This is a genomic window from Marinobacter sp. (assembly GCF_041686475.1).
In the GTDB taxonomy this organism is placed as follows: Bacteria; Pseudomonadota; Gammaproteobacteria; order Pseudomonadales; family Oleiphilaceae; genus Marinobacter.
Genome location: NZ_JAWLDU010000006.1, coordinates 1 through 80892 on the forward strand (window position 1 = coordinate 1; position 80892 = coordinate 80892).

General features: G+C 57.5%; 72 protein-coding genes and 3 tRNA genes. 32 read left to right on the top strand and 43 right to left on the bottom strand.

What is annotated here, in order from left to right; genetic code table 11:
• Together ACESMB_RS02615 and ACESMB_RS02620 are read left to right on the top strand one after the other, a co-directional pair.
• The coding region (locus ACESMB_RS02615) for a DUF2058 domain-containing protein (protein ID WP_372970849.1) at positions 1-355 on the top strand (355 nt) is incomplete at its 5' end.
• Positions 356-600: 245 nt separating this feature from the next.
• Positions 601-2457 (top strand): methyl-accepting chemotaxis protein, encoded by a 1857-nt coding sequence (locus ACESMB_RS02620; RefSeq protein WP_372970850.1) that lies wholly within the window; start codon positions 601-603, stop codon positions 2455-2457.
• Between the two features lie 249 nt (positions 2458-2706).
• On the opposite strand, the gene ACESMB_RS02625 is transcribed toward ACESMB_RS02620, so the two are convergent.
• The 6 genes from ACESMB_RS02625 to alaS form a co-directional block, all read right to left on the bottom strand.
• Positions 2707-2783, bottom strand: a tRNA-Arg gene (locus ACESMB_RS02625).
• Between the two features lie 61 nt (positions 2784-2844).
• Positions 2845-2921, bottom strand: a tRNA-Arg gene (locus ACESMB_RS02630).
• A 49-nt stretch (positions 2922-2970) separates the two neighbouring features.
• Positions 2971-3060 (bottom strand) — tRNA-Ser (locus tag ACESMB_RS02635).
• Between the two features lie 127 nt (positions 3061-3187).
• Positions 3188-3385, bottom strand: a complete 198-nt coding sequence (gene csrA / locus ACESMB_RS02640) for a carbon storage regulator CsrA (protein ID WP_008172808.1) — start codon at positions 3383-3385, stop codon at positions 3188-3190.
• A gap of 186 nt (positions 3386-3571) precedes the next feature.
• A complete protein-coding gene (locus ACESMB_RS02645; RefSeq protein ID WP_372927680.1) occupies positions 3572-4807 on the bottom strand; it encodes an aspartate kinase in 1236 nt (411 codons plus the stop codon).
• A gap of 103 nt (positions 4808-4910) precedes the next feature.
• A complete protein-coding gene (alaS, locus tag ACESMB_RS02650) occupies positions 4911-7541 on the bottom strand; it encodes an alanine--tRNA ligase (RefSeq protein ID WP_372970851.1) in 2631 nt (876 codons plus the stop codon).
• 130 nt (positions 7542-7671) lie between these two features.
• Between alaS and ACESMB_RS02655 the strand changes: the two genes are divergently transcribed.
• On the top strand, positions 7672-8208 hold the full coding sequence (locus ACESMB_RS02655; protein ID WP_372927169.1) for an RDD family protein: 537 nt from the start codon (positions 7672-7674) through the stop codon (positions 8206-8208).
• Between the two features lie 2 nt (positions 8209-8210).
• Here the strand turns inward: ACESMB_RS02655 and lptG are convergent, their stop codons facing one another.
• Together lptG and lptF are read right to left on the bottom strand one after the other, a co-directional pair.
• Positions 8211-9272 (bottom strand): LPS export ABC transporter permease LptG, encoded by a 1062-nt coding sequence (gene lptG / locus ACESMB_RS02660; RefSeq protein WP_372970852.1) that lies wholly within the window; start codon positions 9270-9272, stop codon positions 8211-8213.
• Positions 9265-10368 (bottom strand): LPS export ABC transporter permease LptF, encoded by a 1104-nt coding sequence (gene lptF, locus ACESMB_RS02665; protein ID WP_372970853.1) that lies wholly within the window; start codon positions 10366-10368, stop codon positions 9265-9267. Before lptF ends, lptG begins: the two co-directional genes overlap by 8 nt.
• A 218-nt stretch (positions 10369-10586) precedes the next feature.
• Between lptF and ACESMB_RS02670 the strand changes: the two genes are divergently transcribed.
• From ACESMB_RS02670 to ACESMB_RS02690, 5 genes are all read left to right on the top strand, one after another.
• Positions 10587-12080 (top strand): leucyl aminopeptidase, encoded by a 1494-nt coding sequence (locus tag ACESMB_RS02670; RefSeq protein WP_372927172.1) that lies wholly within the window; start codon positions 10587-10589, stop codon positions 12078-12080.
• Positions 12067-12540 carry a DNA polymerase III subunit chi gene (locus ACESMB_RS02675; RefSeq protein ID WP_372927173.1) on the top strand — a complete coding sequence of 158 codons (474 nt, stop codon included), beginning with the start codon at positions 12067-12069 and terminating at the stop codon, positions 12538-12540. The genes ACESMB_RS02670 and ACESMB_RS02675 overlap by 14 nt, the downstream gene beginning before the upstream one ends.
• A 269-nt stretch (positions 12541-12809) precedes the next feature.
• Positions 12810-15662, top strand: coding sequence for a valine--tRNA ligase (locus tag ACESMB_RS02680; protein ID WP_372970854.1), 2853 nt, complete (start codon positions 12810-12812; stop codon positions 15660-15662).
• Positions 15663-15665: 3 nt separating this feature from the next.
• Complete coding sequence (locus ACESMB_RS02685) at positions 15666-16655, top strand: ketopantoate reductase family protein (RefSeq protein WP_372927175.1); 990 nt, start codon at positions 15666-15668, stop codon at positions 16653-16655.
• Complete coding sequence (locus ACESMB_RS02690) at positions 16655-17212, top strand: cob(I)yrinic acid a,c-diamide adenosyltransferase (protein WP_372927176.1); 558 nt, start codon at positions 16655-16657, stop codon at positions 17210-17212. The genes ACESMB_RS02685 and ACESMB_RS02690 overlap by 1 nt, the downstream gene beginning before the upstream one ends.
• 40 nt (positions 17213-17252) lie before the next feature.
• Here ACESMB_RS02690 and ACESMB_RS02695 read toward each other — a convergent pair whose 3' ends face one another.
• The 4 genes from ACESMB_RS02695 to ACESMB_RS02710 form a co-directional block, all read right to left on the bottom strand.
• A complete protein-coding gene (locus ACESMB_RS02695) occupies positions 17253-19283 on the bottom strand; it encodes a methyl-accepting chemotaxis protein (RefSeq protein WP_372970855.1) in 2031 nt (676 codons plus the stop codon).
• A gap of 124 nt (positions 19284-19407) precedes the next feature.
• Positions 19408-20295, bottom strand: coding sequence for a regulatory signaling modulator protein AmpE (gene ampE / locus ACESMB_RS02700; RefSeq protein ID WP_372970856.1), 888 nt, complete (start codon positions 20293-20295; stop codon positions 19408-19410).
• Complete coding sequence (gene ampD, locus ACESMB_RS02705; protein WP_372970875.1) at positions 20295-20891, bottom strand: 1,6-anhydro-N-acetylmuramyl-L-alanine amidase AmpD; 597 nt, start codon at positions 20889-20891, stop codon at positions 20295-20297. Before ampD ends, ampE begins: the two co-directional genes overlap by 1 nt.
• Positions 20892-21021: 130 nt before the next feature.
• Positions 21022-23349 (bottom strand): DUF1631 domain-containing protein, encoded by a 2328-nt coding sequence (locus ACESMB_RS02710; RefSeq protein ID WP_372970857.1) that lies wholly within the window; start codon positions 23347-23349, stop codon positions 21022-21024.
• A 223-nt stretch (positions 23350-23572) separates the two neighbouring features.
• Here ACESMB_RS02710 and nadC point away from each other — a divergent pair, with 223 nt between their 5' ends.
• On the top strand, positions 23573-24421 hold the full coding sequence (gene nadC / locus ACESMB_RS02715; protein WP_372970858.1) for a carboxylating nicotinate-nucleotide diphosphorylase: 849 nt from the start codon (positions 23573-23575) through the stop codon (positions 24419-24421).
• A 4-nt stretch (positions 24422-24425) separates the two neighbouring features.
• On the opposite strand, the gene ACESMB_RS02720 is transcribed toward nadC, so the two are convergent.
• Genes ACESMB_RS02720 through ACESMB_RS02740 form a run of 5 tightly spaced genes read right to left on the bottom strand, consistent with a single transcriptional unit; the run spans position 24426 to position 28188 of the window.
• A complete protein-coding gene (locus tag ACESMB_RS02720; RefSeq protein WP_372926411.1) occupies positions 24426-24764 on the bottom strand; it encodes a YqcC family protein in 339 nt (112 codons plus the stop codon).
• 9 nt (positions 24765-24773) lie between these two features.
• Positions 24774-25571 (bottom strand): ParA family protein, encoded by a 798-nt coding sequence (locus ACESMB_RS02725; RefSeq protein ID WP_372970859.1) that lies wholly within the window; start codon positions 25569-25571, stop codon positions 24774-24776.
• Positions 25572-25606: 35 nt separating this feature from the next.
• The gene (gene hda, locus ACESMB_RS02730; RefSeq protein ID WP_372926413.1) at positions 25607-26305 is read right to left on the bottom strand and encodes a DnaA regulatory inactivator Hda; all 699 of its coding nucleotides are present in this window, start codon (positions 26303-26305) and stop codon (positions 25607-25609) included.
• Complete coding sequence (locus tag ACESMB_RS02735; protein WP_372926414.1) at positions 26302-26862, bottom strand: CDP-alcohol phosphatidyltransferase family protein; 561 nt, start codon at positions 26860-26862, stop codon at positions 26302-26304. Before ACESMB_RS02735 ends, hda begins: the two co-directional genes overlap by 4 nt.
• Before the next feature lie 33 nt (positions 26863-26895).
• On the bottom strand, positions 26896-28188 hold the full coding sequence (locus ACESMB_RS02740; protein ID WP_372926415.1) for a DUF2066 domain-containing protein: 1293 nt from the start codon (positions 28186-28188) through the stop codon (positions 26896-26898).
• Positions 28189-28410: 222 nt separating this feature from the next.
• On the opposite strand from ACESMB_RS02740, the gene purM reads away from it, so the two are divergent.
• From purM to ACESMB_RS02755, 3 genes are all read left to right on the top strand, one after another.
• Entirely contained in the window at positions 28411-29475 is a 1065-nt protein-coding gene (gene purM, locus ACESMB_RS02745; RefSeq protein WP_372926416.1) for a phosphoribosylformylglycinamidine cyclo-ligase, read from the top strand.
• A complete protein-coding gene (gene purN, locus ACESMB_RS02750; RefSeq protein WP_372970860.1) occupies positions 29472-30155 on the top strand; it encodes a phosphoribosylglycinamide formyltransferase in 684 nt (227 codons plus the stop codon). The genes purM and purN overlap by 4 nt, the downstream gene beginning before the upstream one ends.
• An 84-nt stretch (positions 30156-30239) precedes the next feature.
• Complete coding sequence (locus ACESMB_RS02755; protein ID WP_372970861.1) at positions 30240-30983, top strand: DUF3108 domain-containing protein; 744 nt, start codon at positions 30240-30242, stop codon at positions 30981-30983.
• Between the two features lie 13 nt (positions 30984-30996).
• Here ACESMB_RS02755 and ACESMB_RS02760 read toward each other — a convergent pair whose 3' ends face one another.
• The 4 genes from ACESMB_RS02760 to apbC all read right to left on the bottom strand — a co-directional run bounded on the left by ACESMB_RS02760 (position 30997) and on the right by apbC (position 34895).
• Complete coding sequence (locus ACESMB_RS02760; protein WP_372926419.1) at positions 30997-32274, bottom strand: valine--pyruvate transaminase; 1278 nt, start codon at positions 32272-32274, stop codon at positions 30997-30999.
• Between the two features lie 69 nt (positions 32275-32343).
• Complete coding sequence (locus tag ACESMB_RS02765) at positions 32344-32943, bottom strand: YjaG family protein (protein WP_372926420.1); 600 nt, start codon at positions 32941-32943, stop codon at positions 32344-32346.
• A gap of 55 nt (positions 32944-32998) precedes the next feature.
• Positions 32999-33565, bottom strand: coding sequence for a dCTP deaminase (dcd, locus tag ACESMB_RS02770; RefSeq protein ID WP_372926421.1), 567 nt, complete (start codon positions 33563-33565; stop codon positions 32999-33001).
• Between the two features lie 229 nt (positions 33566-33794).
• Positions 33795-34895 (bottom strand): iron-sulfur cluster carrier protein ApbC, encoded by a 1101-nt coding sequence (apbC, locus tag ACESMB_RS02775; RefSeq protein ID WP_372970862.1) that lies wholly within the window; start codon positions 34893-34895, stop codon positions 33795-33797.
• A 163-nt stretch (positions 34896-35058) separates the two neighbouring features.
• Between apbC and metG the strand changes: the two genes are divergently transcribed.
• The 8 genes from metG to nth are packed head-to-tail and all read left to right on the top strand — an operon-like array spanning position 35059 to position 43284.
• Positions 35059-37092 (top strand): methionine--tRNA ligase, encoded by a 2034-nt coding sequence (gene metG, locus ACESMB_RS02780; RefSeq protein WP_372926423.1) that lies wholly within the window; start codon positions 35059-35061, stop codon positions 37090-37092.
• A 32-nt stretch (positions 37093-37124) separates the two neighbouring features.
• Complete coding sequence (rsxA, locus tag ACESMB_RS02785) at positions 37125-37706, top strand: electron transport complex subunit RsxA (RefSeq protein WP_027831664.1); 582 nt, start codon at positions 37125-37127, stop codon at positions 37704-37706.
• A gap of 15 nt (positions 37707-37721) precedes the next feature.
• Positions 37722-38300: an electron transport complex subunit RsxB gene (gene rsxB / locus ACESMB_RS02790; protein WP_372926424.1), complete on the top strand. Its 579-nt coding sequence runs from the start codon at positions 37722-37724 to the stop codon at positions 38298-38300.
• Positions 38300-40108: an electron transport complex subunit RsxC gene (gene rsxC / locus ACESMB_RS02795; protein WP_372926425.1), complete on the top strand. Its 1809-nt coding sequence runs from the start codon at positions 38300-38302 to the stop codon at positions 40106-40108. The genes rsxB and rsxC overlap by 1 nt, the downstream gene beginning before the upstream one ends.
• Positions 40109-40127: 19 nt before the next feature.
• Positions 40128-41180: an electron transport complex subunit RsxD gene (rsxD, locus tag ACESMB_RS02800; protein ID WP_372926426.1), complete on the top strand. Its 1053-nt coding sequence runs from the start codon at positions 40128-40130 to the stop codon at positions 41178-41180.
• 3 nt (positions 41181-41183) lie between these two features.
• Complete coding sequence (gene rsxG / locus ACESMB_RS02805; protein WP_372926427.1) at positions 41184-41885, top strand: electron transport complex subunit RsxG; 702 nt, start codon at positions 41184-41186, stop codon at positions 41883-41885.
• 1 nt (position 41886) lies between these two features.
• A complete protein-coding gene (locus ACESMB_RS02810) occupies positions 41887-42597 on the top strand; it encodes an electron transport complex subunit E (RefSeq protein ID WP_372926428.1) in 711 nt (236 codons plus the stop codon).
• 45 nt (positions 42598-42642) lie between these two features.
• Positions 42643-43284, top strand: a complete 642-nt coding sequence (gene nth / locus ACESMB_RS02815) for an endonuclease III (RefSeq protein ID WP_372926429.1) — start codon at positions 42643-42645, stop codon at positions 43282-43284.
• Between the two features lie 138 nt (positions 43285-43422).
• Here the strand turns inward: nth and rpoS are convergent, their stop codons facing one another.
• The 16 genes from rpoS to ACESMB_RS02895 all read right to left on the bottom strand — a co-directional run bounded on the left by rpoS (position 43423) and on the right by ACESMB_RS02895 (position 61385).
• Entirely contained in the window at positions 43423-44424 is a 1002-nt protein-coding gene (gene rpoS, locus ACESMB_RS02820; RefSeq protein WP_372926430.1) for an RNA polymerase sigma factor RpoS, read from the bottom strand.
• Between the two features lie 194 nt (positions 44425-44618).
• A complete protein-coding gene (locus tag ACESMB_RS02825) occupies positions 44619-45392 on the bottom strand; it encodes a peptidoglycan DD-metalloendopeptidase family protein (protein ID WP_372926431.1) in 774 nt (257 codons plus the stop codon).
• Positions 45393-45760: 368 nt separating this feature from the next.
• On the bottom strand, positions 45761-46651 hold the full coding sequence (locus ACESMB_RS02830) for a DUF368 domain-containing protein (protein ID WP_372926441.1): 891 nt from the start codon (positions 46649-46651) through the stop codon (positions 45761-45763).
• 74 nt (positions 46652-46725) lie between these two features.
• A complete protein-coding gene (locus ACESMB_RS02835; protein WP_372926432.1) occupies positions 46726-47382 on the bottom strand; it encodes a protein-L-isoaspartate(D-aspartate) O-methyltransferase in 657 nt (218 codons plus the stop codon).
• Entirely contained in the window at positions 47382-48146 is a 765-nt protein-coding gene (surE, locus tag ACESMB_RS02840) for a 5'/3'-nucleotidase SurE (RefSeq protein ID WP_372926433.1), read from the bottom strand. Before surE ends, ACESMB_RS02835 begins: the two co-directional genes overlap by 1 nt.
• Entirely contained in the window at positions 48124-49233 is a 1110-nt protein-coding gene (gene truD, locus ACESMB_RS02845; protein WP_372970863.1) for a tRNA pseudouridine(13) synthase TruD, read from the bottom strand. Before truD ends, surE begins: the two co-directional genes overlap by 23 nt.
• Entirely contained in the window at positions 49230-49709 is a 480-nt protein-coding gene (gene ispF / locus ACESMB_RS02850) for a 2-C-methyl-D-erythritol 2,4-cyclodiphosphate synthase (protein WP_372926435.1), read from the bottom strand. Before ispF ends, truD begins: the two co-directional genes overlap by 4 nt.
• A gap of 4 nt (positions 49710-49713) precedes the next feature.
• Positions 49714-50412: a 2-C-methyl-D-erythritol 4-phosphate cytidylyltransferase gene (gene ispD / locus ACESMB_RS02855; RefSeq protein WP_372926436.1), complete on the bottom strand. Its 699-nt coding sequence runs from the start codon at positions 50410-50412 to the stop codon at positions 49714-49716.
• Between the two features lie 38 nt (positions 50413-50450).
• Positions 50451-50723 carry a septum formation initiator family protein gene (locus ACESMB_RS02860; RefSeq protein WP_372926438.1) on the bottom strand — a complete coding sequence of 91 codons (273 nt, stop codon included), beginning with the start codon at positions 50721-50723 and terminating at the stop codon, positions 50451-50453.
• A 186-nt stretch (positions 50724-50909) separates the two neighbouring features.
• Complete coding sequence (eno, locus tag ACESMB_RS02865; protein WP_372926439.1) at positions 50910-52205, bottom strand: phosphopyruvate hydratase; 1296 nt, start codon at positions 52203-52205, stop codon at positions 50910-50912.
• Positions 52206-52407: 202 nt separating this feature from the next.
• Entirely contained in the window at positions 52408-53253 is an 846-nt protein-coding gene (kdsA, locus tag ACESMB_RS02870; RefSeq protein ID WP_372970864.1) for a 3-deoxy-8-phosphooctulonate synthase, read from the bottom strand.
• Positions 53254-53255: 2 nt separating this feature from the next.
• Complete coding sequence (locus tag ACESMB_RS02875) at positions 53256-54884, bottom strand: CTP synthase (protein WP_372970865.1); 1629 nt, start codon at positions 54882-54884, stop codon at positions 53256-53258.
• An 88-nt stretch (positions 54885-54972) separates the two neighbouring features.
• A complete protein-coding gene (tilS, locus tag ACESMB_RS02880) occupies positions 54973-56334 on the bottom strand; it encodes a tRNA lysidine(34) synthetase TilS (protein WP_372970866.1) in 1362 nt (453 codons plus the stop codon).
• Positions 56318-57271 (bottom strand): acetyl-CoA carboxylase carboxyl transferase subunit alpha, encoded by a 954-nt coding sequence (gene accA, locus ACESMB_RS02885; protein WP_372970867.1) that lies wholly within the window; start codon positions 57269-57271, stop codon positions 56318-56320. Before accA ends, tilS begins: the two co-directional genes overlap by 17 nt.
• Positions 57272-57447: 176 nt before the next feature.
• Entirely contained in the window at positions 57448-60930 is a 3483-nt protein-coding gene (gene dnaE / locus ACESMB_RS02890) for a DNA polymerase III subunit alpha (protein ID WP_372926652.1), read from the bottom strand.
• Positions 60931-60974: 44 nt separating this feature from the next.
• Positions 60975-61385 carry a TlpA family protein disulfide reductase gene (locus ACESMB_RS02895; protein ID WP_372926656.1) on the bottom strand — a complete coding sequence of 137 codons (411 nt, stop codon included), beginning with the start codon at positions 61383-61385 and terminating at the stop codon, positions 60975-60977.
• A 238-nt stretch (positions 61386-61623) separates the two neighbouring features.
• Between ACESMB_RS02895 and wrbA the strand changes: the two genes are divergently transcribed.
• The 3 genes from wrbA to ACESMB_RS02910 are packed head-to-tail and all read left to right on the top strand — an operon-like array spanning position 61624 to position 64442.
• Positions 61624-62229, top strand: a complete 606-nt coding sequence (gene wrbA / locus ACESMB_RS02900; protein ID WP_372926651.1) for an NAD(P)H:quinone oxidoreductase — start codon at positions 61624-61626, stop codon at positions 62227-62229.
• 28 nt (positions 62230-62257) lie between these two features.
• Entirely contained in the window at positions 62258-62626 is a 369-nt protein-coding gene (locus tag ACESMB_RS02905) for a DUF2069 domain-containing protein (RefSeq protein ID WP_372926650.1), read from the top strand.
• Between the two features lie 13 nt (positions 62627-62639).
• A complete protein-coding gene (locus ACESMB_RS02910) occupies positions 62640-64442 on the top strand; it encodes a GspE/PulE family protein (RefSeq protein ID WP_372970868.1) in 1803 nt (600 codons plus the stop codon).
• 13 nt (positions 64443-64455) lie between these two features.
• On the opposite strand, the gene ACESMB_RS02915 is transcribed toward ACESMB_RS02910, so the two are convergent.
• From ACESMB_RS02915 to smrA, 6 genes are all read right to left on the bottom strand, one after another.
• Positions 64456-65505: a DUF3080 family protein gene (locus ACESMB_RS02915; protein ID WP_372970869.1), complete on the bottom strand. Its 1050-nt coding sequence runs from the start codon at positions 65503-65505 to the stop codon at positions 64456-64458.
• Between the two features lie 49 nt (positions 65506-65554).
• The gene (gene mtnC, locus ACESMB_RS02920; RefSeq protein ID WP_372970870.1) at positions 65555-66247 is read right to left on the bottom strand and encodes an acireductone synthase; all 693 of its coding nucleotides are present in this window, start codon (positions 66245-66247) and stop codon (positions 65555-65557) included.
• Positions 66244-66804, bottom strand: a complete 561-nt coding sequence (locus tag ACESMB_RS02925) for a 1,2-dihydroxy-3-keto-5-methylthiopentene dioxygenase (protein WP_372926646.1) — start codon at positions 66802-66804, stop codon at positions 66244-66246. The genes mtnC and ACESMB_RS02925 overlap by 4 nt, the downstream gene beginning before the upstream one ends.
• Positions 66801-67427, bottom strand: coding sequence for a methylthioribulose 1-phosphate dehydratase (locus ACESMB_RS02930; RefSeq protein ID WP_372926645.1), 627 nt, complete (start codon positions 67425-67427; stop codon positions 66801-66803). Before ACESMB_RS02930 ends, ACESMB_RS02925 begins: the two co-directional genes overlap by 4 nt.
• A 175-nt stretch (positions 67428-67602) precedes the next feature.
• Positions 67603-67794 carry a hypothetical protein gene (locus ACESMB_RS02935; RefSeq protein WP_372926644.1) on the bottom strand — a complete coding sequence of 64 codons (192 nt, stop codon included), beginning with the start codon at positions 67792-67794 and terminating at the stop codon, positions 67603-67605.
• 42 nt (positions 67795-67836) lie between these two features.
• A complete protein-coding gene (gene smrA / locus ACESMB_RS02940; protein ID WP_372926643.1) occupies positions 67837-68415 on the bottom strand; it encodes a DNA endonuclease SmrA in 579 nt (192 codons plus the stop codon).
• A 183-nt stretch (positions 68416-68598) separates the two neighbouring features.
• On the opposite strand from smrA, the gene ACESMB_RS02945 reads away from it, so the two are divergent.
• The 9 genes from ACESMB_RS02945 (at position 68599) to ACESMB_RS02985 (ending at position 80795) form a co-directional block, all read left to right on the top strand.
• Positions 68599-70515 carry a putative nucleotidyltransferase substrate binding domain-containing protein gene (locus ACESMB_RS02945; RefSeq protein WP_372926642.1) on the top strand — a complete coding sequence of 639 codons (1917 nt, stop codon included), beginning with the start codon at positions 68599-68601 and terminating at the stop codon, positions 70513-70515.
• Positions 70516-70532: 17 nt separating this feature from the next.
• On the top strand, positions 70533-71243 hold the full coding sequence (locus tag ACESMB_RS02950) for a 3'-5' exonuclease (protein ID WP_372926641.1): 711 nt from the start codon (positions 70533-70535) through the stop codon (positions 71241-71243).
• Between the two features lie 207 nt (positions 71244-71450).
• On the top strand, positions 71451-71714 hold the full coding sequence (locus ACESMB_RS02955) for a DUF4212 domain-containing protein (protein ID WP_372926640.1): 264 nt from the start codon (positions 71451-71453) through the stop codon (positions 71712-71714).
• 6 nt (positions 71715-71720) lie between these two features.
• Positions 71721-73490 (top strand): sodium:solute symporter family protein, encoded by a 1770-nt coding sequence (locus ACESMB_RS02960; protein WP_372970871.1) that lies wholly within the window; start codon positions 71721-71723, stop codon positions 73488-73490.
• 97 nt (positions 73491-73587) lie between these two features.
• Entirely contained in the window at positions 73588-74094 is a 507-nt protein-coding gene (locus tag ACESMB_RS02965; RefSeq protein WP_372926638.1) for a hypothetical protein, read from the top strand.
• A gap of 52 nt (positions 74095-74146) precedes the next feature.
• Complete coding sequence (locus ACESMB_RS02970; RefSeq protein WP_372970872.1) at positions 74147-77665, top strand: NahK/ErcS family hybrid sensor histidine kinase/response regulator; 3519 nt, start codon at positions 74147-74149, stop codon at positions 77663-77665.
• Positions 77662-79305: a tetratricopeptide repeat protein gene (locus ACESMB_RS02975; protein WP_372970873.1), complete on the top strand. Its 1644-nt coding sequence runs from the start codon at positions 77662-77664 to the stop codon at positions 79303-79305. The genes ACESMB_RS02970 and ACESMB_RS02975 overlap by 4 nt, the downstream gene beginning before the upstream one ends.
• The gene (locus ACESMB_RS02980; protein ID WP_372926635.1) at positions 79302-80018 is read left to right on the top strand and encodes a sensor histidine kinase; all 717 of its coding nucleotides are present in this window, start codon (positions 79302-79304) and stop codon (positions 80016-80018) included. Before ACESMB_RS02975 ends, ACESMB_RS02980 begins: the two co-directional genes overlap by 4 nt.
• A 33-nt stretch (positions 80019-80051) precedes the next feature.
• Positions 80052-80795, top strand: coding sequence for a response regulator (locus ACESMB_RS02985; protein WP_372970874.1), 744 nt, complete (start codon positions 80052-80054; stop codon positions 80793-80795).
• The last annotated feature ends 97 nt before the right edge of the window (positions 80796-80892 follow it).

The following is an 80892-nucleotide window of genomic DNA, read 5'->3' on the forward strand; positions in this document are numbered from 1 at the left end:
GAACCTTGAGCGCCAGAAGGAAGCCGAGAAAAAGGCCATCCAGGCACAGATTCGGCAACTGGTGGAAACCAACCGCCTTGACCGGTCCCGCGGTGAGACGTCCTACCAGTTTGTTCACGATAAAAAAATCAAGAAGATACTTGTGGACGATACCATGGTGGACCAGCTCTCACGTGGGCGGCTGGCCATTGTCTACGTCAACGACAATTACGAGATCGTGGCTGAAGGCGTTGCCAGAAAGATCATGGAGCGCGATGAGAATGCTGTCGTTGTCCTTCATGACCGCAAGCAAGACGATGTGGGAGAAGATGATCCCTATGCAGGTTATGAGATTCCTGATGATCTGATGTGGTAGACAGATGGCTTTTTCTGATAGCTCTCAGGTTTTCAGACCAACGATCCCGTATCACGTCAAAAACATCCGGTAATCAACTGTAACTGTAAAGTTCTGGAATGCGCAGCCGTAAACCGACTTAATATAAGTCAAATAAATCCACCTTTATTCTTCGGGGCGTATCGGAAAAGCTGTCCGGCTTTTGAACCAACCCCGCAGATTCAAAGGCATGGCCGGCAAATCCCATATCCGAGGACAAAAAAACAATGCGCGTTCCAGAGCTTTTCACCAATATGACCATACGCACACTACTGGCAGGCGGGTTCTCCATCCTGCTGTTACTGACCATCGTGGTGGGCGTCGTTGGTGATCGGGCTCTGGACCGGTATAGCCAGAGATCGAACATTGTTGCCATGCTCGGGCAAGTGAATACCGGCCTCACAGAAGCTCGCGTGGAGGAAAAGAACTTCCTTCTGACCGGCGAAGCCGACGCTGTTACAGAAAACCGGGCACAGGGAGACCGGGTTCTCGAATTGACCAACGACATCAAACCCCTGCTTTCCGATAACGAGGATATCGACACTCTGGGCAGCATTCAGGCGGATGTAAAAAGATATCAGCAACTGATGGTAGAGGTTGAGGAAAACATCAGTGAACGGGAAGAGGCCCTCGACCGCCTTGAAACCAGCGCCAGGATCTTCGGATCATCCCTCAAAGCTCATAGCTCGCTGTTTTTTGCCTCGGCAATGTTTGAGGATATGCGCCGGTCCGAACGAAAGTTCCTTATCGAGAATGACGAGGCCAGCGTCCAGGCATACCTCGATGATGCCAAAAGGATCCAGGCCCCGCTGAAATCCGCGAGTATTACCGACGAAGAAAAAGCCCAGATCAACGAGGCTCTCGACACCTACGTCGAAGAGTTCCGGACCGTTGTAACGCTGACCGGCTCCGAACGCCGCTTATCCGACGAAATGGTCAGCACCGCCCGCAACGCCATCAAGTCAGCAGACCGCCTCCGGGCACACCAGTCCGATCAGATGGAGTCTGATCGTCAGCAGGCATCCGGGCTGATCTTCGGTGCCACCGGCATCGCAGTGGTACTTGGCATATTGATGGCCTATCTGATTACCCGGGCCATTGTCTCCCCGATCAAACAGGCGGTTGCAGCAGCATCAGAGGTGGCGTCCGGCAACCTGACTGTCAACATAAACGCTACCGGCACCAATGAAATCGGTCGCCTGATGGCTGCCCTCGCGACCATGGTTACGAACCTCCGTGAACTGGTCAGAAGCATAGAATCCGGCGCTTCCAATATTGCGGCTTCGGCCGAGGAGCTTTCAATGGTAACCGGCCAGACCAGCGATGGCATTAATCGCCAGAAACAGGAAACCGATCAGGTTGCGACGGCCATGAACGAAATGACTGCGACCGTTGCCGAAATTGCAAAAAGCGCTGAGCAGGCTCTTGAAGTGGCAACTGATGCTGCCAGCCAGGCAACGGATGGTGAACGCGAGGTAAGGGAAACCGTGGATCAGGTCAACAATCTCGCCAGAGAAGTCAGCCAGAGCATGGAAACGATCGAGGGACTGCAAAAGGAAACGGCAAACATCGGAACGGTCCTGGACGTAATCAAGTCCGTTGCCGAGCAAACCAACCTGCTGGCATTGAACGCAGCCATTGAAGCCGCCAGAGCCGGTGAGCAGGGCCGGGGCTTCGCAGTGGTTGCCGATGAGGTCCGCTCCCTGGCTCAGCGCACCCAGACATCCGCCCAGGAAATCGGAACGCTGGTCACCGCCCTGCAGAACAGCGCGGGTAATTCAGTATCCGCAATGGGCTCAAGTACTACCATGGCCTCTAATACACTGGAACGTGCCACGGCAACGGGTAAAACCATAGAGCGCATTGCCAGGGCCGTTGAAGACAGCAAGCAATACAATAATCAGATTGCCACCGCGGCAGAGCAACAGACATCAGTCGCCGAAGAAATCAGCCAGAATATCACCCGCATCCGTGACGTTACTGACCAGTCCGCAACCTCCTCCAATCAGACGGCCAGCTCAAGCAACGAGCTGGCCCGGCTTGGCAGCGAGCTTCAGAGCCTCGTCTCCCGCTTCAGGCTGTGAAACGGCCGGGACCTGAAAACAGAGAACCCCGCTCAAAGGCGGGGTTCTCTGTTTGATATGGCGCGGCTGGGAGGATTATTCGGGCCCTTGGCCCTCACCCCTTCGGGGCCGCCGTCGCTGTGCTCCGGCGTTCCTCAACCCACAGCGTGGGTTTCGGTCGAACCTCTTTCGGTTCAAACCCTCCCAGCTATACATAGCAAAACGCCTCAGCCTGTGGGGTTCACAAACTGAGGCGCTTTGGTCTTAATATGGCGCGGCTGGGAGGATTCGAACCTCCGACCGCCTGGTTCGTAGCCAGGTACTCTATCCAGCTGAGCTACAGCCGCTTGAAACTTTGAATTGTTGGCTAACCAACTTTTTCACTGAAATTGAAAAAAGCAGAAATAGTGGCGCGGCTGGGAGGATTCGAACCTCCGACCGCCTGGTTCGTAGCCAGGTACTCTATCCAGCTGAGCTACAGCCGCGCATCATGAAATCTCAATTCAAACTGTTCTCGCCTGTCTCCGAAAAGAATGGCGGAGAGGGAGGGATTCGAACCCTCGGTACGATTGCTCGTACGGTTCCTTAGCAGGGAACTGGTTTCAGCCACTCACCCACCTCTCCTTGAGAACGGGGCGTATACTACCATAATTTTTCTGATTTCATAGGGTTGACACGAGTTTTTTCAAACCCCGATCCCCCGGATACAAAAAAGCCGTCCGGGTTTCCCGCGAACGGCTTTTTATCACTCTCAGCTATTGCCGGGCTCCGGCTCTTCAGAGCCTTTCTCACTCTGAATGCGCTGATAGATTTCTTCGCGGTGCACCGCCACTTCTTTCGGGGCATTTACACCAATTCGTACCTGGTTCCCCTTCACCCCAAGCACGGTTACGGTGATGTCGTCACCGACCATCAGGGTTTCGCCGACACGGCGGGTCAAAATCAACATGTCCTTTACTCCCTTATCCAGAGCTACCTGTTCCGACAAATGTATGTACTACTTACTTTTATAGTGGGATCACTTGCCAATCAAAAGACGCACTATCACTTATACGCACTTGTGAAGGCAGACGCCTGCAAATGATTCCCTTTTTACGGAAAGCCCAAGCGAACCGACCTGTGTGTCCGCCAGATTTCAGGCTTCCTCAACCCCGGGACTGTCCAGTTCGAACGCACTATGAAGTGCCCGAACCGCCAGCTCAAGATATTTTTCGTCAATCACCACAGAGATTTTGATCTCTGAGGTGGAGATCATCAAAATATTGATGCCCTCGTTAGACAGCGCAGCAAACATTTTGGTTGCAACACCCGCGTGAGAACGCATACCCACACCGACGATGCTGACCTTGGCAATCTTGCTGTCGCCGCTCACTTCGCGGGCTCCAAGTTCGTCAGACACCTGTTGCAGCACTGCCTGCGCACGCCTGAAATCGTTGCGATGCACGGTGAAGGTGAAGTCAGTACGGTTATCAGCACCCACGTTCTGAACAATCATATCCACTTCAATATTGGCATCGCTGACCGGCTGCAATATGCGCAGTGCACTGCCAGGGGTATCCGGCACTCCGGAAATCGTCAGTTTGGCTTCATCACGGTTAAAGGCTATGCCGGAGACGACCGGTTGTTCCATGGCGTTATCATCCTCAAGAGTAATCAGGGTACCTTCACCTTCCTGGAAACTGGAAAGGACCCGTAAAGGAACATTGTATTTACCTGCAAATTCCACCGCGCGAATCTGAAGAACTTTCGATCCGAGGCTGGCCATCTCGATCATTTCTTCAAAGGTGACCCGCTCAAGCCGACGAGCACTGTCAACCACCCTCGGGTCGGTGGTATAGACGCCGTCTACATCAGTGTAGATCTGACATTCATCAGCCTTCAACGCGGCAGCAAGGGCAACGGCGGTGGTATCTGACCCGCCACGCCCCAGGGTGGTGATGCTGCCGTTCTCATCAATGCCCTGAAAGCCCGCAACCACGACCACACGGCCGGCGTTGAGGTCTTCCCGCATGCGCTGCTCATCAATCTGCTTGATGCGCGCCTTGGTGTGGCTGCTGTCAGTCAGAATCCGTACCTGGCCACCGGTGTAGGAGCGTGCATCGCAGCCACGCTTTTGCAGGGCCATGGACAACAGGGCTATGGTCACCTGCTCACCGGTCGAGACCAGCACGTCCATTTCCCGGGGCGTGGGGTCCTCCATAATCTCGTTTGCAAGGCCGATCAGGCGGTTGGTTTCCCCGCTCATGGCGGACACCACAACCACAACATCATGACCTTCCTTGCGAAAACGGCTGACTTTCTCAGCCACCGCGTCAATCCGTTCGGTGGTGCCTACTGAGGTACCACCAAATTTCTGAACCAAGAGCGCCATTTTTTTTCCGATACCAAACGTGGACAGACGGCAGAGCGAGACCCCGCCTCAGACGATCAAACGGGCGCGATTATAAACGCCTGCCCGTTTATGCGACAGTTACCTAAGCAATATTTTTCTCAACCCAGGCCGGCACTTCGGCAAGAGCATCGGCCAGCCTGGAAGGGTCACTACCACCGCCCTGCGCCATATCAGGGCGACCACCGCCCTTGCCACCAACCTGTTCAGCCAGGTGCTTCATCAGGTCACCGGCCTTGATCCTGCCAGTATCGGACTTGGTCACACCGGCTACCAGAGTCACTTTGCCATCCTCAACACTGGCGAGTACCACCACACCTTTGCCCAGCTTGTTCTTGAGCTGATCGGCGGTTTCCATCAGCGCCTTGCGATCCGCACCTTCCATTTCGGAGGCGACCACTTTCAGCCCCCCTACTTCCACTGCGGATCCGGCCAGATCAGTTCCGGCGGAGCTGGCCAGCTTTGCCTGGAGGGCATTGATGTCTTTTTCGAGCTGCCGGTTACGATCCAGGGTTTGCTGCACCTTCTCCACCAGTGACTCACGGGAGCCTTTAACCAGCTTCGCAGCCTCGCGCAGTGTCTGTTCGGTTTCCTCAACCCACTCAAGGGCACCGAACCCGGTCACCGCTTCTATACGGCGAACACCTGAGGAAATACCGCTTTCCGAGGTAATGCGGAACAGGCCGATGTCGCCGGTACGGGCCACATGGGTGCCGCCGCAGAGCTCCACGGAGTAATCTTCTGAACCCATGCTCAATACGCGGACGGTGTCGCCGTACTTTTCCCCGAACAGTGCCATGGCACCCTTGGCCTGGGCCTGCTCCATATCGGTAATTTCAGTCTGTACCGGGGTGTTATCCAGAATCTGCTCGTTCACCTGGTGTTCGATCTCGCGCAACTGTTCCGGCGTAACCGGCTCGAAATGCGAGAAATCAAACCGCAGTTTGTCCGGATCCACCAGCGAGCCTTTCTGGGTAACGTGTTCACCCAGTACCTTGCGAAGCGCGGCATGCATCAGGTGCGTTGCCGAGTGGTTTTTCTTGGTGCGTTCACGGCGGGCATGGTCGATGCGGGCATCCACTTCCAGGCCGGGGAACAGTTCGCCCTCAATCACGGTGCCGATGTGGAGGTGATTGCTGCCTTCCTTCTGGGTATCAGTCACTTTGAAGCGGCCACCGCTCCAGGTCAGCAGGCCGGTATCGCCTACCTGACCGCCGGATTCGGCATAGAAGGGCGTTCGCTCAAGAACCACCACGGCTTCATCGCCGGCCTGGGCGTTTTTCTCGTTGCCATCCACAATCACCGTGCGAATGGTTTCATGGCCGTCGATATGTTCGTAGCCGGTGAATTCGGTAGAGCCTTCAATATTCAGGCCGGCAGCGTTGTAATCCATACCGAACTTGCTGGCAGCACGGGCACGGGCACGCTGACGGTCCATTGCTTTTTCATAGCCCTCATAGTCCAGAGTCAGGCCACGCTCACGGGCAATGTCGTTGGTCAGGTCAACCGGGAAGCCGTAGGTGTCATACAGGGTGAAAATGGTTTCGCCGGGTATCTCGGAACCCTTCAATTCGGCAATATCCTGCTCCAACAGGCGAAGACCCTTGTCGAGAGTTTTCGCGAACTGCTCTTCTTCCTGCAGCAGCACCTTTTCAACCTGCTTGCGACTGCTGACCAGTTGCGGGAAGGCATCGCCCATCAGCTCAACCAGGGCAGCGGTCAGCTTGTAGAAGAATGGCTGGTTTGCGCCCAGCTTGTTGCCATGGCGGGCAGCACGACGAATGATCCGCCGCAGCACAAAGCCACGGCCCTCATTGGACGGCATGACGCCGTCTGAGATCAGGAAGGCACAGGAACGAATGTGGTCCGCCACGACCCGCAAAGATGCCTCGGTCGTGTCCACGCCACCAAGAATGTCAGAGGCGGCATTCAGCAGGTCCTGCATCAGGTCGATTTCGTAGTTGCTGTGAACGCCCTGCAGCACCGCAGTGATGCGCTCAAGACCCATGCCGGTATCGACTGAGGGCTTGGGCAGTGGCAGCATTTCGCCGTCTGCCTGGCGGTTGTATTGCATGAAGACCACGTTCCAGATTTCGATGTACCGGTCACCGTCTTCTTCCGGGCTGCCGGGGGGCCCACCGGCAACTTCCGGTCCATGGTCGTAGAAAATTTCCGTACAGGGGCCGCAGGGGCCGGTATCGCCCATCTGCCAGAAATTGTCCGATGCGTAGGGAGCACCCTTGTTGTCGCCGATGCGCACAATATGGTCAGCCGGAACGCCGATTTCCTGATTCCAGATATCAAATGCCTCATCGTCAGAGGCGTAAATGGTTATCCAGAGTTTTTCTTTTGGCAGCTTCAGCCAGTCGTCACCGGTCAGGAAGGTCCATGCAAAATTGATGGCTTCGCGCTTGAAGTAGTCGCCAAAGCTGAAGTTGCCCAGCATCTCGAAAAAGGTGTGGTGGCGTGCAGTGTAGCCCACGTTTTCCAGATCGTTGTGCTTGCCGCCGGCTCTTACGCACTTCTGTGTAGTCGTCGCCCGGGTGTAGTCGCGCTCTTCACGGCCAAGGAACACGTCCTTGAACTGGTTCATTCCCGCATTGGTGAACAGCAATGTCGGGTCGTCCGCCGGCACCAGCGAACTGCTTGGTACGATGGTATGGCCCTGCTGTTTGAAGTAATCGAGAAATGCCTGTCGCAACTCTGCGGTTTTCATAGCCCTTTGATACCCTTCTATAAACCCGTGTGGGTCCACGTTTAAAGACACATACTTACATGCGCGTGCAAATCCGCTACTCTAGCACACGCCGAGTACAGGAAAAACGTGAAACATCACAGGAGAACCCATGCCCCGCCGCTTTCATACCGCAGAGGAGCTGTTACCCCCCGCCCCCTTCATCAAGCGACTCATGGCTGTGGTTTATGACTCACTGATCAGCATTGCCGTGCTGCTGGTGACCACCTGGGCGTATACCCTGGTCGCGGGCTGGATAACCGGCTGGGACGAGTACGAGAAAATGGCGGAGGAAGGCACTCTGGGTGCGGACCCGATTCTCACATTCGTGCTGTTCCTGGCCCTGTACCTGTTCTTTGGCTATTTCTGGACAAGGAATGGTCAGACACTGGGCATGCAGGTATGGCGCATTCGTATTGAAAACCTGGACGGCACCTCCGTGTCCTGGACACAGGCCCTGAAACGCTATGTGGCCGCCGCCGCAATCCTGTTCGTGGCCACGCTGGGCGCCTACTATCTGAATGCCGCCACGCTGTTCGTCACCATCCCGGCCATCATAGCGCTGTTCTATCCCATCAATGGGCTGTCACTGACAGACCGCGCATCCGGCAGCATCGTTGCATCCGTGCCCAAAGAGCTCAAAAAATAGCGTTACCCTGCGCGCCTCATCAGCACAGCACCCACCACCGCGTTAATGGCGATCGGCAGAATGATCGCCAGCACCGGGTTGAAGCCGAATACCAGGCTCATGGGGCCCAGAAGGTCCTGCATGTATTTGAACAGCAGTCCAACAATCAGGCCGGTGAACACCCGGAACCCCATGGTGACCGACCGCAGCGGACCAAACACGAACGAAATCGCAACCAGCACCATCACCGCCGTACCCAGAGGCATCAACACTTTCTTCCAGAATGCCAGCCAGTAGTTCGCGGCATTCAGCCCCTGCTCACCCAGATAACTGGCATAGGTATAGAGGCCGGAGATGGACAGGTCCTCCGGCTTTACAATCAGCACACTGAGAACATCCGGAGATAACCCGGTTTCCCAGCGTAGTGTCTGCTGTTTTTCCTGGGTCGTCCTGTCCTCACTCAGGTTGGTCGTGGTGACATTCTCCAGCAACCAGTGGTCACCCTGGTAAATGCCCCTCTCGGCGAAACTGACCGACACCAGCCAGCGCTCATCATCAAAACGGAACAGTGATATCCCTTGCAGCACGCCGTCGGGCCGCACGGCATTCAGGTGCATGAACACCTCACCTTCCCGGTGCCAGATGCCTGAAGCCGACGCGACATTTTCGCCCGCGCCCTGGGCAATTGCCTTCTGGCTCTGGGCCATTCGTTCTGCCGGGGGCGCAACGTATTCACCAATCAACACGCCAACCAGGACAATCACCAGTGCCGGTTTCATGGCGGACCAGACGATACGCTTCAGGGAGACCCCGGCAGCACGGATAACCGTCAGTTCGGAAGAGCTTGCCATGGCCCCCAGCCCGACCAGGCATCCCATGAATGCCCCGAGGGGCAGATAATCATAGATACGCCGCGGCAGAGTCATGAATACGTACAGCAGAGCCTGCACCATCTGATAATCATTTTTCGCATCATCCAACTCGGCGATAAATGCAAAAATCAGATCCAGCGACAGCACCACCAGCATCACCAGGAACATGGCGCCGCCTACCGTACTCATCACATAGCGGTCGATCTTACGCACTGGCACGGCCCTCCCGCACCAGACGCCGCCGGTAAAGCCAGGCGGGACCGAACTGCAGCCACAACCCGAGCGCCAGGAAGATGGCGTGCACCCAAAGCAGGCCGATCCATTCCGGAACCTTGCCGTTTTCAAGCGCGTCCCGGGCGATGATCAGTAGCCCAAGATAGGTGATATACACCAGCATTGCCGGAAGCAGATGGAAGAAACGCCCCTGCCGCGGGTTCACGCGGCTCAGCCTGACAGCCAGCAGGGTGACGATCGGTACGATCAGTGGCAGGGTAAATCGCCAGTGCAGCATCGCGCGGTGCTCCGGTTTATCCGATGCCATCAGAGCCGCTGTGCTCAGCCCTTCTTCCAACTCCTTCTCACGGGCGTTACCACTGCTTATCTTGAGCCCGTAGGCATCAAAACCGGTCACGTCGTAATCCATTCGGCCGGGCATGCCCTCGAAACGGGCACCTTCCTCCAGCACCAGAAACCGGCTACCGGTTTCATCATCAATCAGTTGGGAGCCCTCCCGGGCGGTAATGATCGACAGGCCTTTGCCATTCTGGCTGTACTCGGCAATGAAAACACCCTCAAGCCGGCGCTTGTCGTCACTCAGTCCTTCGGTGTAGGTAACACGGCCACCGGAAGACAGGGACTGGAATCGCCCCGGCGCCAGCATTTCAAATTCCGTGGCCTGGCGCTGCTCATTGAAAATCGCTTCCACCTGCTTCATGCCCCAGGGGGACACATAGAGACTCATGGCGCCAACCGTCAATATCACCGGAATACTGCCAATCAGGGTTTTGCCCAACAGCTGTTTGTCGCTGACCCCACAGGCATACAGCACCGTCATTTCACTTTCCAGATACATGCGCCCGTAAGCCAGCAGTATGCCGATGAAAAAGCCCAGTGGAAGGATCAGTTCCAGGAACCCGGGAAATCGGTAGGCCATGATCTGGAACAGCACATCACCGGCCAGCTCACCCGCGGCGGCTTCCGCCAGGTATTTGATAAACCGGCCGCTCATGAACACCATCAGCAGAATACCGGAAACGGCAAGCATGCTGACAAGCACCTGGCGGGTAAGATATCGGAAAACGATGCTCAATTCGGTCTCTCAGAGCCGGATGCGACCGGAGTCGATGGAATTCGGGAATCGCCGTATTCTAAGTAACCTTGTGGCCGAATGACAGACCACGGGTTTAACAAAGACGTTAACAACCTGTCAGCGCTTGATAATTTGACCCCGAACCCCAATGCTATAGGCATTCGGACAGGAAACCCGGACGGGACTGTCCTCCATCAGGATAACCAACGGGAGTTGCCATGAATTTCACCCTGAGCAGTAAGCCCATTGCCGATACCAAAGCGGATTGCCTTGTTGTCGCCCTGCCGGAGAAAGGCGACTGGCCTGCCTCCACCACACAGGCAAACGAAGCCCTCGGCGGACTGATCAATAGCCTGCACAAAAACGGGGACGCCAATGGTAAGAACGCAACCACCCTGCTGGTTCCGCTGGACGGACAGCCCTGGGCGCGCCTGCTGGTCGTGGGTACAGGCTCAGACAAGGACCGCACCCCCGCCAACTTCCGCAAGGCGCTGATTGCCATGGCCGGCCAGATCAAGGACGGCCCCTCGAAGCACGCCTTGGTCGGCCTGGGCGACACCCTGGTGACCGGCGATGGCGCCACCAGCTCGGAAGCGGCACGCCTGAATCTGATCGGCCGCACACTGGAAGAGCAGTTCTATCGTTTCAGCGGATTCAAGAGCGAAAAACTGTCAGACCGCAAACTGGCCAAAGTGACTGTTGCAGCCTCCTCCGCCGGCAAGGCATTGAAAGACGCCTTCAATCTCGGCCTGGCCACCGGCCGTGGCATGAACCTCACCCGCGACCTCGGCAACACACCACCCAATGTGTGCCACCCCACCTGGCTGGCCGAAAAGGCCGAGCAGTTGGCAAAAGACCACGAAGTCATCAAGACCGAAGTGCTCGATGAAAAACAGATGAAAAAACTGGGCATGCACAGCCTGCTTTCTGTTTCCGCCGGCAGTGCCCAGCCCGCCAAGCTGATCGTGATGGAATACCGTGGCGGTAAGGCCAAAGACAAACCCTACGTATTGGTGGGTAAAGGCATCACCTTCGACACCGGCGGCATCAGCCTCAAGCCCGGCGAAGGCATGGACGAAATGAAGTACGACATGGGTGGCTCGGCAGCCGTCTTCGGTGCCATGCAAACCATCGCCGAGACCCAGCCAAAGATCAACGTGGTTGCTGTCATTGCCGCCGCCGAGAACATGCCAAGCGGCACAGCAACTCGCCCCGGTGACATCGTTACCTCCATGTCCGGCCAGACCATCGAAATCCTCAACACCGATGCGGAAGGCCGCCTGGTTCTGTGCGACGCCCTCACCTATGTCAAGAAATTCGACCCGGAAGTCGTCGTCGATATGGCTACTCTTACCGGTGCCTGTATCATCGCTCTTGGCAGCCACGCCACAGGCCTGCTGAGCAACAACGACGAACTGGCCAATGACCTGCTGGCCGCGGGTGAACGCGCCGGCGACCGTGCCTGGCGCCTGCCCCTGTGGGACGAATACCAGAGCCAGCTCGACAGCAACTTCGCCGACATGCAGAACATCGGCGGCCGCCCCGCCGGCACCATCACAGCTGCCTGCTTCCTGTCGCGGTTTGCCAAGGATTACCGCTGGGCCCACCTGGACATCGCCGGCACCGCCTGGAACTCCGGCAAGGCCAAAGGCTCCACCGGCCGCCCGGTCCCCATGCTGGTCGACTACCTGATGTCTCATGCCGGAAAATAATTCCGGCACACAGGATGAGAGGAACCAGTCCTACTGGTTCCACATCCTCACCCAGACCACCCCTGCTGCCCGCAACCTCCACACCGCCAAACTGGTCGCCAAGGCCCGGAAGCAGGGAGACCGCGTAGGTATCGTCTGCGACACCATGCAGCACGCCCAGGAACTGGACGACCTGCTCTGGAACTTCAGCCCCGACGCGTTCATACCCCACAGTATCGTGCCCGACTCTGCCACTACCTGTACCGATCCCGTCGGGATATTGCTTTGCCCGCCGGTCGCCGAAGACTGGGATACGGTCATCATCCTCTCGGCCACATTGCCGGCGGATGCGGACCGGTTTAAACGGTTGGCTCTGGTTGCCCATAATGATGAGACGGTTCTGACACAGGCACGATCTCACTATAAGCAACTGCGTACGCTGGGGATTGAGCCTCGGGTGCATGATCAGAGGAAGCGGTGAGGTTTTGGGCCTTTTGTAGGACTGCTCGTTTGGGGGAGGAGCGGGTGTCTCCAATATGGCGACGACAACTCGAAGTTTATAAGGGTATGGGGGTGGTTTGAATTTCGGACAGGAAAAGGTGTCTGAGCGCAGCGAGTTCTTTTCCTGTCCGAAATTCAAACTACCCCCGTGCCCCTCCACCCCAGTTCGCCGCAAACCAACAGAGCATGTATAATCGAGCGTCTCAAATTTCCCTTGTGAATCAACCAAACGGTCACCAGTAGAAACCCATGGAAAAAACCTACCAGCCAGAAAACATCGAGCGCCAGTGGTACGAAAACTGGGAATCCAAAGGGTACTTCCGCCCCTCCGGCGAAGGTGAGTCATTCAGCATCGCCATCCCGCCGCCCAATGTCACCGGCAGCCTCCACATGGGCCACGCGTTCCAGCACACCATTATGGACACGCTCACCCGCTTCAAACGCATGCAGGGCCGCAACACGCTCTGGCAGGTAGGTAGCGACCACGCCGGCATCGCCACCCAGATGGTGGTCGAGCGCAAACTGGCTGCGGAAGAGGACAAAACCCGCCACGATCTGGGCCGGGAAGAATTTATCAGGCGTATCTGGGACTGGAAAGAGCACTCAGGCGGCACCATCACCGGCCAGATGCGACGTCTGGGCAACTCCGTGGACTGGGATCACGAACGATTCACCATGGACGACGGCTTCTACAAGGCGGTACAGGAAGTTTTCATCCGCCTGTATGACGAGGGCCTGGTCTACCGCGGCAAGCGCCTGGTCAACTGGGACCCGAAGCTTCATACCGCCATCTCCGATCTGGAAGTGGAAAACAGGGAAGAGAAGGGTTTTTTCTGGCACCTTCGCTACCCGCTGGCCGACGGTGAAAAGACTCGGGACGGCAAGGGCTACCTGGTGGTTGCCACCACCCGCCCGGAAACCATGCTGGGGGATACCGCCGTAGCGGTGCACCCGGACGATGAGCGTTACCAGCACCTGATTGGCAAACACGTCGACCTGCCCCTGGTCGGCCGCCGCATCCCTATCATTGCCGACACCCACGCTGACCCCGAGAAAGGCAGCGGCTGCGTGAAAATCACCCCGGCACACGATTTCAACGATTATGCCGTGGGTAAGCGCAACAACCTGGTGATGATCAACGTCATGACCCAGGATGCCTGCATCCGCGATGTCGGCGAAGTCGTCAACCCGGATGGCAGCGAGAACGCAGATGTCGACGGCAGCCTGCCCGCCGCCTACGCCGGCCTGACCCGCGAAGAAGCCCGCAAGCAGATCGTGGCGGACATGGACGCCGAAGGCCTGGTCGAGGAAGTGGAAGACCACGTTTTGAGCGTACCCCGTGGCGACCGTTCCGGCCTGATCATCGAGCCGATGCTGACCGACCAGTGGTTTGCTGATGCCAGGACCCTGGCGAAGCCTGCCATTGAAGCCGTGGAAGACGGACGTATCCAGTTCGTGCCCAAACAGTACGAAAACATGTACTTCTCCTGGATGCGTGATATCCAGGACTGGTGCATTTCCCGCCAGCTCTGGTGGGGCCACCGGATTCCAGCCTGGTACGACACCGAGGGCAACATCTACGTCGGCCGCAGTGAAGACGAAGTGCGCCAGAAGTATAACCTGGCCGAAGACGTAGTACTGAACCAGGACGAAGACGTTCTGGACACGTGGTTCAGCTCCGCCCTCTGGACCTTCGGCACCCTGGGCTGGCCGGAAATCACCGAGCGCCTGAAAACCTTCCATCCCACCGATGTGCTGGTGACCGGTTTCGACATCATCTTCTTCTGGGTTGCCCGGATGATCATGATGACCATGCACTTCATGAAGAACGAAGACGGCACGCCCCAGGTACCCTTCAAGACCGTCTACGTCACCGGTCTGATCCGTGACGAGCATGGCGACAAGATGTCCAAGTCCAAGGGCAACGTGATCGACCCGCTGGACATGATTGACGGCATCGAGCTGGATCAATTGCTGGAAAAGCGCACCGGCAACCTGATGCAGCCCAGGCTGGCGGAGAAAATCGCCAAACGCACGAAGAAAGAATTTCCGGAAGGCATCACCGCCCACGGTACCGACGCTCTGCGCTTCACCCTGGCAGCCATGGCCACCACCGGCCGTGACATCAACTGGGATATGAAGCGCCTGGAAGGTTACCGCAACTTCTGCAACAAGCTGTGGAATGCCGCTCGTTACGTGCTGATGAACACCGGAGGCGAGGACTGTGGTGTCAACGACGAGCCGGTGGCACTGTCCCTGGCGGACCGCTGGATCATCAGCGAACTGCAGAGCTGTGAGCAGGACGTGATCCGCTACCTGAACCAGTACCGCTTCGACCTGGCGGCCTACGCCCTGTACGAGTTTATCTGGAACGAATACTGTGACTGGTATCTGGAACTGTCCAAGCCGGTACTGAACGACGACAACATCAGCGCTGAAGCAAAGCGCGGCACCCGCCGTACACTGGTTCGTGTCCTCGAGGCGGTTCTCCGCCTGGCGCACCCGATCATGCCGTTCATTACCGAGGAAATCTGGCAACGCATCGCTCCGCTGGCCGGCAAGAGCGGCGACAGCATCATGCTGCAGCCCTTCCCCCAACCAGATTCCAGCAAACAGGACGCCGCTGTTACTGCCGATATCGAATGGCTGAAGGGTGTGATCGTTGCGGTACGGAATATCCGTGGCGAAATGAACATTTCTCCGGCGAAGTCCATTCCGGTTCTACTTCGCGGTAAAGATCCGGAAGACAAGCGCCGGCTGGAGGACAACCGGCAGTTCCTCGCGTCCCTGGCCAAACTGGACAGCGTGGAATGGTTTACCGACGGCAAAGCACCCATGTCTGCCACCCAACTGGTTGGCGAGATGGAAGTACTGGTACCCATGGCCGGCCTGATCGACAAGGATGCCGAACTCAAGCGCCTGGACAAGGAGCTGGAGCGCCTGCAGAAGGAAGTGGGCAGGCTTGAAGGAAAGCTGGACAATGAAAAGTTTACCGCCAAAGCGCCGGCGGAGGTGGTGGAAAAAGAGAAGGACAAGCTCAGGGATGCCCAGGGCAGCATGAGCCGTCTCAGCGAGCAGCGGGCTACCATCGAGGCCATGTAACCAATGACCGGGCATGGGGAAAACCGCAAGCTGCCCGGGGGTGGCCCAATTGCCATTCTCGGGGCCGGTTCCCTCGGCCAGCTGTGGGCAGGGTACCTGCCTGCCGGCAGGGTGGCATTCGTACCCCGCGCCGGCTCCCCGGGCCCGGAAACAGAACCACTGTCCTACAGACTTCAGCAATTCGACGGCACCAGTGTTCCGGTTACCGTGCCTTGGCTGAACGAATCGGCCGGACACCCCCCTTTGCTACTGGTCACCACCAAAGCCGGCGACACCCTGAACGCCATTGAACCGTTGTTACCCAGCCTGCCCCCGGAAACCCCGCTTGTGCTGTTCCAGAATGGCATGGGCAGCCAGCAGTCCGCTGCGGAGCGCTGGCCACAGCGGCCCGTTCTCGCGGCCAGCACCACCGAAGGCGCCAATCGCCCGGAGCCGGGCCAGACAATCCATGCCGGCAAAGGGGAAACTTGGGTCGGCCCCCTCACTGACTGCGCAGAAACAGTTCTGGGCCCTGTGGTGCAGGCACTCGCCACCAGTGGGCTCACTATTCATCCGGACACCAGTATTCACCAGAGACTCTGGGACAAACTGGTCATTAATGCCGGCATCAATGCCTTCACCGCGATTCTTGACTGCCGTAATGGCGATATACTGGATGCCCCGTTCTATCTCGACCACATAGACGACCTGTGCAAAGAGATTGCGGATGTTCTCATGGCGGAAGGGTGCCAACCCCAGGCTCCCGTCAGCATTCGCAAACGCATTGAAAGCGTCGCCCGCAGCACGGCAAGGAATACCTCTTCCATGCTGAGCGACCGGCAACAGGGCCGCACCACCGAAATAGATTACATCAATGGCTACATCGCATGCCGGGGACAGGCACACGGAATCAGCGTAACGGTGAACCAAATGCTGACCCAACAGGTAAAAGAACTGTCGGCTGATGTAAAAGCCGGTAAATCAACCAATCAGATCGAACCGGGAGCATCCTGATGGGCAATCGCCTTTCCAAAATCTACACACGTACCGGAGACGACGGGTCGACGGGGCTGGCAGATGGCAATCGCATCGCAAAGAACGCCCAGAGAGTGGAAGCCATGGGCACCGCCGATGAACTGAACTGCCACATCGGGCTGCTGATTGAATGCCTGGATAGCGACGACTCGCTGGTGGACAGCCTGCGCCGCATCCAGCATCACCTGTTTGACCTGGGCGGAGAGTTCGCCATACCGGGCAGCAAGGTCATTGGCGACAGCCACATCCAGTGGCTTGAACAGACCCTCGACACTTACAACGAGGATCTGCCCCCGTTGAAGAATTTCGTGCTTCCCGGTGGCTCTCCGGCTGCAGCCCAGTGCCACATGGCCCGTGCCGTGTGTCGCCGCGCCGAGCGCGTTGTAGTGGCGCTGAGTCACGAAGATTCCATTAATACCGATTCCAGACATTACCTGAACCGGCTGTCTGATCTGCTGTTCGTGTTTGCTCGCAGCCTGGCCAGGCGCAATGGAGGGGAAGAAATCCTCTGGGAACAGAAGAAGTCTGGCATATAGGTGGCCATCCGGGCCTCCGGAACCGGAGGCCCGCCAGCCGTCAGACCCTGAACGCCTCAACAAGACGCTGCAGCGAAGCGGTCAACTGGGACATTTCCCGGGAAGATGCCAGTGTCTCTTCGGCGTTGTCAGCCGTCTTGTGGCCCAGAACACTAATCTGTTCGACGTTGGCATTCACATTCTTCGCCACCGCAGACTGCTCTTCCGCTGCCTGCGCGATCTGATGGCTCATGTCTACGATGGTGGCAATACCGTCGGCAATCCGGCCAAGAGCCTCGGTGACTTCAGAAGATTTTCTGACCGTGGTTTCGGTGACGTCGTGGCTGTTGGTCATTGCGGCAACAGCCTCTTTGACGCCGCTCTGAAGGCGGGAAATCATGCCTTCGATCTCTTCGGTGGACTTGTGGGTCCGCTGGGAAAGTGACCGCACCTCGTCTGCAACCACCGCGAATCCCCGCCCCTGCTCACCGGCACGGGCTGCTTCAATAGCCGCATTCAGGGCCAGCAGGTTGGTCTGCTCGGCAATCGCCTTGATCTCCACCAATACCTGACTGATGTTGTCGCTGTCAGAATTTACCCGGTTGATAACCTCTACTGCACCGGATATTTCGGTGGCAAGACGGTTGATGGTTTCAACCGTATCCGCTACCACACCACGGCCTTTTTCGGTGTCGGCTTCTGCCGCGCTGGCGCTGTCCGACACCCGGTGGGCGCTTTCAGTCACCTCATTGACCGCTTCCACCATCTGGCTCATGGCTTCGTTGATCTGGCCAGATTCTTCCATCTGGCGGGCAACTGCCTGACTGTTGGCGGCTGCCGTGTCGTTGACCCGGGTTGCCTGGCGATCAACGTCCGATGTCGTGCCGCTGACGGACCGGATCAGCTCGGCGATCCGGTCCGTCATGTTGTTGAACTCGGTGGTCAGCTCGCCCAGTTCGTCGCGGTTATCCAGGTCGATGTGTGCCGTCATGTCGCCTGCAGCCACATTGCGGGCTGCCTCGCTGAAACGGTTAATGGCAGTTCGTACCGACATGAAAAAGCCGATGTAGAGATAGACCACCACCAGCAGCACGGCAACGAGAGCGAGAATGATGAGCTGTCGCTGGCGGATTTCACCTTCCAGCCGTGCATTCAGGTTATCGCTTACCACATCGAAAATAGCCGAGGTAAAGGCATCGTAATTAACCAGCTGGTTCTCGACGGTGCTGTTGAACTCCTGCCAAGGCAACTCCAGACGCATGGGAGCGATGACGTTGGTATCAAGTTCATCACGAATGGTGGTCAGGCTCCCCTCGATACCTTTGACGGCATTACCGGTCTGTGCGGCCAGTGACTGTGATGAATCAATTGCCACGGAGAGCGAAGGGCCGAGAAGTGAAGCGCGATTGGTCAGCTGGTCGTATATTTCGTTCAATACGTCACTGAGACCATAGCCCACCTGCCCTTCCAGCAGCGCAAACGTGCCAAAAGAGCGGGCCCGGCCGATAATGCTTTCGGCATCCGGCAGAGCCTCACGCACCAGCCCGAGCAGCAGCAGGTTCTCACGTGAGGCATCCTGGCCCAGGCCGGAAATCTCGATGGTGGCAGACAACATGGCACGGACTTTCTGGACGAATTCCTGGTAATACTTGAACTGGGGGTCGATGTTGCCCTGGTAGCTGTCTGAAGATTGCAGCTTCTGCCACTCTTCCTTCAGCAGTGCCACCTGCTCAGCCCAGTTGCCGGAAGTATCAAACATGGCATCCGTACCGGCCAGCTGTTCCAGGATACGGTCGATTCTCTCAGCTGCCTGATCAGATCTGGACAGCAGCTCGCTGTCATCCTTGGTCTTGCCGGGCGCCCGAAAATCACGGTACTCAAGGGACGCTTCCAGAAGTGCGTCGACCTTTTCAAGCTGCTCCAGGCCTTCAACACCCCGGGTCATGGTTTCCACTGACCGGTTCAGTTCGCTGATTACCAACCATGAAAGGGCAACGATAGGCAGCAAAAACAGTACGCTGATGAGGCTGAATTTGTAGAACATCGGCAGCCGGTTCATCAACGATACTGCAGGCTTGATAAGCTGGTTCACATCTACTCCCACTCAAGGCGTCGAAAGAATGAAACTGTATTCTATTTATTTACAGTGTCGACTAAAGTACTACAAACTTGAGTGTTTTTCGGAATATAAATGTAATTTTGTTTAAACCTCTGCCTTATTTAACCCCTGCAATCACCAGCAAAGCCAGCACGCAGATCCACACCAGCATGCTGCGGTTCAGCAGATCCCGGATCGCATCCAGGCTGCGTCGGCCGTAATCTGCCCACTCATCTGGGTGAATCTGCGAAAACCGCCCGGGGTCCAGCGCATAACCCGTCAAGGCACCGTTGGCGGCGGTCATCAGCACCTGGTCGGTTTTCAGTGTTACCCCTGCCAGAACCCGCCTTCCCTCGCTCATCCAGCCTGCAAGATCCCCCGCCACACCAAAGGTAAAGGACAGCAGGCGCGACGGTATCCAGTTGAGCAGCTCAGCCAGTGCGGAAAAACCGGGCCTCGCTGCCGGCTGTGGCCAGTGGTCGCGCAAGGCAATAACGCCGCGAACGAAAAATGCCGCAGCAGGACCGCCAACCACGTACCAGAAGGCAATCAGGAAAAACCGCTCGAATATGTCGACCATGAGCGTGCGCGACAGTATCAGGTGCATCTCGTCGGGAGAGGCCGCAGCACCCCGATCTCTGGCGGGGAGACAGTCCTTGATATGGTGCCAGGCGGCCTGCATGTCGCCCCTCGCCCAGGATGAGCTGTAGGCTTCCAGGGGAGAGCGCCAGCCAGGCACGCCCATCAGTAGCACCAATAACACGAATTCCAGAGGATAGGCCGCCATCCGCCAGCCAATATCCGTCAGGTACCACTCTGCAATAGCGATAAGCAGCGCAGGCGCTGCAACCAGTAACAGCCCTTTCCATTTCACCGCTTCCTGGCCGGCAGCTGTTTTACTGTGACCACGAAAGGCAGTCCGCCAGAGAGAATCTCCGGACCAGGCGTTTGCCGCATCCAGCCTGCGCCTTGTCAGGTAAGCCAGGAGAAATACCACCAGTGCCATCAGCCAGTCCCCTCGTTACGCCACACGGAATCCAGCATTGTACGGTAACAGGCCCAGTCGAATGCCGGCCCGGGATCAGTTTTCCGGCCGGGTGCAATATCACTGTGTCCGGTGACCCTATCCGGGGTAATCTCTGGCCAGGCCACCATGATTTTCTGTGTCAGATCTGCCAGTGCCCGATACTGTGCAGCGGTATAGGCAATGTCATCCGCCCCCTCCAGCTCTATCCCGATGGAAAAGTCATTACACTCTTCCTCACCCTGGAAACAGGATCGGCCCGCATGCCAGGCCCTGTCCAGCAGGCTGACAAACTGCACCGGAGAACCATCACGGCGTATCAGCAGATGAGAAGACACCGTCATACCGGCAATGGTTTCGAAATAGGGGTGTGCGGAAGGGTCAAGCTGATTGCAGAAAAACCGCTCGATGGCATCGCCACCGAACTGTCCCGGCGGCAGACTGATGTTATGAACAACCAGCAGCGAAATCCTCTCGCCATCCGGGCGAGGGCCGAAATTCGGAGACGGGCACCATCTGGCCCCGGGCACGCGCCCTGTCCGGCGTAACCGTGATACCGGGGTTTCGGAAGGATCTATGGAGCAATGAGATGAGTTGTGTTCAGACACTGTGTTTCCAGCAGGCCGGTGGCGGAGATTCAGGAACCATCCGCCTCTGTTACTTTAATGCCTGTGATTGAAGCACAAAGTAGCCGGCCTTGCTATCGCCTCAGTCCTTGCGACTGCTGCGCAGGTTATCAATGATGGATTCCAGGGCGCGATCGAAAATCAGGCCGTCGTCAAGCATGGTAATTTCTTCGGCTGCCAGTGCAGAGGCCAGTTCCTCACGCTGGTACTCCGCGACTTTTGCCCCGCTGCGATTGACAAAAATATACTTGCCCGTGGCCTTGATAAACGCAGCCAGCTTGCAACGGGTCTTGCCACTCTCGCGGATCAGTTCTATCCAGGAACCGACACGAAGTCCATCAGCACGGTCCAGCCAAATTGGATCAAGGCCACTGTCTGCCGACGGGGCTTCGACAGGCCCGGCACTGGCCGCTTCAGTCTCGTTGGCTACTTCTTCAGACGCCTCAGGCGGTTCGGGGCTTTCTGGCTCCGCTGGCCGGGCCGGGGCCCGACTTTCCGGCTCATCCACAGGAGCTGGTGCAGGAGCAACCGGCGGCACAAACTCTGCAGTATTGGTTTCCACTGGCTCGTCAGCGGGTTCCGGGCGCCGGGTGGTGGTCACCAGACGCTGGAAGACATCTACATGGGCAAGCTCAAGATCCCGAATGGCAGCGTCTGTTGCAAACGGATCCCAGGATATTTCCTGTAATGCTGATCGCAATCCATCCACGATACCGGGAATGGCCCTTAGCAGTTCACTGCGAGAGCCTCCTTCAACCGGCCTTGGATCCACGCTCCAGACCAACTGACGAGTCAGCGTGCATGCCGACTGCCAGCGTTCGCTGTCTTCGCCCTCACGCAGCACCACCCACTGCAGATACTTGGACCAGGCCTCGTTCAGTAAGGTGACCACCGGTGGCGGCAGCTCACGGCCAGTCATCTGTTCGTTCAGCAGCACTTCTGCAGCCCTGGAGGCCCTTTCCTGCTTGGCCCGGCCCTCTTCCGCGTCACGAAGGCGCTGCTCCACCAGCTCCCTGCGGCGACGGTCCAGATCCATGAAATGTCCGAAGTCACTGAGCAACTCGCTGAATATTTCCACGTTGTCGGTGAATTCATTCAGCACACGATCAACGACTGATTCAATCTTTTCCCGCAGTGGGTCACGCTGGCCCGCTTTCTTCTCGGCCCAGCCTATGGCCGACATAGCCAGCTCATTAAGGAGCTTTCTGACCGGATGCCCACCACGATTGAAGAAATTCCGGTCGCTCAGTGCTACCTTCAGCACTGGAATCTGCAACCGTCCGATAACCGCCTTCATCACCGGGTGCAACTGGCGGTCTTCAAGAATAAAATCAAACAGCATCGACACCAGGTTGATGACATCACTGTCGACCTGCCCGGCATTCATTCTGTCGCCCGTTTCCGCCCGGAACACTGGCTGCAATTGCTCAGACAGAGGCACAACCTCGCCCTGCTGCCAGTGCACAGATTGCGCCTGGATATCACTCAGCCGCGCCATCAGGGTACCGGTATCCAGCAATCCTGCGCCCCCGGATGGCATGCCGGAACCGTTGTTCTGGCCCTGGTGCAACAATGCGCTTAGCTCGGAGAAAGTAGCACGGACATCCTCGGATGCGACCGTCAACGGCCCGCCAGAGCCGGACCCGGAACGCTCGGACAAAATGCCTGCACTGTGACTGGCTCCGGACGCGGGTCTTCCGGAAGACGACCCCCCGCCGACCGGGGCACGACGCATTTCTGGCAGAACGCCCTCAGCAATCAGCGTCTTGTTTGCATCTTTGTATACGTCACCCAGAATGCCTACCAGCAGCCGATCGAACAGTTTCAGCACCACCAGTTTGGCGCGGATATCGATTTCCAGATCGGCACAGGCCTCCGCGACGCCGCCACAGATCACTTCAGGGCTCAGGGGCATCTGGCTGTTGTCGAGTTTTGACGACGGCACCAGGTGCGAAACCCGGACATTAAGAAGCCTGATTGCCTCGACATGCTGGTTGCGTAGCTTATTGATGAGGTTGTCGATGGCGACCTGCTGCTCAAGGTCGGAATGATCCACCAGAGCCAGCGAGTCCTGATCCACTTCATCCAGGCTGCCGCTTCCACCCGCGGGACGAAACGAACCTATTTCGTTGAACGCGCGGCTGACATATTGCAGCACGGATACCGTCATGTTCTTGCGACGCAGCCTGAGCTCACGCATTGCGTCAAAGTAGGCAGTCTGGTCCTGATTGGTCGCGGCCTTGTCCGCCAGCTCGAACAACGCGTCGTCAGCCCTGTCGAAAAACCCCCCCATCACCAGCTTCAGGGACTGACCAGATACGTCACGCAGGCGTACCAGCGAGCCCGGCAGGGAAAACCTGTCTGGCAGTTTCTGGCTTTTGAGACTTACGACCTTGTTATCCTGCGCCATTCGGCTACTCCGGACGATGACTGGAGACATTTATTATTGAATATCTTATGCCTTACCCACGTCAGCTTGTGTCAGAATTTGTCACCTTTTGTGTTTAAGTGATGGACATCACAGTTTAACATTCCGACCCGCTTCAATTTGGCGAATCCCCTGCCGGGCTTTAGAATCAATGATCCGAATTGTTTGCATTCCCGAGACCAGAAGAACCACCGGATACCCGACCATGATTCCAACTGAAATGCTTCGCCAAAGCCGCGTTGAAACCGTTGCCCAGAGCCTTCGGGAAGACATCGGCGACGGCGATATCACCGCTATGCTGATACCGGAGAACCGTATAAGCCGGGGACAGGTAATCACACGCGAAGCCGCAACCATTGCCGGAAGGGCCTGGGTGGAGGAGGTCTTCAGACAGGTGGATCCACGGATCATTCTGGACTGGAACGTTGATGACAGAGATGAAGTAGGCCCCGACCAGCTGCTGTTTACCATGGAAGGCCCCGCGCGCAGCCTGCTCACTGCCGAGCGCGCCGGGCTCAACTGGCTCCAGGTGCTTTCCGGGGTTGCTACAACCTGCGCCGGCTATGCCCGCCGTGTCGCCCATACCGGCGTTCAGCTGCTCGATACCCGCAAAACCCTACCGGGACTGCGACTGGCTCAGAAATACGCCGTTACCTGTGGTGGCTGCCACAACCACCGGATTGGCCTGTGGGATGCGTTCCTGATCAAGGAAAATCACATCGCTGCCTGTGGATCAATCGCTGATGCCGTGAAAGAGGCCCGCCGCATCGCGCCTGGCCGCCCCGTGGAAGTGGAAACCGAAAATCCGGATGAGCTGGAACAGGCTCTTGCCGCCGGGGCAGACATCATAATGCTGGATGAATTTTCACTGGACGATATGAGAAAGGCGGTTGGCCGAACCGCTGGCGCGGCCAGGCTGGAAGCCTCCGGAGGCATTAACAGCGACACCCTGGTGCCGGTGGCAGAGACAGGAGTGGACTATATCTCCATTGGAGCACTGACCAAGGATGTTCGTGCCGTGGACCTGTCCATGCGGCTCGACATCACCAGCTGAAGACTCAGGACTGCCCGGAAAGCAGGCGGTCCATTTCCTCCAGTTCACGTATAAGCCCATGACCAGACTCACTTCTGCCCCGGAAATGCTCCTCCGCCATGGGCGCCATCCCCGACACCTCTGGCAGCGGATGCTCGTTTTCAATCATTGCTTTCATACGATAAATGAACACGAACTGCAGCCACTGGGTAAATTCCAGTGTATCCACCGCAAATGGCTTGGTGCTTTGCAGCGCGTCCGTGGGCGGCGGGTCGGTTTCCCAGGCGCCGATTCGCCGTAACTCGATCTCGATCTGCAGCAGGCTGTCCGCCACGCGGGCGGTATGGTCGGACGGTCTCGCCATGGTTAACTCTCAGTCGGCCAGCGGTTCCAGTTCAACAGCTTCGCCGTGAAGCACGCGGTAAAGGTCTTCATACTGCCGTGTCAGTGGATGCTTCGGCGCCATGTGGATCAGCGGCTGGCGGCTCTGGTGGGATTCCTTCATCTTTACCGAGCTGGACAACCTCACGGGCAATACCGGAAGCCCTTCGTCCATCAGCTCACGGACCAGTTGTTTGGGCAGGGTGGCACGAGGCTGGAACTGGTTGGCGACAATACCTTCCACCACCAGACCTTCGTTATGGTCTTCCTGCAGTTCCTGGATTTCGCGGAGAATGCTGTAGAGTGCCTGGCGGGAAAAATCGTCACAATCAAAGGGAATCAAGCATCGATCCGCCGCGATCAGAGCCGAACGGGTATAGAAATTCAACGCAGGAGCCGTGTCGATATAGATTTCGTCAAAAGATTCACCCAGTTTCTTGAGTGCTTCCCTCAATTTGTAGATCTTGTGCTTGGCTTCCAGTTTGCGTTCGAGGAAATCCAGTTCCGGGCTGGAGGGCATCACGAAAAGGTTGTCAAAGGGCGAGGCATGAACAAACTCGTCTGCACGACGGTTAAAGACCGTGAAGGCCACCGTCTGCTCCAGATAGTCCGCCACCGTGTCCTTGAGCTCTCCCGCTGGTCTGCCCAGCAGGTAGTGGGTCGAGTTGCCCTGGGGATCAAGATCAACAACCAGCGTGCGCTTGCCCCTGGCGGCGCTGATCGCGGCCAGGTTACAGGTAATACTGGATTTGCCAACACCACCTTTTTGATTGAACACTACTCGTCTCATGTTTACCCCTGACCTCTGCCCTGTATGTGTATGCCCTACCAGCCCATCACCGACTTTACAAAAGGTATTGTCAGCCTGCGCTGGGCACGCAATGAGTTTTCGTCCAGGCGGTCCAGCATCGCAAGCAGGTCGGCCAGCTTTCGCGGGGCGCGCCTGAGTATGAATGCAGCTACGTCTTCGCCAAGAACCAGCCCTCGCTTTTCAGCCCGGGCCATAAGAATCCTGAGCCGGTCATCGTCGCGGTAGATGCCCAACTGAATGGTCAGCCCGTGTCGCAAACGTGACACCAGGTCCGGTAACAGAAACGGGAGTTCGCCCGGCACTTCTGACAGACTGACAACCATCTGACTGCCCCGGTCGCTGACACGATTGTACAGATGAAATACCGCTTCTTCCCAGCCTTGCTGACCGGCAATGAGATCCAGGTCGTCGAGGCAGATCACCGACTGGTTGTCCAGCCCCGCCAACGCATCGGGCCCGAACGGCAACAACTCCTCAACACTGACGCATACGGCGCTTTGTCCACCCTGCTCGGCACGATGGCAAACGGCCTGCAGCAAATGGCTCTTACCCGTATCGGCGTCACCACAGACTGTCACAACCGGCACCGGAGCCGGTTGCTCACAGACTTCTCCCAGCCGTGCCGCTGCCGCCGCATTCCTGTCGCCGTGAAAATTGTCAAACCGGGCGTCGTCACGCAGTTTGACGCCCAGCACCAGTTGAGAAGCACTCACTGTCTATTGACCCTCCAGGCCTTCAGGCTCCAGACGGCGATGTAATGCCCTCCACTGACCAGGGCCGAAACCGCCACCAGAATAATACCAGCATCAATAACCCAGGGCTGCATCGGCAACCCTGCCAGCAACACGATGATGGCGAGGGCAACCACAATCTGGATCAGCGTATTGAGTTTGCCGGGAATGCTGGGTTGTAACTCAAATCTGCCGATGCCGTAGTGGAATGCCAGGCCACCACAGACAATCACAATATCCCTGCCCAGCACCAGCCAGAACAGCCATGGCGGCAGAACCCCGGTCACGGTAAGCATGAGATAGGCCGTAATCAACAGGGCCTTGTCAGCCAGCGGGTCAGCAATGGCGCCAAGCCTGGTCCGCCAATCGAAATGGCGGGCCAGGAAACCGTCGATGGCATCGGTGGCCGACGCAACAAAGAAGATCACAAGTGCTAACCGGTATTCCTTGGCCATCAGGGCTACTGCAAAGGGCGCTATCATCAGGATGCGCAGAAACGTCAGAGCATTGGGAATCCAGCGCCAGCGATGTGTCATCATGACACGCCTCCCTTTCCTTGCAGCAACCTGAACTTACTCTCCGCTTTCCGATTCAACGATCGATGCAGGCTGCCAGCGGTAATGCAGCACCTGGTAGAGCGACTCGAACGCCTCTTCAGACTCCTCTTCGTCCACAAGCAGCGGCTGGTACACAAACAGCGGGTTGGCGGATGTGTTGCTGTTCTCGGCGCTGTCTTCTGCAAGCGCAACACCACCTTCTGGTGCCTGGGGAACTGATTGATCAGCATCTGTTTCGTCTGACTCACTTTCATCAGCGGAAGGCATGCGGGAAACTTCCGCATCCGACAGTGGTACCAGGCGGGGATCCAGGGCAATGTACTGTTTCAGCTGTTCCATTTCCCCGGAGAACACAACCCTCAGCTTTAACTGGTTTTCCCTGGCCTGGGTAGCACCGGCTTCCGTTACCGGAGACAGGTTTTTGAGCGCACCGCTGACACTGGCATAATCCCTCAGGTTGCTGACACCATGCACTACAATGTCCACCTGCGGTGATTCGTCCACATCACTGCCGGCAACGGCATAGCGATCCGCAAACATCTCTGCCCAGCGACCGACAAGCCTGGCAGCCAACTCTTCCCTGGTATCGGCGGTGACTGACTGCTCGGTGCTGTCCAGCCCCATTCCGTCGAATACCCATCCGGCACGCCACTGGGAGCCTGACCGGCTCACCCGCACCAGGGACATCAGATCATGCTCGAGCTCCTCGGACGCACCTCTGACACTATCCGTGAACTGCCCCCAGATATCCGACAGCAGCTCACGGTCCTGACGATAATCGGCCGGAGGCAGGCTTACCGGCAGCCCCCGATCAATCGCTGCATCCTCGAAAATCTTCCGCCATTCATCATTCCCTCCGCTGCCTTCTCCGTCAGCATGAACCAGGGTTCGGCGGCCGCTTTCCTCGACGGCAATCCACGCCAGTGTCAGAGGCCGGTTCGCGCCCCAGACCGGCGCGTCGACAGAAGCCAGTGCACGATTGACCCCGACAGCACCAAACGACATGCGCAGACGGTGCTTGTCCTCATCCGAGCGCAGGAACTGATAGGACTGCAGCAGGGATTCGGCATCGTCGAGCAACTCGTCGACACCTTCATTGTCCAGAACTTCGCGGGTCCCTGACACCCGCACGAAAACCCTGCTGAGGCCATCCGCGTAGCCCTGCGCCAGGTCGTCAGGTTGCGAGCCTGCCACGGGCACTTCCACCGAGTAGAGCCCGGTAACCGTGACGGCGGCCGCTGGCGCGGCCAAAAGAGCCAGAACCGCGAACAGTCGCACTGACCGACGGATTATCTGCGCTGCCTGCATCGAGATTTTTCCTGAGTCTGGCATGAAACACCCTGAAATTCGTCTGAATGGCGCATAGGATACACCAAGCCCCAGGGTGTGAGTAGCTAACCGGTATTGCAGAAAGTCAATACAGACTGCGAACACCGATACGACCGCAAACATGGCAATTGCATTTGGAGCGCCACTCCGCACCTGTTAAAATCCGCCGCCTGACCCACTGCCCAAACGGTTAAGCACACCATGAGCGAACAGAAGCCCTCCCTCACCTATCGTGACGCCGGCGTTGATATTGACGCAGGAACCGAACTCGTCAACCGCATCAAAAACACGGCTGCACGCACGCGCCGCCCGGAAGTTCTTGGCGGCCTTGGTGGCTTTGGCGCCATGGTTGCCATCCCCCAGGGCTACAATGAGCCCGTGCTGGTATCCGGTACCGACGGTGTGGGCACCAAGCTCCGGCTCGCCATGCAGCTGCAGAAACACGACACCATTGGCATCGACCTTGTCGCCATGTGCGTTAATGATCTGGTTGTCGGCGGTGCCGAGCCCCTGTTCTTCCTCGATTATTATGCAACCGGCAAGCTGAACGTGAATGTGGCGGCCCAGGTCGTTGAAGGTATCGGCAAAGGCTGTGAACAGGCAGGCTGCTCGCTGGTGGGTGGAGAAACGGCCGAAATGCCGGGCATGTACGAGGGTGACGATTACGATCTGGCTGGCTTCTGTGTGGGTGTCGCCGAGCGCAGCGAAATCATCGACGGCAGCCGTGTACAGACAGGCGACGTATTGCTGGCGCTGGGTTCTTCCGGCCCCCACTCCAACGGTTATTCACTGATCCGCAAGATCCTGGAAGTCAGCGATGCGAACCTTGGCCAGACTATCGGTGATGCCACCCTCGCTGATGCGCTGATGGCACCGACCCGTATCTATGTGAAAAATCTGCTCCAGCTGAATCGTGAAGTGGATGTCCGTGCACTCTCCCACATCACCGGCGGGGGCCTGCCAGAGAACATTCCACGGGTTATCCCTGACGGCATGGTTGCAGCCATCGATACCGACAGCTGGAAGCTGCCACCGGTTTTCCAATGGCTGAAGGAAGCTGGCGGTGTAACCACCGAAGAGATGTACCGCACCTTCAATTGTGGCGTGGGCATGGTCGTCTGCGTTCCTGCCAATCAGCGCGAGCTGGCACTGGACACCCTGAACGCTCTGGGAGAAAAGGTCTGGCAGATTGGCGTTATTGAAGCAGCGGACGACTCTGGCTCCTCCGCTTCCGTTCACTATGCACCGGGGCTGCTGTCGGCATGAAGGCAGATTCAGTAACCGCACCTCGTATTCTGGTTCTGGCCTCCGGTAGCGGCACCAATCTCCAGGCCCTGATTGACGCCAGCCGCGAGCGCGACTTTCCGGGCCAGATCGTGGCCGTAGGATGCAACCGCCCCAAGGCTTTCGCGCTGGAACGTGGCGCCCAGGCAAATATTGAGACCTTCACAGTGGATCACACCCGCTACGGTTCCCGTGAAGAGTTCGACGGCGCGTTGATGGCAGAGATTCGCCGCCACAACCCGGACCTGATTGTACTGGCCGGGTTCATGCGCATTCTTACCACGGATTTTGTGCGGGCGTTGCGCGGCACCATGCTGAATGTCCACCCATCCCTGCTGCCGAAGTACACCGGCCTGAATACCCACCAGCGTGCACTGGACGCCGGCGAGAAGATTCACGGCGTTTCTGTCCATTTCGTTACCGAAGAGTTGGATGGGGGCCCGGTGATTGCACAGGCCGAAGTCAGCGTCGCTCCCGATGACACCCCGGAGTCACTGGCGGAAAAGGTTCAACAGAAGGAGCATGTACTTTACCCCATCGTAGTGCGCTGGTTCTGTGAAGGGCGCATTCAGCTGGGCACCGACTACGTGGTGTTTGATGGTCAGCCCCTCAACCGTCCCCTGGTGCTTCCTGATGACAGTGCCGCACCAGCCGTCGATTAAATATATCGTCATCTCCGGGAGCAATCAGGCACGGTAGACTGTCCACAGACAGTACACCTGCCACAGTGCAACCGGAGAAGTTCTATGCACCTCAAATACAGCTCCGCAGTTCTGCCCATCCTGGCGGCCTGGTTGCTGCTTTCGGGCGCCGCTCTGGCACAGGAAGCAGAAGAAAGCTCGGAGCGGGTTCCTCTTCAGCCCATGAAGCTCAGCTACAATGCTTCCATGGACAAGGGTATTTCCCTCAATGGCAGTGCCCGCCGAATCCTGGAACAACGGGATGACGGTACCTGGCGATTCCGCACCGATGTAGACTCCTTTATTGCCGATATCGACGAGACCCTGATATTCCGCTGGGAGAATAATCAGGTCATTCCCCTGCGCTATCGTTACGAGCTCTCGGGTTTTCTGATTAAAAACAGGAAGGAAGCCATCGACTTTGACTGGGACAACATGGTTGTCAGCGGACACCACGAGGGCGACAGATTTTCAATTCCGCTGGAAGAAGGGGCTCTGGACCCCATGGGCTACCAACTGCAGCTGAGCCAGGACATCAAGGCGGGCAAGCGCGAAATGCAATACCGGGTAGTCGACGAAGGCAACTACGACACCGATCGATTTGCGGTAGTTGACGAGGAAACCGTCAACACCAATGGTGAGGAAGTCAGAACCCTCAAGGCAGAGAAAGTCCGCGACAGCGACAGCAAGCGCCAGTCACTGATGTGGTTTGCGCCGGAACAGGACCACGTGCTGATCCGCTTCCTGCAGGTGGAGCCGGATGGCAGCGAATATGAGCTGACGATCAAAGAGGCTACCGTAGGTAACTGAGTGTCCCGTCTGGCTATCGCTGGTTTGCGCTGTCGGCCCAGACTGCCTTCACTTCGTCGGCAATAATGCGCAACCCCTGTGCTACCCGCTCATCGTCCTGTGAGTAGGTAACCCGTAGACATTCATGGCGGTGTTGCCAACCATCCTCCGGCAGCCCCGGGAAAAAATAGTGCCCGGAAACCACCAGCACACCCCTTTCCTTCAGCCTCTGGTAGAGCTCAAGGCTGGTAACTGGAAGGCCCGGAAACCAGAGCCAAAGGAACATGGCGCCTTCAGGCTTGTGGACATACCAGCGGCAACTGTCCTCGCCCATCGCGTCACGGAAAACGGCAACCGCACGCTCCATTTTGGCCTTGTAGAACGGGCAGACCACGTCGCGGCTGAGTGACAGGATTTCCCCGGAACGCACAAGTGGCTCCGCCAGCATGGCGCCAAAGCTGCCAGTGGCAAGATTCATGATGGCGTTGATGCTCGACATCGCCCGGATAACCGGCTCTGCCGCAATAACGATTCCCGTACGCACAGCCGGCAGGCCCAGCTTCGACAGGCTGAGGCACAGAATCACCTGCTCGTTCCAGTGTGGCGTGGCATCCACAAACAACAGGTTCGGGAACGGCGTGCCGTAGGCACCATCCACGATCAGCGGAATATTGTGCTGGCGGGCCAGGGTTTCCAGCCGCGCCAGTTCGTCGTCGGTAATGACGTTGCCGGTCGGATTGGTGGGGCGGGAGACACAGATGGCGCCAGTTTCACCGGTGACTTCAACGGCGTCGAAATCTACCCGATACTTGAATTCATGGGCGTCGGTAAAGGAGATATCCGGTTGCACCGCATGGAACAGCCCGGGTTCAATGCCGGCGTCGGCATAACCGATGTATTCCGGCGCCAGGGGCAGCAGGATGTGCTTGCGTACCCCGTCGCCGTAATCACCGCCAAACATGTTGAACAGCATGAAAAACGCGGCCTGGCTGCCGTTGGTCAGAGCGATGTTTTCAGGTTTCAGACCCCAGCCGTACTCCCTGTTCAATAACTCAGCCAACGAGGCAATAAACCGCTTTTCGCCCTGGGGCGGATCGTAGATGCCCACCAATCGGCGGGTGTCACCATCACTGCGCGCCATATCCGCCAGGATCTGCTGAACCCGCTCCTGAATCTGGGGTATGTGGCCGGGATTGCCCCCGCCCATCATGATCATGTCATCGCCGGATGCCAGGGCATTACCCAGGTCATCCATCAGGGAGGTAATGCCCGCATCCGCGGTAAATTTTCGACCGAACGAAGAGAGTTTCATGGTGCTTGTCTGTACCGGTTAAAATCGGGTTGTAATCCCAGTGTAGGACAGAGCCGGCAACGCCGCCGGTCAGTCGCTCAGGGATATGCCGAGGTTGCTCACGCCCTCGTTGGCTGCATCGTCGCGGATGCGCTCCACAAACTGGCTGGTGGGGGTGCGCTGGCGCTTGAGGGCCAGAATCAGTTCTCGCTGGAACAGCTTGTCCTCTTTCATCAGCGGGTGTTGCTCCAGCAACCGGACCAGCTCGTCTTCACCCAGGTCGTCCCCTTCGGACAGCTCAATGAAATTCACCACTGTGGCCGTAGCCATCTGCGATGCGTCCGTTGCGCGGTGCTTGCCGGGATTGAGCCGGTTCAGTAATGCCTGCTCCAGCAGTTGGCAGAAGTCGAAAGCCGGGTAAACCCCATAGGCGTCGTAGGCATTCACGTCCGGGGACAGGGATTCCAGTTTGGCCAGTAGCTGGGGAATAGCGGCTTCGGAGGCGTCTTTTTGCAGCATTTCCCAGCCCAGATCGAGCAAATGGCGCATCTTTGCACCGGTTTTCAGCTCGACGGCGTCCGCGAACAGGGCGTAATTGGGGAAGGACCGCTCCGCAAGAGCCATCAGGAAGGTGAACTCCCGCCAGCCCTGCAGTTGTGATACCGCCTTCAGAAACTGATTGGCATTCACTGTGGACCTCTCCTGAGGGTGTTGCTTGCCGGGGCTTTGCCTGTGGCGCGGGCGTTCATGCTCGCGGCAGGGTCACACCTGTCTGGCCCAGGTATTTTCCGCACCGGTCCTTGTAGCTGGTACCACAGACTTCATCGGACTCGAAGAACAGCATCTGGGCGACGCCTTCGTTGGCGTAGATTTTGGCCGGCAGGTTGGTGGTATTGGAAAATTCCAGTGTTACCTGCCCTTCCCACTCGGGCTCCAGCGGTGTGACGTTAACAATAATGCCGCAACGGGCGTACGTGGATTTGCCCAGGCAGATGGTCAGTACGCTGCGGGGGATACGGAAGTATTCCACGGTGCGCGCGAGGGCGAAGGAGTTCGGCGGGATGATGCAGACGTCGCCGGTGTAGTTGACGAAGCTGTTCTCGTCGAAGTTCTTCGGGTCCACGGTGGCAGAGTGGACGTTGGTGAAGATTTTGAATTCGTTGCTGCAACGGACATCGTAGCCGTAGCTGGAGGTGCCGTAGGAGATTACGCGGCCTTTTCCGGTTTCGCGGACCTGATCATACTCGAAGGGTTCGATCATGCCGTGTTCCCGGGACATCCGGCGAATCCAGTGGTCGGATTTGATGCTCATGGGTGACGTCTCGTATCCATAAAAAAGAGGCGGTAGTTTACCTGTTCGCTTAAAGACTGTCGAAGCTTTGGCTTTCTGAATTCTACCTTCCGCTTTGGGGGCTGCAAGAACAGGCAGGGCCTTCCGAAACACGCCGTTAATACGTCCATGTAGGCTTGAGAAAAACATCCATGTTTTTCACAGTTTCGGAAGGCCCTGCCTGTTCTTGCGATCTGACTTTTTGCGTAGATCAGTGTTCGGTTACGGAAACACTCGAGATAGAGCCCGTCAGGTTTCTTTCACGGGTGGAAAGCTCAGCACCAACCCTTCGAGCGATGTCCCTGTAGCGTCTTGCTACTTCGGAGTCCGGTTCCGCCACCACCGAGGGCTTGCCACCGTCGGTCTGTTCGCGGATGGTCATGTGCAGGGGCAACTGGCCCAGTAATGTGGTGTCGTACTCTTCGGCGATGCGTTCGCCGCCGCCGTGGCCGAAGAGGGGTTCTTCGTGGCCGCAGTTGCTGCAGATGTGGGCGCTCATGTTTTCTACTACGCCCAGCACCGGGATTTCCACCTTGCGGAACATTTCGATGCCTTTTTTGCCGTCCAGCAAGGCAATGTCCTGGGGCGTGGTAACTATGACGGCGCCGTTAACCGGGACTTTCTGGGCGATGGTGAGCTGGATGTCGCCGGTGCCCGGGGGCATGTCGATGATGAGGTAGTCCAGTTCGTTCCACAGGGTCTGTTGCAGCAGTTGCATGACGGCGCCGCTGACCATGGGGCCGCGCCAGACCATGGGGGTTTTGTCGGTGACCACAAAGGCCATAGAGTTGGCCTGCAGGCCGTGAGCTTCCATAGGGACGAAGTATTTGTTTTCCCGGGTTTCCGGGCGTTTGCCTTCGGGTACGCCCAGCATCATGCCGATGCTGGGGCCGTAGATGTCGGCATCCAGGACGCCCACCCTGGCGCCTTCGGCGTGCAGCGCCAGGGCCAGGTTGACGGCGGTGGTGGACTTGCCCACGCCGCCCTTGCCGGAGGCGACAGCGATGATGTTTTTCACACCGGGCACGGACTGGATGTCTTTCTGGCCCTTGTGGGAGTGGATTCGCTGGCCGACATGAACATCTACACTTTCAACGCCGCCAACGTCGTCCAGGGCATTGGTGAGCAGTTCCTTTAGGGCGCCGGCGATGCCTTTTGACGGGTATGGCAGCTCGATCATGGCTGTCACCTTGCCGCTGTCGTCCGTCGTCAGGGATTTCACGGCACCCAGCTCGTACAGGTCCTTACCGAGGTAAGGGTCGCGGTACTGTTTTACCGCCGTTTCCAGTGCGTGCTGTGAAATCTGTGCCATCGGAGTCTCCGGATAAAGCGCTGAAAGCAGGTGTTTCGGATGAAAAAACTTTGCTTGGAAGGTATCATTTGTGCCCGTTTCTGGCCATAAGGAGTTTTGACCCTGAACAAGGCCGGCAAACGCGAACGCCCAACTCCTGACGAATGAAGGTTCGGACCACAACATGACGCAAGCGAGTTCAAAGCAACAGCGCGATATTCTGGTAACCAGCGCCCTGCCGTACGCCAATGGCCCCATCCATCTGGGCCATCTGCTGGAATACATTCAGACCGATATCTGGGTGCGCTATCAGAAAATGCGTGGCCAGAACTGCTACTACGTCTGTGCTGACGACGCCCACGGTACCGCCATCATGCTGCGGGCCGAGCGGGAAGGCATTTCGTCCGAAAACCTGATTGACCGCATACGGAAGGAGCACCAGGAAGATTTCGGCGGTTTCCTCATCCGCTTCGACAACTATTACACCACCCATTCCGAGGAAAACCGTCAGTTCTCGGAATACATCTACCGCCAGCTCCAGGAAAACGGTCATATCGCCACTCGCAAGATCACCCAGGCGTTTGATCCTGAAAAGAACATGTTCCTGGCGGACCGTTTCATCAAGGGTACCTGCCCCAAGTGCAAGACCGAAGACCAGTACGGTGACAACTGCGAGGCCTGTGGTGCCACTTATACGCCGGCGGAGCTGATCAATCCCCGCTCTGCCGTTTCCGGCGCTACCCCCGTCGAGAAGGAATCGGAACACTACTTCTTCCGCCTGCCGGAGTTCGCCGATTTCCTCGCCAACTGGACCCGCAGCGGCACCCTGCAACCCCAGGTGGCCAACAAGCTGGCTGAATGGCTGGACGCTGGCCTTCAGGAATGGGACATCAGCCGCGATGCGCCCTACTTCGGTTTCGAGATTCCGGACGCGCCGGGCAAATACTTCTATGTCTGGCTGGACGCCCCTATCGGTTACCTGGCGAGCTTCAAAAACCTGTGCAACCGCGAAGGCATTGATTTCGAGCACTTCTGGAAAGCGGATTCCACGGCCGAGGTCTACCACTTCATCGGCAAGGACATCATCAATTTCCACGCCCTGTTCTGGCCGTCCATGCTCCACAGTGCCGGTTTCCGCACCCCGAGCGCGGTCTGGGCCCACGGTTTTGTGACGGTTAACGGCAAGAAGATGTCCAAGTCCCGCGGCACCTTCATCATGGCCCGCACCTATCTGGACCATCTGAACCCGGAATACCTGCGCTACTACTTTGCCGCCAAGCTCACCGGCAGCGTCGATGACATGGACCTGAACCTGGAAGACTTCGCGGCCCGGGTAAACTCGGACCTGGTGGGCAAGGTGGTGAACATTGCCAGCCGCAGCGCCGGGTTTATTACCAAGCGCTTTGAAGGCCAGCTTGGTACCGTTACCGAACACGACAAACTGAAAGAGTTCATTGATGCCGGCGATGAAATCGCGGACTTCTATGAGGCCCGGGAATTCGGCCGTGCCATGCGCCGCATCATGGAGCTGGCGGATGTCGCCAACCAGTATGTAAACGATGAGCAGCCCTGGGTGATTGCCAAGCAGGAAGGCCAGGACGACAACCTGCAGGCCATCTGCACCAACGCCATCAACATGTTCCACCTGCTGATGACCTACCTGGCACCGGTACTTCCGGAAACCGCCAAGGCCTCGGAGGGATTCCTGAACGCACCGCTGGACTGGAACAAGCGCGAGCAGCGGCTGGAGAACCACGGCATCAACAAGTTCAAGCCGTTGATGAACCGGGTGGACATGGCCCAGATCGAGAAAATGCTGGTTGCCTCGAAGGAAGAGTTACCCGCGGCGACAGGGCAGAAAGCCCCGGAGGCCAATCTCGAGCCGATTGCCGACGAGATAGAATTTGGTGATTTCGCGAAAGTGGACCTCCGCGTCGTTAAAATAGTGAAAGCCGAACATGTTGAAGGTGCCGACAAGCTTCTTCGCCTCACCCTTGACGTAGGGCATGGCGAACGCAATGTGTTTGCTGGTATCAAGTCTGCGTACAGGCCTGAGGATCTGGAGGGTCGCCTGACGGTGATGGTTGCCAACCTCAAGCCCCGGAAAATGAAGTTCGGCATGTCTGAAGGCATGGTCCTGGCAGCGGGTCCCGGCGGCAAAGACATCTTTATCCTGTCTCCGGATTCCGGCGCAACCCCCGGCATGCGGATCATGTAAGAGCCGGTCGCGGGGTCAATGGAGCAAGGCGAATGACCGAGTATCTGCTGATTCTGGTCAGCACCATTCTGGTAAACAACTTTGTGCTGGTTCAGTTCCTGGGCCTGTGCCCGTTCATGGGCGTGTCCGGAAAGCTGGAGACCGCCATGGGCATGTCGTTGGCTACCACCTTTGTGCTGACCCTTGCGTCGGTTTGCAGCTATCTGGCCTACACCTATCTGCTGGAGCCCCTGGACCTGGCATTTCTGCGAACGATTACCTTTATTCTGGTCATCGCCGTGGTGGTACAGTTCACGGAAATGGTGGTTCGCAAGACCAGCCCTCTGCTCTATCGGGTTCTGGGCATCTTTCTACCTTTGATTACCACCAATTGTGCGGTTCTCGGTGTTGCGCTGCTCAACATCAACAAGAACAATAACTTCGTAGAATCTGTCCTGTACGGTTTCGGCGCTGCCGCAGGTTTCTCACTGGTACTGGTGCTGTTCGCCGCCATGCGGGAGCGTATTGCCGTGGCCGATGTGCCGGTTGCCTTCCGGGGTGCCGCCATTGGTATGGTAACCGCAGGCTTGATGTCACTGGCCTTCCTGGGCTTTACCGGCCTGGTCAGCGTCTGACGGAGCGTTTGTGTTATGTGGACGAGCATACTGATTGCTGTGGTGGTTCTGCTCGCGCTGGCGGTGGTCTTCGGCGGCCTGCTGGGCTTTGCAGCCGAGCGTTTCCGGGTTGAAGGCAATCCGCTGGTGGACCAGATCGACTCCCTGTTGCCCCAGACCCAGTGCGGCCAGTGCGGCTTTCCCGGCTGCCGCCCTTATGCCGAATCCATTGCCAATGGCGATGCCATCAACAAGTGCCCCCCCGGCGGCGAAACTACGATCAAGGCGCTGGCTGACCTGCTGGACGTCGAACCCCAGCCGCTGGATGCGGAACACGGCGTGGAGCAGGCCAAACGCGTTGCGATTATCCGGGAAGACGAATGTATCGGCTGCACCAAGTGCATCCAGGCCTGCCCCGTCGACGCCATCCTCGGTGCCGCCAAACACATGCACACCGTCATTGAAAGCGAGTGCACCGGTTGTGACCTGTGCGTTGAGCCTTGCCCCGTGGACTGCATCGACATGGTAACTATCGAGCCGGACATCCGTTCCTGGACCTGGACACCCCCGAAACCGGGAATCATAGCCACGGACCGCCAGGGAGCCAGCGCCTGATGACACAGCTCTGGGACTTCGCCGGCGGCATACACCCTGCCGAAAACAAGCAGATCTCCACGACCCGCCCTATTGCCAAAGCGGGTATTCCGGAATTGCTGGTATTGCCTCTGCAACAACACATCGGCGAACCGGCTGAAGCCTGCGTGGCCATCGGGGAGAGGGTCCTCAAGGGACAGAAGATTGCCGATGTCACAGGCGGAATGGGCGTTCCGGTCCACGCTTCCACCTCCGGAACCATTGAATCCGTCAGTCTGCATCCGGTTCCTCATCCTTCCGGTATGAGCGACTGGTGTATTACCCTCCGGCCCGACGGCAAGGACGAGTGGACAAGCCTGAACCCGGTTGCCAACTACCGTGACCTGGAACGTGAAACGGTTCTGGACCTGATCCGCGAGGCCGGCATTTCCGGCATGGGTGGCGCGGGCTTCCCGACCAGTATCAAGCTTCGCCCGCCGAAAGACCGCAAAGTGGACACGCTGATCCTGAACGGCGCCGAATGTGAGCCTTACATCACAGCCGATGACATGTCGATGAGGGAGAAGGCCGACGAGATCCTCGCCGGACTAAGGGTTATGGCCTGGATACTGCGCCCGGAACGTTGCGTTGTTGCCGTTGAGGACAACAAGCCGGAGGCCATTGCCGCGCTAACGAAGGCCTCTGAGGGCACACAGACAGAGATTGCAGTCATTCCCACCAGGTACCCGTCCGGTGGCGAAAAGCAGCTTATCCAGATTCTTACGGGAATGGAGGTGCCCAGCGGTGGTATCCCCGCGGATATCGGCGTTATGTGCCAGAACGTGGGCACCGCCATTGCCGTCTCCGCTGCCGTTTTCCGGGGCGAGCCGCTTATTTCACGCATTACCACCGTGACCGGCCACGCATTGGCGGATCCCGGCAATTTCGACGTCCTGATCGGCACTCCGATTGAATACCTGATGGCCCGGGCGGGTATCCACCAGGCCGCACTCAACCGACTGGTACTGGGTGGACCAATGATGGGGTACACCCTGGAAACGCCCGCCGTGCCGGTGGTGAAAACCACCAACTGTGTGATCGCAGCCACCCGGGCTGAACTACCCGATCCTGCGCCAGAGCAGCCCTGTATCCGTTGTGGTGCCTGCGCGGAGGCATGTCCCATGGAACTGCTGCCCCAGCAGCTGTTCTGGTACTCCCGGGCCGGTGAGTTCGACAAGGCCGAGCACCTGAACCTGTTTGACTGTATCGAATGTGGCATCTGTTCCTATGTCTGCCCCAGCTCCATCCCCCTGGTGCAGTACTACCGCGCCGCCAAAGGCGAAATCCGCGTACAGCAGGCCGAACAGCTGAAGGCCGATCGTGCCCGTGAACGCTTCGAAGCGCGTCAGGCCAGGCTGGATCGTGAACAGCAGGAGAAAGAGCAACGACGCAAGGAGCGGGCAAGGGCAGCCGCCGAGGCCCAGGCGAAGAAGCAGGCCAAAGCAGAAAACACGGAAGCGCAGGAACAGCCTGCCAATGACCGCGCTGCAAGGGCGGCCCAGGTTCAGGAAGCCATCGCTCGCAAGAAGACAAAGGCCGGACGGCCTGCCGCGACAGCCAGCAAGACTCCGGAGGAACCCGGAGGCGAGCCGGCGCCGGATATTGAGGCTCTGGAAAAACAGCTCAGCCAGGCCACTGCCAAGCTAAATACCATGCAAAGCATGCTGGATGATGCAAAAGCCGAAAACGCGGACAATGTCGAAAAACTGGAGCGGGCCGTCACCAAGAACCACGACCGGGTAAAACGGGCCGAAGAAGCTCTGGCCGAAGCCCAAACGACTGACTCATGATGGACAGGCCCCAACGCTAATGGCACTTGCTCAACAGTCTTCTCCCCATGCCCGCAATGCCCGCTCCACCTCCCGGGTGATGCTCTGGGTAATCGTGGCCGCGCTGCCCGGCCTGCTGGCGCAGACCCTGTTTTTTGGCTGGGGCAACCTGATCAACGTGGTCTGGTGTATTGCGGTGGCACTGGCGGCGGAAGCCGCCATCCTCAAAATTCGCAGGCGCCCGGTCAGCTTCTTTCTGAAAGACAACACGGCGGCGGTGACTGGCCTCCTGCTGGGACTTTCGCTGCCGCAGTTTGCGCCCTGGTGGGTGCCTGCCATCGCAGTCATTGCCGCCATCGTGATGGCCAAACAGCTCTATGGTGGCCTGGGCTCCAATCCGTTCAACCCGGCCATGGTGGGCTACGCCCTGGTGCTGATTTCCTTCCCGGTGGCCATGACCACCAACTGGGCCCAGCCGGGCCTGCTCTGGGAAACCGCTCCCGGGTTCGGGGAAACCCTGGGGATCATTGCATCGGGCCAGCAAACGGCTGTGGATGCGTTCACCATGGCTACGCCACTGGACGAGTACAAACACAAGATTGCCACCCATACCGCGGCTGAAGTGCTTGAACATCCAACTTTCGGCGAGGGTATTGCACGAGGCTGGGAGTGGGTTAATGCAGCGTTTCTGGCCGGTGGCCTGATTCTTGTTGGCCTGAAGATCATTACCTGGCATATCCCGGTCAGCATGCTGGCGGGCCTGGCCGTGATGAGCCTTGCTTTCGGCAGCAACGCCGACCAGTATGCACCGCTGTCACTGCACCTTCTGGCCGGGGGTACCATGCTGGGGGCGTTTTTTATTGCCACGGACCCGGTATCGGCCGCCTCCAGCCACCAGGGCAAACTGATCTACGGCGCCGGCATCGGTGTTCTCATCTATCTGATCCGTACCTGGGGCGCTTACCCCGACGCCGTCGCATTCAGTGTATTGCTGATGAACTTTGCCGTACCGTTTATCGATCACTACACGCCACCGCGTACCTACGGGCATCATAAGCCCCGGCGTGGTATTCCCGGCAAGAGTCAGGGGTAGATCATGGCAGCACTCGCACAGTCCATTCGTCGCAATGCTGTTGGTCTTGGCCTGTTTGCCATCATTACCGGTGGCACCATCGCGGTCACCCAGGTGATGACAGCCGAGCGCATAGAGGAACAGGCGGCACGTGCAGAGGCAAAAGCCCTGTACGAAATCATTCCGGAGAATCAGCACGACAATGATCTGCTCTCCGACACCGTCAAGCTGCCGGCGGACAACCGGCTGAATTCCGACGAGCCGGTTACGGTATGGGTTGCCCGCCGCGACGACCGACCAACGGGCCTGATAATGCCGGTGGTGGCTCCTGATGGATACTCCGGGGAGATTCACCTGCTTGTAGGCGTGGATCTGCAGGGCAAGGTGCTGGGCGTGAGGGTAACCAGCCATAAGGAAACACCCGGACTGGGAGATCGTATCGAAACCAAGAAATCCGACTGGATTCATTCGTTCACCGGCCGTTCCATCGGTGACCCGGAACCTGAGCGCTGGAACGTGAAGAAAAATGGCGGCGTATTCGACCAGTTTACGGGGGCGACGATTACCCCGAGAGCTGTGGTCAAGGCCGTGCAGAAATCCCTGATCTATTTCCGCAAGCACCGTAGCGATATTCGCGATATCCTCAACGAGCCGGCCTCGCCCAGACGCAAGCCACTGACTCCGGAAGAAATTGCCGGCCAGACATCCGAACGGGAGCACTCGTAACATGGCGACCAAGACCAGTTCAGAGATCATCCGTGACGGCTTGTGGGGCAACAACCCGGCACTGGTTCAGGTGCTCGGCCTGTGCCCTCTGCTGGCCGTCACCAGTACCGTGGTAAACGCCATCGGCCTGGGCCTGGCAACCCTGCTGGTTCTGATGGGATCAAACCTGGCGGTTTCCCTGATCCGCAATTTTGTCAGCGATTCCGTACGCCTGCCGGCCTTCGTGATGATCATCGCTTCTTTCGTGACCTGTGCTGAACTTTTGATGCAGGCCTATACCTACGAGCTTTACCAGATACTCGGCATCTTCATTCCGCTGATTGTGACCAACTGCGCCATTCTTGGCCGTGCGGACGCCTTCGCGTCAAAAAACCCACCCCTTCCGGCATTGCTGGACGGTGCCATGATGGGGATCGGCTTCCTGCTGGTGCTGATTGCCCTTGGTGCCATGCGGGAACTGATTGGCCAGGGCACCCTGTTTGCCGATATGGATCTGCTTCTGGGGCCCATGGCGGCAGACTGGAGGTTTCAGCCAATGGAACAGTATCCGGATGTATTGTTCATGGTGCTGCCACCCGGTGCCTTCGTTGGTCTGGGGCTGCTGATCGCGCTCAAAAACGGCATCGACAATCACCTCAAGGCCCGCCGCAAAGCCGCTGACCCCCTAGTAGCAGGCAGCAAGCGAGTGCGGGTGACCGGCCATGTTTCCTGAACACGCCTGATTAGCCCCTGCCCTCTTCCAGACAGTGGATAGCCCATGAACAAGCAAAAACGTACCGAGATCTTTACCCGGCTGCGGGATGCGAACCCAACGCCCACCACCGAGCTGAATTACTCCAAGCCGTTTGAGCTGCTGATTGCCGTCATCCTCTCGGCCCAGGCAACGGATGTGGGCGTTAACAAGGCAACCAACAGGCTATTTCCGGTCGCGAATACGCCGGAACAGATCCTGGCACTGGGTGTGGACGGGCTGAAAGACTATATAAAGACCATCGGGCTGTTTAACAGCAAAGCCGAGAACGTCATCAAAACCTGCCGCGCCCTGATTGAAAGACACGGAGGGGAAATTCCTGACAACCGGGAAGACCTGGAGGCACTGCCAGGGGTCGGGCGCAAAACTGCCAACGTGGTTCTCAACACCGCTTTCGGACAACCGGCGATGGCAGTGGATACGCACATTTTCCGGGTCTCCAACCGAACCGGCATTGCGCCGGGCAAGAACGTGCTGGAAGTGGAGAAACGACTGATGCGGCTGGTACCAAAGGAATTCCTGCTGGACGCCCATCACTGGCTGATCCTCCACGGCCGTTATACCTGTACGGCGCGAAAACCAAAGTGCGGTGCATGCATCATCGAGGATCTGTGCGAGTTCAAACAGAAGAGGGACTACATGGAATAGTGCCGGTTTCCGCGTCGAGGAAACCGGCAGGCCAAGTTTAACAGGGAGCAAACCGCTGCTCACCCCGGCTTCTTCTCATTTGGCAACGCAAAAAAAACGGCCCGCTATCTGCGGACCGTTTTTTAGCGCCAGAACCTGTTACTTGAAAAGCATGGTTCCGGAAAGACCCTCTTTTTCCAGGATTTCACGAAGTCGGCGGAGCGCCTCAACCTGGATCTGGCGAACCCTCTCACGGGTCAGACCTATCTCCTGACCAACCTCTTCAAGGGTACTGATGGGATAACCTCTCAAACCAAACCGGCGGGAAAGCACTTCTTGCTGCTTGTCGCTGAGCTGGTCAATCCACTTTTCGACACAGGAACACATGTTGTTGTCCTGCAGCAGATCAGCCGGGTCTGACGCGCCTTCGTCCGCAACGGTATCCAAAAGCGACTTCTCACCACCGCTGCCAATGGGCGTGTCCATGGAAGCAACGCGCTCGTTCAGCCCAAGCATCCGCTTTACATCGGCAACGGGCTTGTCGACCATTTTTGCAATTTCTTCCGCAGACGGCTCGTGGTCCAGCTTCTGGGTGAGCTCTCTAGCGGCCCGCAAATATAGATTGAGCTCTTTGACCACGTGAATGGGAAGGCGAATGGTGCGGGTCTGGTTCATGATTGCCCGCTCGATGGTCTGGCGGATCCACCAGGTGGCGTAGGTCGAGAAGCGGAACCCACGTTCCGGGTCAAACTTCTCCACCGCGCGGATCAGGCCCAGATTACCTTCCTCAATCAGGTCCAGCAGCGTCAGGCCGCGGTTTACATAACGCCGCGCAATCTTGACCACCAGGCGAAGGTTACTCTCAATCATCCGCTTCCGGCCGGACTCTTCACCTTTGCGGGCAAGCCGCGAAAAATAAACTTCTTCTTCCGGTGTGAGAAGGGGAGAAAAACCGATCTCGTTCAGGTAAAGCTGAGTAGCGTCCAGTTGCTTCTGGCTGGTGAAATAACGGCCCTGGGCCGGGATATCGTCTTCTGTTTCAACCGCACCTACTTCAGCGGTTTCTTTCTCTTCTACTTTGTCTTCGGCTAACAGTTGCTCGTCTGCATCCTCGACGTCGGACACACGATCGATGATGAGTTCTTCATGCTCTGCTGACATAACTCTTGCCCCGCCTTTCAATGATCCTGGATATTCGCCCGCGTTTTCTTGTTATTGCAGGCGCCTGCTGTTTTTCGATTTCTTGTTCAGGTCATCTATTGGTAGCTGACGGCGATGCTTTGACCGCCGGTTGTTGTTTTTGGTTTTAATGTTCTCTGACGCCGCCGCTTACAGGCTTGTGTCGAAATCCCGTTTCATCGGGATGGAAGGTAGTGCGCGGGGTCGACGGGATTGCCATTTTTGCGGATTTCAAAATGCAATCTGGGTCGATCCGTGCCGCTGTTTCCCATTTCAGCAATGACCTGTCCGGCTTTTACATCCTCCCCTTCCTGCACCAGAATCTTTCGGTTGTGTGCATATGCACTCAAGTAGTGCTCGTTGTGGTTTACTATGATCAGGTTGCCGTAGCCAAGTAATCCGCTACCGGCGTAAACGACGTTACCACCCGCCGCTGCCCTTACAGCGTCCCCTTCTTTTCCAGCAATATCAATACCTTTATTGACTTTACCGGATGATGAATAACCTGCAATTACGGTGCCAACGTGCGGCCACCGCCAATCGATACTGGACACCGTCTGGGTCTGGCTCTTCAGTGGTGAGGATTTGTCGGCTGTTTTCGAAACCTGCGGTTTTGACTGGGGTTTCGACGCCTGCCTGCTGGACGCGCTCGGCTCGGAACGTTTCGGAGATGATGCAACAGGCTTGCTGCCGCCCTGTTTTTCCTTCGACGCAGTGACTGTTCCGCGAACATCCAGCCTCAGAACCTGTCCGGCCTTGATGTTATAAGGAGGCGCTATATCGTTGGCATCACCAAGCTCCCGGTAGTCACGACCGTACCGCCAGGCAATGCTGTAGAGGGTTTCACCGGATTTGACCACATGCCTGCCCCAATATACCGGCGGGTTATAAATGTCGTCCTGGTATAGGGCCTGGGTGTTGCAACCGCCAACCAGGACGGATGCCAGCATAAGGCTGAGTACCAACCAGCGGGAAAAAGGGCGGTGCGCCTGCTTTTCCGAACACGACAAAACAGGGGCACCGGAGGGGAGCCGCGGGAGAACTGCCTTTGCAGCGATAAAAAACCCACGCACTGTTCTGAAAAGAATAAAAATATGCCCGTTATTGAAAATTCGTATAAAAAATACGGCACTTTATAAAGTGTTGTAAGTAACCCGCTAATTTATTGCACATTTTAGACGGGAAACCAAGTTACCCGGTTGTTGTATTTGTTACCGGTCGAAACACCTTTAATGAGCAAAAAGTAACACTTTCTCTTGATAGGCCTGTGAACCGTCTCACATATCCGACCGGAAATCTGTTCCCTGTAGAGCCGTTATCAGGCAGTGCGTTTGTTGCCCGACCACTCCACCAGCAGCACCAGCAACAAACCAGCCATCGCACAGATGACCGCCACCAGCAGTTGCGGATCCTGGCCGGTCATCTCAGCATAGTGCAACGGGCTGATGCTCGCCTCGTTGAGCGGAACCCGCTCACCCGCGCTATTGGTGCGCCAACTGAGGGTTTCCTTCCAGGGCCAGACCTTGTTCAGTGCCCCCACCATAAACCCGGTCAGCAAGGCCAGAACGGAATCGTGAAATCTGCTGAACGCCCAGGTAATGAGCCTGGCTACAGACAGCAGCCCCACAAGGCACCCGCCGACGAAAATCAGTAACGTTCCGAATTCCAACGCTCGAATGGCGTCCAGTACAGGAACGTACATACCCAGGATAACCAGGATAAAACTCCCTGAAATTCCTGGCAGTATCATGGCACAGATAGCCAGTGCGCCGGCTCCGAAAAATACCAGCGATGAGGGCGAAAGCTGACTCGCCGGCAAGGTAGTCACCCACCAGGCAAACAGGATTCCGGCGAGAAACGGCACGATAAGCGCGGGCACGTAATGACGAACCTGGCGGCCTACATGCCACACCGAGGCCACAATAAGGCCAAAGAAAAAACTCCAGATCAGGATGGGGTATTCCGCCAGGATATAACTGATTGCCGAGGCCAGAGTAGCAATGCTGGCAACAATACCCATCAGCAGAACCAGCAGGAAGGTGCCGTCACAGGCCAACCAGAATGCCTTGAACTGGCACCGAGGCAGGTGCCGGAAAACCGCCCGCGGAACGGCCGCTATAGCCTCCAGCAGCCGGAAGTAAATACCGGTTATAAAGGCAATCGTGCCTCCGGAGACACCCGGCACGATATCCGCGGCGCCCATGGCCATGCCCCGGAGAAACACCGCAAAGGGGTGGTGGGAGCGAACCGGTTCAGTAACGTCGTCTGCCACAGGCTCTGACGTCACCGCACAACCCCGCCCAGCAGAGGCACAAAACGCACAGGCTCGAGCTCTGTGGTTTCAAAACTGTCACCATTGCGTACCATTTCCACCAGCATCTGAGTGCCCTCTCCGATAGGCGCGACGATCACACCGCCATCCGCAAGCTGATCCTTCAGTTCCGAAGGAATCTCCGGGGGGGCGGCCGTTACAATAATACCGTCGAAGGGGCCAATTTCGGGCCAGCCCATGCCACCGTCAGCGTGCTTGAGCACGACATTGCGCAGGCCAAGCTGGCGCAGGCGGTCCCGTGCCCTGTCCTGTAACGGCTTGATTCGCTCCACACTGAATATCTGATCCACCAGCCGGGCGAGGATCGCAGTCTGGTAACCGGAACCCGTGCCCAGTTCCAGCACCCTTCGAGGTTTATGCCGCATCAGTGCCTCGGTCATTCTCGCCACAATATAAGGCTGGGACAGAGTCTGGCTATAGCCAATGGGCAATGAAGTATCTTCGTAGGCCCTGTGGGCCAGGGCTTCGTCAAGGAAAATGTGGCGCGGGGTATCCGACATCGCCTGGAGTACCTGCTCATCGGCGATGCCCGCTTCCCTCAACCTCTGAATCAAGCGCATGCGGGTTCTCCGTGATGTCATGCCGATGCCGTCGATTTCTCCAACCATCAGCGCCCCTCCCGTTCCGACAGCAGGCCAACCCACTCCCGCAGGGGTGAAAGCACTTCATGCCGGGTCATATCCACATGGACAGGGGTAATCGACACATAGTTCTCACGCACAGCGTTGAAATCGGTACCTGGCCCCGCATCGCGGCCTTCGCCGGCAGCGCCAATCCAGTAACGGGCCTTGCCCCGCGGGCAGGTCATGGGAACGGCGCCCTCGGCACGATCACGATGGCCCAGGCGAGTGACGCGAAAACCGGCAATCTCTTCCCAGGGTACGTCAGGAACATTCACATTCAGGATGCAACGTGGGCCAAGGGTGAGCCGGTCTTTGCTTTCCAGCAACACCCGCACAACCCGGGCAGCCGTCTCGTAATGAAAGCGTCCTTCGTTGACCAGCGACACCGCGATGGCCGGCAAACCCAGGTTCCTGCCCTCGGTAGCCGCGGCAACGGTTCCCGAGTAGATGATGTCATCGCCCAGATTGGCGTGGGTATTGATGCCGGAGACCACGCGGTCAAAGGGCTCGTCAAACAGGCCATTGACCCCGAGGTGAACGCAGTCTGTGGGGGTTCCGTCAACGGAACGGAATCCGTTCGGATGGTCTTCCACCGTTAACGGGCGGTTCAGCGTTAACGCGTTGCTGGCACCACTGTGATCACGGTCCGGCGCTACCACTTCAAGATCACCCAGACCGGCAAGCCCTTCATAGAGGGCCTGCAATCCGGGTGAATGAACGCCATCATCATTGGACAACAGAATTCGCACTATTATCTCCGCTAGCCTTGATTGTATCTGTTATTTCGAACACATCACCCAGCAGGCTCGTCGCGTATTGCCCGGGCGCAAGCCAGAATGTCAGCTGTAGTTGTCCAGTACCCTGCCAATGCCACTCCAGTGCTTTCGGTATCATCCTGAGTGGCCGGCGTTCCGGCTTCATACGGGTCGTTGCAAACACCGCGGCGAGCGCGGGATGTTCCGCAACTACCTCGCGCTCCAGCGCGCCCTGCGCTGAAACTGCGTCCGTTCCACCGTCGCCCCACAGAGGGCCGGTTACCATTGGATCCTGATTTTCACTGGCCCCGGGTTCGCCTTCCATCGGCTCCAGCCAGGTGCCGTTCCGTATCCGACAGGCAAGAACCTCATTGAATAACCACGACCGTGCCGCCGAAAAGTACAATACGTTTTTACTGTCGCTACTGCCAGAGGTTGACCGCCCTCTGCCCCGCTTTTTAGCGCTTTGTGCGCCCCGACGATTCAGCTTTGAGGGGTCCATGGTCAGTGCCCGATCCAGGTTGGCGCCACTATGGCCAAACCGCTGCAGCCCGAAATAATTTGGACAGCCCATGTCCCGCAACCGGGCCAGGGCCTGATCTACCGCAGCCGGATCTCCCGACACTTCCCTCAGTACCAGCCGGAAATAGTTACCTCGATGGTCTCCCCGGCGCAGCTTGCGGGTCTGGCGGTGATGCTCAAGAACAAGCCAGGTATCTGCCACTGCCCCAAGAAATGCAGCGTCTTCCGCTTCCTGGCCAGGCCGGTAGATACTGAACCATTGGCGAGTGACCGCATGACGGTCTTTCATGCCGCAGAAACCTACATCGAAATGACGACAGCCAGATAGCGTTGCCAGTTGACGCGCCACATATTCGGTGTTGTCTCCCCTTTTTTCCAGCCGTATGAAAAGGTGCTCGCCTCCAGCAGCCCGATCGTCCGGTAGCGGCAGATCTTCATCAACAAAAAAGTCCTCGGGGGTGGACTTCAGCACGGCACTGGCCACCCGTCCCCCGCCAGATGTGGGCCAGTCAAGACGCCAGCCCGACTTATCCGAAACGCTATCGCTGGTATCGATCATGAGGATACCACTTCAAGCAGACAGACGGCCTGGCACGCAATGCCTTCCCCACGGCCGGTAAAACCCAGCTTCTCTGTTGTTGTCGCCTTGACGCTGACCCTGCTGGCTGCAATGGCCAGGTCCTCGGCAATATTGAGCCGCATGGCTTCAATGTGGGGAGCCATTTTAGGGGCCTGTGCAATGATAGTGGCGTCCACATTGCCAACGACAAAACCCTCTTCCGATACGCGCTCCAGAATCCTGCGCAGCAGATTACGGCTGTCGGCGCCGGCCCATTCTTCGCTGGTGTCCGGGAACAGATGGCCGATATCGCCCAACGCGGCAGCGCCGAGTAATGCATCAGCCAGAGCATGCAGCAGCACGTCCCCGTCCGAGTGGGCCTTGAGGCCCTGGCTGAACGGGATACTGACGCCTCCCAGGATGACATGGTCACCCTCGCAGAAAGCATGAACATCGAAGCCTTGCCCAATTCGCATAGTGTTACTTCCTTTCCAAGATAAAACCGGCGAGGGCCAGATCAGCGGGTACGGTAATCTTTATGTTATCCGGTCGCCCCTCCACGATACAGGGTATCTGCCCGGCAAACTCAATTGCGGAGGCCTCGTCGGTGACCGGATATCCTGAATCAATGGCGCTTTCAAGAGCCTGCTTCAGCGCCAGGAAACGGAACATCTGAGGTGTCAGTGCGCGCCAGAGATTACGGCGATCAACGGTTGCCTCAACGTCATGACTCCCTGGCCCGGTTCGCTTCAGGGTGTCCGCCACCGGGGTCGCCAACAGGCCTCCGACCGGATGATCCGCCAGTTCCGATATCAGACGTACCAGATCATCGGGATCAAGGCAGGGACGGGCCGCGTCGTGGACCAGAACCCAGTCTTCGTCACTGGCACGGTCGGACAACGCATCAAGGGCCGCCAGCACTGACTCTGCGCGTTCGGCGCCACCGATACAGGTATTGATCCTACGATCCTTGCTGGCCCGTGTTTCTGACCACCACCGGTCATTGGGCCCTGTGGCCACCATACATCCGGAAAAAACGGCATTATCCAGCAAGCGGGTAAGGGTAATATCGATGATGAAACGCTGGTTCAATCGCAGGTACTGTTTGGGACAGTCAGCCTTCATGCGCTGGCCAGAGCCTGCGGCGGGAACAATAAGCCAGTAGCGGGGTTTACTCATGAACGTGGTCGGCTTTGAAAGGGCCTGCGTGCGGTTGCCTATTGCTCAACCACCAGGAAAAAGGTTTCATCGTTACGGATCAGTCCCAGATTCATGCGAGCCCGCTCCTCGACCGCACCCTTCTCACCTCGGAGATTGCGGACTTCGGCATACAGGCGTTCGTTGCGGACAGCCAGCTCGGCGTTTTCATCGCGCTGCTCGGCAATGGCCTTCTCCAGCCCCCAGACCTGGGCAAAGCTGCCTTCCCCGACCCACAGGCGCACCTGCAGCAGGAGAACAAGAATAATCATGATGGACCAGAGCAACTTCATTGCAAATTCCGTTTACGATGCAACAACCGGACAGTCAGTATAGACCTTAGTGTAGTTTAGCAACAAGTTCTGCTAACCAGTTGTACAAAAAGGCCATCGGGCTTCCAAAATTCAAAACCACAATGGCCTTTTCAGGTTTTCACCCGCCAGCGTCCTGCCCGGCAGGCAATCAGGGTGTCAGGACATTCAGCCCTGGCCCTTGATCTCGCTCAGCCCGCGATAGGGCGCACTGCCATCCAGTGCTTCTTCAATACGGAGCAGTTGGTTGTACTTGGCAACCCGGTCAGAGCGACACAGGGACCCGGTCTTGATCTGTCCGGCACAGGTGGCGACCGCAAGATCGGCAATGGTAGTGTCCTCAGTCTCACCGGAGCGGTGGGAGATCACCGCCGTGTAGCCTGCGTCCTGGGCCATCTTTATGGCGTCCAGAGTCTCGCTCAGGCTGCCGATCTGGTTGAACTTGATCAGGATGGAGTTGGCAATGCTCCTGTCGATCCCTTGCTTGAGGATTTTCGTGTTGGTAACGAACAGGTCGTCGCCGACCAGCTGCACCTTGTCGCCCAGCTTCTCGGTCAGCACCTTCCAGCCGTCCCAGTCACTCTCGTCCATGCCGTCCTCAATGGACACAATCGGATAACGCTCGCACAGCCCCGCGAGGTAGTCGGCAAAACCGGCGGAATCGAAGGACTTGCCCTCACCGGACAGCTGGTACTGGCCATCCTTGTAGAACTCGGAAGACGCACAGTCCAGAGCCAGTGTTACATCGGTACCCAGCTTGTAACCGGCCTTCTCCACCGCTTCCTGAATCACCGCAAGGGCGCCCTCGTTGGAAGGCAGGTCCGGCGCAAAACCACCTTCGTCACCCACCGCCGTACTCAGGCCTTTACCGTTGAGAACCTTCTTCAGCGCATGGAAAATCTCCGCACCAATACGCAGCGCCTCGGCAAACGACTTGGCTGCTACGGGCTGAATCATGAACTCCTGAATATCAACGTTGTTATCGGCATGCTCGCCGCCGTTGAGGATATTCATCATCGGCACCGGCATGCTGTACTTGCCGGAAGTGCTGTTCAGGTCGGCAATGTGCGCGTACAGCGGTTTGCCCAGTGACGCAGCAGCGGCTTTGGCGGCTGCCAGTGAAACCGCCAGAATCGCATTGGCGCCCAGATTGGCTTTGTTCTCGGTGCCGTCCAGCTCCAGCATGATGTTATCGAGAGCACGCTGGTCGGCTGCATCTTTACCAATCAAAGCCTCGCGGATTTTAGTATTTACCGCTTCAACGGCTTTGAGTACGCCTTTTCCCAGATACCGATTGGCGTCTTTGTCCCGAAGCTCCAGAGCTTCACGTGAACCGGTGGAAGCTCCAGACGGTGCACATGCCGTACCCAGCGTTCCATCTTCGAGGATAACGTCTGCTTCCACCGTCGGATTCCCACGGGAATCCAGTACCTCACGGCCCTTAATGTTGGCAATCTTGGTCATTCGTCCAAATCTCCGTATGTTCAATGTTTAGAAGGTTATTGGTTCTGAGTTTCATGGACGCGAGCGGGTATGGCTTTCCGAAACACGCTCAAGCACATCCATGTGACGCTTGAGCTCCGCCATCCATGGCTCCGCACAGTTTCGGAAAGCCATACCCGCTCGCTCTTACTCCCCCCCTACTTCAAAAAACAAACACCGCCAATCAGGCGGTGTCGATAGGCTCAAAACTTTTTACAAGATCGTCGACGGCCTTTACCCGGGTCAGGAACGGCTCCAACTGACTCAAGCGAAGAGCGCAGGGACCGTCGCACTTGGCCTTGTCCGGATCAGGGTGTGCCTCAAGGAACAGACCGGCGAGACCCTGGGACATACCCGCCAGGGCCAGTTCGGTAACCTGGGCACGGCGCCCCCCGGCCGAATCAGCACGACCACCCGGCATCTGCAGAGAGTGAGTCACGTCGAACATCACCGGCACATTCATCGACTTCATGATGCCGAAACCAAGCATGTCCACGACAAGGTTGTTGTAACCGAAGCTGCTACCCCGCTCGCACAGGATCACCTTGTCATTGCCGGCCTCTTCGCACTTCTTGATGATGTGCTTCATTTCCTGGGGCGCCAGGAATTGGGCTTTTTTGATGTTGATGACGGCGCCGGTTTCCGCCATTGCCACCACCAGGTCGGTTTGGCGGCTCAGGAAGGCGGGCAGCTGGATGATGTCGCAGACTTCTGCCGCGGGTGCGGCCTGCGCAGGCTCGTGTACGTCAGAGATGATGGGAACACCGAACTTGCCCTTGATGTCCGCCAGGATCTGCAGACCCTTCTCCAGGCCGGGACCACGGAACGAGTGCACGGAAGATCGGTTGGCCTTGTCGAAGGATGCCTTGAATACGTAAGGTATACCGAGCTTGCTGGTGGCCTCGACATAAGCCTCGGCCACTTCCATGGCCATTTCCGGGGATTCCAGCACGTTCATACCGCCGAAGAGCACGAACGGTTTGTCGTTGGCGACCTGGATGCCGGAGACGTTGACCGTGCTTTGCGCCATGATCAGGATTCCTTTTTACGGGCCAGAGCTGCCTCGACAAAACCCTTGAACAGCGGGTGGCCGTCCCTGGGAGTGGAGGTAAATTCCGGATGGAACTGACAGGCCACGAACCAGGGATGATCGGGTACTTCCACCACTTCCACCAGTTTGCCATCGGTTGAACGGCCGGAAATTCTCAGGCCGGCGCCTTCCAGTTGTGGCAGGAAATGGTTGTTCACCTCGAAGCGGTGACGGTGGCGCTCGCGGATGGTCTTGCGGCCATAGCAGTTGGCGATCGTGGAGCCTTCAGCCACCACACAATCCTGGGCGCCCAGGCGCATGGTGCCACCAAGGTCAGACGCCTCGGTGCGCTCTTCCTTCTCCCCGCTGGCATCCAGCCATTCGGTAATGAGGCCCACCACCGGCTCCGGCGTATGTTCGCGGAATTCAGTACTGTGGGCGTCTTTCAGGCCAGCGACGTTACGGGCGTACTCGATAACAGCAACCTGCATACCCAGGCAGATGCCCAGGTAAGGCACCTTGTTTTCCCGGGCGTACTGCACAGTGCGGATCTTGCCTTCCACACCACGCTCACCAAAGCCACCAGGAACCAGGATGGCGTCAGCACTTTCCAGTGCACCGGTGCCGTCACGCTCAATGTCTTCGGAGTCGATGTAGTTCATCCGCACCTTGGTGCGGGTCTTGATGCCGGCGTGGAGCAGGGATTCAATCAGGGACTTGTAGGCGTCCAGCAGTTCCATGTACTTGCCGACCATGGCAACCGTGATCTCATGGTCCGGGTTCATCAGGGACTCGACCACCGCATCCCACTCGCTCAGATCCGCCGGGCTGGCGTCGAGACCAAAACGCTCAATAACCAGCTGGTCGAGGCCGAATTCATGCAGCATGCGCGGGATGGCATAGATGGACTTGGCATCCTGCAGCGGGATAACCGCCCGCTCTTCCACGTTGGTAAACAGCGCAATCTTACGACGGGAACTGGCGTCCACTTCGTGCTCGGACCGGCACAGCAGAATATCCGGCTGCAGGCCGATGGAGCGCATTTCCTTCACCGAGTGCTGGGTGGGCTTGGTCTTGATCTCGCCGGCGGTGGCGATGTACGGAACAAGGGTCAGGTGCATGAACAGCGCGCGTTGGGGCCCGACTTCCACCTTCAACTGGCGACAGGCCTCCAGGAATGGCAGCGATTCGATGTCACCCACAGTGCCGCCGATCTCGATCAGTGCCACATCGGCACCGGATGCACCTTCAACCACACGACGCTTGATCTCGTCAGTGATGTGGGGAATCACCTGAACGGTACCGCCGAGATAGTCACCACGGCGCTCCTTACGAATCACTTCTTCGTAAACACGGCCGGTAGTGAAGTTGTTCCGGCGAGACATCGGCGTGCGAATGTACCGCTCATAGTGCCCCAGGTCCAGATCCGTTTCCGCGCCATCTTCGGTGACAAATACCTCACCGTGCTGGAACGGGCTCATGGTGCCGGGGTCCACGTTGATATATGGGTCCAGCTTGAGAATAGTGACCTTCAGGCCGCGTGCCTCCAGGATCGCTGCCAGAGAGGCCGATGCGATACCTTTCCCCAAGGAGGACACGACACCGCCGGTGACGAAAATATAACGCGTCATGCAAATTCCGTGATTTGTCTGGTTCGGTGAAGGAGGGAGATTATCATCTCAAGATGGGAGGCCAGACTACCAGAAAGGCCTACCCTTCTCAATTACATTCCCGCTCCACAATAATGCGCCAGCCACTGACCGGGGCCTCCCCACAGTATTTGCCGGAAAGCCACAGGTCGCCAACCCCGACCATTTCTTTATCGCCGTTTTCCACCTCCAGAAGCAGCGGCAGCCGGGCTCTCTCCCAGGGTGGAACATTTTTTTCCTGCAACCAGTTCTTGAGGGTTTTCGACGGACCGTTCGGGTCTGGCCGCAGGCGCTCGCCCCCTGCCCTCGTAGATATCCGTATTTCCGGTGCCGGTGTTTTGCGATTGTCTGCCGCGACCAGCCTCAATCGCCATTCTCCCCATACCAGCTCTTGACCCGGAACCAGTGCGGATTTACCCGCGGGCAGCGGCAGCCGGTCAGGTACGACGTAGAGGCGCCCCCGGTATCGACGCACCACAAAGCCAGGGCCCCGCATCTCCGGCTCACGGTCCTGCGGTGAATTGAGCAGATCATTCAACACCTGAGGCCAGTCAGCCATTGCCGGCGGCTCCTGATCCTGATGCCTGATCCACCAGCGGAGCAGATTTTTCTGCTCTGCCACGCTCAGTTTCACCAATGCGTCTACGTTCAGCGTACCCCTGTCATCAGCGCACTCTTGCCAGCGGAGCTCTGCCAGCTTCCCCGCGAGCTCATCGCTCTCACGGCAGGAGTCGGCACTGTGTCGGACGCGGCTTAGCAATGACGGCCAGCGCGCCTTGAGCAACGGCATGACGGAAAGACGAAGGAAATTACGATCCAATCGTTCGTCGGTATTGCTGGGGTCGTCTACCCAATCGATGCCATTTTCAATGGCGCGGGCCTGCAGTTCATCACGACTGAAATCCAGCATCGGCCGATACAAAAACCCGCGGCCCAGGGGTCGCGAGCCCGGCATGCCACCCAGGCCGGCGACACCTGTTCCACGCAACAACCGGAACAGCACCGTTTCTGCCTGATCATCGCCATGGTGGGCCACCAACAGCAGCTCATCCTGGGCCAGGACTTCCTGGAAAACCCGGTAGCGGGCATTCCGCGCGGCTTCTTCAATGCCGCCACCGGCGCTCTGCCCGCCGTTTTCGCCGGCAGCAACGACCACCCGCCGGATGTCGAGGGGCACGCCGAGCCTGTGGCACAGTTGTTGGCAGAAAACTTCGGTTTGCCCCGCATTGGGCTGTAACTGATGGTTGACGTGAACTGCCCGCAACCGGCCGGTACCGGCGTACAATGCGGCAGCAACATGGAGAAGCAGAACAGAGTCCATTCCACCGCTGAGTGCGACGCGCAGGCGCGAATGAGAGGGCAGGTTCCTGACCGGGGCACAGAGGGCCTCCGGCCAGTCAGATCCGAAGCCGGGTTTACCGGCCCGTGTCATATCGGGTCAACCGCTCATAGCGGCGGGACACCAGTTCTTCCGTGGGCAGACGGCTGAGCTCAGTAATGCCCTTGCTCAGTGTCGCCCGCAGGGATTCGGCCATTTTTTCCGGGTTGCGATGGGCTCCGCCAAGCGGTTCGGTAATCACGTTATCCGCTAGGCCAAGATCCTTAAGGCGGTCTGCGGTGACGCCCATGGCCTCTGCCGCCTGGGATGCGAACTCCGCGCTCTTCCAGAGGATAGAGGCGCAGCCCTCCGGCGAGATAACCGCATAGGTGGAATACTGCAGCATGTTGAGCTGGTCGCACACACCAATCGCCAGGGCGCCACCGGAACCGCCCTCGCCCACGACCGTGGAAATAATCGGCGTCTTCAGGCGCGACATCACTGCCAGGTTGAATGCGATCGCTTCACTCTGGCCACGCTCCTCGGCACCGATGCCCGGATACGCGCCAGGTGTATCGATAAAGGTCAGGATCGGCATACGGAAACGTTCGGCCATCTCCATCAGACGCAGTGCCTTGCGGTACCCTTCGGGACGGGGCATGCCGAAGTTTCGCTTTACCTTGTCGCGCACTTCCCGGCCCTTCTGATGACCAATCACCATCACCGGTTTGCCCTCCAGGCGCGCAGTTCCGCCAACGATGGCCTGGTCGTCGGCATAGCGACGGTCACCGTGTAACTCGTCGAAGTCATCGAAGATCATTTCGACGTAGTCAAGGGTGTAGGGCCGGCGCGGGTGGCGTGCCAGCCGTGACACGTCCCAGGGCTTGAGGTCCGAGAAGATGCTTTCGGTCAGGCTCACGCTCTTCTTGCGCAACCGGCTGATCTCGTCGGTGATGTTGATGTCGGTATCGTTACCCACCATCCGAAGCTCTTCAATCTTGGCTTCAAGGTCGGCTATAGGCTGTTCGAAATCCAGATAGTTAGGGTTCATGATGTTCCATCATTTGCTTGCAAGGCGAGAATGTAAGTCGCCAAACCAGAATTTTGGACAAAGATAGCAGCGCCCGGGCGATGGCTAAAGCGGACCTTGGTATGAGTCCGCTTTCTGACAAAAACGTAATATTTCAAAGCACCCGCCACAGCCGGGATGAACCTTGCCGGACACTATCAATCATAGACCAGTTCTACGGACTGGTCGCCTACCAGGTATTTCAGCTCCAGCAAAAGATCATCGTCCGGTTGCACACGCCAGGATTCACCCAGCTCAATACGGGTACTGGCATCGTCACTGCTGTACTCGATCCACACCGGGCTACCTTCGCAACGGAAGGGCCTCAGGGTGGAGTCCAGCTTGTCCAGCAGTCCGTTCTGGAGCTGGTCCGCGTGAATGGCAAGCTTGAGCCCGCGGCTGAACTGCTGGCGGGCGGTGCCCACATCCATCACCGAGTTGACCCGCATTTTCATCTGGCCGGAGTAGTCATCGTGGCTGACCTGCCCCTCGACCACGATCACCTGGTCGGACTGCAGCAACTCCCGGTTCTCGAAAAATGCTTCGGAGAACAGGGTGGCCTCGATACGGGCGCTGCGATCATCCAGCGTGATAAAGGCCATCGTTGAGCCTGTACGGGTTTTCATGGATCGCTGGGCGACTACCAGGCCCGCAACACGCTGGGGTTGGCGCGCCGGCTTGAGGTCGGCAATGGATGAGCGCACAAACCGCCGCACTTCCTTCTCGTACTCGTCGAAGGGGTGGCCTGTAAGATAAATGCCCAGGGTGTCTTTCTCACCCTTCAGGCGCTCCTTCTCCGGCCATTCCCGCACATTGGCCACATCGGAATAGGGGTCACCGTCTTCGCCACCCATCAGCATGTCGCCGAACATGTCTGTCATACCCACGGATTCGTTGCGAGACTGCTGGCCCGCCTGCTGGATGGCTTTGTCGATACTGGCCATCAACTGCGCCCGGCCGGCACCCAGCTTGTCCATGGCGCCACAGCGGATCAGCGCCTCCATCGCACGCTTGTTCACCTTTTTCAGATCCACACGACGGCAGAAATCAAAGATGTCCTGGTAAGGCTCTCCATTCGCCCGCCCGGCCTGGATGCTCTGGATCGGGCCTTCGCCAAGGCCCTTGATAGCGCCCAGGCCATACACAATGGCGCCGTCATCGTTCACCGTGAAGGTATACTCGGAACGGCTGACATCCGGCACCAGCAGCTCCAGGCCCATGCTGCGGCATTCCTCCACCAGCGTGACCACCTTGTCGGTGTTCTGCATATCCGCCGTCAGCACCGCCGCCATGAATTCGGCCGGATAGTGAGCCTTCAGCCAGAGGGTCTGGTAAGACACCAGGGCGTAGGCGGCCGAGTGGGACTTATTGAAGCCGTAGCCGGCAAACTTTTCCACCAGATCGAAGATGTTTTCCGCCAGCGTCTTGTCGATGCCATTCTTTTCACAGCCGTCGAGGAAGAACTGCTTCTGTTTGGCCATCTCCTCGGGTTTTTTCTTGCCCATGGCCCGGCGCAGCATGTCGGCGTTACCGAGGGTATAGCCCGCCATCACCTGGGCAATCTGCATGACCTGCTCCTGGTACAGGATTACCCCGTAGGTGGGCTCCAGAACCGGCTTCAGGCCATCGTATTGATAGTCCGGGTGCGGGAAAGACATGGGCTGCCGGCCGTGCTTACGGTCGATAAAGTCGTCCACCATGCCTGACTGCAGCGGGCCGGGACGGAACAGGGCAACCAGGGCGATCATGTCTTCCAGGGAATCCGGCTGCAGGCGCCGGATCAGGTCCTTCATGCCCCGGGATTCCAGTTGGAACACCGCCGTGGTTTCCGCTTTCTTGAGCATATCGAACGACGGCACGTCGTCCAACGGAATTTCGTTGATATCCAGTGCCGGATCACCCCGCTTTTCCCGGCGGGGATTGATCATTTTCAGGGCCCAGTCGATGATGGTGAGGGTTCGCAGGCCCAGGAAGTCGAACTTCACCAGGCCGGCGTCTTCCACGTCGCCCTTGTCGAACTGGGTTACCAGGCTGCCGCCCTCGTCGTCGCAATACAGCGGCGAGAAATCGGTAATCTTGGTGGGTGCAATCACCACACCACCGGCGTGCTTGCCAGCGTTACGGCAGACCCCCTCAAGCTTCAGGGCCATTTCCCAGATTTCCTGGGCTTCCTCGTCGTTTTCCAGGAACTCGACCAGTTGTGGCTCCTGCTCCAGTGCCTTCTCCAGGGTCATGCCCGGCTCGAAGGGAATCATCTTGGACAGCTTGTCCGCCAGCCCGTAGGACTTGCCCTGCACCCGCGCCACATCGCGAACCACCGCCTTGGCGGCCATGGTGCCGAAGGTGATGATCTGGGACACCGCCTCACGGCCATATTTCTCCGCCACATAGGCAATCACCCGGTCGCGGCCTTCCATGCAGAAGTCCACATCGAAGTCGGGCATGGATACCCGTTCCGGGTTCAGAAAGCGCTCGAACAGCAGATCGTATTCCAGCGGATCCAGGTCGGTAATCAACTGGGCATAGGCCACCAGCGAACCGGCACCGGAACCCCGGCCCGGACCCACCGGGACGCCGTTGTTCTTGGCCCACTTGATGAAGTCCATTACGATCAGGAAGTACCCCGGGAAGCCCATCTGGGTAATGATGTCCAGCTCGAAATTCAGTCGCGTGTAGTAGGCTTCGCGCTTCGTGTCGTATTCCGGATCATCCTTGCTCAGGGTCTTTGCCAGCCGTTCTTCCAGCCCCTCTTCCGACACCTTGCGGAAGTATTCATCGATGGTCATGCCATCGGGGATGGGGTAATTGGGCAGGAAATACTCCCCCATGCGAACCTGGACGGAACACCGGCGGGCAATTTCAACGGTATTTTCCACCGCCTCGGGAATATCCGAGAACAGTTCGACCATTTCTTCGGCACTGCGCAGGTACTGCTGATCGCTGAAACGCCGGTCTCGGCGGGGATCATCCAGAGTCCGGCTCTCGCCAATACAGACCCTGGCCTCATGGGCTTCGAAATCATCTGCGTGCAGGAAGTGGACGTCATTGGTGGCGACCACCGGGCAGGAAAGCGATTCCGCCAGCTCAATATTCAGATGCAGACAGTCTTCATCGCCAGGCCGACCGGTACGCTGCAGTTCCAGATAGAACGATTCGGGATAGAGCTTCATCCAGTATTCGGCGCGCTGCCGTGCAAGCTCCGGCTTGCCAGCCATCAGTGCCTTGCCGACATCGCCCATCCGAGCTCCGGAAAGGGCTATCAGCCCCTCCCGACGGCTTTCCAGCCATTTACGCTGAATAATCGGCTTACCGAAACGCTGACCTTCGGTATAACCGAGAGACACAACTTCGGTGAGATTCAGGTAACCAACATTATCGCGCGCAAGCAGGGTGATTCTGAAAGGGTTGTCCGGCTCTTCAGGGTTCTCGATCCAAAGATCCGCACCAATAACAGGTTTTACCCCGGCGCCCATGGCGGCTTTATAGAAACGAACCAGGGAGCACATGTTGGATTGTTCGGTCAGGCCAACTGCTGGCATGCCCAGTTCAGCTACCCGACTGATCAGTGGTTTTACCCGTACCAGCCCGTCTACCATGGAATATTCGGAGTGCACGCGGAGGTGGACAAAGGTCTGTGACATAGTGCCGGGGTATTCCTGCTTGATGATTCCGGACCGAGGCAGATTCAGCGCCCGATCAGTTCTTTGATATCTTCTTCGGTCTGTGGGCCGAAACGGGCCTCGACGAGTTCTCCGTCAGGGTCGACAACGAAAGTTGCCGGAAGGGCTACCGGGGTTTCCCAGCCAAATTCCGGCCCGGGGTCTTCGTTCAACATTCCGTACCGGATCCCCATTCTGTCGCCCAGGTCTGTCAACTCCTGGCCCCGGATATCATCGAAGTTTACACCCAGAACCACAATCGCGGAGGACCGGTCGAGTTCATTCAGCTCCGGGATTTCCTCCAGGCAGGGTTTGCACCATTCCGCCCAATAGTTAACCAGCACCCAGTGGCCGCGCAGGCTTTCCCAGTCCAGTACCGAACCGTCCGGTTTTTCAAACTCCTGTTTCTGGCAGCCCGCCAGCATTAACAGGGCCATTATAATACCGATACCGTATGCCCTGGTGGAATAACGCATCGCTGCTGGGGACCTGGCAACCGGATAGCCGGCAGGGTATTGCACAGGGAGACCTCCTGTTAGACTACGGCGCTCGCACATTCTTGCGGTATACCTGATCTGGAAAGAGGGAGAACCATGACAGAACCGACCCGAATTTTCCACATCACGGGCCGCCTTCACGAGAACATCCTCAACATTCTTTGAACGGAGACAGGCGATGGCTTCCGATTCCCTCTATGTTCTGGTGCTTTATTACAGCCGCACCGGCCAGACTGCCGAGATGGCCAACCAGATTGCCCGGGGCGTGTCCCGGGTGGAAGGCATTGCTGCCAGAATACGTACGGTACCGAGCGTGTCGCCGGATACGGAAGCCTCCCTTGCAGCGGTTCCGGACGACGGGGCTCCCTATGCCAGCAAGGAAGATCTGGCGAACTGCACGGGCCTGGCCATCGGCAGCCCGACCCGTTTTGGCAATATGGCCGCGCCGCTGAAGTATTTTCTCGACAGTACCGGGGATCTCTGGCTGAACGGCACCCTGTCCGGTAAGCCGGCCGGTGCCTTTACCTCCACCGGCAGCCTTCATGGCGGCCAGGAAAGCACCCTGCTGACCATGATGGTGCCACTTCTGCACCACGGCATGGTCCTGTGCGGAGTACCCTACTCGGAAAAAGCCCTCAGCGAGACCTCTTCCGGCGGCACCCCCTATGGCCCATCTCACTGGGCCGGCACCGGAGACCAGCAGGCCGTCACCGACCACGAAAAAGCCATTTGCCAGGCTTTTGGTGAACGCCTCGGCCGGCTTGCCGTAAAACTTATCGAATGACAACCAATCCTCAACAACGGAATCCCGAATGCTTCACAATCCAAAAGCACGCATTACAGCCCGACTGACCATTGCGCTCTATCTGGCAACCCTGGCAGCTCTGGTGATTACCACCTTTTACCCGGTGCAGACGGAAGGCGTATCGGTAACGCTGATGCTCAGCATCAAGCTTATCCCGCTACTGGCTTTTGCCGTGCCGGTTTTCAGGGGCAGTAACCGCGGTTACATCTGGGTGAGCTTTGTGGTGATTTTCTATTTCACCCGCTATGTGGTTTCCGCATGGCTCAGCGAAGGTGCGATTGCTCCCATCATACTGACGGTGCTCACATTCCTGCTGTTTACAGTAGCCATGGTCCATCTTAAGGTGAATCGCAAACAATCGGTTTCAGAAACCTGACAGGAATCACCCAATGGCCGACAGCACCCACCCACCAGCGCCCCACAGAAGCACCCTCACCCTGAGGGATATCTGTACCGCCCTGGTGACCAGTGGCGAAATTACCCAGGAAGACGCCGAACGGGTGCTGTCTGCAAACATTGGCACCCTGACAGGTGGCACCGGGCCAACCACCCAGCGCCACCCGCTCGAACTGGTGGCCAAGGCCGGCCTGGAAAGCCAGCAAACAGGCCGGACCCTGGACCTGGACAAGCTTACCCAGTGGCTTGCCGACTGGGCAGAACAGTCCTACTACCACATCGACCCGTTGAAGATAGACACGCCGGCCATTGCGCGGGTCATGTCCTACGCCTTTGCCCAGCGGCACGGCATCCTCGCGGTTGAAATCGGCGAAGATGAGGTGCTGGTTGCCAGTACCGAACCCTTCAAGAGCGACTGGGAAAGCAACCTGCGCCAGGCGGTTCGCAAGGACATTCGCCGGGTGGTCGCCAATCCGGAGGATATCCGCCGTTATACGGTCGAGTTCTACCAGCTCGCCAGCTCCGTCAGCAAGGCCGGCGGCAACAAATCTGCCAACCCCGCCGGCGCTCAGAACTTTGAACAACTGCTGGACCTGGGTGCCAGCGAGAGTCCGGATGCCAACGACCAGCATGTGGTCAAGATTGTCGACTGGTTGCTGCAATACGCCTTCGATCAACGGGCGTCCGACATTCATATTGAGCCGCGGCGAAACGTCACCCAGGTGCGGTTCCGCATCGACGGGGTGCTGCACAACGTCTACGAATTTCCTGACCAGGTTGGCATGGCAGTCACCAGCCGGCTGAAAATCCTGGGCCGGCTGAACGTGGCGGAAAAACGCCGCCCCCAGGATGGTCGCATCAAGACCCGCAAACCGGATAACAGCGAAGTGGAACTGCGCCTGGCCACCATGCCCACCGCCTTCGGTGAGAAAATGGTGATGCGGATCTTTGACCCGGAGGTGCTGCTGAAATCCTACGAACAGCTCGGCTTCTCGAAGGAGGACCGGGAGCGCTGGCAGGGTATTACCGACCGTCCCTATGGCATCGTACTGGTCACCGGCCCGACCGGTTCCGGCAAGACCACCACCCTTTATTCCACCCTCAAGCAACTGGCCACGCCCGAGGTGAACATTTGCACCATTGAGGACCCGATCGAGATGGTGGAACCGGCCTTCAACCAGATGCAGGTCCAGACCAATATCGAGCTGACCTTTGCCTCCGGCGTGCGGGCACTGCTGCGACAGGACCCGGATATCATCATGATTGGCGAAATCCGCGATCTTGAAACGGCTGAAATGGCGGTGCAGGCAGCCCTGACCGGCCACCTCGTGTTGTCCACCCTCCACACCAACGACGCACCCAGTGCTATTACCCGACTGATGGAACTGGGCATACCACCCTATCTGATTCGTGCCACGGTGCTGGGAGTGATGGCACAGCGACTGGCAAGAACCCTCTGCCCCCACTGCAAGGAACCTGGGCCGGTGGACGAGCAGGCCTGGCAAAGCCTGACACGGCCGTGGAAGGCAACCACCCCGAAACAGGTCTATCACCCGGTGGGTTGCCTGGAGTGTCGGAATACCGGTTATTATGGCCGCGCAGGGGTGTACGAAATCATGCAGCTCTCCGGCAATCTGATCCGGCAGGTCACCGAGCAGTGTGAGCTGGAACAACTGCGAGTGGATGCCTACAAGGATGGCATGAAATCGCTGCGGCTCAGCGGAGCGCAGAAAGTGTCAGCCGGTTCCACAACCGTAGAGGAAATCCTGCGGGTTACCCCCGAAAGCCAGCGTTGAACCACCCCACTCCTCACGCATCCGCGGAAACGCCGCACTGCTCCATAAGCTGCTGCCAGCGCCGCTCATGGGCCAGGGCAGCCCGGTCCAGCTGCCCCCAGAGGCTGGCAGAGTTTTCGGTGTCCAGAGCCTGCCGGTACCATGCCTGGAAGGCATCCGGCATGGTCTCCGTCTGTTGTGTCCCCAGTGTCTCAAACGGCTTTATCAGCGCCTCTTTTGCCTGATCAATGCTCTCCAGGTAGCGCTCAACGTTACCGGCGTAGCCGTTGGCATAGATGTCTCTGAGCGCTTCTGCAGACGCACTGCGCTCTTCTTCCGGGCAGAGCGGGTCGTTTTCAATCCTCTCAACCAGAAGAGCCGTGGCATCATCAAGCCGCGTGGTCAGCAACCTTGCGCTGTTCAGCAACTGACCGGCCCGGTGCTCCGCCTGCCAGCGCTGATGAACCTCACCCACGTAATCCAGCGGCTCGTCCATGTCGCCCTCCAGCAGGCCCCTGACGGTCCTGTTCAGCCTGTCGACGTCACTGGCCAGTTCAGCAACAGGATTATCAGCGCCGTTCATGGGGTAATGCCCTTGTGAAAGGGTGAAAAGCCGCTCCACCTCTTCCACGCCCCAGGTAGCATTCCACACCGCAACCGGCAGTGTTTCGGATTTGCTTTTGATAGCCTCTTCCAGATCCTCCTTGACGCCATCCCGGCCAGTTTCCGGAATACAGTCCTCGGCAGCAAGGATAAAGCGGGCTTCATAGCGCAGGCGGTTCAGGGGCTGCATGACCTTGCCCATGATGGAGTTTTTCTCACCCACCACATGTTGCAGCTCACACCCGTAAAGAGACAGGAAATCCAGCATGCCCATATCGAGATCCGGCATCTCCAGAACCCGTTCGCGACGGCGGGGTATCCCGGAAACCGGTCCGATTTCAGACAGCTCCGGGCTCAGCTCCAGGGCATCAGCCACCTGAGCCACATAATCATCCATCATCTCCGGAACGCCGGAATCAGGAGCACAGCCCGCCAGGTAGAGGCACAGAACAGGGATGATCAGTGTTCGGAATTCAGGCACAGGGCCTCCTGCTCACGAGGTATTGAGAGAAGAAGGCACAGAGGATGATTCAGCGTTTCAGCAGAAACCGGTCAACGTCCGCAAAGTCCCTAGCCACCGGGCGCCCGGTTTCCGGTATATTGCCCTCCCGGATCAGCCAGACGGTTTGCATACCGGCGCTCTCGGCCGCTTGCAGTTCGGCCTCCGCATCGGAGAGGAACAATACTGTGCGGGGCTCGACACCCAGTTCATTGATGATGTTGCCGTAGGACTCCGGTTCTTTCTTGCCGCCTATACGAGTGTCGAAGTAACCGGAAAAGAACGGTGTCAGGTCTCCCGCCTCGCTAAAACCGAATATCAGCTTCTGTGCCTTCACAGAACCGGAAGAATATACGAACAGACGCAGACCCCGATCATGCCAGCGCTGAAGGTACTCGGCGGCGTCTTCATAGATATGGCCCCGGAAGGCACCTTGTTGATAGCCCTGCTCCCAGAGCATGCCCTGGAGCGCTTTCAGTGGCGTCTCCTTGCGATCCTCACGGATCCAGGTGTCCAGCACGCTAACAACCCCCTCAATATCATCCCGGGCAACACCTGAGGTCTCTGCCACCGCATCAAGCTGCTCACGGATCTCGTTACTGTCTGCCTCGCCGTCCCGTACAAAATCGGCCATGTGCTGCGCCGAGTAGGGAAACAGCACATCATGAACAAAAGAGATCGAACTTGTGGTGCCCTCGATGTCGGTAAGAATAACGCGGATCATCCGGTAGCTCCTGCCAGTCGTTCATACCTGGGTAACCGGCTGGCAATGTCTTCGCCCGTGAAATCCGCAACCCAGCCTTCAGGGTTGGTGAACAGGCGAATGCACGTAAACGCAGGCTCCGGACCCATATCGAACCAGTGGCGGGTGCCATCCGGTACGCTGATCAGGTCATTTTTCTGGCACAGAACGGCGTATACCCGGTCACCAAAGTGCAGGTAGAACAGCCCCTGGCCGCGAACGAAAAAGCGCACTTCATCTTCACTGTGCACATGCTCATCCAGGAATTTCTTGCGAAAGGCGTCTTTCTGGGGGTTATCCGGATTCAGGCTGATCACGTCTGCCGCCTGGAAACCACATTCCTCCCTGAGCGCCCGGATCTCATCGGCGTAGGCTTCAAGAATATCGTCCGATGATGCATCCGCAGGCAAGTCCCGGGTGGTCCATTGCTCAAACCGCACGCCGTGTTCCGCCAGAAGGTTGGCAATCTTGCCGGCGTCTTCGGTAACGACACGGGGGGATTCGGGCGCACTCTGGTCAAAAATGCTCAAGGTTGTCATCGGAGGACCCTCATGGTTTCAAGCTCACATTCAAAGAGAAATTCAAAAGCTTCAACGTGGCGCAGGCAGTCTGACATGGTCTTGCCCCAGGTATAAAGGCCGTGCCCGCGGATCAAGTAACCGGGTTGTTCCGGGTGCTGCCTGAACCATTCCCCGGTCTGCTGTGCCAGCGCGGCAATATCCTGAGTGTTATCAAACACCGGGACCGTCAGTTCTGATTCGTGGGTATCAACGCCGTTGAAGGCCTTCTGCAACTCGTAACCCTTCAGTTTAAGCGCCGCTCCCGCCGGTAACAGCCGGCTCAGCACCGTTGCCTTGACCGAATGGGTATGCAATACCGCGCCCACCTCCGGAAAGGTCTGGTACAGAACCGTGTGCAGCTGCGTTTCAGCGGATGAGCGGGCATCACTATGGACGGCGTTCCCCGCCAGATCCACCACCATTACATCGCCGGCGGCAAGCTGGCCCTTGTGGCGGCCGGAGACGGTGACAGCAATATGCTCTTCGTCAATCCGTGTCGAGTAGTTGCTGCTGGTGGCCGGCGACCAGCCCTGGCTGTAAAGGAAACGGCCCGCATCAATGATGGACTGCGCGGCAATGGCGAAGCGGGTTACGTCAAACAAAAGACACCTCTGAAGAGACACGCCGGTTCAGCGCTTGATGGTTTCCATTATAAAGATGGGCGGGCCACCCGCAAATGCTGACGAACTGTCCGGAAGACCGCCTGTCCATCAACCATCATGCCCCTCGGGCGCCCGGCACCCGGCTAAGTCATTATTTTTCCCTAACGCAACAGCGTTATTTCACGACGTCTTTTCCGTCTTTATCAGTCCAGATCTTGCGCTCACCGGTTTCCATTTTTCCTTCGGAGTTCCAGACCTCACGATCTGTTGTCGCCTCCTCAACCTTGCCATTGTCATTCCAGATAACACGGTCCTTGCACCCGGCCAAGGCCGCTACCACGAAAAGTACCAACATCAATTGCTTCACTCTTACCTCCGCACCGATTTCATCGGTTTTGGCTGTTAATTCTCAGGCACCGTGAATTTCACGGTTGCGTTGCTTGTCCCGGTCGCCCTTGCGAACCATGACATAGACGGCACCAGTGCCACCGTGGCGCTTCTGCGCCGAATGAAATGCCAACACATCATCCAGTTCCGGAAGCCACTTGGCGATGTAACTCTTGAGCTGGGCAATACCATCCGGATTACGCTCACCCTTACCATGAAGGATAATCACCGATCGCAGCCCATAACGCACACAGTCGTTTACGAACCCGAACACCTCCCTGCGCGCCTCCTCGACAGTCATGCGATGCAGATCCAGACGCGCCTCAATGGGGTACTGGCCAAGGCGAAACTTGCGAAATACCCCGTTCTGGACACCGGGGCGCTGCCAGCTCAGCACATCATGGGCAGTCAGAGGCTCCACCATGTCTGCAGTCAAGGGGTTACGGTCTTTGAGTGGCTGATCCATGGCTGACCGCTGCCGTTCAAGGTGCCCCGGCGTCAGTTCCTTCGGTGTTTTCACGTCGGCCTTGTTGGGCTTCCGGATGCGACGGACGTCCTTCATCTCCTCCAGAAAGCTCAGGCGCTCATCTTTGGTCGTCATGTCGATATCATTTGCAGTCGTATTGTAAGGACTTTACCACTCGCCTCCCCCGTCATAAAGGAAAGCTGGCGGACCAGACCCGCAAACGCGGCACGGATCCGCTATCAGACGAAAATCTTAGGGCCGCAGGGCCGATAGTTAGTCTACACTTCAAACTCATAACAACGACAACGGAGCGCGTTTATGACCGCCGCACCCCAGGACAGCGAACGCCCCCAGAATACCCGCGCAATTATGACCTTTCTGCGTGAGCATTCGCCATTTTCAAACATGGACGACGCGCATCTGGCCCATTTTGCCGAACACGCGTCCTTGCGGTTCTATGCCGACGAAGATGTTGTGCTTTCGCCAGAGGACGGGGCAGTCAAACGTTTCTACATCGTCAAACAGGGCCGGATTCGTGGCGAACGGGAACGGGACAGGGACGGCAAAACGGAAACCACCTTTGAAATCAGCCAGGGCGAGTGTTTCCCCCTGGCCGCTCTGATCGGGGAACGCCCCACCCGCACTCTTCACCGCGCTTCCGGCGACACTTTCTGTCTCAGCATTGAACACGACACTTTCGTTACGCTGTTCTCCGAGAGTGACTCTTTCCGCGACTTCTGTCTGCGGGGCGTAAGCAGCCTGCTCGACCAGGTTAATCAGCGAATCCAGAGCGGTGCGATGGCCTCCATAGGTTCTAGCAATTCCCTGGACACCCCGCTGGAACGGTACGCCATTCGCAATCCTATCGTGTGTTCGCCCGATCTTCCGGTACGCAAGGCGGTTGCACGCATGCACGAGAACAGTGTGGGCAGTATCGTAATCACCGATGATGAACGGCACCCCACGGGTATTTTTACCCTCAGGGACCTGCGAACCATGGTTGCGGAAGAAAAAGGCCCCCTGGACACACCCATCGGGCAGGTCATGACCAAAGACCCCTGCTGCCTGACAGCACACGCCGATGCGTTTGAGGCCGCCATGCTCATGGCAGAGCACCATTTTGCGCATATCTGTGTGGTGGACGAGGACAAGCGCCTGATTGGTATGGTCTCGGAACGGGACCTGTTCTCACTGCAGCGAGTGGATCTCGTCAATCTCGCCCGCACTATAGGCACCGCCAGTCATCTAAGAACCCTGGTCAGCCTGAGAACCGATGTGTCGAGGTTGGTGGATTCCATGCTCGCCCACGGAGCGGATTCCGGCCAGGTGGTCAAGATTATTACAACCCTCAACGATGTCACCGTGCGCCGGGTGCTGGAACTGAACCTAAAGAAGAACGACCCGGGGATTCCTTTTACCTGGCTGACGTTCGGCAGCGAGGGCCGACAGGAGCAGACCCTGCTGACGGACCAGGACAATGGCATTCTGTTCCAGGTACCCGATGGAATGACCGAAGATCAGGTCAGGGAAAACCTGCTGCCCTTTGCGGAAACCGTCAACAAGGAACTGGCAGAATGCGGTTTCACCTGGTGTAAAGGTAATATCATGGCCAGCAATCCGAAGTTGTGCCTCAGTAGCAGGGAGTGGGATGACTGGTTTATCCGGTTCATTGATGCTTCGACACCCCAAAACCTGGTTTACTCCTCGATATTCCTGGACATGCGGTCCATATTCGGCCCTACCGAGCCACTTGATGCCCTGTTGGATAAGGTTCTTACCCGCATCCGCAAAAATGCCCTGTTTCAGAAAATGCTGGCAGGCAACGCTATTACCCGCAAACCACCTCTGACCATGTTCCGCAATTTCCGCTACGTTCAGGAAGGAAAGAAAAACAAGCTGGACCTTAAACGTCAGGGGCTGGCGCCCTTCGTTGAGGCCGTCAGGGTATTTGCACTCGCCAATGGCGTTGGCGAGGCCAATACCATTGAGCGCATGAACAAGCTTGCAGAGAAAGGCGTTTTCGATCCCAAGGATGCCAAAGCCTGGCAGGAAGCCTACAGCCTGATTCAGGCCATCAGGATGAGGTCGCATCAGGAACAGCTGGAACGCGACGACCCCCTGTCCAACTACATTGACCCGGACGACCTCAACCCGCTGGATCGGCGGATTCTGCGTGAATCCTTCCGTCAGGCCCAGCGTTTGCAGCAGAAGCTGGAAGTAACCTATCAACTCTGACCACCAGGTCGACTGTTATGCTTGAGCAGATCAAAGACTGGATTGAACGGCTCAGGGCCGGCAGCACGGGCGGTCCCGACCGTGAACACCTGCCAACCCCGAAAACCGCCGGTGATAAGCGTCTGTCTGATTGCAGGCTTATCGTACTGGACCTTGAGACCACTGGCCTCAACGCGGCAAAGGACGAGGTCATTGCTATTGGCGCAGTCGCCATCGACAAAAATGCCATCGCCATGAGCGACCAGTTCGACCTGGTCCTGAGGCGACCGGAACTGGACATCAGTGAAACAGTGCTGATTCACGGTATCGGCCCGGAAGCGCTGACCCGCGGCCATGAAACCGAAGACGCCCTGTTACATCTGCTGGAGTGGATGAACGGTGACCCGATCCTTGCCTACCATTCGGCATTCGACCAGAAGTTCCTGGAGAAAGCCCTGAAACAGACGCTGGGCTACACCCAGCCCCATACCTGGATCGATGTTGCGGAAATGCTCCCTGCTTTTTTTCCAGACGCTAAAACCGGCGGCCGTGGACTGGACAACTGGGCAGACTTTTTTGGTCTGGAAGTCAGTGCGCGACACCATGCCGCAGCTGACGCAATGGCCACTGCGGAACTCACGCTGGCGGTCATCAACCAGGCATATAAAAATGACGTCATGACCCTCAAGGGGCTCAATGAAAAGCTGAAGTACTACCGGCAATTAAAAAACATGCATAGGCCCAACTAATCATTTGCACTGTGTCGCGTTTGGATACGTTTTAGCAGGCAAATAACTGAGAATTAGACCTTTTGCCAATATCTATATATCGCTTGACGGGTAAAGTCGGAGAGGACAACAAGTCGGAGAAGAACTATATGAATAATAATTTCTCTACAACACACGCATTTCAGAAAACCCACCCAACCTCCACAACAACAAAACAGGAGTGATCCTATGTCAGGTCATGACTACGATGCTGTGAATTACTGGAAGGCGAATCTACGCCTGATATTCGGGAGCCTGATCGTATGGGCCCTCGTATCCTATGGCTTTGCGATATTGCTTCGCCCCATGGTCGCCGGAATTCCTATTGGCGGAACCGACCTCGGGTTCTGGTTCGCCCAACAGGGATCGATTCTCACCTTTATCGGGCTGATTTTTCATTACGCGTGGCGTATGAACAGGCTCGATGAGAAATTCGGCGTTCACGAGGAGTAAGATCGAATGGACCAGTTTATAATTAACCTGTTATTTGTTGGCGGTTCATTCGCCCTCTATATCGGTATCGCCATCTGGGCGAAGGCCGGTAGCACCAGCGATTTCTATGTCGCGGGTGGCGGCATTCACCCGATCACCAACGGCGCGGCGATCGGTGCTGACTGGATGTCTGCTGCATCCTTCATTTCCATGGCGGGCCTGATTGCCGCCGGCGGCTATGCCAACTCGTCTTTCCTGATGGGCTGGACCGGTGGTTACGTATTGCTGGCCATGTTGCTTGCACCTTACCTGCGTAAGTTTGGCAAGTTTACGGTTCCCGAGTTTATCGGCGATCGTTTTTACAGCAAGACTGCACGGTTTGTCGCGGTGCTCTGTCTCATTGTGGCGTCGGTCACCTACGTAATCGGCCAGATGGCCGGAGCCGGTGTGGCTTTCTCACGCTTCCTTGAAGTAGATGCCACCATGGGCCTGATCATCGCTGCGGTGGTAATCTTCATCTACGCGGTACTCGGTGGCATGAAAGGTATCACCTACACCCAGGTGGCCCAGTACTGCGTCCTGATCATTGCCTATACCATTCCCGCAGTGTTTATTTCGCTGCAGCTGACCGGTAACCCGTTGCCCCCGCTTGGCCTTTTCTCTACCCACGTAGACTCCGGGGTACCATTGCTGGAGAAACTGGACCAGATCATTACCGAACTTGGCTTCCAGGACTACACAGATGATGTGGACAACAAACTGAACATGGTTCTGTTTACCCTGTCACTGATGATCGGTACTGCTGGGCTCCCCCACGTCATCATCCGCTTCTTCACCGTACCCAAGGTTGCAGACGCGCGTTGGTCTGCTGGCTGGGCTCTGGTCTTCATTGCCCTGCTGTACTTGACTGCACCTGCAGTTGCGTCCATGGCTCGCCTTAACATTATGACGACCATTTACACGGACGGTGTCGACAGTCAGCCTATCGAGTACGAACAACGGCCTCAATGGATAAAGGAATGGGAAGTAACCGGCCTGATCCAGTTCGATGACAAGAACAACGATGGCCGTATCCAGCACTACAATGATGGCAACGAAGACTTTGCAGAAGAGGCCGAAGCACGAGGCTGGGAAGGCAACGAGTTCACCTACAACAACGATATACTGGTACTCGCCAACCCCGAGATCGCCAACCTGCCAGGCTGGGTTATCGGCCTGATTGCTGCCGGTGGTCTTGCTGCGGCACTGTCGACGGCGGCTGGTCTGTTGCTGGCCATATCGTCTGCGGTGAGTCACGACCTGATCAAGGGTGGCTTCAATCCGAACATATCGGAGAAGGGGGAACTACTGGCGGCACGTATCTCAATGGCCATTGCCATTGTGGTGGCCACCTATCTTGGCGCCAACCCTCCCGGGTTTGCGGCGCAGGTAGTGGCTCTGGCCTTCGGTATCGCGGCAGCGTCGCTGTTCCCTGCTCTGATGATGGGTATCTTCTCCAAACGAGTGAACAATAAAGGTGCCATTGCAGGCATGCTGGCAGGCCTGATTTCCACTCTGGTCTATATCTTTATCTACCTCGGCTGGTTCTTTATCCCGGAAACCAACAATCTGCCCAACACTGAAGACAACTGGCTGCTGGGTATTTCCCCGCTGTCGTTCGGTGCAGTTGGTGCAATCATCAACTTTGCGGTAGCCTTCACGGTCTCCAACGCGACCGAAGAGCCGCCCGTTGAGATTCAGGAACTGGTCGAAAGTGTCCGCTACCCACGCGGTGCCGGTAAATCTGTTGACCACTAAGCAACACGTCAGCCAACGACAGATGAGAATCTGACGGGCTGAACCTGAACGGGCTTCCTCACTGGGGAAGCCCGTTTTTTTTCGAGGAAACAATCTTATGTTCTGGACTTTCGTGGCAACCGTATTCTGCGGTCTTGGCGCTGCCGGCATCGCCCTGGGTATACGCGCCATCACCCGCAAGAAGGCGCCAAAGTGGATAATCCCCGCCTTTGCCGGCGCTGGCATGCTGGGTTACCTGATATACATGGAGTACACCTGGTTTGAGCTCAAACAGACCCAACTTCCGGAAGAGGCTGTGGTCGTCAGCACAGAGAAATATGGAGCGCCCTGGCGGCCATGGGCCTATGTTGTTCCGCAGGTAGCCGCCTTTACCGTTCTGGACACCAACAGCATCATGGTGGACAACCCTGAACAGAATATTGTCCGCTTCAGCCTTTACCGCTTCGAGCAGTCATACACCGACGCGGTGTCACAGAAAATGTATCTGCTAAACTGTGATTCGCGTGAGCTGGTCCCCCTCAAGGGCGAACAGACCCTGGACACCAGTGCACTCCGAACATTGTCCGAAGACGATCAATTGCTGGAGCTGGCCTGCAACCAGTAGATCCGGTTACCTGACCTGACGTCTGTTCAACGTATTCTGGGAAAGCCTGTTTATGCTCAGTGGCTGGCTGTTAGTCCTCATTTCGATCACTTACATCTCGCTGCTGTTTGCCATTGCCTGGGCTGGTGACCGCCATCCCGGGCTCTATCGCCGGCGCTGGGCCAGAACCCATGTCTACGCCCTTTCCCTTGCGGTTTACTTCACTTCCTGGACCTTCTACGGGGCTGTAGGCCGTGCAACCCAGGAGGGGCTGGGTTTCCTGCCCATCTATCTCGGCCCCTTACTGGTGTTTGTATTCGGCGCGCCACTTCTGCGCCGTATCATCTTCATCAGTAAACGCAATAACAGTACCTCTATTGCCGACTTCATTGCCTCACGGTATGGCAAATCACAATCCCTGGCGGCCATGGTCGCGATCTTCGCGCTTATTGGCAGCGTTCCCTATATTGCGCTCCAGTTGAAAGCCATCTCCATGGGCTTCACCGTGCTCTCGGACTCCGGTACTGCCCATACCGAATTGAGCACGGCCGCCTGGAACGACTCTGCCTGGTACATCACTCTGGTACTTGCGGTATTTACCGTGCTGTTCGGTACCCGGCACCTTGAATCCACCGAACATCATCGCGGCATGATCCAGGCCGTTGCCTTCGAGTCGCTGATCAAGATCGTCGCCTTTGTGGCAGTGGGGCTTTTTGTCGGCTATGGACTTTACGGTGGCTTCGGTGATCTCTGGGGCAAAGTCAGCGATGCAGGGCTGGTAGGCACCCTCACCACGGACGGCATTGAGGCCCCGGCCTTTATCACCCAGACCTTGGTGGCCATGCTGGCTATTATCTGCCTGCCGCGACAGTTTCACGTGATGGTGGTGGAAAACACCGACCACCGGGATTTCGAGACCGCCCGGTGGGCCATGCCCATCTACCTGATTATCGCCAGTGCCTTTGTACTGCCCATTGCTGCGGCAGGACTGCTGTCACCGGAAGCCAGTTCCTCGGACCCCGATGTACTGATTCTCAACCTACCCATTCTTGCCGGCGAGCAATGGCTTGCCATTCTCGCGTTCCTTGGGGGCGGATCGGCAGCTGCGGCGATGGTCATTGTCTGTTCCGTGGCCATTGCGACCATGGTCAGTAACGAAATCATCATGCCGGCACTGCTGAAGTTCTTCCACCCCGGCATGAACAAACGATCGGATCTCAGCTACCTGTTGCTGAGTATCCGGCGGGTCGCCATCTTCGTGGTTCTGTTTACTGCCTATGGTTTCTATCGGATGGCAGGGGAAGACTACAGCCTGACTGCCTTCGGGCTCCTCTCGTTCGCTGCGGCCGCCCAGTTCGGCCCTGCCCTAGTGGGGGGCATCCTCTGGCGCAGAGGCAACCACACTGGCGCGGTATGGGGTCTCGGATTGGGGTTCCTGATGTGGTGTTACACGCTGCTTCTGCCGGCGCTGGCTTCAACAGGCTGGCTGAGTGATACCCTGATCGATCACGGACTATGGGGACTCAACTGGACCCGGCCCACAGCCATGTTCGGACTCGAACTGGACCAGACAAGCCATGGCATTATCTGGAGCCTTGGCATCAACACCATCACCTACATCGTGCTGTCCATGCTCACCCGACAGCGGGTACGTGAAAAGATCCAGATTGCATCTTTCTTCCAGGACCCACAGCCAAAGGCCGAAACACCCCAGCAGCAGAGCTGGCAGGGTGAAATCCTCACCTCCGACCTGCAGGCCATCGCCGACCGCTTTATGGGAGAGGAACGGGCGGAAGCCATCTTCCGCAACTACGAGCGGCGCAATGCCATCCGATTGCATGTTCATCGCCCCGCGTCTTCACACCTGATGAAATTTATCGAGCGCCAGCTGGCCTCGGTCATCGGCGCGTCGACGGCGAGGGTTGTGCTCGAGTCCACCCTCACGGGCCGTGACATGCAGATCGAGGACGTTGTCAGCATCGTCGATGAGGCCTCCCAGGCCATGACATTCAGCCGGGAGCTACTGCAGTCGGCCATCGAGAACATCAGCCTTGGGGTTTCGGTGGTAAACCATCAACAGCAGTTGGTGGTATGGAACCAGCGCTACCTCGAACAATTCAGCTATCCCAGCGGCTTCGTGCGTGTTGGCCGGCCGGTGGAAGATCTGATGCGCTACAACCTGACCAATGCAAACCTGCAAGCAAGACGTATCGACGAGATTATTACCGACCGCTGCAGCCGCATGCGTGAAGGTCTGCCGATGTCGTATGAGCGCCAGCGCCCAGACGGCACCGTACTGCGAATAGACGGCAGTCCGATCCCGGGTGGGGGCTATGTGACTACGTTCCAGGACATTACCGCCATGCGCCGCACCGAGCAGGCGCTGAAAGAAACCAACATCTATCTGGAACAGCGGGTCAAGGAGCGTACCCAGGAGCTACAAGTCATCAACGAGCAGATGCTCAAGGCCAAGTCGGTTGCCGAACAGGCCAACCAGAGTAAAACCCGCTTCCTCGCCTCTGCCAGCCACGACCTGCTGCAACCACTGAACGCAGCACGGCTGTTCACCTCGGCCCTGGCCGGCAAAGCCCGTGACCCGGAAATGACAGAACTGGTGGATCACATTGACAGCTCTCTCGGTGCTGCCGAGGAAATCATCAGCACCCTGCTGGATATATCCAAACTGGATGCCGGCGCACTGGAACCGGATATCGGCGTATTCCCCGTCAATGACATCATGCGCCACCTGGCAACCGACTTCTCTGCCATCGCCAAGGATCAGGGGCTGGATCTGCACGTGGTGCCCAGCAGTGCCTGGGTAAGATCCGACTCCAAACTGCTGCGGCGCGTCATCCAGAACTTCCTGTCCAATGCCATCCGTTACACCCCCAGCGGTAAGATTCTGCTCGGCTGTCGTCGGCTGAAGGGCTATATCCGCATTGAAGTCTGGGATACCGGACCCGGCATTCCGGACGATCAACTTGCCCACATCTTTGAAGAATTCCGTCGCTTCCAGCAGGGGCGGGACAAAAAGGGGCTGGGGCTGGGGCTGGCCATCGTGGACCGTATCTGCGGCATGCTGAACCATCCGGTAAACGTTCAGTCCGTTCAGGGCCTGGGCAGTGTGTTCAGCATTACCGTGCCTGTCGCTGCCCCTGAACACAGCGAACAGCATGCCACCAAACCCGCCACTGTATCCCGGCGCCTCTCCAGCCTGGGTGGGCTACACGTGCTGTGCATCGACAACGATCCGACCATACTTCACGGTATGAGCGCACTACTGGACAACTGGCAGTGTGACGTAACCACGGCCGAAAGCCTCGAAGATGCACGCTACAAGCTCAATGGCACCGAGCCTGACATCTTACTTGCGGACTATCAGCTTGATGACAACCGTAACGGCCTTGATGCAATGGACTCATTGAGAGAAGAGGCTACCAATGATATACCTGGCATACTTATTACCGGCTACATGGCTCCGGATGTCAGGGAAGACGCCATCAACAGGGGCTATCAGATTCTCTACAAACCTGTGAAACCGGCGGCCCTCAGGGCCGTGGTGAACAAGTTACTCAAACAGAAGCGCCCATGACAGATTCAAGCGACAGTGCTATCGGCAATACCTTCGCAAAACTGAGCTACCTGGTCGTCGACGATTTTGAAAACTTTCGTCTCTCCATGAGGCAGATGTTGCGCAGTTGTGGCGCCGACAAAATCGAACTCGTGCCCAACGCCTCTACGGCCATCCAGTACTGTTCCTACAATCATGTCGATGTGGTTCTGTGCGATTACAACCTCGGGGAGGGCAAGAACGGACAGCACATCCTGGAAGAACTCCGACACAAGAAGCTCCTGAAACGCTCCTCGCTATTCCTGATGGTCACGGCAGAAACGTCCAAAGAGATGGTGATGGGCGCTAGGGAATACCAGCCGGATGCCTACCTGACCAAGCCCATCAACCGAGCCATGCTGGAGAAACGGCTCAGCGGCCTGGTCACGCAGCGCAACGCCCTGCTCCCCATCAATCGGGAGATCGACCGTGAAAACTTTCCGGAAGCCATCTCCCTGTGCCTTCAGGCACTTCCGGCAAAACCCCGCTACAAGACCTGGCTGATGAAAACCCTCGCCGATCTGTACTACCAGGTAGGCGACTTCAGCCACGCCCTGAAAATCTACGACGACGTGATGGCCCAGCGGGATCTTTCCTGGGCCAGGCTGGGGCGGGGCAAAATACTCTTGGCCAACCAGAATTACGATGAGGCAATTACAACGCTCAAGGAACTGGTCACCAAACACCCCGATTACATGGAAGCCTATGATCTTCTGGCCGAGGCACTGGAAAAACAGGGGCGTCCGACACAGGCACAGCAGATTCTCGAGAAGGCCGCAGAGCACTCTCCCAATGCCCTTTTCAGACAAAAGCACCTTGCCACACTGGCGACGTCCAATCAGGACATGTCAACGGCCTCAGAGGCATGGCGACAAACGGTTACCCTTGGCACCTACTCCATTCACGACAGCTCTGAACACTACCTGGCACTGGGGCACTCACTATCAGATCTCAGTGAAAGTGATACATCGGACGAAGGTTCGGCCCATGCCGATGAGGCTCTGGCGATATTGCGGAGAATGGAAAAACGTTTCGCTGATCAGGAAGACGTCAAGGTCAGAAGCCGTATCGTGCAATCCCGTGTTCATGCCGGCCAGGGCAAGATGACCGAAGCCCGTAATGCCATTGAGAGTGTTGCAGGCGCACTGGGAGATCCCGAGCTCATGGACCCGGAAGCAGGTCTCGATTATGCCAAGACATTGTTCAGGCTGGGCGAGGACGAGGAAGCTAAGGCTCTGCTGGCAGCGCTTGCCAAGCGCTGCCACGATAATCCGCCGTTACTGCAGAAGATCGAGAATCTGCTGGACGAACCGGTCGGTTTCCGGCAAAAACTGCAGGCCCGGTCCCTGAACCGGGACGGTATCAAGGCGTTCGAGGCAGGAAAGCTCGATGAGGCCGTCACTACATTCAGCAACGCCCTGGAAATAGTGCCCTCACACGCGGCACTGAACCTCAACCTTGTTCAGGTACTGATGAAGAAGCACCAGGAAACACCGGATGATCGCGACCTGTTGAAGCGTTGTGAAAAGCACCTTGCCGGACTCTCGGGATTACCCGAACAACACCGGCAGTACCGTCGTCTGATGTCGTTGCGTAAAAAACTGGAAGGAATGAAGTCATGAGCACCAACAACCACGACACCTCTGCCCAGTTACGGCAGTCTCAAGGCATCGATTTTTCCATGGTGCTGGCATCCGCTGTCCACGATATGAAGAACTCCCTGGGTATGCTTCTGAATTCTCTGGACGAGTTACGGCAGGAACAGGGACAGTCGATTGGAGAGTCGCCACGCTTCAATACGCTGCAGTACGAAGCTGAACGTATGCACAATGACCTGGTGCAACTGCTTGGTATTTACCGGCTTGGTGAAAACAACCTGTCGGCACACATTGAAGAACACTTTGTTCCCGACTTTCTATCCGAACATATGGCGCGGCATACCCCGCTTCTTGACGGGCTGGGTATCAGGCTGACAATCGAGGCCGATGACATCAACGGTTTTTTCGATGAGGACCTGCTGACGGGAGTGCTCAATAACACCATCAACAATGCCCTTCGATATACCAAGAGCCGGATCAAACTGACTGCGTCGGAACAACAGGGATTTCTGGTGATCGGTGTTGAAGATGACGGTGATGGCTACCCGGAAAACATGCAACACAGCGGCACACCAAGTTTCAAATCCCTGGACTTCAAGAGCGGGAGCACCAGCCTGGGGCTATTCTTCGCGTCATCGGTTGCTCAATTGCACAGCGAAGGGAATCGCCACGGATTTATCAAGCTCCATAATGATGGTCCCCTTGTTGGTGGCGTATTCGAAATCTGGCTACCATGATGGATAAAAGCCCAACCTTCAGGAAGAAAATTCATGGCTCGAGGTCACGCACTGATCGTCGATGACTCATCGACAGCACGCATCATCCTTGCCCGCCTGCTGGAACGTGCCGACTTGAGCTCACGGGGCGTCGCAACCGCAGAGGAAGGCCTTGAAAAGCTTCGCGAGGAAACCTTCGATCTGGTTTTTCTGGATCACCTATTGCCCGGGATGAATGGATTTGAAGCCCTGGAGGTTATCAAGGCGGACCCTGAACTGAGGCACATTCCCGTTTTCATGTACACATCCCAGAGTGCGGACCGCTACCGACAGGAAGCCAACACCCGTGGTGCCGCTGGTGTCATCGGCAAACAGGTCAACCGGGACCAGCTACTCAGGACTATCGAAGCAATCCTGACAGACATTTCGGCTGAGCCCGACCCCGCCATAGTTGACAGTGTGGCCGACGAGGTCATCGAACAAAGCTATACCCGGCGCCTGACAGGCCGGCTGGCCACCCTGGAGGTTGCCTATGAGGAAACTCACGACGAGCTCAGACATCTGCGCCAGAGTCTGGCAGGAATGGAAGCTATGCATCAGCAGAGCCTCGACAAACAACGCCGTCACGTCAAGTGGCTGGGATTGGGTAGCATCGTCGGTCTTGCTGGTGTCATTCTGTTTTTCAGTATGGAACTGCGAGACCTGTCGATGACATTTGAAAGCTTCAACGGACAATTGGCTGTGATGCAGGATATCGTGGGTAGCCTTGTGGAACTCGTGGAAGTGGACAGACAATAAAAAAACCCCGGCAGCTGACGCTGTCGGGGTTTTGGGTATTAAGAGCCTGACGATGACCTACTCTCACATGGGCAGAAGCCACACTACCATCGGCGCT

Excerpts from the sequence above, each read along its gene's own strand:
- ACESMB_RS02620 (WP_372970850.1), top strand. The coding sequence starts at position 601 with ATGCGCGTTCCAGAGCTTTTCACCAATATGACCATACGCACACTACTG.
- csrA (WP_008172808.1), bottom strand. The coding sequence starts at position 3,385 with ATGTTGATTTTGACCCGCCGTGTCGGCGAAACCCTGATGGTCGGTGAC.
- ACESMB_RS02645 (WP_372927680.1), bottom strand. The coding sequence starts at position 4,807 with ATGGCGCTCTTGGTTCAGAAATTTGGTGGTACCTCAGTAGGCACCACC.
- alaS (WP_372970851.1), bottom strand. The coding sequence starts at position 7,541 with ATGAAAACCGCAGAGTTGCGACAGGCATTTCTCGATTACTTCAAACAG.
- ACESMB_RS02655 (WP_372927169.1), top strand. The coding sequence starts at position 7,672 with ATGCCCCGCCGCTTTCATACCGCAGAGGAGCTGTTACCCCCCGCCCCC.
- ACESMB_RS02670 (WP_372927172.1), top strand. The coding sequence starts at position 10,587 with ATGAATTTCACCCTGAGCAGTAAGCCCATTGCCGATACCAAAGCGGAT.
- ACESMB_RS02675 (WP_372927173.1), top strand. The coding sequence starts at position 12,067 with ATGCCGGAAAATAATTCCGGCACACAGGATGAGAGGAACCAGTCCTAC.
- ACESMB_RS02680 (WP_372970854.1), top strand. The coding sequence starts at position 12,810 with ATGGAAAAAACCTACCAGCCAGAAAACATCGAGCGCCAGTGGTACGAA.
- ACESMB_RS02685 (WP_372927175.1), top strand. The coding sequence starts at position 15,666 with ATGACCGGGCATGGGGAAAACCGCAAGCTGCCCGGGGGTGGCCCAATT.
- ACESMB_RS02690 (WP_372927176.1), top strand. The coding sequence starts at position 16,655 with ATGGGCAATCGCCTTTCCAAAATCTACACACGTACCGGAGACGACGGG.
- ampE (WP_372970856.1), bottom strand. The coding sequence starts at position 20,295 with ATGGCACTGGTGGTATTTCTCCTGGCTTACCTGACAAGGCGCAGGCTG.
- ACESMB_RS02710 (WP_372970857.1), bottom strand. The coding sequence starts at position 23,349 with ATGGCGCAGGATAACAAGGTCGTAAGTCTCAAAAGCCAGAAACTGCCA.
- nadC (WP_372970858.1), top strand. The coding sequence starts at position 23,573 with ATGATTCCAACTGAAATGCTTCGCCAAAGCCGCGTTGAAACCGTTGCC.
- ACESMB_RS02720 (WP_372926411.1), bottom strand. The coding sequence starts at position 24,764 with ATGGCGAGACCGTCCGACCATACCGCCCGCGTGGCGGACAGCCTGCTG.
- ACESMB_RS02725 (WP_372970859.1), bottom strand. The coding sequence starts at position 25,571 with ATGAGACGAGTAGTGTTCAATCAAAAAGGTGGTGTTGGCAAATCCAGT.
- ACESMB_RS02735 (WP_372926414.1), bottom strand. The coding sequence starts at position 26,862 with ATGATGACACATCGCTGGCGCTGGATTCCCAATGCTCTGACGTTTCTG.
- ACESMB_RS02740 (WP_372926415.1), bottom strand. The coding sequence starts at position 28,188 with ATGCAGGCAGCGCAGATAATCCGTCGGTCAGTGCGACTGTTCGCGGTT.
- purM (WP_372926416.1), top strand. The coding sequence starts at position 28,411 with ATGAGCGAACAGAAGCCCTCCCTCACCTATCGTGACGCCGGCGTTGAT.
- purN (WP_372970860.1), top strand. The coding sequence starts at position 29,472 with ATGAAGGCAGATTCAGTAACCGCACCTCGTATTCTGGTTCTGGCCTCC.
- ACESMB_RS02755 (WP_372970861.1), top strand. The coding sequence starts at position 30,240 with ATGCACCTCAAATACAGCTCCGCAGTTCTGCCCATCCTGGCGGCCTGG.
- ACESMB_RS02760 (WP_372926419.1), bottom strand. The coding sequence starts at position 32,274 with ATGAAACTCTCTTCGTTCGGTCGAAAATTTACCGCGGATGCGGGCATT.
- dcd (WP_372926421.1), bottom strand. The coding sequence starts at position 33,565 with ATGAGCATCAAATCCGACCACTGGATTCGCCGGATGTCCCGGGAACAC.
- apbC (WP_372970862.1), bottom strand. The coding sequence starts at position 34,895 with ATGGCACAGATTTCACAGCACGCACTGGAAACGGCGGTAAAACAGTAC.
- metG (WP_372926423.1), top strand. The coding sequence starts at position 35,059 with ATGACGCAAGCGAGTTCAAAGCAACAGCGCGATATTCTGGTAACCAGC.
- rsxA (WP_027831664.1), top strand. The coding sequence starts at position 37,125 with ATGACCGAGTATCTGCTGATTCTGGTCAGCACCATTCTGGTAAACAAC.
- rsxB (WP_372926424.1), top strand. The coding sequence starts at position 37,722 with ATGTGGACGAGCATACTGATTGCTGTGGTGGTTCTGCTCGCGCTGGCG.
- rsxC (WP_372926425.1), top strand. The coding sequence starts at position 38,300 with ATGACACAGCTCTGGGACTTCGCCGGCGGCATACACCCTGCCGAAAAC.
- rsxD (WP_372926426.1), top strand. The coding sequence starts at position 40,128 with ATGGCACTTGCTCAACAGTCTTCTCCCCATGCCCGCAATGCCCGCTCC.
- rsxG (WP_372926427.1), top strand. The coding sequence starts at position 41,184 with ATGGCAGCACTCGCACAGTCCATTCGTCGCAATGCTGTTGGTCTTGGC.
- ACESMB_RS02810 (WP_372926428.1), top strand. The coding sequence starts at position 41,887 with ATGGCGACCAAGACCAGTTCAGAGATCATCCGTGACGGCTTGTGGGGC.
- nth (WP_372926429.1), top strand. The coding sequence starts at position 42,643 with ATGAACAAGCAAAAACGTACCGAGATCTTTACCCGGCTGCGGGATGCG.
- rpoS (WP_372926430.1), bottom strand. The coding sequence starts at position 44,424 with ATGTCAGCAGAGCATGAAGAACTCATCATCGATCGTGTGTCCGACGTC.
- ACESMB_RS02825 (WP_372926431.1), bottom strand. The coding sequence starts at position 45,392 with ATGCTGGCATCCGTCCTGGTTGGCGGTTGCAACACCCAGGCCCTATAC.
- ACESMB_RS02830 (WP_372926441.1), bottom strand. The coding sequence starts at position 46,651 with ATGGCCATGGGCGCCGCGGATATCGTGCCGGGTGTCTCCGGAGGCACG.
- ACESMB_RS02835 (WP_372926432.1), bottom strand. The coding sequence starts at position 47,382 with ATGGTTGGAGAAATCGACGGCATCGGCATGACATCACGGAGAACCCGC.
- truD (WP_372970863.1), bottom strand. The coding sequence starts at position 49,233 with ATGATCGATACCAGCGATAGCGTTTCGGATAAGTCGGGCTGGCGTCTT.
- ispF (WP_372926435.1), bottom strand. The coding sequence starts at position 49,709 with ATGCGAATTGGGCAAGGCTTCGATGTTCATGCTTTCTGCGAGGGTGAC.
- ispD (WP_372926436.1), bottom strand. The coding sequence starts at position 50,412 with ATGAGTAAACCCCGCTACTGGCTTATTGTTCCCGCCGCAGGCTCTGGC.
- ACESMB_RS02860 (WP_372926438.1), bottom strand. The coding sequence starts at position 50,723 with ATGAAGTTGCTCTGGTCCATCATGATTATTCTTGTTCTCCTGCTGCAG.
- eno (WP_372926439.1), bottom strand. The coding sequence starts at position 52,205 with ATGACCAAGATTGCCAACATTAAGGGCCGTGAGGTACTGGATTCCCGT.
- kdsA (WP_372970864.1), bottom strand. The coding sequence starts at position 53,253 with ATGGCGCAAAGCACGGTCAACGTCTCCGGCATCCAGGTCGCCAACGAC.
- ACESMB_RS02875 (WP_372970865.1), bottom strand. The coding sequence starts at position 54,884 with ATGACGCGTTATATTTTCGTCACCGGCGGTGTCGTGTCCTCCTTGGGG.
- tilS (WP_372970866.1), bottom strand. The coding sequence starts at position 56,334 with ATGACACGGGCCGGTAAACCCGGCTTCGGATCTGACTGGCCGGAGGCC.
- accA (WP_372970867.1), bottom strand. The coding sequence starts at position 57,271 with ATGAACCCTAACTATCTGGATTTCGAACAGCCTATAGCCGACCTTGAA.
- dnaE (WP_372926652.1), bottom strand. The coding sequence starts at position 60,930 with ATGTCACAGACCTTTGTCCACCTCCGCGTGCACTCCGAATATTCCATG.
- ACESMB_RS02895 (WP_372926656.1), bottom strand. The coding sequence starts at position 61,385 with ATGGCCCTGTTAATGCTGGCGGGCTGCCAGAAACAGGAGTTTGAAAAA.
- wrbA (WP_372926651.1), top strand. The coding sequence starts at position 61,624 with ATGGCTTCCGATTCCCTCTATGTTCTGGTGCTTTATTACAGCCGCACC.
- ACESMB_RS02905 (WP_372926650.1), top strand. The coding sequence starts at position 62,258 with ATGCTTCACAATCCAAAAGCACGCATTACAGCCCGACTGACCATTGCG.
- ACESMB_RS02910 (WP_372970868.1), top strand. The coding sequence starts at position 62,640 with ATGGCCGACAGCACCCACCCACCAGCGCCCCACAGAAGCACCCTCACC.
- mtnC (WP_372970870.1), bottom strand. The coding sequence starts at position 66,247 with ATGATCCGCGTTATTCTTACCGACATCGAGGGCACCACAAGTTCGATC.
- ACESMB_RS02925 (WP_372926646.1), bottom strand. The coding sequence starts at position 66,804 with ATGACAACCTTGAGCATTTTTGACCAGAGTGCGCCCGAATCCCCCCGT.
- smrA (WP_372926643.1), bottom strand. The coding sequence starts at position 68,415 with ATGACGACCAAAGATGAGCGCCTGAGCTTTCTGGAGGAGATGAAGGAC.
- ACESMB_RS02945 (WP_372926642.1), top strand. The coding sequence starts at position 68,599 with ATGACCGCCGCACCCCAGGACAGCGAACGCCCCCAGAATACCCGCGCA.
- ACESMB_RS02950 (WP_372926641.1), top strand. The coding sequence starts at position 70,533 with ATGCTTGAGCAGATCAAAGACTGGATTGAACGGCTCAGGGCCGGCAGC.
- ACESMB_RS02955 (WP_372926640.1), top strand. The coding sequence starts at position 71,451 with ATGTCAGGTCATGACTACGATGCTGTGAATTACTGGAAGGCGAATCTA.
- ACESMB_RS02960 (WP_372970871.1), top strand. The coding sequence starts at position 71,721 with ATGGACCAGTTTATAATTAACCTGTTATTTGTTGGCGGTTCATTCGCC.
- ACESMB_RS02965 (WP_372926638.1), top strand. The coding sequence starts at position 73,588 with ATGTTCTGGACTTTCGTGGCAACCGTATTCTGCGGTCTTGGCGCTGCC.
- ACESMB_RS02970 (WP_372970872.1), top strand. The coding sequence starts at position 74,147 with ATGCTCAGTGGCTGGCTGTTAGTCCTCATTTCGATCACTTACATCTCG.
- ACESMB_RS02975 (WP_372970873.1), top strand. The coding sequence starts at position 77,662 with ATGACAGATTCAAGCGACAGTGCTATCGGCAATACCTTCGCAAAACTG.
- ACESMB_RS02980 (WP_372926635.1), top strand. The coding sequence starts at position 79,302 with ATGAGCACCAACAACCACGACACCTCTGCCCAGTTACGGCAGTCTCAA.
- ACESMB_RS02985 (WP_372970874.1), top strand. The coding sequence starts at position 80,052 with ATGGCTCGAGGTCACGCACTGATCGTCGATGACTCATCGACAGCACGC.